Below are 87562 nucleotides of genomic sequence, written 5' to 3'. Positions count from 1 at the left end.
ATGCAAGGCGCGGCAAGGCCTCAAGCGGAGGCGTACTCATAGTACGTCGAGCATTGAGGCCGCAGCCGCAACGCAGCAGATGGACTTTTTCAACGGCCTCCTAGCCTGTAATTCAAGATTAAACTTAACGCCCCACGGAATCAACAGTAATTTTAACCCGCCGCCGGAACTTCCCCGGTTTGCGGCGGAATTGACCGGCGGGCGACAACCCTTTGAAATTCTATCAGAAAAAACAATCTTTTGGGCATACTAAAGATGCCTTACAGGACAACTATACGGAAGGGCATGCAAATGACAAGGGAAGAAAGACTGGCTTTAATCCGCCAACTTGAAGAAGTTCGCGGCAGCACGGTAATATGCTATATTACCGGGGACCGGGAAAATGTCAACACCCGCATCGCCCCGGATGTCATACCGGTTTTGTACAAACATCTCGAACAGGCGGAAAACAGGGATAAGATTGAACTTTTTCTATATACCAGGGGCGGCGACGTGCTTACCCCCTGGCGCATGGTTCACCTGGTGCGGGAATACACCGAGCATTTCAACGTACTGGTTCCCTACCGGGCCACCAGCGCGGGAACGTTGATTTGCCTGGGAGCCAACGAAATTGTAATGACCAAAATGGGGGAACTGGGACCAATCGACCCCAGCGTGGTGAACGCCTTCAACCCCCAGGACCCGGTTAATCCGGCGGCCAGGGTGCCGGTCAACGTGGAGGACGTCTACTCTTACCTGGCCCTGGCCAAGGAAAAGGGGGGCTTAAGCAGCGATACCGCCCTGGCCCAGGCCTTTACCCTGCTGGCGGAACACATACACCCCCTGGCGCTGGGGAACGTTCACCGCAACTACCTTCTGATACGCTCCCTGGCTTACAAAATGTTACGCCTGAGGTGCAATTTCTGCGAACCGGATAAACTGAAGAATATTGTGAACAACCTCACTGAAAAACTGTACGCCCATAATCATATGATATCCCGCCGGGAGGCCGTGGAAGAAATTGGACTTCACGTAACAGTCCCCCCCTGGACGGAAGAAAAAATGATGTGGGAGTTATACCGTGGCTATGCCGGTAGTTTAAAATTGGAAGAACCCTTTAACCCGGCTGAAATGCTGCAGGGTGAGCGAACCGAATTTGAAGTGGCCGGAGGAATGGTGGAATCCGCCCGCGGCCTTGACGCATTTACCTACAAGGGTGTTGTGGAACGGGTGGACTATGCCGACCAGGACAGTATTAATGTCAACATATTGAAGCAGGGCTGGATAACAATTATATAGCATTTAAAAGACCGGCGGCATTGAGAAGCGGGAACGAAAGGAATTTGCCGGAGCAAATTCCCGCAATAGTCCCGTCTCAGACATACACCTCTCACCCGGCAAAGGAGGTTTTTTATCATTAACAGGGAAACGGAAATTAGCGGCAACAGGCCCAGGAGCAATGAGTTTGTTTTTATTAACAACAAAACCAGACCCAAATATATATTGCTTACCGGCGGCTCCGGGCTGCCTTCGGCGGAATTCAAATACCCCCTGCAAACCGATCGGCGGGAAGCCGGGGTTGTGGTCAACAATGTCAATGATTTTTTATAAACAAAAAATATTTTGGTTCGCGTCAATCCGTGATATTCTTGGAGGAATTTGCTTTTTCAGTGGAGTATTACTAATTGTAATATTGTTTTTCACCAAATTCTGATATGATTTCACATTAGAAAGGATAGCCATGTCTGAGGCATCGCTTGCTAAATACAAATCCAGGGTTCTGGTGGTGGACGACTCAAAATATATGCGTTTAAAGCTGCGCCAATTCCTCGAACAGGAAGGGCTTACTGTTGTTGAGGCGGAGGATGGCAATCAGGCCATCACCCAGTTTCAAATCCATAATCCCGACCTGGTGCTGATGGACTGCGTAATGCCGGTAACCGACGGCTTTACCGCCTGCTCAAGCCTGCAGCAGTTGCCTGGCGGCAGCAATACCCCTGTAATCATGATAACCAGCCTCGACGACGACAACGCCGTGGAACTGGCCTTTGCCTCGGGAGCTACCGATTATATTACCAAACCCATCAACTGGGCCGTTCTCCGCCAGAGGGTATTGAGGCTAACCCGGGCACGTCAGACCGAAGTCTCGCTAAATCAAAGTGAAGCCTTCGCCCAATCTATAATATATAACGCCCTGGACGGCATAATCACCATTGACGACCGGGGTATAATCAAATCATTCAATCCCGCCGCCCAGACTATTTTCGGCTACACCGCCAGGGAGGCCGTGGGACGCAATATTGATTTATTAATGCCGGGCTTCTACAGCCGCCATGACGAATATTTCAGTCAATCAGCCGGTGAGCAGGAAACGGCCGCAGACAGCAGAAGCCGGGAAATCACCGGCATAAGCCAAAATGGCTGCGCCGTGAACCTGGAACTTACCATCAGCAGGTTTTCAGTGCACAGGCAATATTTTTTTATTGTAATACTGAGGGATATCACCGGCCGTAAAATGGTTGAGGAGGAACTGAAGGAAAGCAGGGAACGTTACCGCACCCTCACTGAAAACACCTATGATTTAATCAGCGAGTTGAGTACCGAAGGACATTACCTGTACCTCACACCCAATTTTTATGACGTTCTGGGCTATGACACCGGCGAACTTTTGGGCAGGGAATTCATTGAGTACATCCACCAGGAGGATCGCCCCGCCGTTGTTACCGGATTAAGCAGGGCCGTTGAACAAACCGTCTCGGAGCAGATAATTTTCAGGTTTCTTCACAAAAACGGGGAAATGCGCTGGTTCGAGAGCACCTGTAAAACCTACCGGACCAAAACAGGTGAAATCCGCAAGGTTTTGGTTTCCCGGGACATCACCGAGCGGCATCGCTATGAAGAAACAATCCGGCACCAGGCCTTTCATGACGCTTTAACCGGCCTGCCCAACCGCCTGCTTTTGAAGGACCGGCTGAAACTGGCCATGGCCCATGCCAAACGCAACAATATGATGCTGGCCATTCTTATGCTGGACCTGGACAGGTTTAAATTGATTAACGATACCCTGGGACATGCCCAGGGGGACCTTTTGCTTCAGAACATGGCCAGGCGGCTGACCTACTCCCTGCGCGAAGACGACACCGTTGCCCGCCTGGGAGGCGACGAGTTTGTAATTATTCTGCCTGAAATAGTAAAAATAGAGGACGCTGCCAAACTGGCCCAGAAAATATTGGAATTGGTGCGAAAGCCTGTCAGGGTGGATACCCACGAGCTGTACGTAACCACCAGCATTGGCATGGTGCTTTTTCCCAACGACGGCAGGGATGTTGATACCCTGTTGAAAAATGCGGATACAGCCATGTACAGGGCCAAGGAGCAGGGCCGGAACAGCTACCAGCTCTACACCCCGGTTATGAACGACAGGGCCTTCGAGCGGCTGTCCATGGAAAACAGCCTGCGCCGGGCGCTGGAAAGAAACGAATTTGAATTATACTACCAGCCGAAGGTAAATATAAAAAGCCAAAAAATTGTGGGCATGGAGGCCCTGGTCCGCTGGCGGCACCCGGAAAAAGGTCTGATCCTTCCCGGAGATTTTATCCCCGTGGCGGAGGATACCGGGTTGATAGTGCCCATGGGGGAATGGGTTTTAAAAACCGCCTGCGCCCAAAACAAGGCCTGGCAGAATGCCGGTTTCCCTCCCATGAGAGTGGCTGTTAACCTTTCCGCCCGCCAGTTTCAACTGCAAAATCTGCAGGAAATGGTTGCCGGGGTTCTGGGGGAAACAGGGCTGGACCCTTGTTGGCTGGAATTGGAGATAACCGAAACCATAGCCATGCAAAATGCTGAATTCACAGTAAAGACCCTTAAAGAATTAAAGGAAATGGGTATCCAGCTCTCCATAGACGATTTCGGAACCGGATATTCATCCTTGAGTTACCTGAAGCGTTTCCCCATCAACAAACTTAAAATAGACAAATCCTTTGTCCGGGAAATAAATACCGACCATGACAATGCCGCCATTGCCTCGGCGGTAATCGTTCTGGGCCAGAGCCTGAAGCTGGGAGTAATCGCGGAAGGAGTGGAAACCGAGGAACAGTTGGAATTCCTTAAGGAACACCAGTGCGATGAAATTCAGGGGTATCTTTTCGGCCGGCCGGTTCCGGCAATGGAATTTGAAGCCATGATTTTGCAAAATATTATTAATTAATCGGTAACCACCCGCACCACCATTCTGGTGCCCTCCAGCTTGACTATCCGCACCCTGGAGCCTGGCGGGATGTATTCACCACTGGTAACCGCATCCAGACGCATTCCGTTTATTTCAATGGCACCCGCCGGCCTTAAGGGGGTCAGCGCAGTTCCCACCATACCCGGGGATATGTCAGGCTCGGAAACCGGAGCCACGTAGCCGGAAGCGCTGTTCTGTTTGTCCTGTAAGGTAATGCGCTGCCACAGTTTCAGCTTTGAAAAGAGTTTTATTCCCAGCCCGAAGAGAACCACAGTGGCAACCAGGGCAACCCCCAGGGCAGCCGTGGCCTGGGTGAAGTCCACGGACAGGAGCAGCACTCCCCAGCCTATCAGTATAATTCCCGCCACACCGGCAACCCCGAAACCCGGAATGACGAAAATCTCCAGCACAAGGGCTATAATACCCGTTATAAAAGCCAGCACGGACAGCCATGTCAACAATTCCTGAGTCATTTCAACACCTCCTCATTTAATATCTTACATTTTTCACGAAGAAATGCCCTTAATTTAAATGCCCGGACGTTTCCGCCGGGCATCATTGGTCTGTCATTATATAAGCCGGCCGTTAGCGGCCTGCTTCGTTCAGCAACCGTATTAATGGAATTTGCGCTTTCTGGCTGCCTCGGATTTCTTTTTGCGCTTTACGCTGGGTTTTTCATAGTGTTCATGTTTCCTGGCCTCCGCCAGCACGCCTGCCTTCTGACAGGTGCGTTTGAAGCGTCGGAGGGCGCTGTCCAGTGTCTCGTTTTTACCGACACGTACCTCTGCCATGCCTTTTCCCTCCCTCCGCCAGGCCGTAAAACCTGGTAAACCATATGAGTAATGCACCACCCTGAAAATTAACAATACCATGTTATTATACTAGAAGATTTAAATAGCGTCAACGGGGAGGTCGCTTTAAAGCTCCCGCCCGCCTCCACCTATCCTGGGGGCCAATGCAACGGTCTACCGGCCATTAGATGATAGTGAATATGGAAAACCAGCTGTCCGGCGTCCTGATTACAGTTGCTGATTAACCTGAAACCCTTCTGAAGGCCTAGTTTTTTCCCCACCTCGGCGGCAGCCATCTGTATATCACCCAATAGCTTTATATCTTCCTCCTCCATGTCAAAAAAGGTTGGTATATGCTTTTTGGGGATAAGCAAGAGGTGCACAGGAGCTGCCGGGTGGATATCTTTGAAGACCAGCACGGTCTCATTTTCATAAACCACTTCGGCCGGAATTTCTTTATTTACTATTTTACAAAAAATACAGTCCTGCAAAGTAACACCTCCCCCCGGTAATGTTTTAAGCAATAAAATGAAAGCATCTCGGCCGGAGTGTTCCCCGTCTTCATTTTATTCAACATTAACCGTTTAACTCCTTCAATTGTATTAAATAAATGGTATTAAATTCGTTCCAACCAGATTTGTTCCGGATAATTCCTCAATATTCACTTTTATTATTTCTCCTCTTATATTATTATTGCCCGGGAAAACAACTTTAAGGTAATTATCTGTAAATCCCTGGTATAGACCTCTCTCCGGGTCATAATACTCCTCGGCCAGTACCTCCTGAACCGTGTTGACAAACCCCCGGGCATAATCAGCGGCCATTTCCTCCCCCAGCTTAATCAGAGACCTGCTGCGGCGCTCCTTATCCCCGGGCTTGACCTGACCGGGAAAATCCGCGGCGGGTGTGCCCCGCCGGGGAGAGTATTTAAAAACATGCATTCCCGCAAAGCCCAGTTCCCTTATAAAATTATAGCTATTGTTGAACTGCTCCCCGGTTTCCCCGGGAAAACCCGCTATAACGTCCGTGGTAATGGCCACCCCGGGAACGGCTTTCCTTATTCTCTCCACCAGGTTTCGAAAATCTTCAGCAGAATAATGGCGGCGCATATTTTTCAGCACGGCATCGTCACCGCTCTGCAGCGGTATATGTATATGCCTGCACAGAGGAGGCCCGGAAGCAAAGACCTCTATCAGATCTTCGGTAAAATCCATGGGCTCCACCGAGCTAAGCCGTATCCTGGCCAATCCGGGAACAGACGCCAGCCGGCGCAGCAACCCGGACAGACTGACATCACCTTGCAAATCCTGCCCGTACGCTCCGGTGTGTATGCCGGTGAGCACCACTTCCTTGAAGCCTCCGGCCGCCAACCGCTCAGCCTCTTGCAGCACATTTTCCGGCCTGCGGCTTTTCAGAGCTCCCCTGGCATAGGGAATTATGCAGTAGGCGCAGAAATTATTGCAGCCCTCCTGTATTTTTAAAAATGCCCTTACCCTGCCCGTATAAGCCACGGCGGGCATTTCCTCAAATTTTTCAACTTTAAATATATCCTTGACCCGGCTGACCCTGTTCCCCTTTACAGCACCCTCCACCAGCTCCACAATCCTGCTTTTATCGGCGGTGCCCAGCACAAGATCAACCCCGGGTATTTCCAGCACTTCCCCCGGTGAAGTCTGGGCATAACAGCCGGTTACAACCACCAGCCCGCCGGGGTTGGCCCTGACTGCCCGGCGGATGAGCTGCCGGGATTTCCTGTCACCCAGGTGGGTAACGGTACAGGTATTTATTATGTATACATCCGCCGGACCTTCAAAATCAACCACCTGAAAACCGGCGGATTTAAACATTTCCGCCATGGCTGTAGATTCGTATTGATTAACCTTGCAGCCCAGGGTGGTTATGGCCACCTTTTTTTCCGGCACTAAAAAATCCTCCAATCCAACTTCAGGTGCCTGGCCCTTAACTTATTAACTTATTTAGTGTCATGGGGCCTGGCCCTTAACTTATTAACTTAAAGGGGTTGAGATTCGGTCGCCGGGTGAAGAAATATCCTCGATTTGGTAATCAATGGTATTTATTACAGAACTAGGTTTTACCAATTCATACTGGTCTGATACCAACGCCTCACGACTTACGACCAACGGCTAATTAGCCCAGGTCTCCCCACTGGTACATTATTACAGCCAGGCAAGCCGGCCCCGCTGTTTCCGTCCTTAGAATCCGCGGGCCCAGGGATACGGTAAGCGCTCCCCTGCCAACCGCCAGATCTACCTCCCCTGGGTCAAAACCGCCTTCCGGACCTATTAATATAAAAACATCCCGTTTATCATCCCCGCTTAGCACTTCCCTCAGATGACGGCTGTTTTCAGCCTCCCAGGGCATTAACAGCAGCGCTTCTCCGGGAACTGCCTGCAAAGCCGCAGCAAAATCAACCGGAACGCCCACCACCGGAATATCGGGGCGGCGGCATTGTTTCGCCGCCTCCAGGGCAACCCGCCGCCATCTTTCCAGCCTTGCTTCAACCTTGCCCTGGTCCAGTTGCACCACCGACCGCCGGCAGCCAACGGGAATTATCCCGGACACCCCAAGTTCCGTGGCCTTTTGTATGATTACTTCCATTTTTTCGCCCTTTGCCAGTCCCTGGAGAATTGTAACCCTGACCGGCGGCAGACCGGAGGGTGCATAGGTTTCTAACCTGGAACAGGTTACCGCGTCCTTTGCCACTCCCTCAATCCGGGCTCTGGCAGCCCCGCCCCGGCCGTCCAGTATTTCGATTACATCGCCCTCTCCCAGCCGCAGCACACGGGATATGTGCTTTACATCAGGGCCGGTTATTAATATCTTATCTTTCTCCAATACCCGGGGTGATACAAAAAAACTGTGCATTTTTGGCACCTTTTCTTTATGAAATTACATTTTTCTTGCGGTCAGGGCGGTCCAGTCCCCCTCCCGGCGCCTGTCCAGAACGGCAAAACCCAGGGCGGCCAGGGCGGACTGAACCTCTTTCTCCCGGCCCAGATAAATTCCCGATGATATAAATATACCGCCGGGCTTCAGAAGAGACACGGCAGCCGGGGCAAGTTCCATGATAACGTCCGCCACAATATTGGCAATGATAATGTCCGCCGGCTCCTTCACGGAGTCCAGCAAATTGCCCTGCACAACTTTAACCACCCGATCCACACCGTTTAGTTCAATATTTTCCCGGGCAACTTTAACCGCAACACCGTCGGTGTCAACCGCAAGAACCCTGGCGGCTCCCAGCTTGGCCGCGGCCACGGCCAGGATACCGGACCCGGTGCCCACGTCGTATACCATTTCCCCGCCCCTGACTAATTCCTCCAGCAGCAACAGGCACAGCACCGTGGAGGGGTGTGTCCCGCAGCCGAAGGCCATGCCCGGGTCCATTTCCAGAAGCAGCTTTCCCGGGGCCGCCGTAAACTCCTCCCAGGAAGGCTTAATAACAAACCTCTGGCCCACCTCGGTGGTGTGGTAATATTTTTTCCACTGGTTGGCCCAGTCAGTCTCCTGCACTTCCCTGGTGGTAATTTCGGGAGGCCGTTTTAAATTTAAACCGGCCAGGGCATTGCGAAGCTTTTCTATTTTTTCGCCCACCTCCGCCTGAAGGGGAAAATAGCCCTTAACCGACGGAAACCCGGGAAGCAACTCCCCGGGTTCAACGGCAACCTCCTCGGGACCTTTTTCCAGAGCCAGATTATAAAGTACGGCGGGGTCCTCTATGACAACCCCGCCTGTTCCCAATTCGTTCAGTATTTCCGCCACAGTCTCCACCCCCTCCGGGGTGGTGCTGACGGCAATTTCAAGCCATTTCAACGTATAACTACCTCCAGGACACGCTATCCCATGAAAGCATCCTTAACCTTGTCAAAAAAGCCCTTTTCCACTTCCGAGGGCATTTCCCCGCAAGAGCGGGCGAATTCCCTCAGGGCTTCCTTCTGCTTGTCGGTGAGTTTGCTGGGTGTGACAACTTTTACCCTTACATGCTGATCGCCTCGGCCATAGCCGTGAACATCGGGTATGCCCTTTCCCCGCAGGCGGAAAACCGTGCCGTGCTGGGTGCCTTCGGGAATTTTAATCTTGGCTGCTCCATCCAGGGTCGGCACCTCTATTTCATCACCCAGGGCGGCCTGGGAAAAGGACAGGGGAACTTCACAGATCACGTCGTTGCCTTCCCTAAAGAATATTTTGTGCGGCTTGACGTAAATATAGACGTAAAGATCGCCCCTGGGGCCTCCCCTTAAGCCCGACTCACCCTCACCGGTCACCCGCAATCTGGTGCCGCTATCCACCCCGGCGGGTATTTTTACATGAATGTTGCGGCTGCGCCTTACCTGACCCGCTCCATGGCAGGTGGCGCAGGGCTTTTCTATTATTTTGCCGGCGCCGCGGCAGCGGTCGCAGGTTTTATTCTGTATGATACGGCCGAAGGGCGTACTTTGGGCAAACTGTAGCTGCCCCGTTCCGTTGCAGGCGGTACAGCTCTTGGCGCTGGTGCCGGGGGCCGCCCCGGTGCCTCCGCAGGTGCCGCACTCCTCACTTCTGGGTACTTTGATATCCTTTTCCACCCCGAAGGCGGACTCTTTAAAGGATATCTCCACATCAACCCGCAGGTCGGCGCCCTTTTCAGGACCCCGGCGCTGACGGCCGCCCCCGCCAAAAAACATGTCGAAAATATCGCCAAAACCGCCAAAGTCGGCATTAAATCCCCCAAAGCCGCCAAAACCCTGGCCGTTGGCGCCGGCATGACCGAAGCGGTTGTAATTTTCCCTCTTTTCAGGATCGCTTAACACCTCGTAGGCTTCCGCCACTTCTTTAAAATGCTCTTCGGCGTTGCTATCCCCGGGATTGGCATCGGGATGGTACTGGCGCGCCAGTTTACGATACGCCTTTTTTATTTCGTCGGCCGAAGCCTCCCTGGAAACCCCCAAAACCTCATAGTAGTCGCGCTTGGACACGCTCAAGGCACCACCTTTATATAAATTGGGGATATTCCTTCGCCTTAATGGCTTGGATGAAGGATTCCCGGCACCCCGAAAAGGTGTGTCAATATCCCCTAACCTTTTACATCACGTGGAGGGTCGTTAGGTACGACCCTCCGTATATCAGAATACCACAATCAATTGGCGCAGTAAATGCCCATAAGCGGGGTCAGGCTTGCGTTATTGCATTATTGCATATTATGCATTTCCCAAAAACACAATAATGCAATAACGCAAGCCTGACCCCCTCAGTTTATTTTACTTCAAAATCTGCGTCAACCACATTGTCCTTGTCTTTCTGTCCGCCCGGGTCTCCCGCTCCGCACCCGCCGGCGCCGCAACCGGGGCCCTGGTCCTGCTGGCCCTGCTGGTACATGGCCGCGCTCATTTCGTACAGCGGCTTGGAGAGGTTTTCCACCTTCTGTTTTATTACCTCGGTATCGTTGCCTTTTAAAGCCTCTTTAAGCTCTTCCACTGCCTTGTTGACATTGTCCGCCTGGGCCTTGTCGGCTTTATCCCCCAGGTCTTTAATGGTTTTTTCAGCCTGATAAATCAAACTGTCGGCCTGGTTGCGCAACTCCACTTCCTCTTTGCGCTTACGGTCCGCCTCGGAGTTGGCCTCGGCGTCCTTGACCATCCTTTCAATTTCTTGATCGTTCAGGCCCGTGCCGCCGGTGATGGTTATCTTCTGCTCATTACCGGTGCCCAAATCCTTGGCGGATACATTCGCTATGCCGTTGACGTCGATATCGAATTTAACCTCGATCTGGGGCACCCCCCTGGGGGCCGGCGGTATGCCCGACAGGTGAAACCTGCCCAGGGTCTTATTGTCCCCGGCCATTTGACGCTCACCCTGCAGCACATGAATTTCCACGCTGGTCTGCCCGTCGGCGGCGGTGGAGAATATCTGGCTCTTGGAGGTTGGGATGGTGGTGTTGCGCTCAATGAGCCTGGTGGCCACTCCGCCCAGGGTCTCAATCCCCAGGGAAAGAGGAGTAACGTCCAGCAGCAGTACGTCCTTTACTTCCCCTGCCAGCACCCCGGCCTGTATGGCGGCTCCCAGGGCCACGCACTCATCCGGATTGATCCCTTTGTGGGGCTCCTTGTTCAGGTACTTCCTGATGGCTTCCTGCACCGCGGGAATCCTGGTGGAGCCTCCCACCATCAATACCTTGTGAATGTCCTTTGGTTCCAGCCCGGAATCGGCCATGGCCTGACGGGTGGGTCCCATGGTTTTTTCCACCAGGTCGGCGGTAAGTTCGTCAAACTTTGCCCTGCTTAAGTTTAGGTCCAGGTGTTTGGGACCCGATGCGTCCGCGGTAACAAAGGGAAGATTTATATTGGTGGTGGCAACGCCGCTTAACTCGATTTTGGCCTTTTCCGCCGCCTCTTTCAGGCGCTGCATGGCCATGCGGTCATTGCTCAGGTCAATACCCGCGTCCTTTTTAAACTCCGCCACCATCCATTCTATGACGCGCTGGTCGAAGTCGTCACCACCCAGCCGGTTGTTTCCGCTGGTGGCCTTGACCTCGAATACCCCTTCACCCAGTTCCAGTATTGAAACGTCGAAGGTGCCGCCACCCAGGTCAAATACCAGTATGGTCTGGTCCACCTCCTTATCCAGCCCGTAGGCCAGGGCGGCAGCGGTTGGCTCGTTGATAATCCTCAAAACTTCCAGCCCGGCTATTTTGCCCGCGTCCTTGGTGGCCTGACGCTGGGCGTCGGTAAAATAGGCCGGAACAGTGATCACAGCCTGGGTTACATTCCCGCCGATATATGCCTCGGCATCGGCCTTGAGTTTTTGCAGTATCATGGCGGAAATTTCCTGGGGAGTGTATTCCTTGCCGTCGATATTTACCTTGTAGGACGAGCCCATGTGCCTTTTGATGGAGCTTATGGTCCGGTCGGGGTTGCTGACGGCCTGCCTTTTGGCCACCTGGCCCACCAGCCGCTCCCCGGTTTTGGAAAAGCCGACCACCGAAGGAGTGGTCCTGCCTCCCTCGGCGTTGGGAATGACCACCGCCTCGCCGCCTTCCATAACCGCCACGCAGGAATTCGTGGTGCCCAGGTCTATACCAATAACCTTACTCATTTCACTATACCCCCTAAATTATTCCATCTTTAAATATATTAACCCAATTCAAACTTTTGCCACCTTGACCATGGCCGGACGGATCACCTTGCCTTTCAGGCAATAACCGCACCTGAATTCCTGGGTAACGGTATTGTCCGGGTTCTCACCGGCAGGTTCCTGCATTACCGCCTCATGCCTGGCGGGATCGAACTGCTCGCCCCGGGCCGCAATTCTCTCCAGACCTTCCTTCCGCAGCACATCCTCAATCTGCCTGTAAATCATCTCCACACCCTCCACAACCTTGCGGGGGTCATCGTCCTTAACCTCCAGTGCCCTCTGAAAATTGTCCAGAACAGGCAAAAGCGCCACTATCAACTGCTCGGACGCGTATTTGTAGAAGTCTTCCTTTTCCTTTTGGGTCCTGCGCCGGAAATTTTCAAAATCGGCCTGGAGCCTTACCAGGCGGTCGTAATATTCCTCCGCCCTGGCCTTTTCCTTTTCTGCAAGCTCCCTCGGGCTCTCTTCCCCCGGCATTTCTTCAGGCCCGGAGGCCGTATGCTCTCCCGGGCCGGCACAGGTGTTTTCCCCGTCATTTGCCAAAACTTCGCTTTCCGCCTGTTCAGCCACGCTCTCATCCGCTTCCGGCTTATTATGGTTTACCTGGAATTTCTCATCAACAGCCATGAAATAATCACCCCTTATGGTTAAAAGGTTGCCCCGGAGGGCGCTCCTAGAGCCTTCGCCCGGCTATAACTCTTTTAGGTTTTCTTTTTTCTCCTCGCGCTTTTTTATTATGGTGTCAATTCTCAAAATGGCCTCGGCTATTTCACCCGCGGCCTTTAAGGCATGGGTTTTTACCAGGGTGGGATCAACCACTCCCAGTTCATACATATCACAAACCTCTCCGGTGTCGCAGTCCACGGCCAGGGAAGGCTTGCCTTCCTCCACCTGGGCGGCCAGCACGTCACCCAACTTTTCCAGGGGATTGAAGCCGGCGTTGGCCACTATCTGGGCCATCGGCCTTTTAAGTGCCTCAATAACACAGTCCACGCCGTAGGCGGCCATTCCCTTCATGCCCGCCCTTATTCTCTCAACATCCCGGACCGCGGCCAGTTCCACGGCTCCCCCGCCGGGAACCACACCGCCCTTGACGGCTGCCTGAACCGCCGAGGCGGCATCCCTGGCTATACGCTCGCGCTCGCCCACCACCTCCGCGGTGGCGGCCCCCACCAGCACGGTGGCCATTGGCTTGCCGGTTCCTCCCAGCACCCAGACCTGTTCAAGTTTCTCGTCGTTATACGCCCTGGCTGCTTTACCCAGACATTGCCTCAGCGACCCGGCATCCTTCTTCAGTCCCGTGCGCTTAATCATCCTGGCCCCGGTATGCTCGGCAGCCTTGCGCAGTTCCCTGGAGGCCACCCTCTGAACCACCACTATTCCGGCGTCGGTAAGCATTTCCTCCGCGGTGTCGTCGACCCCCCTGTCAGCCAGCACCAATCCCACGCCCAGATCGATGATTTTCTGAATTCCTTCTTTATGCCCGGCCTGCAGTTCCAGATACCTGGCAAAGCCCGCTTCCGTAGCCAGGGCCTCCTCTTCAATTTCCTCCGGCTCAAGGGCGTCATCTATTATCAATACCGCCGGCTGCTCAAGTTCTCCGGGCATATGGCGGTTCATTTTCTCCTTATTAATTATTACCCCCATGAAAACCTGGTTATCCGCGCCCTCCTCGGCAGTCACCGTATCCGACAGCTTAAAGGTGCGGTCGTTGAGCTTTTCCCCGCCTATAAGGGCTGCCGCCCGCACCACCAGGTCCGCAATATCCTCGTGCTCCCGTCCGGCCACCAGGGCCACCTTTCTTAAGAGCTGGTCGTCCATACCCGCCACCGGCCTGGAATGCTCCTCAACAGCCTGCAGGCCCCTTTTGATCCCCGCCCTTAAACCCTCGATAACCCGGGCCACCGGGACCCCCCGGGCCACCTGGTCCACACCTGTGCCCACCAGCGCCCCGGCCATCACCGTGGCCGTGGTGGTACCGTCACCAATTTCCTCCTGCTGGGCCTTGGCTATATTTATCAACATCCTGGCGGCGGGATGATTTGCCTCCATCATGGTCAAAATGGTAACTCCGTCATTGGTGATTACCACTTCCCCGAACTGGTCCACCAGCATGGTATCCAGCCCTTTGGGGCCAAGGGTGCCCTCCACCGCGGAGGATATGGCCCTGATGGCGTTGGCGTTGGTCACCAGCGCAGCCATTCTCTCATCGACTTCGGCTCCGGTACTTGCCTGTTGTTTTAAGCTCAACGGATGGTATCCCCCTTAAAATTACTTCCAATGTTACTTCCAGCCCCGGGAAAGCTTTTCCAGCGCTTCGTTGAGATTTCTGGTCATGCACTCCACAACGCTTACCACCCGGGCGTAGTCCATTCTGGTGGGGCCTAAAACGCCTATGCTTCCCAGGGGTATGCCGTTAAAATTATAGCTGGCGGTAACAATACTGCACTCCTTCATTTCATCCCTTTTTATCTCATCGCCGATAAGTACGGTCACTCCTTCGGGCTCGGTATTCCTTTCCAGCAGGCTGCAGAGCAAATCCTCCTGCTCCAGCAGGCTTAACAGGGTTTTTACCTTATCCACGTTGTTAAACTCAGGCTGGTTGAGTATATTGAATACTCCTCCCAGATATATCTTTTCCTCCCCCTCCAGGGTGAGGCTGTCGTTTATCAGGAACATTGCCAGATCCAGTATGTTTCTATGTTTGGACAGTTCAAAATATATCTCCTTGATCAGGGTTAGCTTGATGGTGTCCATGTTTTGCCCCTGAAGCTTGGCGTTAAAAACCTGGGAAATGGTATCCAGGTCCGTCTGGGTTATACCCTCGGCAACTTCAATGATCCGGTGGTGCACAGCCCCGGTGTTCATTACCACCACCACCATGGCCCTGCCGGGATTCATAAGTATCATCTGCACATGTTTAAGTGAACCCGCTATGGGCTTCGGGGTGACCACCACGGCGGCATAGCTGGTTATCTGGGATAAAAGGCCTCCGGTAAGATGGATCACATGGCCCACATCCCTGACCTTTTCCTTATAGCCCTGGCTGATCAATTCCTCTTCCTGCCTGGAAAGATCATGCTTCTTCATTAAAAAGTCCACATAATAACGGTACCCTTTATGAGAGGGTACCCTTCCGGCGGATGTGTGAGGCTGTTCGATGAAACCCATTTCCTCCAAATCAGCCATTTCGTTACGAATAGTGGCAGGGCTCACCCCAAGCGTATATTTACGGGCTATGGTCCTGGAACCCACCGGCTCCGCGGTGGCAATAAAGTCTGTTATCAGTGCCAATAAAACCTGTTGTTTGCGGGCATCCATTTTCATATAAGGACTCACCCCTTTGTTAGCACTCTATGCCGTCGAGTGCCAACCCTCTACGTTAAAAAATATCACCGGCAGTAATATTTGTCAAGATGTGAAGGAAGATCGGACAACAGGCCTGCCGGTCCTTAAAAAACATATATAAAAAGCATTTCCTTATTCTGTTCCTTTTAAAAGCGGAAATATTGTTGTCCCGGCTTTGGAGAGGATTATTTTTCATCACTGGAGGTATATAATGGCAGTTTATCCCCGGTGGACAGCCGGGCCGACAATCCCCTGTAAAATGTATACAGGATATGGGACACAATAGCCTTATTTTTGTTGCTGAACGGGGATATATAAAAGCCGGTGGATTGTTTATTGCATACAGGTGCCAGGCTCTCAGCCTACCCCCATTATTGTTCATTATGCCGGAAATTAATATATAACTGTGTTCTCTCTTATTAAAATATATATAAAAACACCCAGGGAGGGATTGGCGTGGGCGACAAATGCAATAAGTGCGGGAAGCACATCAGCGGTCAGGATGCCGCGGGCACGGTGGAAGACGGTATTAAGCTGTGTTTGAAGTGCTTGCTGGACTATTTCAAAGTCAGGGCAGTATCCTAACTATTGCAAGACAGAACCTTTTCCGGCAGGAAGCCGCCCCCGGAGTATTGAGCGTTGCACGTGGCAGCCGTCCGGTTGGGCGGCTTAACCCTTTACTCGTTAAACAAATTCGGAAAAAACCCTGTTTCCCAGTTCCATACCCCTTTCAGTCAGCCGCAAAAAGCCCCCGGCGTATTCCAAAAGCCCGTCCCTTACCAGCCCCCGGATCCGCCCACCGTAAACATCCTCTATTTTTTTGCCGAAACGCTGTGAAAAACCCTTCAGGTCCAGCCCTTCAATCAGCCTCAGCCCCAGAAAGACTGTTTCGGACATTTCCGTCTCCGGGGAAACTGTTTGCGCGTCGATAAAAGCCGGTCTCCCGGCGGCGATAGCGGAATTGTATTCCTCCAAGGCTGAGGGGTTGGCATATCTGGCCCCCCTGAAATAGGAGTGCGCGGCCGGTCCCAGGCCCAGATAGGGTTGATTCCTCCAGTAGATTTGGTTATGCAGGCACTCCCTGCCGGGCAGGGCGAAATTGGATATTTCGTAGTGGCGGTAACCTTTATCCTTTAATACTTTAATGGTATCTGAAAACATCCCGGCCTCCACGTCCTCATCGCAGGGATTTAATTCACCAGCGGCTATCCGCCCTGCTATGGGGGTGCCCTGTTCAATCTGCAAACTATAAGCGGAAATATGCCTGAGCCCCAAACAGGACACTGTTTCCAGGCACTCCCTCCACTCCCCGGCGGTTTGCCCCGGCAATCCGTAAATCAAATCCACGCCTATATTTTCAAAACCGGCCTCACCCGCTGCAGTGACCGCCTCCACGGCCTCCCGGAAATTATGCACCCTGCCCAGGTTTCTCAAGTGTTTGTCGCTGCATGACTGCACCCCGATACTTATCCGGTTGACCCCCAGGCGGCGCAGGGTCCTTAATTTTTCCAAACCGACGGTGCCGGGATTGGCCTCCACGGTTATTTCCCCGCAGGCGGACAGGTCAAAATGCAGCGCTATAGTCTCAATTATATTTGCAAGTCCGGCGGTTTCAAGACAAGTTGGCGTTCCGCCTCCTATATATAAGGTAGCAACCTGTTTTTCCTCTCCGGACAGAGTATCGGAATAGAGGGAGATTTCCCCGGCCAGGGAAGAAAGGTACTGATTTATTCCATCCCTGTGAGCTGTAAAAGAGACAAAATCGCAGTAATCGCACTTTTTCAGGCAAAACGGGACATGCACATACAAACCCACCGGCATGTTTTCACCTCCTATAAAAAAAGGAGCCTTTTTTAGTCAGGCTGCCTTAATGCGCAATTAAATCAATTATTAATAGTTTTTAACCCTAACACAATTGGTTATGAAAATTAAACATGCACGCCGGGCCTGAAAGGACGGTCTAAGGTTTCCTGCCAGCAAGTTCCGTAATAAGCTTCTGCTCCAGGGCGGGATCCTTAAGCCACTCCTTGACCGCTTTCCAAACCTCGGGGCAATGCCCTTCCTTAACCCCCACTATTTCCCTGATTGAAAGATCCACCGACTTCCGGATTTTTTTGTCTTTCAGCTCAATCCCGGCCCGGTCCAGTACAGGGCCGAGATGACGCAGGTAACAGCTCATGGAAATACCCCTATCCCTTATTTAATGTTAAATATCCGGGTGGAATGACCCAAGCTCCCTATTTATTGTCGTCGATGCTAAGTACCGCCATGAAGGCCTCCTGGGGAATTTCCACGCTGCCAACCTGTTTCATGCGCTTTTTCCCCTCTTTTTGCTTTTCTAAAAGCTTGCGCTTCCTGGTGATATCACCGCCGTAACATTTGGCCAGAACATCCTTGCGCCGGGCTTTGATGGTTTCCCGGGAAATAATTTTGTTGCCGATGGCTGCCTGAACCGGCACATCGAACAGCTGGCGGGGTATCAGGCTTCTCAGTTTCTCCACCAGCTGGCGGCCCCGGTAATAGGCTTTCTCCTGGTGAACTATGCAGGTCAGCGCGTCCAGGGGATCACCGTTAATCATAATGTCAAGCTTCACCAGCTTGCTCTCCCGGTAGCCTATCAGCTCATAGTCCAGGGAGGCGTACCCCTTGGTGCGCGACTTTAGCTGGTCGAAAAAGTCGAATATAATTTCACTTAAGGGGAGATCATAGGTCAGCATAACCCTGTTTTCCCCCATGTACTCCATATTTTTAAATATTCCCCGGCGCTCCTGGGAAAGGTCCATAACAGTCCCCACGTAATCCTTCGGCACCATAATGGTGGCTTTGACAAAGGGCTCCTCCATAATTTCTATTTTACCCTGGGGAGGCATTTTGGTGGGGTTGTCAATCTCCAGGGTTTCCCTGGCGGTGGTGGTTATACGGTACACCACGCTGGGAGCGGTGGTAATAAGATCCAGCCTGTACTCCCTTTCCAGCCTTTCCTGGATAATCTCCATGTGCAGCAGCCCCAGGAAGCCGCAGCGAAATCCGAACCCCAGGGCCTCGGAGGTTTCCGGCTCGAACACCAGGGAGGCGTCGTTAAGCTTCAGTTTTTCCAGGGCATCCCTTAAATCATCATACTGAACGTTGTCTATGGGATAAAGGCCGCAGTAAACCATCGGGGTCACCTTGCGGTAGCCCGGCAGGGGCCGGGGGGCGGGATTGTCGGCGTCAGTTACGGTGTCACCCACCCGGCAGTCCTTCACATTTTTAATACTGGCCGCCAGGAAGCCCACCTCGCCGACCTTCAGGCCTTCCACCGTGGCCATGGAGGGACGGAAAACCCCCACCTCGTTCAGTTCAAATTCCCTCTCCGTGGCCATCATCCTTATGCGGGTGCCTTTTTCCAGGCTGCCGTGAATTACCCGCACATAAGCTATGACCCCCTTGTAGGAGTCGTAATGGGAATCAAATATAAGGGCCTGCAGGGGGGCCTCCCGGTCCCCGGAAGGGGGTGGAATTTTTTTGACTATCTCCTCCAGCACCTCTTCAACCCCGGTGCCCATTTTGGCTGAAACCAGCACGGCTTCGGAGGCGTCAAGCCCGATAACATCCTCTATTTCCTTTTTGACCCTCTCGGGTTCCGCACTGGGGAGATCTATCTTGTTTATCACCGGGATTATTTCCAGATTGTTCTCAATGGCCATATAAACATTGGCCAGGGTTTGGGCCTCTATACCCTGAGCCGCATCCACCACCAGCAGGGCCCCCTCGCAGGCAGCCAGGCTGCGGGAAACCTCGTAGGTGAAATCCACGTGCCCCGGGGTGTCAATAAGGTTCAACTGGTATTCCTTGCCGTCCCTGGCCCTGTAATTCAATCTCACGGCCTGCATTTTTATGGTAATGCCCCGTTCCCGCTCCAGGTCCATTTTGTCAAGCACCTGGTCGGTCATTTCCCGCTGGCTTAAAGCGCCGGTGTATTCCAGTATTCTGTCCGCCAGGGTGGACTTGCCGTGGTCTATGTGGGCGATTATGCAAAAGTTGCGTATATGCTCCTGCCTGTTAACCAAAACAGCCTCCAGCCTCCTAAATAAGCCGTTTTTCACTAACGAGATATTATAACATTAATTGATTTCTATTATCAACAGCTTGAATCAGGGGGCAAAAAAATTAATCCTGCTTTAACAGGATTGGCACGCTTTATCCCTAAATCAACTGCCGTCAAATATAATTTTCCGGCGGCAATACTCCTCCGCCGTGCGCCAAAGCCTGTCTCCTTTCGCCCTGAGGTCCTCCGACAGGGAACTCAATTTCTTTATACCCTCCTCCATATACCGGAGGCATTCCTTGCTTCCCGGCACCGGCAGGGTTAAACGAACCGGCCTTCCCAGCAGCACAACGTCCAATTCCCCCGCTCCCACGGACCGGACAGAACACAATTTGTACGGGTTTTCAGGCGCCACCGCGTTGTTCACGCCGTCCAGGGACACCTGCACCCCAAAAAGCACAAAGCCCAGAAAAAAGCCCAGAATAACCGGAAAGCTCAATTTAGTAGCGGACAAATTCATTTACCTCCGTAACTATTACCAATATTATCCCCGGAAGCTAATTTTATACCTTTTTAACACTCTGCATTTGTTATCCCCTGTTGACGCACGGCGGAATTAAGCAAAAAAACCTTATTGACATTAAATGGCACAAATTTTAGAATAAAAATAATAAGTAATATAAGATTTATAAGCGAGGTAAGATTATGAACTTTACTGTTGTTGTATCATCCAGGGGACAGGTGGTAATACCGGTTAACGCCAGAAAAAAATTAAATATTAAAGAGGGAGATATTCTTCTAGGCAATATAGAAGAAGACGGAAAGCTGGTTTTTAAAACAGGTAAAAGAGACAGAGTTAAGAAAGGAATTGTAGATCAATCGGCAGGTATACTATCCGATTTAGACATTGATGGAATGAACTACGTTGAGAGTTTGCGCAAGGATTCCGGCAGGAGGTTGGATAACCTTGAAGGTCGTGATTGATACCAACATTATTATTGACCACCTTCGGAACGCGCCACAGGCAACAAAACAACTAAAGGAAATTGAAAACGGTAATTTTGACGGACTTATTTCAACAATAACCGTCATGGAACTTTTTGCGGCGCCAAGACTAAACCAGAAAAGAATTGCCACCATAAAAAGTCTTCTTGAAATTTTCGAACATATCCCCGTGGACGGGCGGATAGCCGCCGCATCCGGAAAATTACTGTCCACATACCGTGCATCTCACGGGCTTGATCCCATGGACGCAATAATCGCGTCCACTGCCATACTGAATGAAGCGGTTTTATTTACTCTGAACACCCGGCATTTCAGGTTTATTGAAGGTCTGGTATCAATAAACCCCTACAAGGCCGATGATTAATCGGGCTCATATTCCGCCTCCGGTTCCTGGCCGGCGGAATTTTTTTGCGCATCCGGCGCTATTTCCTTTGATTTTTCAGCCAGCAGCCCGGCCAGCAGGCGAATGCTGTTAACGGCTTCCCCGGTGGAGTTGCTGGTGCTGCCCACCTCCAGCAGCACCGCCCGGGGGTGCAGGAACTGGTTGTAACGCCCCTCCTTAACCCTTACGCCGCAGCAAAGCCCCGGATATTTTTTATCCATCATCCCCGCCAGTTCCATGGCAAAATTATAGTTCTGTTTCCAGGTGGGAAAAGGCGCCCTTGCCCCGGAGCCCACCACCAGCATAATGATCCCGCAATCCTGCCCGTTTATTTTTACCAGGCTGTTCTGGCGGCTTTTTCCGGCGTCCCGGTGTATATCCAGCAGTATTTGTATACCGGGATTTTCGGCCAGCAGGGTACGGGCGTCCTTTTCCGATTCCGCGTAGGCGGCATTGTAGTTGACGTCATTAACCGTGGTGGAATGCGCCACCTTTATGCCATATTTTTCCTCAAGCTCCTTTTTCAAGGCCTCACCCACGTCAACGACCCCGCCCCTGCCGGTTACCCTGTCGGTGCCGTCGGTGAGGTTGTAGGTTTCACCGGTATGGGTATGGTAAATCCCGATTAACGCCTGGTCGGACAACGGCGGCCGGGAAGACGAATCCTCCTTTATTTCCGGCGGCGGTTCAACCTTCACCGCGGGAATCTCCGGATTATAGTCCTCTAACATTGCTATTTCCCGCTGCACAAGTTCCAGGGGGGAGCCTGCCTTTACCCTGAAAGGGGCCAGCAAGGCTGAAAGGATGGAGCCCGGCGTGACCAGTTCCGGTATGTCCTCCGTGCTGCCGGACCAGGCCAGGGACGGAATGGCAGCCCTCAAAAGCCCCCGGGGGTCCCTCTCGCTGCAGCGGAAAGCCAGGTCGGCCCCGGTTTCTGTCACTATCCCCACAAAATCGCAGAAGCCCTGGCGAACAGGCTGGAAGGACAGAACCAGCAGGAGGGCAAAAAAAATCAATCCGCAGACAAGCCAGTTATACATACGGCGCAGAACATAGCGGTTCCGGTACATGTAATAGCGAAGCCGGTACAACAAAATGCCCCCCTTCCTGTTTTTCCCTTAATTCTATGCCCTGGACAACATATTTATGAAATCAAAGAAGGGCTGCCTCAGGGCTGAAAATATTTTGACAGCTAAAGAAGCCTGTGATAATATCCAGACATACCGGTCGAACCAGTCAACCAACCAACCAATATACCTACAGGGAGATTAAATAGATGTTTGAAACAGTTAAAAAGAAAAACCTTTATGAGGAAATAGCCGGCCAGGTAATGAAAAAAATCAGCCAGGGACAATTTTGCCCCGGACAGCAGCTGCCCGGCGAACGGGAACTGGCAATTCAGCTTGGCGTGAACCGGGGCTCCCTGAGAGAGGCGTTAAGGGTGCTGGAGTTTATGCGGGTGGTGGAAAAGAGGGCCGGTGAGGGGGTATTTGTCCGGGACCCCGCCAGGGATTCCAGCCTGGAGGCGGTGGTATTCCGTTTTCTGGCCGAGGACGGACTGGATCGGGATTCATTGCAGGGTGCCTGCGAGGCTGTTGTAATAACAGAGTCAAACCTGGCTAAACTGGCCGCCCGCAGGGCTGTCCCGGGTGAACTGGAAAAGCTGAAACAACTGATGGCCAAAATGGAGAGCCGGCTGGACGATGCGGTGGGATTTACGGATGTGGACCAGGAGTTTCACCTGCTGGTGGGGCAAATGGGTAAAAGCCCCGTTCTCTTTTCCGTGGTCTCCACCATGTGGATAATAATGAAAAAATATGCCGGGGCGCTGCACATTTATCCCGAGCGAAGGCAAAAGTGCGCCGCCGGTCACCGCAGCATAGCCGCGGCCATAATGGCGGGGGACGGGGAAACCGCCTGCAGGGAAATGGAGAGACATCTGAAAGGAGGTTTCAGCATTCTGCCCGGCGGCAGCCCTGGCCAGAATTCAACAGTCACCCGCGGTTAATACAACTGATAATAGGACTATTCATTTTGTATTCCAAGTTTTCTAAAATTTTTGAAAATAAAATATTTTCATGGTGAGGAGGTTCTTTTTATGGCAAGTTCAATAGCCCCGGAAAAAAAGCTGCCCTGGCTTGACCATTATGACCCGGGGGTTCCGCCCACCCTTGAATACCCGGATGCCACGGTATGCGAGCTTTTTCAAAACACGGTCAAAAACAATGGGGAAGGAGTTGCCCTGGTCTTTTTCGGAAAAAAAACAACCTATGGGCAACTGGCCCGCCACACGGAAAACGTGGCTACCGCTTTAATAAAAAGCGGGATAAAACCCGGCCACAGGGTTGCACTGATCCTGCCCAACTGTCCGCAGTACGTAATCAGCTATTATGCCGTCCTCCGGGCCGGAGCCACCGTGGTTCCGGTAAACCCGCTGAGCACCGAATCCGAGCTTTTGCATATAGTCAGGGATGGCAACGTCAAGGCCGCCATATGCCTGGACCTGCTGGCCGGACGGGTGGAATCCGTCCGGGACAGGTGCCGGGAAGCGGGTGAAAATAATTTGCTGGAAAACACCTACTATACTTCTATCGGGGATTTTCTCCCCTTTCCTTTGAATATGCTATACCCCCTGCGCCGGAAGATCGACCCGGAAGCCAGGAAACGCCTGGCCGGAACCAAAAAATTAGCGGCTCTGCTGAACACACCCGGGGAGCCCCTGCCGGTTCCCCGGGTGGATAAGGGAAAGGACCCGGCGGTGCTGATATATACCGGTGGGACCACGGGAAAGCCCAAAGGCGTGATGCTGACCCACCGGGCGCTGGTGGCCAACGCCCTCCAGTGCGGAAAATGGGTCGGGGTTTCCCCTGAAGACCGGCTGCTTACCGTTCTGCCCATATTTCACGGCTTCGGTATGAGTGTATGCATGAATGCCTCGGTAATCGCCGGGGCCGCCAGCATACTGGTGCCCCGTTTCGACCCGGAGGAAATATTGAAAAACATTCACAGGCACCGGCCCACCATATTTGCCGGCGTTCCCACCATGTACATAGCCATGATCAACCACCCCCGCCTTAAAAACTACAACCTGTCATCCCTCCGGGGCTGTTTTGTGGGGGCGGCCCCGCTGGCGCCGGAGATAAAACAGCATTTTGAAAAGCTGACCGGCAGCAAACTGATGGAGGGTTACGGACTCACCGAAGCCGTGACCGCCATATGCTGCAACCCCTACAAAGGTATAAATAAAACCGGCAGTATCGGCATTCCCTTCCCGGACACCGTGATACGCATCAGGGACCTGGAAACCGGAGAAAGGGACCTCCCGCCGGGAGAGGTGGGAGAACTGGCAATACAGTGCCCGGATATGATGCTGGGATATTACAACCGCCCGGAGGAAACAGCCGCCGTCATAAAAAAGGAGTGGCTTTTCACCGGGGATCTGGGTTACATGGATGAAGAAGGCTATTTTTACATAGTGGACCGCAAAAAGGATCTTATTATTACCGGCGGTTTTAACGTTTATCCCCGGGAGGTGGAGGACGTGCTTTACCAGCATCCCGGGATCAGGGAAACCAGCGTGATCGGAATCCCGGACGGCTACCGGGGAGAAATGGTAAAGGCCTTTGTAACCTTAAAGGACGGCTGCGAAGCCGGCGAGGAGGAAATTATCGCCTTCTGCAAACAGCACCTGCTGCCCTATAAGGTTCCCCGCCGGGTGGAAATCTGCGGGGAACTGCCCAAAACAGCCATAGGCAAAATACTTAAACGGGCCTTGAGGGAACAACACTCCGGCCAATCAGACTAATATGGAGGTTTTGATATGACTGACATAATCAATCCCACTGGAAATGAGCAACTGGAACTGCTGCTGGAGGAGTCCTCCTTAAGGGGCGCCAGGCGGGCGGAGCGGTATCCCGGCAAAAAGTTTTTCGGCTATTTTTGCAGTTACTGGCCGGAGGAAGCGGTGCTGGCCGCCGGACTTGAACCGCTGAGGCTGCTGCCGGGCCCCGGCAACGCCACCCCGGCCGAACTGCCCGCTTACTGCTGCTCCCTGGCCCGGGGTGTACTGTCCGCCGCCACCGGGGGATCGCTCCGGGACCTTGCGGGTGTGGGTTTTGCCCATACCTGCGATACCATGCAGTGCCTTGGGGGCATCTGGGAAGAACTACAGGGCCGGGACAAAACCGTAACCCTGGTGCCGCCTGTCATGCTGAAAGGACAGGCGGCTTTCAGCTACTATAAAAAAGAAATGACCGGCTGTTTAAACAGGCTGGGAGAAATATCGGGGAAAAGCCCCGGAGTCGACGATCTGCGCAAGGCGGTAAACCTGTGCGGACAGGCCCGCCTGCTGGCCGCGGAAGTGGACCGGCTGCGCCCCCAGCTCCCCTCGCAGTTGGTTTCGTCCATACTGAGGGCCGGGCAGATAATGCCGAAGGAAGACTATATTGAAACTTTAAAAGCGGCCCTTCCGGCTTTAAACCAAATGGCCAAAGACCCCGGGGACAGGCAGGGGCTGCTGGTCAGCGGCGCGGTGCTGGAAAACGACAGCCTTTTCCGGATGATTGAAGAACTGGGAGGGCGCGTGGTGGCGGACGACACCTGCACCGGCTACCGCCATTACGCGGGCCCCGTGGAAATGGACCCGGAAGCTCCGCTGGATACGATAGTCCGTCGCTATACGGAAATGCCCCCCTGCCCCTGCCGCCACAGGGAACTTGAGGAGCGCGCCGGTTATCTGGGCGGGCTGGCCCGGGAAAGAAAGGCCAGGGGCGCGGTGGTGGTTATCCGGAAGTATTGCGACCCCCACGCCTGGGACGCGGTACCCCTTGCAGCCGGCCTTTCCTCCCTGGGTATCCGGACACTGGTGCTGGAACTGGAGGGAGCGGACGCCGGGGGACCGGAGAGGACCAGACTGCAGGCCTTTATTGAAAGCCTGGGCTAACCCCGGCAATAAAAAATATATGTTATTTTTAACAGCCAGCATATTTACAAGGAGGATTAATCAATGTCCCAAAAGCGTAGTTACCGTCCGCTGGACAGCACCAGGGATTTGAAGAGAACCATCACCAGGTATTATACCCTCACCCGTTTTCACCGCTATTGGGGCAGGCCGCTGGGACGGCCCCTGGCCTGGGTCACCAGCGGCGCGCCGGTGGAATTGCTGAGAGCCTTTAAAATTCACCCGGTATACCCGGAACAGTACGGAGCCATCTGCAGCACCGGCAAGGTCACGGCTGAACTCTGCCAGGCAGCCGAGGCTTTGGGGTATTCCCAGGATCTATGCACCTACGCCACCTCCAGCATAGGCTCGCTGACCAGAACGGATATCGCCCCCATGAAGGGCCTGCCCAGGCCGGATTTACTGGTGGCCTGCAACAACATTTGCGGCACGGTTCTAAAGTGGTACGAGGCCCTGGCCCGCCACTTCCGGGTGCCCCTACTGGTGCTGGACACTCCCTACCTGCCGGGAGAAATTACGCCTCAGGCCAGGGAATACGTGGTGGAACAGTTTAAGGACATGACCTCGTCCCTGGAGAAGATTACCGGCCGCCGCTTTAATGAAGGGGAACTGCGGCGGGTTATGGGCTTAAGCGACGAGGTTACCACCCTGTGGAGGGAAATAAGGGAATATTGCAGGGCCAAGCCCTCACCCCTAAACGGTACCGACCTGTTTATACATATGGCCCCCATAGTGGTTTTAAGGGGCACTCAACAGGGGGTTGACTACTACCGCAAACTGAAGCGGGAAGTGGGCCAAAGGGTCCGGGAGGGCAAGGCCGCCCTGGAAAATGAAAAGATACGGCTGGTATGGGACAATATAGCGATCTGGCCAAAGCTTTTCGGCTTTTTTAAAATGTTTACGGAACGGGGAGCCTGTTTTGTCACCGATACTTATACCGGGGGCTGGGCCATGGAGATCAGGGACGGGGACCCCCTGGAAAGTCTGGCCGCGACCTACACGGAGGTGTTTTTAAACCGCTCCCCGGATTTCCGGGCCCGCCAGCTGATACAGTTCATCAGGGACTACAGCGCGGACGGCTTCGTAATGCACTCCAACCGCTCCTGCAAACCATACTCCCTGGTGCAGGAGGTCATCAGGAGAAAGGTTATGCGGGAAACCGGAGTGCCCGGCCTGGTGGTGGAGGCGGATATGGCGGACCCCCGGGCCTATGCCGAGGAGCCCATCCGCAACAGGGTCCAGGCCTATCTTGAAGCCCTGGGGGCATAAGGAGGGATATACGTGGGAAAATATTTCCTGGGTGTTGATATCGGCTCACTCACCACCAAGGTGGTGCTGTTAAATGAGGCGGGGGAAATCGCGGCCAGGGCCACCGGCCGCTCCGGCTACGGCGGCAGGGATGTGGCCCGCCGGCTAACCGCCGGGTTACTGGATGAAAAGGGGCTGGCCGGGTCCGACGTGGCAGTCACCGTGGCCACCGGTTACGGCAGGATTACCTATCCCGCGGACAGGGAAATGTCCGAAATCACCTGCCAGGCCCGGGGCATCGCCCACCTTTTTCCCGGAGCCAGAACGGTCATCGACATCGGGGGACAGGACAGCAAAGTGATAAGGCTTTTACCCGGCGGCAAGGTGGCTGATTTCGCCATGAACGACAAATGCGCAGCGGGCACCGGGCGCTTCCTGGAAGTGATGGCCGGGGCGCTGGAGGTGCCCCTGGAGGAAATAGGAGACCTTTCCCTGCAGGCCGGAAATCAGTGTGATATCTCCTCATTCTGCACGGTATTTGCGGAATCGGAGGTTATTTCCCACGTCTCGGCGGGGGCGCCCAAGGCGGACATTCTGGCCGGGGTGTGCAATTCCGTGGCGGCCCGGGTGGCCTCCATGTCGTCCCGCACCGGGCTGGAGCCGGAAATAGTATTCACCGGGGGAGTGGCCCGCAACAGCGGAGTTGCCGCGTCCCTGGCAAAGCAACTGGGCTGCGGTTTAAAAATACCCGAAGATCCGGTAATCACCGCCGCCCTGGGAGCCGCCCTGTTCGCCCGGGGCCTGGCATAAAAGTGAGCCCCGGGTCTGGAAGGGATTATTCCCCTTCCGAAAATTCGTTGGGGACATTCCCCCGGCCCTGAAGCCGCGCTCCAAAGTGAGGTGTGTCCCCTGACCTTGTAATTTCGAGCTTTACAACCTGTAGGACCCCAACCTTCAAGGACGGGGTCCTACAGGCTGTTGGCGAGATAATGCGCGAAAATTTTGTTTCTTTGGCATAGCCCCGGAGGAGTATTCCGGTGACCGGTCGGACTTGGAGGAAAGAACCATTCCAGAGTCCAGGTATGCTGTATTCGTGTACCCGGATTTTATGGGCATAGTATTTACCACGGTATTCAAGGATTTGGACAAATGTCTCAGGTTATCCGGACTTAAATTCAACCAGGACGCCGGTATCAGATTTTTTGAGTTATTTGATGAGGATTATATGCAGACCGGGAAATTTTATTTACATGTTCCCGTGCTTTGAATTCATTATGGTAAAAAACCTCAAGATTTTTCCTCCAGTCTGGGTTATCTTTTAGCTAAAACCTGAAGAGGAGGATTTTTAATGACGGAAGACCAGGTGTTTGCCATCCGCCCCGGTCAAAAGGAGGTTGGCCAATGCTCTATTTCATAATGCAGATAATGCCCTATATTGCCTTGACGGTGTTTACCCTGGGTATGCTGTACCGGCTGGGCCGCTGGGCCGGAGCCCGTATAGTCCACAATATTACACTGTCGCCGTTTCCCGGGACGAAAACACAGGCCGCCGCTGTTATCGGCAGCGAAGTTATTTTCTTCAGGAGCCTGTTCAAATCGGACTTCGCCCTGTGGTTAGGCGCCTGGGCCATGCCGAACGCTGGATTATCAACAGACCTTATACCGAACCGGCGTCGGGACTTCCCAATATCGACATTCCGGCTGCCAGGGCCGCCGGGTTAGGACTGCCTTCCGGTGGAAGTGAACAGGGTGCCTGAATATAATGGCAGCCGGGCCGGAGAGTGCAGATACCTGATGCCCCTGTAATCACCGCCGCCCCGGAAACCGCGCGGTAAACCAGAGGGCAATTATGGGTGTGTTCCTTAACCATGATGGGAAATCAATAAATATGCTTATTTTGCCGGCGACTCTTTAACGGGCTGCCATTTCAAATTACCGTAAATTTGACTAAACAGTAACCTTAACAACAAGACTTAACCCCGGCAAAAAAGCGCCGGGGTTTATTGTAAATACAATTATTTTTTAACAATGCAGGAATTATCAGCTTTGTTTTGGTAATTAATAGGTATTCTATGAGGTTGTGGAAAAAAGTTAATCCCTGCCTTGTTACCTGGCGAGGGAGTTCATGAATTATATTGAAATAGTCAATGAAACCATCCAATATATCGAGTCCAATTTACACCGGAAGCTGTCCCTGGAGGAACTGGCGTCCCGGCATTATATTTCTCCCACGCACTTCTATCGCATTTTCCGGGCTGTGACCAATAAGACCCTGAAATCATACATTCTGGAGCGAAAGCTTTCCGAAGCAGCCATCGCTTTGAAAAAAGCGGACCGCAATGTGTTGGAAATTGCCCTCCAATATGGTTTTAACTCCCATGAACAGTTCACCCGGGACTTTTTAAAAATGTTTCAGGTTACCCCAAGCCGGTACAAAAAAGAGAATATTCCCGTTTCCTTGATAAAAAGGCTGTACATCATTGAACGGGACTTCAGAAATAAAAACAATGCTATTATTGTGGACCACTACTGCCGGAAAATCAAACAAATAAAACTTTTGGGAAAGGAACTCCTTATTCACCATCCACTGAACCCGGAGGAAATGGAAGAACTGACCGGCAGGGTCTTCGATCTTACGGAGGAGTACATTTACCAGGGCGCCTCCAGGCGATTGTTCAGTATTACCCGCAGTGACGAAAGCAATCCGTCACGCAAATTCAGTTTTTTCGGTATTGCCGCGGAGGAACATTTTGGAGACCGGTCCGGGTTTGTGGAGAGGAGTATTCCCGAATCCAAGTACGCCATATTCAGGTACCCGGGATTCATGGGCTTAATATTTGGCACGGTTTTTAAAGATCTGGATAAATGTCTCAGTGTGTCCGGGCTTAAATTAAACAATAATACCGGTATTGAATACTTTGAATTATTTACCGAGGAATACAAGCAGACCAGAAAATTTTATTTATATGTGCCTGTGCTTTGATTTTATTATGGTAAAAAACCTCAAGATTTTCCTCTCACCCCGGGTTATTTTTAGATAAAACCCGAGGGGGGATTAATGTATGCCTGAATATAAAGGCATGGTGCAGCCTGTCCGGGCTTCCGGCGCCGAGATGAGGAAAATTCACATTGAGCCTGTGCCCGACGGGCAGAAGTGCGAAAAGGCCATCCAGTACCTGGACGAAATGCGCAAAAAGTTTCGTTCATTTGTAATGGCCATGGAATCATGCGTGAAGTGCGGCGCCTGCGCGGAAAACTGCCATACCTACCTGGGTACGGAAGATCCAAGGAATATCCCCACCAACAGGGCGGAATTAATCCGCAAAATTTACAGGCGGTATTTCACCCCGGAGGGAAAATGGTTCGGCAAGCTGGTGGGAGCTGAGGATATCAGCCTGGATGTGCTTGAAGAATGGTATTCCTACTTCTACCAGTGCAGCGAGTGCCGCAGGTGCGCCCGTTCCTGTCCCCTGGGCATCGACACCTGCGAGGTTACCTTTGTGGGACGCCAGATTCTGCACTGGCTGGGCATTACCCCGAGGCTGCACGCCAATACGGGGGCCGCCATGTTAAACGTGGGAAACCACATGAATACCCCCAAACCCGGCCTTATCGACACCCTGGAATTCCTTTCAGAAGATATAATGGACGAATTCGGAGTTGAGGCCAAATTTCCGGTGGATAAGCCGGATTCCGATATTCTCTACATTCCTTCCTCGGCGGACTTCTATTCAAATCCGTACACCCTGATGGGCGCGGCAATGTTCTTCACCTATATCGGGGCTAACTGGACTATTCCCAGCGCGGTGACTGAAGCCGGGAACTTCGGGTTCCTGTTTGACCAGAGGCATACCCAGCGTCATAACGTCATGCGGCTTCTGGACGCGGCCCAGCAACTGGGTGTCAAAAAGATTGTCTGGGGTGAATGCGGACACGGCTGGCGGGCGGCAAAAATGTACATTCCCACCATGGCCGACCGCCCCATGGTGTGGCCAATAACACATATACACGATGAAGTTGCTTATTACATTAAAACCAACCAGCTGAAGCTGGACCCCGCCAGGAACAGCAAGCCGGTCACCCTGCACGACCCCTGCAATTACGCCCGGGCCTGCGACCTGCAAGAAAACCTGCGCACGGTGATGCAGGCCAGTGTGGCGGATTTCAGGGAAATGACCCCTAACCGGGACTGGACTTTTTGCTGCGGCGGAGGTTCAGGCATACTGTTCGACGACCCTGAAATGTACCGGCGCCGCATCCGGCTTTCCGCCAAGAAGGCTGAACTGGTTAGAGCGACCGGCGTGGGCGCCGGCGGGGACGGCATATTGTGCGCTCCCTGCTCCATTTGTAAGGCTCAGCTCAATCCCATGGTGGAAGAGCACGAGCTGGGTGTGGAAGTAAAAGGTTTAATCGATCTGCTGGGTAAAGCCCTGGTTTGGAAATAGGCAATAACAAATAAAAAGGTTCTTGACTTGCCGGCCGGTATTTTCCCGGCAAGTCAAGAACTATTCCCATCTGCTGGAATCTATCCAAGCCACTTTTAAACAGGAGAATCATTCAGCCAGCCTCTTAAATGCATTAAAATTCTTTTCCAATATTTCACCAGCAATTTTGTCGAGCATTTGTTCTTCTGTCTTTTGGCTCTCATAATCTTCAAAATCGATAATAATATATCGAGGTTTATTATTTTTCATTACGATAACTTTTTTCTTTTCATCAACGAGGCGCGCAACCTTAGAAAAATTTTGATTAGCCTCTGAGATACTTACGATGCAATCAGTGCTAACATTCATAAAAATCACCTTCCTGATTTAATCCTTACATATATGTAAAAGCCGCCCTTTTTCACCGGGCGGCTTTAAAGATTATTTTACAGTTCAAATTCAGCGACGATAAAGGTATGGTCGGAAGGCTTGTCTTTTAATCTGGGCTCTTTGTCTATCCACGCCCGGACTGATTTTTCGGCCAGGGGAGGTGTGGCCCAGATATGGTCCACCCTCCAGCCCAGGTTTCTGTTAACCCCGTCCTTAACCCGGTAGTCCCAGAAGGTAAAATTACCTCCCTCCTTCTGGTGCCTGCGGAATACGTCCTCAAATCCCCACTCCTTGACATACTGCAGGGCTTTATGCTCCTCCGGGTGATAGCCCACGTGCCCGTACAGTCTTTTGGGGTTGTGCACGTCCATGGGCTCCGGGGCCACATTGAAATCGCCTGTCCATATAAGATAGTCGGATTGTTTGTGGCGCTGCTGAAAGTAATCCTTAAGCCCGCGTATCCAGTTCAATTTGTAAGTAAACTTGTCACTGTCCGGGGACTGTCCCTGGGGTATGTAGGTATTTACCACCCTCACTCCCAGGATGGTGGCGGCTATCAGCCGGGCCTCCCCGGGCTCCGCCGCCTCCACGCCGTCCTTGCCGACATCCTGCATGGGATGCCTGCTTATAATGGCCACCCCGTTGTAAGATTTCCTCCCGTTGAAAACCGCCTGGTAACCCACCCCGTTAATGGGTTCCAGGGGAAAATCCCTGTCCTCCACCTTGGTTTCCTGCAAACAAAGCACATCCGGCCGTTCCTGCTCAAGCCAGGGCAGTATTATTCCCAGCCTGCTTCTGATGGAGTTGGTATTAAAGCTTGCCACCTTGAACATTTCTTTACCTCTCAAAATTATTTTTATGGTAAAACCTCAATAACCACGGATTGGTAAAATTATTGTCCGTTTTTCACAAAGATAGTTTCTACAAAGGTAATTAATTATCCTGGCCGGACGAACAAAATCATACCCCGGAAATCACCTTAAGGTCAAAACTGCCATATGATGGTTAAAAAGCGCAAGGTGATAAAAAATGAAGGTATTCTTGTCGGCCCTGAAAAAGCACCGGTTCCAGCTACTGGACCTTCCGGGGGTAATATCGGTTGGTGTGGGGTTTAAGCACACCAACCGGTTCAACACCGGCAGGATGTCCCTGGTGGTGGGGGTGGAAAAAAAAGTTCCCCGGGTCATGCTCGCCAGGAGCCAGGCTATACCGGGGTTTTTGGACAGCCTCCCCACCGACGTGGTGGAGATCGGCAGGGTAGTTTTCCAGGGGTTCTCGATTCCTGGTATAAACAGCCCCCCCTCCGGCGGAAATAACGCCGAGCTTCGCAAATCAAAGCTCCGCCCGGCACCTCCGGGGGTAAGCATAGGCCATTATAAAACCTCCGCGGGGACCCTGGGCGCGGTGGTCAGGGGGCGCTTTCCAGGCGGCGTGGCCATATTGAGCAACAACCACATTCTGGCCAACGGAACCGACGGCCGGGACGGCCTGGCCTCCGTGGGAGATCCGATACTGCAGCCCGGACCCTACGACGGAGGCACGGACAGGGATATAATCGCCCGGCTGGCGTCCTATAGCCCGTATAAGTGGATCAGCACCCAGGAATACAAACAAGGGAAAAAACCCGAGCCCAATTTGATGGACGCCGCGCTGGCCATACCCATGGAGCCCGGCCTGGTGGACGGCAAAATTATGGGACTTGGCCCTGTAAACGGAACCACGGAGCCTTTCCCCGGCATGCCGGTTTTTAAAAGCGGCAGGTCCACCGGCATAACCTCCTCCCAGATAACCGCGATCCACAATACCCTGCACATTGAGGATGACAAGAGATCCTACCTTTTTGAGGACCAGATCGCCACCGGCTCAATGAGCGACAACGGGGACAGCGGATCGCTGATACTGGCTGCGGACGGCAGGGCAGTGGGCCTTCTTTTTGCCGGCTCCGACAGGATAACCTACGCCAGTCCAATCAGCAGGGTACTTGGCGCATTCAACGCAAAGCTGTAGAATAAAACAGGATACCCGGTATAATCCGGGTATCCTGAAAAATTTTTTCAAAATAATTTGGCCTGTCAATAAAGCGCCGGCTTAAGGCGGCATGTGATAATGATAGGGATTTGACAATTTTGCGAAATGATGTTACTTTATTATATAATTATTAGAAAGAGGTGTATTAATGTCGGTCGTCCGATAAGGTAATTATTTGTATCACAGAGGCAGGATTTTGACCTGCTTATTTTGTGTGCCCAAATGCCTTACGGAATGACGGAGAAGTGTTTGTTTAACACCTTCTTTTGTTTGTTTTGCAGCGCAGTGGGTAACTGCGCTTTTTTTATTGTCGCAAGGCTATTTGGTACGCATATACTTTGCGAAAGGATTTGAAACCATTGAATATCAATTTGAAAAACTACGGACTAAACGAACGCTTTGAACAGGAGGCAACCTTATATAATGGCCTGTTTATCGCCAGAGTTACCGAGCAACACCGCGACCTATATAAAGTAGTTAGTGAATACGGAGAAATAGATGCAAGTGTTTCGGGTAAATTTGCCTACCACGCAAACGACCAAACCAACTTCCCCGCCGTTGGGGATTGGGTGATGATTGACCGATTGGACGGAAGCACCGGCAATGCAATCATTCATCATATCCTGCGCCGCAAAAGCGTTTTAGCGCGGCAATCTGCCGGTACGGAAAATGCTGGACAGGTGATTGCGGCCAATATTGACACTATCTTCATTTGTATGTCGCTCAATGCGGATTTTAATATCCGGCGAATTGAACGATATTTAACAATCGCATGGGATAGTATGGCGACCCCGGTTATCGTTCTGACAAAATCCGATTTGTGTATTGATTTACCGCAGAAGCTTAACGATATTGCTTCGGTGAGCATGGGAGCGGAGGTCATTACCTGTTCTTCTGAAAACGGGAATGGATTTGACGGGATTAACGCTTATATCGGGCAAGGAAAGACGATTGCGTTTGTCGGTTCATCAGGAGTTGGCAAGTCCACACTTATTAACCGCCTTATGGGGCAGGATCTGCTTGCAACGAGAGCGATACGGGAAGATGATGCCAAGGGCAGACATACCACAACCCACCGCCAACTATTGCTATTGCCAAATGGCGGCATTGTCATAGATACGCCCGGTATGCGGGAGTTGCAGATTTATACGGGCAACCTGTCAAAAACCTTTGAAGATATTGAAGAAATTGCCGCCCGGTGCAAATTTGGCGACTGTTCTCACGGAGCAGAGCCGGGCTGCGCCATTAGAGAAGCAATCGAAAATGGAACACTGTCCGAAAAACGCTTTGAGAGCTATCAAAAATTGCAACGGGAAGTATCATACGCCGGATTAAATGCCCGCCAGCTTGAAAACGAGAAACTCAATAGAATGTTTGGCGGCAAGGGTGAAATGAAACAATTAAAGAAGCATATTAAAGACAAGAACAATAGATAAATACGAAAGGAGCGTTGTCTTATCCCTAAAGGTGCATTGGAGTCGGTATTGTGCGTAGCAAGGGCTATCGCATAATTCAAATATGAGGATAGTCCTTGCGTAATCCTATTTTTTGATTATTATAGGAGGCGCACAATGGGCTATAAAAATGCAATCTGTGTATTGCCAGACGATTTGATTATGGCAATACAACAACATATTGACGGCGAATATCTTTATATTCCTCGTAAAGAAGAAAACAAAAAAGGCTGGGGCGAATTAAGTAATAGTAGACAATTGCTTGACGAACGTAATGCAACCATTTTTACGGAATACCAACGTGGTACACCTGTCCCGCAACTGGCAAATAAGTTCTATTTGTCGCCCAAGACTGTATATAAGATATTATCCGAAATGAAGAAATGATAAATATACCTTAAAGGCGGCATGGCAGATTTGTCATGTCGCCTTTTTGCTTCTGTATCGTTCAGTAGGGAGCTTTTATAAAAGGAACGGGGTATAATTTAACTATGCAAAAGCAATAAAGCAAATAAAAGATAAGATAAGGAGCAATTACAATGGAGTATCCAATAAGCCAAAAGTACAATACCCCCGAATTACTGGCTACGGCCATGGGGCCTAACCCATTCAAATTGCAGGAAGAAATGCTGCTAAATCATAAAATCCCTGCCGGAAGTATCGTCTGCGACCTCGGAAGTGGGCAAGGGCATACAAGTGTTATGCTCGTAAAAGATTATGGCTTCAAGGTTTACGCCGCCGATTTGTGGAGTGAGCCGCAGGAAAACCGTAGTTTTTTTTATAAAATGGGATTAACACCTGAACAGATTACACCCGTTAAGGCTGACGCCACCGCCTTGCCCTTTGAAAAAGAATTTTTCGATGCGGTGGTCAGCACAGATTCCTATAACTTTTGGGGACGTGACCCAAAATACTTGGACGAAAAACTACTGCCCTTTGTCAAACACGGTGGATATATTTACTGCTGCGTACCCGGCCTGAAAAAAGATTGCCATGATAACCTGCCGAAAGAATTGCTTCTTTCGTGGACACCGGAGCAGCTTGCCTATCTGCGTGATATTGCTTATTGGACGGAAATAGTGAATAGCAGCCATGATGCAGAGGTAATTTCCATATACGAGATGGAAAGCAACGAGAACGTTTGGGTGGATTGGCTGAACCAAGAAGAAAATGAGATTGCGGTTCATTGCCGCAAAACAATGGACGCAGGCGGCGGGAAATATCTGAATTTTATTGCTTTCGTGCTACGGAAAAAATAATAGCGCCGGACGCTACCGCCTATGCAAAAGAGAGATAAAGCAGTGCAAAGAACCCTAAAAATAGCTTCCACCCCAAAATGCCGCCAGACAACGGAAATAAAAAAAACCGTTGTCATGGTGGCTGAATAGTTGTGCAAAAAAACAATTATAAAATAGACGGCGGTTTTGAAAGCAAAAATCAAAACCGCCGTGTTTCTTAAAAAGGGAGCTTCGGAAAAACAAGCGCAGACCGACCAAAACAGGCAGAACGAGCATGTTCTCGGGTCTGCTCCACTGCGCAGACTGCGGGGCAAAGCTTTACTACTGCACCGCCAAAGGCTTCGAGGAACGGCAGAACCATTTTGTCTGCTCCAACTACAAAAGCAACACAGGAACCTGCTCCGTCCACTTCATTCGAGAAGTTGTGCTGTATGCTTTGATGCTGGAGCATGTGCGGGGCGTCATCCGGTATGTGCGGCAGTTCGAAAAGGTCTTCGTCCGACAGGTGAGTCTGAAGTCCGCGGAGGAACGGAAGGCCGAGGATACAGGACAATTCCTTGCGACGGTCAGGAAATACACGGACATACAGGAGCTTATGCCGACGATTCTCAACGAGTTTATCTCGAAGATTATCATCCACGCGCCCGACAAGAGCAGCGGGAAGCGGAAGCAAAAGGTGGAAATCGTCTACAACGGCGTGGGCATCCTGAACATCCCCGAACTAACCGATGAAATGTTACGCAGAAACAGAGAAACGGCGTAGCCTTCCGGCCACACCGTTCCCTGTTAACAATACTTCCTTATTGACGCCCGCCGTAAGGCGTCAGACTTTATTTAAATATGCAATCCCTGTTGCAGGGATCCAGCCGCATACATACCCATCTGTTTTTCAGTACAGGTTCCTCAGCCGGAGGGTCCTTTGCCGGCCTGGCGCCCGGCCACGGAAACGGGCCGTAACCGCACCTGGGACAGTGCAGGGAATCTGCCGCCCCATATTCCCAGGGCCACGGGCCGAATACCGGCCTGGCCGGAGGCCGTTTATAACCGGGGCCAAAAGGAGCTTTTCCCTTATCCGGTCCCTGGACCCGGCCACCAGGGGATCCAAATCCGTATCCCATGAACAATCACTCCAATCCCATTTTTTTAAAATAGCGGTTCATTTACCTTAATATATTGGTTATAACACCAAACTGTGACAAAAAAAGGTATACGGCCCGCCTTCCCAGCCATGAAAGCCGAAATTGGCAAAGCCGTGCCGCCATATAACGCCGGGTAAGTTAAAATTAGCTATTCTCTAAAACCACTGTTCAATAATCCACCGGGTCCTCCGTCCCCTGACAGTTTGGACATATATATGAGGCCGTGCCGCCGGTTTTTATCTTCTCAACGGTTGCGCCGCATTCAGGGCATGGCTGCCCTTCCCTGTAGCCCACAAGGAAATCCTTGAATCCGCCCGGCCGGTCGTAAAGATCTTTTTCATAGGCCAGCCCTCCCAGTTTGACCGCCTCCCCCAGGGTTTCCATAATGCTGCTGTAAAGTAAAGATTTATCTTCATCCGTAAGAGTCTGCAACTTCCTGCCGGGATGCATCCTGGCCCTGAACAGTATGTCCTGAACATACACGTTTCCTATACCCGCGATATAGCCCTGGTTTAGCAGGAAGTTTTTTACAGAGCCCTTCCTGCCTTTAAGCAGGCCCAGGAAATGTTCCAAGCTGAAACCGGCTTCCCTTATAGGTGTAAGGCCAAGCTTCGCGGTCATCTTATGGCTTCCTAAATCCTTTTCGCTCACGGCATGCGCATATCCAAACCACCAGAATCCGACGGTTAGAATCCGCCCGTCATGAAAGTCAATCCTCAACTGATATTTGTCCGGCAGAGCCTGTCCATTTTCATGCAGTATTACGTTTCCTCCCATACCCAGGCTTAAAAAAAGCCGGTAATCAGGTTCAAGCTTTATGACTATCCACTTTCCCCTGGACGTGGCATTTTCGATACGTTTGTTGGACAGTATTTTAATGAAACTTTCAGCGGGCATGTTAAGGCACTTTTCCTGCAGCACCTGGACGCCTTTAATTGTTTTACCCGCAAGCTCGTTGTTCATTTGCTCGGATAGACGGTATATCTCCGGTAACTCAGGCATCCCGCAACCCTCCCCGTTAAATTACATTTATATATTACCAGCAAAGTTAAGGATTTAAGGGTATGTTAGTCACTTTTATTGCCGCAACAGCCTGTTCCAATCTCTCCAGCGCTGCTCGCAGCACAATACGGGGGCAGGCCAGGTTAAACCTCTGAAACCCCTCGCCACCGGGTCCGAAGGCGTAACCGTCGTCCAATGCCAAACGGGCCTTGCAGCGGATAAAATTCTGCAGTTCCAGGGCATTCATGTCCAGTTTTCGCATATCTACCCATACCAGATAAGTCCCTTCCGGCTTAATCACTTTAAGACCGGAAATATTGCTTTCTATATAACCGGTAAAAAATTTTATATTATCCTTTAAGTATACCAGCAACTGCCGAAGGTATTCGTCACCGTGGCGAAAGGCGGCTTCAAGGGCGGCAAAGCCAAATAAATTGCCGCTGTTATGGCCGGCCCTGGATTTTATAAATTCACCGCGCCAATAATCATTGGGGATAACGGCAAAAGAAGTGGCCAGGCCGGCCAGATTAAATGTTTTACTGGCGGACAAAAAGGTGATGGTCTGCTGTTCAAGCTCCGGGGATATCGTCGCGGTAACCGTATGCTGAACATCGCCAACCAGCAGTTCACTGTGAATTTCATCAGATATGAGCATACAGTTGTTTTTGAGGCAAATTTCTCCCAAAGCGGCCAACTCTTCCTTCGACCATACTCTGCCCACAGGATTATGCGGACTGCATAAAATAAGCATCTTAATCCGGGGGACCCGTGCCGGAAAGGTAGTGACAGTTTTAAAAAGCTCTTCCAGGTTATCCAGGTCCATGGCATATCGCTGGCCGTCAAAGGCCAAAGGGTTGTATAAAATCTGGCAGCCATTGTCTTTAACTGCATTAAAAAACGGATAATATACCGGCGGCTGTACCACCACCTCGTCTCCGGGATTGGTAAAAGCCCCGACTGCCGAGTATAACCCGTTAACCACCCCGGCCGTAAATACGATCCACTCCTTTTTTATTTTCCAGCCGTAAACTCTGTCCAGCCTTTCAACTATCACATCGTATAATGACTCCGGAGGAAAAGAGTATCCGTAAACAGGGTATTCAGCCCGCTCTTTAACAGCTTTAACCACCAATTCCGGGCAGGGAAAATCCATATCCGCCACCCACATATTAATTAAATCATCACTACCGAATAACTTATTACTCTTGTCCCATTTCATGCTATTGGTATTCTTTCTGTCAGTTACTGCATCAAAGTTGTATAACACTTTCAACAACCAGCATCCTTTCGACAATAAAATATTGAACTCTATTTATAATTCAATATTATAACGCGCGTCCCGGGAGCGGGCAAGAATCCCCACTTTCCCCACCGGCCGTGAAAAAAAGCGGCCGGTTCCAGGAGGTCGGGCGGCTGGCCGGCACCGGATTTAGCCTGCCCGGTCCGCCCAACCGGGAAATGGAGAGCCTTTCCATGTAGAGCTTGCTTTATTTCATCTGACGCCCTGTGATCCCGGTAATGTTTTAATTTGTTTAAAACAAAAAACCAGGAAAACGCCCTTGCTTCTGCAGTGCGGCACCTTCATGGTTTGCTTATCTCAAAAAATAAACTCACAAAAGCCCTCCGTTTTTCGGAGAGTATGAGCCTTCATGGTTATTAGTTTAACTATTTACCTGATCAGGTTCCCGGTAACTATTCAGGAACAGGCAAAAAGAAGCCGGCAGCAAGCGGTGAAAAATGGGAACAAAGATATATGTTCCTTGGCGACTTTAGTTCAACTGGTCCTTCAGCTTCTTAATGTCTTCGGCATGCAGGCCGGTTATTTCAATAATTACATCTTCCGCCAACCCTTTCTTCAAGGCGGCCCGGGCGGTTTCCAGCGCTTTTTTGGTTTCGCCTTCTTTGATACCTTCTCTTATGCCTTCAGCACGGCCTTTCTCATGCCAACTGGTGGTTATCTGCATAATTTGGTCAACCTCCTTGCGATCCAGTTTTCCCAGTTCTAGATTATATTGTTCTTCTTCCTCATGGTTTAATTTCAGGTAGGTCTCGAAAAAGCCCGCCAGCAATTCCATCCGGGCCGGGTCCAGCTGCATCCGGATCAGCATGCGCATGAATTCCAGCTTTACTTTTATTCTTTCTTCCGGCTCATAGCCCATTTTGCTTAACAGGGCGGCGGCCACCGGGCTGTCGCTGCGGATATATTCCCGCCAGTGCAGTTTCTTTAGTTCCAGTTTGTAAAACCGGAAATTCAAAACTGCCAGAAAGGGGAACCCCAGCCCGAAACTGTCCGGCTCATCCCGTACCCGGTCATAGCTGAATACCGCCACGGGCAGTATCCGGCGCCGGTATTTTTCATACAGCCGGCTGAAGTAGATAAACATCCGCTGGTTGAATTTCTTCTGCTCGTATGCCTGGGGCTCAACATGGACCAGGATCAGGCCGGACTCATTTTTTAGACGGGTCTCCGCCAATATGTCCACTGCGCGTTTTTCCCCGGCTGTTATGTCGGTGAATATCTCCTGCTGGAGAAATTTGATTTGCTTCAGGTCAATGGATTGGGCGGCTTCCGGAAAGAATAGTACCATGAATTCGGCAAAAAATGTCTCCAGCAGTTCTTTAAACAGGCGGTCATGGTCGATCCTGTCGTTTTCCATGTCGGAAGTACTCCTAAGCTAATTCCTATTTTTTAGTATATAACCGGTGGGAGATGATTACAATATCCGGGATACAAAGAAGCTGAAAAAGCCGCTTTATTTCAAAGCCGGGCGGCAAGAGGCTCTGGTTTACCGAGCCGGTATTTACCGACAGGTATAATGAATACCGGGAGATGCCTGGGGGCAAAAAAATCTTGCTACGGCGGTGCCGCCGACAAGATAAAAATTTTCCAAGCCCTGCATATGCGTCAGGCGTTCCAGGACTTGTTTATTGTTTTAAACCCTAAGCAGTTTTGCTTTTTCCCCAAACAAAGACAGCATTCGTGATATATCTCCAGTTAAATAAACCTGTCAAGCAATATGTCCTCAACATTTCTTCTTCCATCAATTACTGCAAGCACCCATACTTTATTTTCCTCAGTCTTGTAAATAATTCGCCAAGGTGGGCTGATTAATTCCCCGTAGATTAAAATACTGTAATATCTTAATTCCGGAACAATTCTTCCCCGTAGGAACATTTGACTTAAGTGTTCAGCTTTTTGTTTAATGCCAGGATAAACTTTCCCGGCTTGAATTTCACTATCAGCGGCAATGTATTCAATTATTTTTTTAAAATCTTGCTGGGCAGTTTGTGTCCAGAATACCTGATATGTCCTTTTATTCATGGCCTTGTATTGTTATAGTCACGATCCATAGCCGAAAAAAAATCTTCCTGTGATAAGACTTTTCCATTGACTATATCCTGTTCTCCTTGGGCCAGTAGTTTTAATAAACCGAGAGCCTTCTTCATTTTTTCATAGGATTCAGTATCCAGCAAGACCGCCTTGGCCTCTCCGTTTTGTGTAACATAGACAGGTCTGTGGCTCTCGTTCACTTGCGCCAGAATCTCAGCCGCATGGGCTTTAATATAAGAAACAGGCCTAATATCTTCTTTAATATTCATTGCGTTACCACCCCCCGGTACAAATATGGTACTAAATTAAGACCAACCTGCCAATGTAATGCCTTCAGTAAAAGAGGCTTTACATTAAATTCTTTCATGTTGATTGCCATATTTTAAACCCTGTCCCGGCTGGACAGGGTTCTGCCTTCTAACTCACATGCCGGCAGATCGGTACGATGTGAATCGCTCCCGCACTGTTCACGATTTCCACGTCCATTCTGTATACCTCCCGCAGCATAGCCCTGGTCAATACTTCGGACGGAGTGCCGCTTCCGTAAACCCGCCCGCCATCAAGCACGATAATCTTTTCCGCAAACCGGGCGGCCAGTTCCAGCTGATGAAGCGTTATGAGGGTAGTCAGGCCTTCTGTGACCGTAAGCTTTTTTATCAGCTCCATGATCTGGAATTGATAGTTAAGGTCGAGATTGCTGGTGGGTTCATCCATAACCAAAACTTGCGGGTTCCGGATCAAAGCCTGGGCGATAAAAACAAGCTGACGCTGCCCCCCTGACAATTCACCGATATAACGGAAGGCGAAAGACTCGATTCCCAGCCTGTGCAATACGGCATCCACCGCCTGGATGTCTTCGTCGCTGATCCTTTGGCTTAACCGTTCGATGCGGCCAAGCAAAACAATCTCAAATACGGTAAGCAGCGCATGGGAGACCGTGTCCTGGGAAAGGTAACTGACCTGGCTTGACAGTTCGCTTGGGCGGTACTCCCTTAAGGGCTTGCCGCAAATCTTTATCGTGCCGTCTCCCTCTAACAGCCCGCAAACATTTTTTAACAAAGTGGATTTTCCTATCCCGTTTGCGCCGATTATGGCTGTTATCTCCCCCGGTTTTGCCTCAAAGCTTATGTCATTCAATACCATTTGCTCTTTATATCCAAAAGAAAGACCAATGATGTCGATCATTACAGCCACCCTCTTTTGCCCCTGAGTATCAGGGAAAAATAAAACGGTACGCCGATGAGGGCGGTGACTATGCCAATGGGCAGTATCGCCCCGGGTGAAACGACCTTGCTCCCTATGGATGCAAATGAAAGCAGCGCGGCGCCGAAGACTGCCGAAAGAGGCACAAAGAAACGCTGATCCTCACCCACCAGCATCCGTGCCACATGGGGTCCCACAAGGCCGATAAACCCGATGATCCCCACAAACGCCACCGCCGCGCTGGTAAGGATCGACACCAGGATGAACATTTTGACCCGGAGCCGCTCCACATTAATTCCCAGCCCCCGGGCTTTTTCATCCCCCAGCTTTAATGCCGTCAGCCTCCATGAATCCGCCATAATGGCGGGAATCACAACTAAAAGAACGATGTAGATCAGCGTGACCGTGAACCAGTTCGACTTTGTAAGGCTGCCAAAAAGCCAGAATACGATATTCTGCAGCACCTCCGGAGTGGAGATATATTGAAGCAGGGACTGCAAAGCCTGAAACAGGAAGGACAGTCCTATGCCGCTCAGCACCATGGTTGCCGGAGACAGGCCTTTCAGCTTTCCAAGCAGATAGATCACGAAGCTCGTCAGCATGGCAAATAAAAAAGCACAAGTCGGTACCAGATATGGTCCGAAAGCTGTGGTCACCATGCTGCCAAAGACGATGGCAAGCGCCGCCCCGAAGCCCGCCCCGGCTGAAATGCCCAGGGTATAGGGGCTGGCCAGGGGATTGTCCAGGATTGTCTGCATCACTGCGCCGGCAATCCCCAACGCGGCTCCGACTCCCAGCGCCATGAGGGTGGCGGGGAACCGGAAGGTCCACACGATCACCCTGACTGCGGTTTCAACCTCCTCAGGCTTGAACAGCGCCGTAAAAGTTTCCTGAATCGTAAGCCAGCTGGGCCCGATGAGGATATCCGCAATCAGGCCCACAGAACAGATCAGCAGGCCGACAGTAAGCTTTGTCAGGCGTTTTCGGGAGCGCTCCTGATAATCTTTTGCCAGTGTGTTTGTTTTAATCATTTCCATCCTACTGAAGCTGTGTCATCCACACCCCGTAAAGGTCATAGGGCAGGAAGCGGTGGTAATATTCCTCAAGCATCGCCATCGGGTCCAGGTCTTCAAAAAGATCGGGGTGCAGGGTTTTTGCAAGAAAAGCCACCGCCGCCACATCATATAGCTCTCTGCCCAAACCGTGATGAATGGCGAATACCTTTTTGTTTTTCACCGCGTCGAGCTCAGACCAGCCGGGCCTGTCGGTGAACGCTTTTAACAGTTTTTGTGTTTCTTCCGGTTTTGAAAGATATCCCATGCGCAGGGAAGTCGGTTCATTTGGCCAGTAGGAACCCGTTAAGATAATATAATCAGGGTTTTGGGAGATAAGAAATTCAGCTTCAATGGGGCCCGCGTTTTCCACAACGCCGTCGCCGATATTCGCCCCCAGAGCCTTGTTAACCATTCCGCCCCACATGTAATTATTGGCGTAGGTATTGCCGTAGTTTGCCTGATTCATTCCCGTCTCCATGTAAACCGAGGGTCTGTCCCCGTCCGTAAGTTTTGCCAAACGGCCGGTGAGCATTGTTATATTATCCACGTAATAACTGAGGACTTCCTCCGCCCGTTCCTCTTTGCCGAATAATTTGCCCAGGAGGCGCGTGGTTTTCGAATGGTTTTCAATTGTCTCAGCGTGATAGTCGATATATACCAGGGGGATCCCCGCCTCCTCCAGGGCGGCTTCGAGAACTTTTTCAGCCTGTTGCTTCACGCCCAGCGTCAGGATGACAACGTCCGGTTTCAGCGAGATGAGCCTTTCCATATTAAAGTCCTCATACTCGACACTGCCGATTACGGGTATGTCGGCAAGCTCCGGGATGACGGAACTGTAATGTTTAAACATGTCAAACCGGTATTTCTGGAGACCGCCGTCCCATGCGGCGATGTACTTATAAACGTCTTTGCCCAGCAGGGCGGACATCGTCATAAACGCCCCGCCGGAACCGGTCCAGTTGATCGCGGCTTTTTCAACGGGCACCGCCAACTCAACCTGACGTCCCGCCAGGTCCGTGATGGTAACGGTTTCTTTTTCCCGGCCGGCGGGCGGCGCGGAAGCTGTTTTCCCGGATTCAGGCCGTGAGCAGCCCGAAAGTAATATTGTACAGGCCATCACTGCGGCCAGAAGGAACGCTGTCAGTTTTCTTTTCATTTTCATTTCTCCATAAAATTAAAATAACATTGAGTTTTTATTTTTCTCCGCAAACCCGGTACATCGGATTCGTGCGGTAGAGCAGCAGGCGCTTCACATCGTGAACCCGGTCCGCGACATATTCGCTGCTAACGTTTTTATAACCCAGCTTCTCAAGGGTTTTGACGTCCCATTCCGGCCGGGGTTCGTTGTACAGAGGCATATCGACCTTCCAGCCCCGGGCTTTGTCAAACTCTTCATCCTTAAAGGACATGGGCGGGTTGCCGTACAACTCCAGGTATTTAGCGCGGTTTTCCTTTTCGATGGCCTTTACTTTTGGAGTGCGGCGCCTTTCGGACATATCTCCGTCAAAGATCAGGACCCTTCCCCCCGGCTTTAGTATCCTGAGCCAGTCCCGGTATGCGTCCTCCGGACGTACCAGCGTCCATACCACATTGCGGCTTATGACCATATCGAAGCTGTTGTCCTCAAACTCCGTTTGCTGGCTGTCCATAACTTGGAACTTGGCCGTAACGCCGAATTCCGCAACGTTTTCCCGGGCGCACTGGAGCATATCCGGAGACGCGTCGATTCCGGTGAGGTCATGCCCGGCCTTTGCAAGGATCATTGCGAAAAAGCCCGGCCCGGTGCCGACATCCAGTATCTTCAGCCTCCCTTCCCGCGGGGCCATCTCCAGGATCCCGGAGACCCACCGGCTTTCCGCGCCGTCATCCAGCTCCGCCTGTACGATCCCGCTGTAGCCTCGCGCGGATATCCGCCAGCCTTCTTTTACCCGATCGTTTAATTCCATAAAACACCTCCATAAAAAATTTTAAGCAGATCCAAACCGGTTTATCAGGTTTGGATAAAACTATTATTAAATAAATGATTAACCCAGGTGAATGATCCTTGAACAGCCCGTCAGGGTGGAGGAGCGGTGCGAAACGATGAAAAGAGTCTTATCTCCGTATTCGTCCTCCAGGGTCTTCAGCATCTCTTTTTCGTTGAGCACATCAAGATTGCTTGTGGGCTCGTCCATTATCAATATATCCGGATCCCGCAGCATGGCCCGGGCGATGCCGATGCGCTGCCGCTCGCCGCCGGAAAGCCTGCCGCCCATTTCCCCCATTTGGGTAGCATAACCGTCCGGCAAAGTCATGATAAAGTCATGGATTTGCGCCCGTTTTGCCGAGGCCATTACTTCTTGAAGGGTCGCTCCTTCTTTCCCCACGGCAATATTGGCGGCAACCGTGTCGTTAAAAATGAAGGTTTCCTGTTCCAGCATGGATATGCGCTCCCTGAGACAGGCCAGGGATATTTCCTTTAGCGGGATGCCGTTGATGCGGATCTCGCCTGAGGTCGGCTCCCAAAACCGGAGCAGCAGGCGTATGACGGTCGACTTGCCGATGCCGCTTTCCCCGGATATCCCCAGTTTCTCGCCGGCGCTCAGCGTCAGGTTGAATCCATCCAAAACCTTGCCCCGTTCCGTACTGTACCGGAATGTTACGTTATCAAATTCGACACGCTCTATTTTGTGGAACATCACCGGATTTTCCGCCTCGACCACCTCCGGCTGCATGTCCTCCAATACAAAAAGGCGCTCCGCCGCGGCATAGGCTTCCAATAAAGAGGATATTACCGTGGTAAGAGACTGGGTGGATGAAAAGGATGCGGAAACCACAAAGGAAAGCGCGATCACACCCACAGGGTCATGGTCTCCGGTAGCGGCAAGATAGGCGGCGACTGAAATGACAAGGATACGCGCCAGGTATACGAAGAAAGTCGGCGCCGAGGTCACGATCTGCCGGTGCATGGTAAGCAGGCGGCTAACCTTGTTGATCTCCGCCGTCTTATCCTGTACCATATCGATGCGCCTTTGACCGAATCCGAAGATCTGGATATCCTTTAATCCCATTACGCTTTCAATGGTAAGAGACTTGAGCTCTCCCACCCGCTGCCGGTATGCCATCCCGGCGTTTCTTCCCAGCCTGACGGCAGCGATGGGGAAAAGGACACAGATAATTATGTAAATTGGCAGAAGGGCCGGAACAAACAGGGGAGCAATGGCGGCGGCAACGCAGAGCGTTACCGCCGGCAGGAGTATGACTGTGAACAGGGGGCCGATGGTGTGGGCGAAAAACACCTCAATAATCTCTATATCCGAGATGGCCACCGAGAGAATGTCGCCCTTGTGCCTGTCCACGAGGCAGGCCGGCGCAAGTTTGCTCAGGGTTTTGAACATATCCACCCGCATATAAGACAGAAGCTTGTAGGCGGCCGCATGGGAGACATAACCTTCAATATACCTGCAGGCAAAAATCAGTACGGAACAGAAAAGTGTCAGCGCCCCCCATAAAACCAATGAACCGGACCCGGTAAATCCGGCGCCCCGCATGATCATCATTGAGCCAAACCCCAAAAGCCCGATATGCCCCAGGTTTCCGAGAATGCTGGCAAGGGTTGAAACGGTAAGCAATCCCTTGACAGGGGCCGCCATGGCCAAAAGCCTGCCCGTGGTCTGCATTAAACCGTATTTTCTCTTTTTCATACCGCCACCTCGCCGTTGACGCCACGGGCCTCTAAAACCGCCTGCTCGGATACCAGATTTGTATAAATTCCGTTTTGCTCCATGAGCTTTTCGTGGGAGCCGCGCTCCGCGACTTTCCCGCCGGAAAGGACATAGATCCTGTCCGCCCGGCGTATTGTGGAAAGCCTGTGGGATATTACAACCAGCGTCCGCATCCTGGAAAGCTCCCCGATGCACGCCCATATTTCTCGTTCGCTCTCAAAATCAACGCTCGAGGTCGCCTCATCAAAAATGATATATTGGGCATTGCCGAGAAGGACACGGGCTATTCCTATTTTTTGCCGCTGTCCGCCGGAAAGCTTTGCTCCCGCATCGCCCACGTCGGTTTTCAGCCCGTCGGGCAGGCCTGTCACCCAGTCCTTAAGACGCGCCAACTCCAGAGCTTTGTGCATTTCCTCAATGGTTGCGTCAGGCTTGGCAACCAGCAGGTTGTCTTCGATGGTACCTGAAAAAATACTGACAAACTGGGGCACCATGATAATCTTCTTACGCAGCTCACCGGGCTCATAACAGGCATAGTCGGTCCCCTCGAAGCGGATCTCTCCGGACTGCGGATCGAAAAACCGCATTAAAATCCCCGACACGGTGGTTTTTCCGCTTCCTGATTGGCCAACCAGGGCAGTGGTCTTACCGCGTTCAATGTCGATGGAAACGTTGTTTAAAACACCGTCCCGGTCTTCATAGGAGTATTCCACGTTCTCAAGGCGTATTCCGACAAATCCGTCGGATTCTTCCTTCTGTACAAAGGGTTTGGAAGGCCTGCCCGTATCAATGTCAAATATCCGGGAAAGGTTCTGTGACGCCGCGACGCCGGCCAGTGCCTGGTGCGAGGAATGCATCAGGATACGTATCGAGCCGAAAAAGCCGTAGCCCAGCATCAGTGTCAAAAGGGCGGAAGCCAGGGATATTTCCCCTTTTGAAAGCTGCGCCGTGACCATCAATACGGTGATAAACACCGAAGAGTAAATAACCAGATCGGAAAAGAGAAACGCCTTGAAGTTCAGCCTCATAATGCCCATAATTTTCCGGCAGAAGTCGCCGGTTTTTGTCTCCAGGATCCCGGCCCGCTCCCTGTCCCTCCCGAACAGCATGATCGTCGTCAGCCCGTAAAGGCTCTCAAGATAATATCCGGTCAAATTGAGGAAACTCACCCAGTAGCTGTCCTTTAGCTTTCGCACCACGGAGCGGAAAAAGTTGTTGGCCGGCAGAAGTATCAAAGACACAATCAGCAGAAAAAGGGCGGCGGTAAATGAGGCCTCCTTCAGCTTCCAGAATAGATAGAAGGGCGAAATGGCACAGTAGATCAACCCCGGCAAATATTTGCTGTAATAGATCTGCATGGCTTCAATGCCGTCAACAGCCGCAGCCACGGCGTGGGTCGTGCCCATTTTTTCAATGTTACCGACGTCCAGGAGAAGTATTTTTGAAAAAATCCGCTCCCGCAATACAATGCGCGACTTTGCGGTACATCTGTATTCGACGTCGCCGATCAGGACTTCGCTGATGAGTATGATCACCGCTGAAACAAAGGCGGTACGCACCGATTCCCGGAAATCAACGGAGCCGGGATCGAAAAGCCCTCCTAGAAATCCGGATATGCTCTGGGCGAACATGGCGATACCCGCAAGGGTCAGCAGCTTCAGCAGGGCGATCAGCGCGATATAGCCCCGGAAGCCTTTGGACATTTTAAGTAAAGTCTTGTTGATTAAAAGCATTCGAAATAAGTTCTCCTCTTAGAAAGCAAAAAAGAAAAAGCATACGATAACGTATGCCTTCGTAGCATGTAAAGTCGTTTCCCCGACAAATCCGTTGAAACCGGCGTACCGGAAAAAGAATCCTTTCCCGGCGAATATCTCCAACCTTCGTGGTTTTATGATATATTGCCGTCTTTTGTTTCAGTAAAAGGATTATAGCATAAGCCCTGCTTTTCTTTCAACCGCTTTTTCAGACAACTTTATCGGCACAAAAGCCCTGTACGCTTTTATATGCGCATTTCCATCTCATTCAAGCCAAAGGTATAAAAATTGACACCGGGTGGAGATGATGCTATAGTTATGGTGAAGTATGTCCATAAGAAATGGGTATTGCGGATACGAAGTCTGCATGAACCTTATACCTCGCCGGTAAAAAAATAAAATAATTATTAATATTTAATATTTATAATTTTGTCATGAAGGCTAAAATGCAGTTGCTGTCGCAGCTGCGTCTTAGCCTTTTTGCATTCCCCACAAGGAAGACATGCGCATGAATCTATCAGGCATTTTAAAAGAATGGAAAAGCTGTTCACGGCAGGCGTGAACCCGCCGGGATCTGTGGAAACCGGCGGAATAAACGAAAAAAACTGGGGAAAGGAGTCATTGGAAAAACAATGAAAATTTCAATCCTGTATTTCAGTCAGACGGGCAATACGCGGAAAATGGCGGAGGTGGTTAAATCAGGCCTGGAAACAGTGCCTGGTGTGGAAGTGGGGATATTTTCCCTGGACGCTGTTGACGATGAATTCCTGAACGAAAGCAAGGCCGTAGTTTTCGGCACCCCGACCTATTTTGCCAATACTTGCTGGCAGTTAAAAAAATGGTTTGATCAATCCCATGAGTATAACCTGGGAGGCAAGCTGGGAGCGGTTTTTGCCACGGCCAACGGTTTGCAGGGAGGCGCCCACACAGCCCTTTCCACCGTTATCGACCATCTTGTCACCAAAGGAATGCTGGTCTATTCCAGCGGCACCGGCTGCGGGCGCCCGTACATTCATTTGGGGGCTGTGGCGATACAGGGACATTATGAACAGGGTGAAAGCCTGTGTTATATTTTTGGGCAGCGCATAGCCCAAAAAGCAGTTGAATTATTTGGCGCATAACAATAAATAAATTTACCACAAGGACGGTAAAAATCATTGGACAGCTGCTTAAAAAGCGAGCCCGGCACAAGTGCAAAACCGTTAATGGAAATACTGCATGATTGTGCGGACGGTTATAAAAAGTTTACCGCTCTTAAAGCCGCCCTGGAGATGCGTGTTTTTGAACAGCTAACCGTCCCCAGGACCCCGGAGGAACTGGCGGAAACACTGGGCACAGACCCCGGATTGACCGAAAACCTGTGCCGGATTCTGGTATCGCTGGGCTTAATCGTCAGGGAGAAGGGCTGTTATAAAAACTCGGACCTCAGCAGCACTTATTTAACAGCCGGCTCTCCCCTGCACCAGCGCGAAGTCATATTAAACCTGGCCAACGGTTTAAAACTGTGGGAACAGTTACCCGGCATACTCCAAAGCGGACCCATTGTCGCCAGTGAAGAACAGTATTTCGCCAACAACTTGATTCATTCACTGGCCCGGGAAGCGCTGTGCGGAGAACTGCAAAGGACGGTCGGCCTGGTAACCCGGTGCGTGGAGTTTGAAAAAGCAAGAAAGCTGCTTGATCTGGGCGGAGGGCACGGATTGTACGCCATCGCCTTCGCCGCGGCCAACCCCAATATCCGGGCCTATGTTTATGACTTCCCGGACGTTGCCCAAGATACCCGCCAATACATCAAAGAATTCCGGGCTAACCGGGTGGAAGTGCTCCAGGGCAATTTTTTCCAAGATGACCTGGCTGAAGGCTATGACGTGGTGTTCTTTGCCTCCAATCCCGGGGGCAAGAACAGACACCTGGTGCCGAAGATATATTCTTGCATGAATGAAGGCGGTCTTTTCATAAACAAACACTGCTTCTACAGCCCGGAGGAATATTCAAAAAGCGCGCTGCTGGACATGGAATGGAGCCTGACCGGGTTTGCCGGCGCGGCCAAAGAGAACCGCGTGTACTCCTTTGCCGGAGACTTGTTTTTTGAAGACTACCTGGCGTTATTGCAGGAGTATTTCAACATTATAGAAATCCACCAGGCTCCGGATTTTGCCGGTTACCCATTGTCGAAAATCGGCGATACCCTGGACTCAAAGATTATTATCGGCACCAAAAAAACGGGAGCTGAGTAAACTGGATTTTTCCATCCTGCAATATGAATTCATGCAAAACGCCATTCTGGCCGGCTGTCTTGGCGGCGCGGCCTGTTCTCTCATCGGTGTGCTGGTGGTAACCATGAATCTCTCCTTCATCGGAGTGGCCATTGCCCACGCGGCTTTTGCCGGCGCCCTGCTGGGAACTCTGCTGGGCTTCAGCCCTGAAGCGGGAGCTTTCCTCTTCAGCCTGGCGGCGGTGGCCGTTATCGGCCCCCTGGCCGACCGGGGAGAGTTAAATACCGATACTCCCATAGGCATCGTATTCTCTCTGACCATGGGACTGGCTTTCCTGTTCATGGGCGTTATCCCGGGTCCCAAAACAGAGGCCCTGGAACTGTTATGGGGCAGCATACTTACAGTTACCCGGGCTGATTTGTACCTGCTGTTCATTGTGGCTTTCATTATTGTGCTGCTCATAATATTGTTTTTCAAAGAAATCCAGGCGGTTATTTTTCACCGGGAACTGGCGCTGGCCATAGGGCTGCCGGCCAACCTGATCTTTTACGCCCTGCTTATTTTAACCGGTTCGGCCATTACGGTCTCCCTAGGCAGCATCGGCGGCCTGCTGGTGTTCAACCTGATTCTCAACCCCGCCGCGGCGGCCTACCAGTTAACGTACAGCTTGCGCAAAATGTTCATTCTGGCGGCGGTATTTGGTGTTATTTCAACCTGGCTGGGCCTCATGTCCTCCTACCTGTTTCATTTCCCCAGCGGCGCCGCCATTGTCCTGGTCTCCACGCTGATATTCGTCGCCGCCACCGTTTTTTCACCCAAGCGCAAGGTAAAAAAGTGGTCCGTTAATAATAGTCTCTGAAGAAAATTGGAGGTGCTACTGATGAGAAAAAGAAATTTAATATTGTTTTCCTTGCTGGTTGTCGTCATTGCCTCCCTGTTATCGGCCGGCTGCGGCAGCAACAGCGGCGCCGGCCACCAGCAGGACGCCCAACAGGCCGAACCGCTGCGGGTGGTGACCACCACCTCTTTATTGGCTGAAATTGTAAACTCCGTGGCCGGAGACCAGGCGGAAGTAATCAACATAATCCCCCCCGCCATGTGCCCGGGACACTTTGACGTAAAACCGGAGGATATGAAGGTACTGGCCGACGCCGACCTTTTCATGCTGCACAACTATCAGGGCGAAAAATTCAGCGACGGCATGATCCAATCAGCCGGCAACGCCAATTTAAACAAATTGGTTTACGATATTGAAGGGAACTGGATGGCGCCGCCGGTACGCATGGAAGCCATCGACAAAATCACCGCGGATTTGGTGGCGGCCAGGCCGGAAAGCAAAGCGGCGTTTACGGAAGCCGCCGGCAAACTGAAAGAAGAAACGCAGCGAGTGGGAGACCAGCAGAAAAAACGTCTTGACGACGCCGGTGTAAGCCGGGTTAACGTGCTGGTAAACGATATGCAGGCGGGGTTTATCAAATGGGCCGGGTTTAATGTGGCCGGGATCTTCGGCCGGGCCGAAGATATGTCCCCGAAGGACATAGAGGATTTAATCAAACTGGGACAGTCTAATAATGTAACTCTGGTCCTCGACAACCTGCAAAGCGGCAAGGAAGCGGGCATCGGCATCGCCAGGGAAATCGGCGCCGCCCAGCTTACCCTGAACAACTTCCCGGGCGGGATTCCGGATACCGCCACCTGGGCCCAAGCCATTGCCAAAAACGTGGATATGCTCCTGGAAACGCTGCCTTAGGAGCGCCGATGTCTGAGACAATTATCTCCCTGCAAAACGCGGTGGTGTCTTACCGGGAGGACGTGGCCCTGCAGGGAGTCACCCTGGAGATCAAAAGGGGCGAGCTGGTGGGCATCATGGGGCCCAACGGCGCCGGCAAAACAACTATTCTCACCCTGGTAAACGGACTGGGCAAGCTGCTGCAGGGCAATGTACGGGTTTTGAATTATGACACGGGCGGCGGCTTCCCGGCCGCGCTGCGCAAAAGAATCGGCTATGTGCCCCAGGTGCACAACATCGACCCCAGGATGCCGGTTAACGTTAAAGAAGTGGTCATGATGGGACGCTACGGCCAGTTGGGCATGCTGCGCCGCCCCGGCGACCCGGACCGGCGGTTAGTGGAAAAAATGTTGCGGCTGGTGGGGATGACTCATCTGGCCGAACGTCCCATCGGGCACCTTTCGGGGGGCGAACAGCAGCGGGTGGCCATCGCCCGGGCACTGGCCCAGGAACCGGAAATCCTGCTGCTGGACGAACCTACCACCGGGCTGGACCGCCGGGCCAGAACGGAGATTATGCACATGGTGCATGAAATACACCGGGACCGCGGGCTAACCACATTAATGGTCACCCACGAGCACAAAACCGCCGCCGCCTTGTGCAACAGGGTCGTTTTAATGAAGGAAGGACGGGTCTGGACGCACGGCAAACCACGTGAAGTATTGCGGGAAACAGTTCTGAACGGCCTGTATGATTTGTAATTAGAGGGAGTGAAATTTATGCTGCTAAAGGACTTTTTCGATGACATGGCAGACCGGTGGGACTCCATCATGGGACCGGAGGTGGCCGCCAAGCTGCGGGCAATTCTTAAAGATTGCGGCATTCCAAAGGGCGCCGCGGTGCTGGACGTGGCCTGCGGCACGGGCATTTTAACCCCCATTCTGCTGGAATTGGTCGGGCAGGAGGGCTCGGTAACCGGGGTGGACTTTGCTCCCCAAATGATTGAAAAAGCCAGGAGCAAGGACTTCGGCGCCAACGCGCGTTTCCTGGTGGCCGACGTCATGACGCTGGATAACGAAAACAACAGTTATGACTACGTCGTTTGCAACGGGGCTCTGCCTCACTTTCCCGACCAGAAGGGCGCCATGCGGGTAATGCACCGGGTGCTTAAAAGCGGAGGCCGGCTGTTAATCTGCCACGCCAGCAGCCGGGAGGAAATAAACGCCACCCACCGCAACCTCGGTCCGCCGGTTGACGGCGACTTATTGCCCACAGCCGCTGAACTCAAATACATGCTGGAGGATACCGGTTTTATTGACATCACTTTCGAAGACAAACCGGACCGGTTCGTTTTTCTGGCCCTGAGGCCCCGGTAAAAACCAATACGGTCAGCCCCCCCGATTTGAATCAACCTATCTTAACCACGGCGCCGGCGAGAGTAACTAAAAAAAAGAGGCCCTTATTCCCCATTACAGGGGAATAAGGGCCTCCGTAGCCTTGTTAATGACATTGTTTGGTCTCTTGCTCTTATCATCCGGCCAGCTTATCGATTATCCCGCCCACATCTTCGCGCAACACATTGATATCCACCGGGTTCCCCGTGAGGTTGGCCTGATTGACGTCCGCGGAGTAATTTAAAGCGGCGCCGATTTCAATCCCCCGCCCGGTCAGTTCCTGACGCAAAACAGGTCCCGTATTTTCATCCAATTTATTAATCACCACAATAAATTTTTTATTTGCTTCTCCGGCCAATTCCCTGGCCTTTTCAGTTAATAAAACCGATTCATAAGAAGGGTCCGCCACCATCAGCACGATATCCGCACCTTCCAAAATACCGCGCCCGAAGTGCTCCACGCCCGCCTCGGTATCAACTATGGCCCATTCGTTTTCACTTACTTGCAGTTCATTTAATAACGACCTCGTTATTGAACCCATGGGACAAGCGCAGCCCTCCATGCTGTGTTCTATTTTACCGATGCGCAAAACACCCACCGGCCCATGCCAGCTAACGCATTCGGCCGGTAGATTTTCCAAAGTTAAATTATCTCTAAAAAAGCTTAATTTTTCTTTTTTTTCCTGCTGCATTGAAGCCAGAAGTTTATCCCGCACCGCTGATTTCCCGCCCAGGAAGCCCATTAAAGTCATCGCCGGCGGTTCCTGGCCAAGCATCCTTCCCAAACCAAGATTGGACTCGTCGGTATCAATGACTAAAACCTTCCCCCGTTCTTCCAACGCCTTCGCCAAAAGAGCCGCCATTGTGCTTTTGCCGCTGCCTCCCCGGCCACTCACTATTATTTTCGGCATTTAAAATCCCCCTTCGCCTTTTATTTTGCTCCATCTCACCCGATAGTGCGCCCCTTTTAGGCAATTTCGTCCACCCGCCACAGCATCATGCCGTGGCATATTTTTTGTTCCTGCCTGAAGATACCGTTTTCCGCCCGCTCTTTTACATAATCCTCAATCACCTGCCTTACCTCCGGGGTGACGTCCAGATAACTCCAAAAAAACTGGGACAGGTTTTCCACCGCTTTTTCCACCGTATGTTCTTCCACCCGCCGGATATGCACAAAGCTCATTTTAGGCCGGTAGCCGGAAGCGTACAACAACCCGAAGGGATAAAGGATATCCCCCGCGGGGCAGCCGATATCCTCGTTAAAAAACCGCTGCCAGAGATCCCGGTGGGCCTGCTCCCAGCGCGGGCCGGAATGCCCGCTGTAATAACAGTATTTCCGGGACACGTCCAGCATTTTTTGCAGTGTTTCCGGGTCACTTACTCCGGGGGTCATGGAAGCGAACACCAGGTCAAATCCGCCCTTCAGCCAATCCTCTTCCAGCGCCACTTCCTGCCAGAGACGATTAATTATACTGACATTATTTAACTTTTCAGCCTCAATCCTTTTTTCCATCACCCGCACCATTTCCACGGCCGGCTCCAGGGCGGTCACCTCCGCGCCCGCAAGCGCCATGGGAACGGCGAAATTACCCGGCCCGGCGCCTATATCCAGCACCTTCACCCCGGGAGCCAGTACATTCTCCTGACGCAGCAGTTCGTGAACAGCTTTACTCCGCCGCTCGCCCCCAGGGCCCCGGGTGCGCTGGGCATACCCGGCTGCCTGGCGATTCCAGCTTTCCACTTGTTCCCGCTCATTCCTGTGGCGGCGCCTGGCAGTGGGTGAGTTTTCTCTGGCGTCCAGCCATAGACGCACCCAAAATTCACGATCACCGGTAGCACAAGATTGCATATAAATATCCTCCTCTTTTGGTATATTTCAATGAACAGAAAAGCGCCTTCCACCCAGTCGCGGGTCGGCTATTCTTTCCAGCTCGCGGCTCATAAAAGCCAACGCCGTTACCATCATGGTCAGAGCCAGCCACGGATACAGCAGCCACCACTTCCAAAAATCCGTAAAATATATCCCTTTGAAACTGGTGGCGTGGTGTATAATCAATCCCCAGCTTTTGGAGGTGGGATCCCCAAGCCCCAAAAAGGAAAGCCCGGCTTCGGATACAATGGCCCTACCGGTAAGCCTGATCATATTCACCGCCACCAGCGGAAAAACCTCGGGCAGAAAATGCTTCCACATCAGGTACCAGGCGCCGGCGCCATATGTTTCCGCCGATTTGATATAGCTTTGCTCCTTCAGGGCCAACACCTGGGAGCGGGTGATTCTGGCCGGAAAGACCCAGGAAAACAAAGCCAGCACCACTATGATATTGAGCAGGCTGGGTCCCAGGAAGGCCGCCAGAACAATCAACAGCGGAAAATCCGGCAAAACAATCATAATATCAATTAGCCGCATTATAAACTTATCGGGCCACCCGCCCAGATACCCCGCAATAATACCAACCAGGCCCCCACCCAGGGCCGCCAGAAAGGCGGTGCCCAAACCCACCAGCAGGCTGACTCTGGCCCCGTAACATATCTGGGCCCAAAGATCAACGCCCAGCTCGTCGGTGCCCAGAAGATGCTTCCCCCCGGGCGGCTGGAGAGGGGCCCCAGTAGAAGTGTTGTGGGGGTGAATGGAAAGGCCGGGGGCAAATACAGCTAAAAGCAGAATCGCCAGAATAACAGCGGCACTCAGTTTACCGGACCAGGAAAAATCATGGAACCATTTAATCATTTTAACAGGCTGTGCAGGTATATTCTTCAATTTAACCTCCACGTGTTCCACCGTAGTCGCCAATCCGCGGGTCGAGTATTCGGTAAGCCAAATCGGCAAAGAAATTAGCCAGCAGAACAAATATTGTTACCACCAGGAAAATTCCTTGCACCACCGGGTAATCGTGAACCCGGACCGCTTCCCTCATCAAATAGCCCAGCCCGGGGTAAGCAAAAACGTTTTCCACCAGTATGGCGCCTCCCACAAGGGAGCCAAGACTCAAAAAGACGCGGGTGGTTATGGGAAGCAGGGCATTGCGCAGCGCATGACGGAATATAACTCTCCCGGGGGTAAGTCCCTTGGCCCAGGCGGTACGCAGGTAATCCTTTTCCAGCACGGTGGTCATGCTGTTTCTGGAAAGTAAATACATACCGCCCAGCCGGGCGACAGTTAAAGCCATTACGGGCAAACAGGCATGATGCAGAATATCCAGCAGCTTTTCCCAGCGGTTTCCGTAATCGGCAAAATGCGTTAAAGCCCCCGACAGGGGAAACAGCCCCAACCCCGCGGCAAATACAAACAGCAGCACCAGCCCCAGGAGAAAGGCCGGTATCTCCGATAACAGGATCAGGCTGAAAAACAATACTTTATCCGGCCACCGCTCCCGGTACCAGGCGGATAAGCTACCCAGAATCACGCCGATGCAAGTGCTGAGCACCAGCGCCGCCATGACCATTAAAATGGTCCATGGCAGCCGGCGCAGTATAATCACGCTTACCGGTTCCCTGTAATAAACGCTGTAGCCCAGGTCTCCCCGACACAGTTCGCCCAAATAGGTAAAATATTGCACACCGGCAGGTTTGTCCAGGCCGTAGTGGTGAAGGTAGAACTCCCTTTGCTCTTCATTGAGGACTATCTCCTCCTGTTCCGGACTGTCCGAGGAAAGCACCAGAAAAGGGTCGCCGGGCATCATCCTGGGCAGAAAAAAATTCAGGGTAATCACAATTAAAATGGTGAACCCGTATTCCGCCAGCCTGAAACCGTTTTTTTTCAGCCGCCCCACGCCCCCGCCACCTCTCAAATCTCTAATCCTTTACAAAATTTATTCGCTGGTCGTGGTGATAAGTTTCCTCGCTCCAGCCGTCATACACCGCCGGCCGGTGCACCGCCAGCGTGTTTCTGTAGTAAAGGGTTATTTTGGGCACTTCTTCGGCTACAATCCGCTGCAATTCCGCCATCAATTCCTTGCGCCTGGCAGGGTCGGTTTCCTTCTCCTGGCGGCTGTATAGACTGTCAAGCCCGGGATTTTTGTAACCCATTGTCTCCCCGGTGGCGGAAGTCGCCCTGGCCCGGGCCAGATTGGTCAGTTCTTCCAGGCTTTCACCGCCGCCGCTGCCGTTGATGCAAAGCTCGTAATCCCCGTTTTTAAAACGGTCATCCCGGGTCTTTTGATCCACAACCTGAACCCTAACCTCCACACCCACCAGGGCAAGCTGCTGTTTGATCAGTTCCCCCAGACGACTGCTTCCCTCGTCGGCCAGCAGTAAAAAGCTCAGTTTTTCTCCCTTGCTGTTTTGCCGCACCCCGCCATCGGCTTTTTCTTGATAGCCCAGCCCCTCCAAAAGCTCTTCTGCCTTTTGCCGGTCATAGGGATACTGGGGAACATCGGGATTGTACAATTCATTGCCGGGATGCAGCACTCCCGGGTTTCCCGGCACCGCGGCGCCGCGCTCCACCTTTTCCACCAGATCCCGGCGGTCGACGGCATATACCAGGGCCCGGCGCAAATCTTTCGACAACAGCTCCGGTCGGTTTTTCATATTAAAATAAAGCCGGTAGGCCCAGGTGGTTTCATACTGCATAACCCGGTACTCCGGATTGCTTTCAAACCGGGACAGAACATCCGGGGTAATATTGATCCGGTCAATTTCTCCCTGTTCAAAGGCCAGTATATCCTCGCTGGCCGGAATGAACGCAAGCACTTTAACCCGCGGCTGCTCGCCCCAAAATTTGTCGCTGGCCTCAAAACGGTAAGTGCCGTGCTCCTTGCTGTAATCAACCAGCCTGTAAGGGCCTGTTCCCACGGCGGCTCCGGGAGCAACAAAATTAAGGGGGTCGGTGACATTCTCCCAAATATGCCTGGGGATGATTTTTAAACCTGCCAGGCCCGCCAAAAAGTTGGGGTCCGACTGAATAAGTTCAACCAGGATAGTCAGGTCATCCACAGCCGACATTTTTTTGACGCCGGTCAAATCGACAGCCGATACCGGAGGATAGCTTTTTGCGTATTCATAGCTGAAAATCACGTCATCTGCGGTAAACGGCTTGCCGTCATGCCACTCTGCTCCGGGCCGGAGCTTAAAGGTGTAAGCCAAGCCATCCTTGTTCGACTGCCACTCGGCAGCCAGTGCGGGTTGAATATTCCCGCCGGTGTCACTGGTCACCAGGCTGTCAAAAACCAGGCTCATTTTTCTGGAGCCCGGCCCCCTGGGATAATAAGTATACGGATTGGGATACCCCCAATCTCCTCCCGCCAGATTGATTTGATCGGCCTGCTGCCGGCCGGTCTGCTCCGAAGCGGGTTCTTTTGTATCATCGGACTGTTCCCCGCCGCAACCCGTCAACAGTAGTCCAAGCAAACAAATTAATAATAAAATTGCTAAGGCCGGCAATTTTTTCTTTAACATTTTTGCAATCCCTCCCGTCTAAAAATACCCGGTCATTGCGAGCATTCATAAAGGCGCCTGTAAAGCTCACTTTGACCGTATACCTGTTCGTGCTTCCCCGAGGCTGCAACAACACCTCCCTTCAATATAACAATCTGATCGGCCAGCTCCGCCAGGGCATATCTGTGGGTGATGATGATCCCGGTGCGGCCCTGGAGCAATCGGGCCAGCGCCTGTTTGACAACGGCCTCCGTAAGGCTGTCCAGGTTGGAAGTAGCTTCGTCGAGCGCCAGAATAAGCGGATTGGCCAGCAGCGCCCGCACCAGGGCGACGGCCTGGCCCTGACCTCCGGAAAGGCATTCGCCCCGCCGCCCCACTGGGTTTGAAAACCCTCCGGTTAAACCCAGTCTCGCAAAGCCTCTCTCATCAGCTGCTTGGTATAGGCATGCCTGGGGTTCTCAAATATCTCGAAAGACAGACCTCTTTCCACTATTTCGCCGTTATACATAACATAGACCTTATCGGCGATTTTCCTGGCCAGGTGCAAATCATGGGTTATATACAGCATGGCAAAACCGTGCCGGTTTTGCAGGCCTTTGAGTTCCCTAAGCAGGTTGGCCTGGGTGGAAGGATCCAGCATGGAAGTAACCTCGTCGGCAATCAATAATTTCGGTTTGGTGACCAGAGCTCTGGCGATGGCCAGCCGCTGCCGCTGTCCGCCGCTTAAACCGTGGCAATGCCGGTTCAAAAAACCGGGCTCCACAGGCAGCCGGACCAGTTGTAAAGCCTTCCGCACCTCTTCTTCCCGTTCTTTTTTCCCGCCCCACTTGATGATATCCAGGGGTTCTTTAACCGCCTCCATCACTGTCATGCGATAACTGGTGGCGGAAAAGGGGTCCTGGAAGATAATCTGCATCCCGCCGATCATTTTGGTGACCTGACGGCCGTGAACCATCTCATTCCGATAAGATACCCGGCCCGCGTCGGAGGATATTACCCCGGCCAGTATATGCGCCAGGGTGGATTTGCCGGAGCCCGATTCCCCCACCAGGGCTATCACTTCACCGCTTTTAATTTCCAGGTTCACATTTTGTACCGCTTTAATCTCCAGGTCTTTCAGGCGATAGGTTTTGTGGATCCCTTCCGCCCTGAGAAAATTTTCAATACCCCCCTTATGACAGGCCACCATGCGCTCAATGGCCACGTATTTAAGGGCGGGCTTTGCCCGGCCGCAGTTCTCTTCCCCCTGGCAGCAGCGGGGGTAAAAAGCGCAGCCCGCGGTGGAGGCGCCTGATAATAGTTCACCTTCAAGACCCCACAGGTCTTTATATTTGAAAAGGTTGGGCGATGAGTTCAGCAGTCCCCGGGTGTAACAGTGCAGCGGGTTTTTCAGCACTTCCGAAGTCATGCCCGCTTCCACCATCCGGCCGCAATACATGGTCATAACCCTGGCGGTAAGTTTTTTAATTACGCCCAGGTCATGGGATATCACCACCATGGTGTAGCCAAGGTTTTTTTGCAGCTTCTGCAGTAATTGCAGAATTTCATTTTTGCTTAACGGATCCAGGGCTGTGGTGGGCTCGTCGATCAGCAGCACTTTGGGGTCGCAGGATAAAGCCATGGCCAATAATACACGCTGCCGCATCCCCCCGGATAGCTGGTGCGGGTAACTATGCCGCCGGCGCGGATCCAGGCCCACCATTTCCATGAGTTTGATCACCTGTTGATCAATCTCCGGCGGGGAAAGTTGGGTATGGGTTTTTATGGGCTCACCTATTTGCTCTTTTATGCTGAGCACCGGATTAAGCACTTCCAAGGAGTTCTGAAAAACGATGGCTATTTCTTTCCACCGGTATTTTTTCAGTTCTTTTTCCGGCAGGCCGTTTAACTTCCGGCCTTGATAAAGAATATCCCCCTCAACGCCGCCATGCTTAATCAGTCCCATGATCCCCAGGACCAAGGAGCTTTTTCCGCAGCCGGACTCACCGATAATGCCCAGGCTCTCCCCCTTTTTCAACTGCAGGGAAACGCCGTCCACGGCTTCAACCGGCGGTACGCCATGATACCTGACGGTTAATTGATTGATTTCCAAAAGATAATTACTCTCAGCGGCCAAAGCAATCAATACCCCTTTAAAGACATTTTTTACACAAAAAAACCACGAAGACTCATTCCCCGCCTGTTAGTGCGGGAAAAAGCCTTCGTGGCTCTGCTGTTATCCGTATTAAACCGCCTGAAACTACTTTTCGACTTACTATACCATAAATATGGGCATACTTCAATAATTTACTATTACATACCTTCCGCTCACTGCCCCGGCCTTATACTTGTATAAGCTCCTTTGATAATGAAAAATTCTACCGGCCGGGCCTGAAGCGTTTGATCCGCAGGGCGTTGGACACCACCGACACGGAACTGAATGCCATGGCGGTGCCGGCCACCACGGGATTTAAAAATCCCAGGGCGGCAATGGGGATGCCGATGACGTTATAAATAAAGGCCCAGAACAGGTTCTGCCGGATGTTCCGGATGGTGGCCCGGCTGAGGGCGATACTGTCCACCACGCTGCGCAGGTCGCCCCGGACCAAAACGATATCGGCGGCCTCAACGGCAACGTCTGTTCCGCTGCCGATGGCAAACCCCACATCGGCCTCGGCCAGGGCCGGGGCGTCGTTGATGCCGTCGCCCACCATGCCCACCACTTTTCCCCCGGCCCGCAGTTCAGCCACTTTTCTGGCCTTGTCTTCCGGAAGCACCTGGGCCAGCACGTGCTCTTCATCAATCCCCGCCGCCCGGGCGATGGCCCTGGCGGTCAGCTGGTTGTCGCCGGTGAGCATCCATACCTCAAGGCCCATTTTGCGCATCAAATCCACCGCCTCCACGGAGGTGTCCTTGATGCTGTCGGCTACGGCCAAAATGGCGGCCGGTAAACCGTCCAGGGCCATGAGCATGACTGTCTTGCCCTCGCTCTCCAGCCTTTCAATACCGGTTTCAAAAACTCCTGGCAGCTCAATGCCTCTTTCCCGCATCAGCCGGCGGGTACCCAAAAGGATCCGCGTCCCGTCCACTACGGCCTCGACTCCCCTGCCCGGGATCGCGGTAAAGGAAGTAGCCGCCCCGGCATTCTGCGGTACGGTTTCCGCTTTTTTAACCACCGCCTGGGCTACGGGGTGCTCGGAACCCCTCTCCGCCGCCCCGGCCAGCTGCAGCAGGTAGTCATCCCGGCCGGCCATATCCGGGGCCGGGATCAAGTCGGTGAGGACCGGTTCTCCGTGGGTGATGGTGCCTGTTTTATCCAGCACCACGGTATTGACCCGGTGAGCCCGCTCCAGGTGTTCCCCGCCTTTGATCAGGATGCCGTATTCCGCTCCTTTGCCCGTTCCCACCATAATGGAAGTGGGCGTGGCCAGGCCAAGGGCGCAGGGACAGGCGATCACCAGGACGGCGGTGAAGTTTAAAATCGCCCTGGTCATGTTGCCGGGGTCGCCGAAGAAATACCAGCCCAGCAAGGTAAGCACGGCAATACCGATCACCGCGGGCACAAAGTAACCGGAAATCACGTCCGCCAGCCGCTGAATGGGCGCCTTGGAACCCTGGGCCTCCTCCACAAACCGGATAATTTGCGCCAGGGCCGTGTCCCGGCCCACCCGCAGGGCCTCAAAGCGGAAGGTGCCCAGCTTGTTTAAAGTAGCGCCGGTCACGGGGTCGCCTTCCTTTTTATCCACCGGCAGGCTTTCCCCGGTGAGCATTGATTCATCCACCGCGGAACGCCCTTCCCGGATCACCCCGTCCACCGGTATCTTTTCACCGGGCCGGACCACCACCAGATCGCCCACCAGCACCTCTGCCACCGGAACATCGACCTCGCTGCCGTCCCGGAGCACCCGGGCGGTTTTAGCCTGCAGGCCGGCCAGCTTTTTCAGCGCCTCGGAGGTTTTGCCCTTGGCCCTGGCCTCCAGCATCTTGCCCAGCAGAATCAGGGTAAGAAGCACTGCGCTGCTCTCGAAATAAACGTGGTGCAGTCCCAGCCCGGGGCCCCAGAAGGTCACCACCGTGCTGTAAATGTACGCGGTGCTGGTCCCCATGGCCACCAGCACCGACATGTTGGCGCTCCGGTTCTTTAAGGCTATAAAGGCGTCGCGGTAAAAGTGGTAACCGGCCACCAACTGCACCGGGGTGGCAAAGAAAAACTGGAACAGGGCGTTGTGCAGCACATGGGGAAAAAACCGCTCAAAGGGAGCGAACATCCCCAGCATACCGACAAACAGCGGGAACGAGAAAAGCGCCGCGAAAACAAATAAAAAAAGCTGCCTTTTGAATTCCCTTTCCCGCTGGTCATTTTCACGGCCGGTATGCTGATCATCAATAATGCGGGCTTCATAACCCAGTTTCGTAACGGCGTCAACCAGGACAGCGGGGCTGGCCTGGCCGGGATAGTAGGTCACGGCGGCTTTTTCGGTGGCCAGGTTGACAGCGGCGTCCGCCACGCCGGGCAGCGTCTTCAACCCTTTTTCAACCCTGGCGGCGCAGGCCGCGCAGCTCATTCCGCCGATGGCCAGGTCCAGCTTTTCCTGCGGGACATCGAAACCGAATTGCCTTACTTTTTCCACCATTTGTTCCGGTTTTACCAGTGCGGGGTCATAGTCCACAGTGGCCTTTTCAGTGGCCAGATTAACCCTGGCGGCGCTCACCCCCGGCATTCCGGACAGTCCTCTTTCCAGTCTGGCGGAGCACGCCGCGCAGCTCATCCCTGTAACTGTGAATCCAATCCTGGACAGCTCCAGCTCCTTTTGCGCTTCAGTCATGCGATGCCATACCTCTTTCCAAAAATCAACTCTTTACTTCGTACCCGGCCTTGGTCACCGCCTCAACCAGTTGCTCCCGGGAGGCGCTGCCCTTCACCGTCAATTCCTTTTGCTCCAGGTTCACCAGGGCTTCCTCCACTCCAGCCACTTCCCGGGCAGCTTTTTCCACCGCCATTTTGCAGTGATTGCAGCTCATGCCTTCCACCTTTAACACTGTTTTACTCATCGTTATAACCTCCCTTAACTTTTATTGATCAGCCTGGCAACGGTTTTTGTCAATTCGGCAACCACTTCTTCGTCGCCGGCTATCAGCTGGTCCTTGATACAGGTCCTGATATGCTTTTCCAGCAGCAGCTTGGCCACTCCGCTCAGGGCGGACTGGGCCGAAGCAATTTGATTCAACACATCGTCACAGTATACTCCCTCTTCAATCATCCTTTTTATGCCGCGCACCTGTCCTTCAATGCGGTTAAGGCGATTTGACAAATCCTGCGTCATTTTTTCGTCACGCCAGTGTCGTTGTTTGTTTCCGGCGGTTTGACAACCCGGGCATTGTTTTGCTTTTTGTTCTTCCAGTTTATTTTTCACCTCCTGGAATTAATAGTATACCCCCCTACCCTATATGTCAATAATTTAATTATCCTGCCGGCGGGCCCAGGAGATTTAACCGGCTCGGTCCCCCCGGCGAATCCTCTCAGCCGGGCCGAGTTCAACACCACCAGTACGGACCCGACATTGTGGGCGAAGGCTCCCGTTACCGGATTTAACAGCCCCGCTCCCGACGCCGCCAGGGCCAGCAAGTTAAACACAACGGCAAAACCGATGTTAAAATTGATGGTTTTAAGGGTTGTCCGGCCCAGTTGCATCAGGTACGGCAGTTTGGCCAGGTTATCCTCCAGCAGGGCGATGTCCGCCGCTTCCATGGCCACATCCGTTCCCATGGCGCCCATGGCAATGCCGATATCCGCAGCGGCCAGCGCCGGGGCGTCGTTGATCCCGTCACCGACCATGGCCACTTTATGGCCGGATCTTTGCAATTCCTGAATATGATTAAGCTTCTGCCCGGGCAAAAACCCGGCCCAAAACTCCCGGATTCCGCTTGCCCCGGCAACATGGGCCGCCACCCCGTATTCGTCGCCGGTGAGCATCTGGATGCGCTTCAAACCGGCCCCGGGCAGGGACTTTACTAAACCTTCCGCACCGGCCCGGATATTATCCTTAATATATATTGCCCCGATTATTATATCGTTTTCCTTAACCAGCAGAGTTTTAACGCCCGGTTCAGATTGCGCGCCGCCCATTGTCCCATGCCCGGACGCTTCGGCGCCCACAAATATGTTCTTCCCCTCAACCGCCGCCTCCACACCCAGGCCGGGAATATTTTTAAAAGCCGCCGGTTCGGCAATTACCAACTCCCTTTGCTCCGCGGCCTTCAGAACAGCCCGGGCCAAGGGGTGTTCTGAATATTTTTCCGCCGCCGCCGCCAGGGCCAGGACATGTTCCTCCGGGACCCCGTTCAAGGGGGTAATCCCGGCAACCACGGGATTGCCGGTGGTCAGAGTGCCGGTTTTGTCAAAAACAATGGTGTCAATCCGGGCCACCTCTTCCAGTAAAGCGCCGCCTTTAATCAATATGCCGTTTTTGGAGGCGTTCCCCAGGGCCGCCACAATGGCGGTGGGGGCTGAAATAATAAAGGCGCAGGGGCAGCCTACAATCAACACCGTGATCGCCCGGTGCAAATCTCCGGTCATTAAATACACCCCGATACCAATGGCGATAATAAAGGGGGTGAAATACCCGGCATAACGATCCGTCACCCTTAATATGGGAGCCTTTTGGCTTTCCGCGTCCCGGACCAACTGAATCAGTTTCCCCAGAGTGGTATCCTCGCCCACCTTTCGGGCTTCCACCACGATCATCCCGGAATAGCTGACGGACCCGGCGTATACCGTGTCTCCCACCGTTTTATCCACGGGCAGGGACTCTCCGGTAAGGGAAGACTGGTTCAGGGAAGCGCTGCCCCGAACAACCTCACCGTCCACCGGCACTTTCTCCCCCGGGCGTATAACTGCCTGGTCACCCAACCGGATCTCCCGTACCGGAACGGAAATCTCGACCCCGTCCCGGAGCACCGCGGCTTCCCCCGGACTGAGCCGGATCAGGGCGTCAATGGCGGAACGGGCTTTTTGCGCCGTATACTGTTCCAGCAATGAGCCCAAAACCATGATCAGCGCCACCACCGCCGCAGGCAAGTATTCGCCAATCAACACCGAGGCCACCATGGCCAGACTCACCAGTTCGTCGACGTTAAGCTCCCTGTTCAGCAATCCTTTGCCCGCGCCGAGGATAATCGGCCCCCCCAGCACCACCAGGGCCAGTAACGCCGATATATCCGCCGGGACAGGGTATTCGTTCTTCCCCAATCCGTAACTGCTCAAAATAAGCAAACTGCCGGTCAAAACCAGATAAAACTCTTTCATCTGCAATAATTCCCGGTACTTGCCGAGATTTGTATATCTGCCGATCATACCGCCGTCTCCTCTCGTCAACTTATAAATTAAAAAGTCTCGGCATTAATTTTTTTAAGCGCGTTAAGCAGCTGTTCTATTTCGGTATCGGAAAGGACGGAAAGCATTTGTTCGGTTAACTGCAAATGGTATTGGTGATGTTCCTCAAAGGCTTTCATACCCTTTTCCGTCAGCACAATCAGGTTGACCCGCCTGTCTTCACTGCTTGATTCCCGCCTGGCATAGTCCTTTTTCTCCAGCCTGTCCACCGTTACCGTGGTGGTTCCGGTGGTTACGCCCAACTTTTGCGCCAGGCTCTTCATATTCATTTTTCCGTGCTGGCCCAGCACCTCAATGGCGTGGGCCTCGGAAACCTTCAAGTCGCTGCTGCGGATTACCGAGCTTTCCCAGGAGGAAAAGCCATTAAAAAAAAGCAGCAGTTCATTGGTCATTTCGGCCAGGTACTTCATAAGCACACTCCTTTGAATTTCATATTGTTAGGTTTTTAAATTATTTGATTTTCAATTGAAATAGTAACACAGATAAATTAGTTTGACAATCAAATCTTTTTTGAAAATAAAAAAACGCGCCCCCGCAGCCGCCCTGAGTGTTTTCTATGCTTTCCGGATTCCCGGACCCCAAGACAAAACAAAAAGCAAGTGGATTAATTCTCACCTGCCAAATGGGTTTTTATTCAGTTTGCTATGTATGTCCAATATATTGCCATCAGGAATCTATGCTTTTTATGGCCTCGGCCATATTGGTAATACCGGAGGAGGTCAGAATTTTAATGGGCTTGCCGTGCTTTCTGCAAATTTTCTTGGCGCTGGCGCAGGCATTGTGACTGTTACAGTCCACCGGGCAAAAAACCATGTCGCATTTTATTATTTTTCTTTCCAGAAGCTTATCGCCTCTTCTCATATAGCCATCCAGGTATTCGCACTCATAGCCGCAGCTTTCAACCAAATTCACATACAGTTGTTTAAATTTGGTTATGCCGCCTATAATTAATATTCTTTTTACACAATGCTTGCATTTGCAACACTTATTACAGCAATTCGCCGGTTGTTCCATGTTTTTTGAATTAAGCGGACGGTATATTGAATTTTTTTCATTCAGTTTATCAAAGGCAATGTTTGTCCAACCCTTTTGGCCCATTAAAATCCTCTCCTGTGAATGAGATGAGGCCATCCTGCCGGGGCCTTACCCGGCCATACCCCGCAACCTCTTCAGATTTATTAATAATTGCTGCATGGAATCCGATTGCTCCTTTAAAACATCTGTGGTGCTGCCGCTGATATGGGATATTTTACCCACCACCTGGTTTATCTCCTGGGCAACTGCCTGAACCCCTCCCATTCCCAGGTCAAGGGCCTCGGCGCCGGCATAGGCCTTTTCCACCGCAGCCACACTGTCCACCATATGCTCCATAATGGCGCGGCAAAAATCGTTCACCTGGGTAATTAAATCAATTCCGGTTTGAACCCCCCTGGCCCCCTGGGACATGCTCTGCATCACCATAGAAGCGCTGTTTGTCACCTGTTTCAGGGTTACGGACACGTCGTCAACCATTTTTTTGCTTTTTACAGCCAGTTTATTGACTTCCTGGGCCACCACCGCAAATCCCAGCCCGGCCTCTCCGGCCCTGGCCGCCTCGATGGATGCGTTAAGGGCCAGTAATTTAGTCTGATCCGCAATGGCTTTAATGGCTTCCAGCATTTCCCCAAAGGTTTTAACGTCGTCATACAGGCGGGAATATATTTTCAGTGACTCCAAAACCTGCTGTTGAATGGTTTCCATCTCCGTGTTGGCAGAATCCAGCCGGACAACACCTTCCCCGGCATACTCCCTGGCCTTTTTTAACGATTCCCCCGTGTTCTCCATCTGCTTCATGACATCGGAAACATGATTACCCAAATCGTCCACCATACCCTGGGTGCACATGGCCGTTTCGGCGGCTTCAGATACCATGTCGTTAATTTCCTGCCTGGAGGCAAGCAAACCTGTGTTTAAATCAGCCACCCTTTGAGCCATTACATCCACTTCCTCAACCTCTCTAAAAAGTGACGGCCCGGGCAAAGCCGCTTTACCGGCTTTTTTTCCCTTATGGGGCGCGTCTTTAAAAAGCATCTCAAGAAAAGCCAATTTACTTACACTCCTTAATATGACCCGCTAAATAATAATGATATTCATTCTCGTTAAGTCCGCAAAATTAAACATTATATGTTTATTCCGGCTAATCCGGGTATAGCCTTCTGCCGCTTCAGCACGGGATAAGGCACGGCCTGCATTGGGTCCGGGGCGGCACTGGAAGCGAACAGCGGCGGGTTTTGCCTGACCATGCCGACAAATGCCCTCACCATATGGGCGTCGAATTGCTCCCCGGCATGTTCCTGCAATTCCAGGAGCGCCTGTTCCATGGTCATTCCTTTCCGGTAAGAGCGATCCGAGGTCATGGCATCCCAGGCGTCGGCAATGGATACTATGCGGGCCTCAAAGGGGATGTCCTCGCCCCTTAGCCCGCCGGGGTAGCCCTTACCGTCAATTCTTTCATGATGACGGTGCACAATAGCCCGTATGCTTTGCAAAAAATCCACCGGCTGCAAAATTCCAATCCCTATGACCGGGTGCTCTTTAATTCTTTCAAATTCCTCATTTTCCAGCCTGCCCTTTTTATTTAAAATGCTTTCGGGAATACCTATTTTACCTATGTCATGCAATAAGGCGCCGTATTCAATGGTCTGTATTTCCCGGGGGCTTAACCTCAGCCCCTGGGACAGAATCACCGCCACCCGGGCCACGTTTTTGGAGTGGTTGCGGGTGTAGCGATCTTTGGCGTCAATGGCGGAAACCAGCGCGGCGATGGTTTCCAAATATACTTCCTTCTTACCGTTTTCTATTTTTAACAAAGTATTGTGAAGCACCAGGGCAGCCTGTCCGGCAAATACGGAAATAGTGGCCACATCCTGGGGTGAATAATCCCCCAGGTGGTCCTCTCTCCCGGAATGACGGTGCATTAACACAAGTATCCCGACGGTCTCCCTCCCCACAATCATGGGTACGGATATAAAGGACAGTAAATCGGGGTCGGCGCTGAGCATTTCATTAAAGCCCTCCGAATTACTTGCAAGACAAATAACTTCCCTGGCGGCCTCCGGCTTGCGGATAAAATTAGCCTTGTCCAGTATTTTTTGAAACCGCTCCTCGGTCAGTTCCCCCCGCAGCAGCATGATTTGGGTCTCATTGGAATAACGGCCGGCCAGCAATACCCCCCCCACTTCACTGTGGGTTATCTTTATGGCCAAATCCAAAATGGCTGCCAGGGTGCTGTCCATGTCCGTGCTTTTAATTAAAGTAAGTAAAACCTCGTTAATAAATTGTACTTCCTTTAACATTTTCTTTAATTCAACTTTGCTTAAACCAAGGGTGGTTTGAGCGTTGGCTGATGAAAGAATTTCTTCCGGCACGGACATTATTTTGCACCTCTTTTATTTCGTATTGCATCCGGCCTGTACAAAGGCCATGGTCAATAAGCATCATTATTGAGATTTAGCTTATCACGGTTTTTCGGTGTTTTCCGGAGTTTGCTTCAGATCCCCGCAATGTTGGCATTCACTGCCGCCATTACCGCCGCAGCCGCTGCCGCTGCCGCAACCGCAGGAGCAGCTTTCCGAACCGCAACAGGTGCCGTTTTTGAGGTTGGCTGCTTCCCGGCGAAAGCCCCGTATGGTTAAATAACCTATCCCTCCCGCCAGGAGCAGGGTGGAAAACAATCCTGTCATGCTATCCATCATAACACCTCCAACCCATAATTTTTATAATTAACCGCCCAGGCCCAGCAACAAACCAACCCGGTAAATCAGAAGAGAAACTATCCAGGCCACCAGGAAGGTGTAACCGGCCGCAAACAAAGCCCATTTCCAGGAGTTAAGTTCCTTTTTAATTGTCCCCAGGGCAGCCATGCACGGGGTGTAGAGCAGGGTAAACACCATGAAAGCATAGGCGGAAAGCCCGGTAAATGTGGCGCCGATAGATCCCTGCAGCTGTGTGGCCGCCTGTGCGGCGTCCTCCGCCAGCTCGCTGATGCCGTAAATTACACCCAGGGTGGCAACCACTGCTTCCTTGGCCAATATTCCGGTCAGCACCGCAACCCCCGACTGCCATGTGCCAAAACCATGCAGGGTGAAGAGGGGGGCGATAACGCCTCCGATGGTAGCCAGCAAACTGTCCGCAATATCCACCGGGCCTGAGAAATTGTAACTGGAAAGGAACCAGATCAGCACCGACATGCTGAAAATAATGGTACCGGCTTTAACCAGGAAACCTTTGCCCTTCTCCCAGGTCTGCAGCAAAACGGTTTTCAAGGTGGGAATACGGTAAGGGGGCAATTCCATCAGGAAGGGCTCCGCATCCCCCTTGAAGTAAGTTGACTTAAATATAAGTCCCATTATGATGGCTATTATAATTCCAAGGATATAAAGGGAAAGAACCACGGCACTCTCCCTGCCGGGGAAAAATAATGCGGCAAACAGCGCATATACCGGAAGCCTGGCGCCACAAGACATAAAAGGCGCTATTAACACGGCTATCCTGCGGTCTCTTTCAGTATCCAGGGCCCTGGCCCCCATGATGGCCGGCACGCTGCAGCCAAAACCTATCAGCATGGGCAGAAAAGCCTTGCCGGACAGTCCGATTCTCCGCATGGCCCGGTCCATAATAAACGCCACCCTGGCCATGTAGCCTGTTCCATCAAGAAAACTGATCAATAAAAAGAGGGTGAAAATTAAAGGAACAAAGACCAGCACGCCGCCTACTCCTCCGATGATGCCGTCCACCACCAGGGATTGCAGCCACCCGGCGGTTCCCAGGGACTCCATGCCGCCGCTAACCCAGTCAGTCAGGGTGCCGCCGATGAAGCCATCCAGGATGTCTGAAAGGGGCTGGCCGACCCAGGCGAAAGTGGCCTGAAACATCACATACATGATGGAGAGAAAAATAGGTATTCCCAATACCCGGTTGGTCAGCAAATTATCCAGCTTATCGCTCCACGACTCTTTGGCCTCATTGATAACCAGGGATTTTTCCAATACCTTGTTGATAAACTCGTAGCGGGCCTCAATTACTTTTTCATCAGCTATTTCACTGTTATTTTCCGATTTTTTTATGTTCTCAATGGCTTTCAGGTGTTCCGCCAGCAGTTTGCTGTCCGCCGCCCCGGCCAGCCGGGTCAGGGAGGGGTCCAGGGAATCAACCAGTTGATTCAACCCGTTTTTACTTGTTGCCACCGAAGAAATTACTTTAACACCCAGGTTTTTGCCAAGGGCCTCCAGATTAATGTTATACCCCTTTTCACCGGCTTCATCCATCATATTAAGGTTGACCACGGTGGGTATGCCCATTTCCAACAACTGAACGGTAAGGTAAAGATTGCGCTCGATGTTGGAGGCGTCCACCACATTGACCACCATATCGGGCTTTTCTTCCAGCAGAAAGTCTTTGACAATTTTTTCTTCCAGCGAGTAAGCGCTGAGGCTATACGTGCCGGGCAAATCTATAATGTTTATTTGCTTGTTGCCCTTGGTCATTTGACCCATTTTTTTATCAACGGTAACTCCCGGCCAGTTGCCTATATGCTGCCTGGCCCCGGTCAGGAAATTAAATATGGTTGACTTACCGGTATTTGGATTACCCGCCAAAGCTACGGTTAACGCCGACATATCGCTGATCCCTCCTTATACTAAGCTTACGATGATCTGTTCCGCTTCAGCCTTGCGAAAAGACAGGTTGTACGACCTTACCAGCACCTCTATGGGGTCGCCCAGGGGAGCCACTTTAATTACTTTGAGCCTGGTCCCCTTCATAATTCCCATAGCCATAAAACGTCCCCTTGCCTGCCCCGTTACCTTGACACTGTCCACGAGTACCGTCTGGCCTGGTTTTGCGTCTTTTAGAGTAATCATTTCCTACCCCCTCTCAATAATTATTTCACCATGATATGCCGGGCCATTTCCTGTCCCAGCATGATCTTCCCACCACGAATGGCTACAACAAGGGGGCCTTTATTACAGCAGCGGCAAACTTCCACGGGAGTACCCGGAATAAATCCCATCTCTTCCAGGTGATGTTTACACTGGGAACAGCTTTCGATATTCTGGATGTAAACAACGCTGCCTTTTTTAATGCTGCTCAAGGGCCTGTTCATAATATCCTCCTTTCAAATCAGAAAACATTTTGCTGTTTTTTACAGTGCTTTCAAGGATAAAGATTATCATTATCACTATGGCCGGAAAATTTTTTGTTCTTTTGAACATAAACAAAACAATCATATTCAGATAGTGGGCAATGCCCAAAACACAATAATGAAAATCATTATCAAATTCATTTTATTTTTTATTAGTCATTTAGTCAAGAAATTTTTTGTGTCCGCCCGGGCATTTTCAGCCGGAACAGCGCCGGCCGCCCGCCCCTTCAGGATACCAAACCTGTCGGACCGCTCCTGCTTTTAGCCGGCCCGGCCTGAAGAACACTGGATTTTTTATGGTGCTTCACCGGTATGGCCGGACCTGCTGAAAAAAATAAAAGAGCCGTTAACCGGCTCTTAAAAAATGAAAGGTCCGGCGGCTCCTGGTACGGCCGCCGGGGAATCGCCCATATTTATGGAGCCCGGGCGGCGGTCACGGGACCGGCGCGGTGGGCGGGGTGTTTAATTATCCAGCAGGGAATTGGCGAGGGAAACCACTTCTTTCTCCCGCACAGCCAGTTTTTCCGTATTTTCAATCATGTTATCTGTTTCATTGTTCACAAGTTTCAACTTCGCGCCAAGCTCGTCCGCCATGCCTATTATTTTCTCTATATGCGTTATTGCCTCTTTTTCATTAACCCGGGCGGAATCCACGGTATTCTTGGTATTGTCCGACAGTTTGCGGACTTCTTCAGCCACCACGGCAAAACCCCGGCCATGCTCGCCGGCCCTGGCGGCTTCTATGGAAGCGTTAAGGGCAAGCAGATTGGTCTGCTCGGCTATACCCACAATATCCTTTGACACATTGGAAATACCCAGTAATTTGTCCTTCACGTCGTGTATTGTCTCTCTTAAAACAGCGGCCATTTGCAAAACCGAATCGGTTTCTCTTCCCACATTGTTAACGCCCCGGACATTATCTTCATTGGCAGCGGCCAACTGGCTCATGGAATTGATTATTTCAGCCACTTTATTTTTTAGATTTTCCCTGAGGGACTTCTCTTTGGCCATCATTTCCAGTCCCTTGCGATTATAATAAATACAATTCTGATAATGGTTCACGTTATTATATATTGACCTGGCAAATTTTTGACAACTTCCATACCCGCAGGAAAAGCAGTTGATATCCCTGGATTGCTCTGTCTGTTTATATAATTTATTAAATATATCATTGATTTCACTTATGCCGGGTTCTCTCGTGTGGATGCCGGCGGAAAAGTCTTGATATTCCCGGAAAAAATCTTTTAATGCCAGTTCTTTGTCAAATTTATGAAACAAAGTGTACACCCTCTGGCCAAAGATTTTTTTATTTGATTTTTGAAGGAGCTTGTCCTGTTTTAGCTGATTGGTCATATAATCTATATCATCAATTGATACGTCTTTATTGGTTCCCGTACCAAGGTTACATCCGTTGATGCAATTTAAAACATCCACAATTAGCGGTATACGGCTGTCACTAAAAACTCTTTTGGAATATTCAGATAAATAAGCGTATGCGTGATTTACTCCTTCAATCTGTTTAACCCAGGCATTATTAATATGATGCTGCACATTTTCTCTCAAACCCCCGGGCCTGCTGAAGGCTAAACCTATTCCACACCCTATATCGTCAAAATCCTTTTGGTTATAGGAGTTCAGGTTAATCTTATTTTTATCCAGATAATCCTTTAACTTACTGTATGTGACATTGTATTGGATCATCCCGCCGGTATTACTGTCGTTTATTTCGTTGATCTTGGCAATGCAGGGAGAGAGAAAGGCCAGTCTGTCCTTAACATTAATATATTTATTTAAATAGATGGCGGTGCACATCATCGGGCTGTGAACAGGCGCCAGGTTTTTAATTAAAGAGGGTTTATATTTTTGGGCATAATTAACTATGGGCGGGCAGGGCTGGGCCACAACAGAATTCAGATTCATTTCCTTTATTGCCTTAATGTATGCCCAGGTTGTTATATCCGCTCCCAGGGATACGTCATAGACAAGGTTTACCCCCAAGGATTTAAGGAATCCGAACAGCTTTTTATAATCGGGAAAATTGTGTCTGACCGCCGGCGCCGCCAGCACCGATATTTTTACCCCTTTTTGCAAATCGGTGAAGAAATCCTCGGTATCATCATAATATACCCTTGCCCCATGGTCGCAGATTTCAATACAGTGACCGCAGTTGATGCATCTGTCCTGATCAACTTTGATCTTATTTTCCCCATCTTTTAAATATGCCACATTGGCGTGCTCCACAGGGCACTCCAGAATACACTTGTTGCATCCGGCGCACTTTTCTTCATCTGTTGTTATCACTCCCTTTGTCTTATCCATACAACTTGCCGCCTCCTAAAGTTTGTGATACATCAATTCTCAGAAATGCTTCCACCACATCACTGTCCCATTGGCTGCCGGAGCACCTTTTCAGTTCCTCAACAGCAGCCTCATGACACAGTCCCTTTCTGTAGGGCCGATCCGTGGTCATGGCGTCATAGCTGTCCGCCACCGCAATTATCCTGGCAATGATGTCTATCTCTTCGCCCCGCAGGCCTTCGGGATAACCCTTACCGTCAAAGCGCTCGTGGTGATACATCACACCTGGTATAATATCTTTAAAATATTTAATATGCTTAAGTACCTGCTGCCCGTAGATAGTGTGCATTTTAATCAGGCTGAACTCTTCCAGGGTTAATTTGCTGCTTTTTAGCAGAATATTATCCCTTATCCCGATCTTGCCCACATCGTGAAGTATGGCCGCCAGCCTGAGCCTCTCCATATCGCCGTCCGCAAGACCCAGTTCCTTTCCGATGGCCAGGCTGTATTGCATAACTCTTTTGGTATGCCCCCCGGTATAGGGGTCCCTCTTTTCTATGGTTTCGGCAAGGGTGTATACCGCGGTGAGAAATGTATCCTTCAATCTGTCGTAAAGTCTGGCGTTTTCTATGGCGGCGGCGGACTGCAGGGCCAGGGCGGACAGAATTTTCAGGTCTTCGGCGGTATAATTCAGGGGCTGGGCGCTGCTGACATTAATTGCCCCAATCACCCTGTCCTTTATTTTTAGGGGGGCGCACATCATGGAGCTTATTTTTATAGTACCTCTTATGTATCTTGGGTCGGAAATAACGTCGTTTACTATTTCACCTTTCCCCGAGGCAATTATGCTGCCCGCGATACCCTTACCCGGCTGAAAGCCAATCTTTGGATGGTACTCTGTTCCCGAAGCGGCCAGTATTGAGTACAAGCCCGTATCCTCATCAATTACCATGACGGAAATATTATCCGCCTGAATAAGCCTCTTCGCTTCTCCAACAATCAACTGGGATACCTGTTTCGGATCCAGGCTGGCAGCCAGTTTTTCCGTAATATCATAAATAACCGAAATTTCCTTGTACTTTTCCAGGGTCTCCCGGGCCAGGGACCTTTTCTCCAACTCCTGAACCGCCAGGTAGGAGAGAAGTTTAGCCAGGGTCTCCGCCTTTTCCCCTCCCATAACCCAGCCGATTACTTCCTCCCCCAGCTTAACCGGGCAGCCGGGCAAAGGTTTGCCTGAATTATTATTGCCGATAAGCGCCTTTCCGCCGGGATCGGTTATGACAAGCTCATCAACCGGAGCTATATCTCCCAGTATTGACGCTACCTCTTGCCTTTTAATTATGTTTTTCAGGGTTACTTTCCGTATTTTAATGCCCCCTTTACTGAAAACCGCCGCCCGGGAGCAAACCAAGCATTGTGCTAGCCATCGCACTGGTTTTCAATAATTTTTCCCGTGAACAAAAACAGAACATTCTCCAGGCCCTTTTCAAGACGCAGGGTCTTCACCACCTCGTGCCGTTCCGACAAAAGTGTGTTGAGGATAATCATATCGGGTTTTTCCTCCACCGCCTTGCTTATGCATTCCTCAGTGTCACTGGCCTTGACAACCGTGTAACCCCTTGCCTGCAACACATCAACCAGGGTTTTTAAAGTGGATTTATCCTCGTCAACCACAAGCACCTTCTTCTTTGACACGCCCTGAGATAAAAGCAACCCTATCTCTTTAAGCAGCTCCTCGGTGTTCAGCGGCTTTGTAAAATACCTGTCGACGCCGATGCTGTAACCCCTTTCCCTGTTTTCGATAATGGAAACTATCACAATTGGTATATTCATGGTTACAGGGTCGTTTTTAAGCACCGCCGCCACATCAAACCCGCTCATCCTCGGCATCATAACATCCAGCAGGATCAGGTCGGGAATGTCCTTTTTAATCAAATTGATGGCCTCCACACCATCCGCGGCCTCAATTACGGAGTAGCCCGCCACTTCCAGTTCCTGTCTTAAAAGATTTCTGATATTGTTGTCATCGTCCACCACCAGTATGGTTTTCCGTCCCTCAGTCCGCTCCTCCACCGCGGCAGCCACCTGTTTTTTCATTTGTTTGACCAGGCTGTCCACGTTTATTTTTTCAATTATATTTTTTTCACCGGATTGCAGGGGAATTGCGAATGAAAAGGTGCTCCCCTTCCCGGGCTCGCTTTCCACCCAGATCCTGCCGCCATGCTGCTCGACAATTTGTTTGCAAATAGGCAATCCAAGCCCGGTTCCCTTGGGTTTGTCGGTAAGGGTGTCCCCCACCTGCTTAAATTTCTCAAATACCTTTTCCAGGTCATCCCCGGCTATCCCGATACCCGTGTCTATAATGCCCACCACCACTTCACCGTCAACCCTTTTGGCCCTGCAGGTGACCGTACCACTGTCGGTGAATTTGACCGCATTGGAAATAAGGTTTATCACCGTTTGGATTAACCTGTCCCCGTCCCCCAGTATTTGCGGCAATCCCTCTTCCACATCCTTTATAAGTTCAAGCCCCTTTTGTTCAAAAAGAGACGTGGTCGCGGAAGTGGCCCTGTCAATAACCTCCTCCAGAAAAAGAGGCTCCATTTTCCATTCAATTTTACCGGCCTCCATTTTGGAGAGGTCCAGAACATCATTGATTAAGGTGGTTAGCCTCTGGCTTTCCGAAATAATAATATCAACATTGTCGTTTATCTGCCTGACGGCCCTGTTAACTTTTTTGTCGTCGGTTTTTATCTCCGGAAAAACCACTTCCTCCAGCCTTTTCTTTATAATCTTGGAAAAGCCCAGTACGGAGGTAAGCGGTGTCCGGAGTTCATGGGACACCGTGGACAGAAAATCCGATTTCATTTGATCCAGTTCCTGGAGTCTTTTGTTTTCTTCCAGGGAGGTTTTGGCTTCAAATTTTATGTGGACAATGCAGCCCCCCAGTTCGTTCTCCCCGTTGAATACAGCCACGGCCCGCTCCCTGCAGGTTTCATAGCCGCAGGCGCCGCAATTGAGCTCATCCTTTTCCGAATACTTGCCGTCATATTCAAGTATGAATTTAAGTTCTTTTTCAGTGGGCTCCTTTTTATGGTAATGGACATTATTCCATGTTCTGGTAAATTTATTATCTTTAATCAATTGCTCCACTATTTCCAGCCATTTTTCAAACTCCGGAGCCTGGGCCGTATTTTTCACCAACACGGAGTACCCCTTGTACTCCCTTACCAGATCGCCCTGCACAGCCTTTTTAAATCTCTTCCGGGTATATTCCGAAATAATGCGCCTGTTCTCCCAGAAATCACTGCGGACTCCCAGAGCCTTACCTAGAATACAGCCTTCACAATACAAAATATCCACCAGTAAAGGGTACCCGGTTAAAGTGCCGTCTTTATTTATTTTGCGGGCCATGCCTTTTAAAAAGTTTATGCTGCGGTCTTCACCCTCCACAAGCAGATAGTTATTGCCGATAAGATCAAACCCCGCTCCCGCGCCGTACTGTTCCATGGTTTTGGTAAGACCGCCGGAGATGGGAAACCCCGCTCCGTAAAAAGGCTGTACGCCGTCAAATTCGGATTCTTCCAGGTTCGCCGGAATGATTCCCCGGCTGTCAATAAGCTCTATCAATTCTTCAAAGGTCATTTTTTCAGCATAGAGACCCAATTCTTCATCCAGCAATTCAGATTTTTTGGCCATGCACGGGCTGGCCCCCACTATGGCTGTTTCCTCACCGTTCCAGTGCCTGACAATAACGGCCTGGGCCGCCATGGGGCTTAAAATTGGCGCGAAATTATCCAGCAGCTCCGGTGTGTGCTTTTCAACATAGTTCATAAGTGACGGGCACGGGCTGGTGATCACATTGGTTTTCTCCCTGCCCCTCTTATTGATCTGGTCATTTATATAATCTATGTACACCTTTGTAACGACATCCGCTCCAAAACTCGATTCATATACCAGTTTAAAACCCAGTTCTCTTAATGCTGTGCAAAACTGTTCGGGGGTGCAATTATATTTTTTTACAGCCACAATTACATAAGAGGGCGCCAATATCAGGGCCGCTTTTTTGTTTTCAAGTATTTGTTCAACCTTCTCAATACTGTTTCTATATTTTTTTGCGCCCTTGCTGCAAACAGTAATACAAGCGCCGCAATTCAAACAGCTTTCTTTGATTATCTCGGATTTGCCGTCCTTAATCATGATTGACTTTGTCCTGCATACCCTCAGACAGGCCGAACAGGCCTCACATTTTTCCTTATCCGTGTATACAATTCCATTTAACATAACCCTCTATTTTCTCCCCCCATAACAATCCGGACCCAAAATGTCCCGGCAGTTAAATTGCCGGAAAATATTTAAAGCCCCAAAATTTCTTTGGCCTTTTCGATTATTTCATCGGGATTAAAGGGCTTGGTCATATAAATATCGGCCCCCGCCTCGCCGCCCTTTTGCTTGTCGTATTCCTGTCCCTTGGCAGTGAGCATTATAATAAAAATATCACTGATGCCCGGTTCTTTCTTTACGGTTCCGCAAACTTCAAAACCGTTCATTTTAGGCATCATGACATCCAGGAAAACCAGTTCCGGCTTTTCATTTCTGATAATATCCAGGGCGGCTTCCCCATTATCAGCCTTGAGCAATTCCACTCCCTCATCCTCAAGTTCTTCGAGGGTTTGCTCCAGGAGAATTCTTATATGAGGTTCATCATCAACAATTAATATTTTTGACATTTCACAGCCTCCCCGTTATCATAAGAATGTTCCCTTCATTATAAGACCGACATAAAAAGTCATAAATAGTCTAAAATTATCAAAAATCGACTAAATCTGAATAATTATTATATACTTATTGCACTGCCTTGAAATCACCCGAAGTACTGGAAAAGTACTGATTAGGGCAAAAATGGGTGATGGCAAACTTCACCGCCTGCCGGAAACTTATATGGAGCGGGGCCGCATGGCGTGAAAATAATAATTTAAAACCTCGCAAGTTATGGTACCAGCTGAGGAAACTTAACTCCCCGGATAAGTCCTCCGCCGTGACACCGTCACAAAATACCAAGTTCCCGCCCCCGCTCCACCGCCTGGATGCGGTTCCTGACCCCCAGCTTGGCATAAATGTTGGAGGTATGATTTTTAACGGTACTCAGCCCCAGGGAAAGTTCTCCCGCTATTTCCGCATTGCTCAGTTCCATGGCTATCAGCCCCAGCACCTGAATTTCCCTCCTGGTTAGCTGTTCCCGCAGCACTACCGTGATATCGGAGGGCGAAGCCCCCCATGCCGGCTGCCCCCGGCTTGCGGCATCTTTTTTAACAAGATTGAGCAGGGTACTTACATACCGGGAGGATACTCCGCCCTTACCGTCCGAATTCTTGCGACGCCGGAGGGTGAATTGTCTGAGTAAAGCCGCCAGGGGCCTTCCCTCGTCCACAAATCTACGCAAATAACCGTTTTCCTCGCCCAGGGCCAGGGATTTTTGCAGCGCCTCCATGGCCTTGCCCGTTTCTCCCCTGGCCTGCCGGACCATGGCCAGCAGGTTCAACAATTCAATTTTACTGGGCAGCCGGTTCTCGGATTCGGCAAAGGCCATCCAGGCGGTCAGCAGCAGCAGGGCGTCGTCCCATTTCTGCCGGGCAATTAAAATCCTGGCCAGGGTGATATGGCCGTATTCGCCCACAACGCTCAGGCGGTCATATATACTCAGCCGGCTGTTTCTCAGCCATTGCTCCGCCGCTTCAATATCCCCCTGTTCAAGCTGCAGCCGGGCTTTTACAGCGGCTAATACAGGCAGCCACTGGGGCTGGTTGAAGGGCCGGATATTGTCTTCCCCGTCCGCAATCACCTGGATTGCCTCTTCCAGCCTGCCCCGGACGCTATGTATCCTGGCCATTATACATATGCCGGGAACCAGGGCGCCGGGATTTTTTGACCGTTCCGCTTCACTCATCCCAATGATCAGGCACTTTAAGGCCCTGTCCAGATCATTTCGCTCGTAATGGAACTCGGCCTCCGCCACCGGATAGTAGCCGTTGTACGCATACGGCGCAGCGAATTGTCTTATTTTCTGGTCGAGTTTATTTTTTACGGCTTCGGCCCTCAACTTTAAATAGCCGTAACATCCGAACAGCCCTCCCAAAAGGCTGGGCTCCAGGTTATTAAAAACCACATTTTTTAAAAAGTAGCTGGTGCCTCCGGTATAACGGTGGGCATCCATCACCAGCCGCATTATTTCCTCAAGCTCCCTGCGCCGGGTGGCCAGATAGGCCTTGACTATAGCAATCTCTCCCGTCATCTGATTCCGCCAGTTCCGGTCCCTTTGCTTCCCGCTTTCTTTCCGGAAGCCCTCCTCCGCCCTTCGAAGCCACCTTTCAACCACCTCCGGCTGTTCGGTAAGAATCCCGGTCCAGGCATAGGCCAGACAAAGTATGATACTCCCGCTTACCAGAGCCTCGGGCAAGGCCCTTAACCATTCCTGCAGGGTTATGGTGGCCCTGCCGGTCAATATTTCAGACGCGTGCCTCTCGATAAGCAGGGCGGCCCGGCTGAAATCCTTTCCACGCATGCAGTGATTGACGGCTTCAGGTATGAAACCGTTATTTTCATACCATTCAGTGGCCTTCTGATGCAGGCCGGCCAGCCGGGACGGCCTTCTTTCCTGCAGCAGGCCGTAAAGATACTCGGCAAAGAGATGGTGATAGCGGTACCAACACCCGTCTTCATCCAGGGAAAAAACAAAGCTATTGGTTCTCACCAGCATTTCCAGCAATTCCGCGCTGCCGGACCGGCCGGTGACCGCATCGCACAGCGGACCGGTAAGGCGTTCCAGTATGGACGTCTCAAGAAAGAATTCCTTGTGGGCCTGTGTCCATTTATCAAATACTTCGTCGGTCAGGTAGGCTGCGATATAGCGGTTTTTTCCGCTAAACCCCTCTATCGCCCCTGTAATATCGACGTTTCCCAGGATGGACCAGACCGCCGACTGCAGACCGGCCGCCCAGCCCTCGGTACAGGCTTCCAGTTTCCTTAACTGGTCCCCGGTTAAATGGATATCCTTCTTCCGGTAAAACAACGCCACCTCATCCGGGTTAAACCGCAGGTCGGCGGCATCCAGCACTTTTAAATGTCCCCGGACCCTGAGCCGGGGCAGGGAAAGGGGAGGCTCCACACGGCTGATGAGAACAATGTGCGTATGCTCGGGCATGTATTCTATCAGAAAGGAAAGGCTTTCATGCACCAGGGCTTCCTGTATTAGCTGGTAGTCGTCCAGTACCAGTATGAGGTCCCGGGGAAGTGAGGTAAGGTCATCAATTAATATGGAGATGAAGGTCTCCGGCGGAAAAGAGCCGGCATAAGGCAGAAAAGGAGTCAGTCTATGGCTAATCCCGGGCAGCGCCGCCTCCAGGGCGGCGGTAAAGTAACTGTAAAACCGAACCGGATCGTTGTCGCTGGAATCCAGGGAAACCCAGCCGGCGGAACAGCCTTTTTGCCGGAGCCACTCCGCCACGGCGGTGGTCTTTCCGAACCCCGCCGGGGCTGCCACAAGGGTAAGCCTTCTCCCGAGACCATCGTCCAGCGCGTGGTCCAGGCGCTGGCGGGAAATAATACCCGGTCCGGATACAGGGACATTCAGCTTTGTTTTTATTAATATTTCATTCATCTTATTCCCCCGGTATGGCAACCCGGATGCCAGGGTTAACTAAATAACTCCTGTTCTACCGTTTTTGAGCATATTAAATATAAATTAATTTTATCAAAAATTCTGTATAAAAATATAAAAATTTTATCAAATTTAGGCGGATCCGGCATTATTAAAACAGATACTATAAATAAAACAGGGGCCGGCAAGCCCCCAGACCCGCAGCCCCTAAAGGTAATGTTGATTTACAAAGCATGCTTTTTACACCGCTCCGATATTTCATCTCCTCTTTAAAATATTGCTTTCTCCGGAACCGCTTTCTATGACCGGAGCAGTGGAAGGCTGCCGGTAAGTTACGTTAAACTGTCTTCTTCAATTCTTCCCCCGGAGCCGTCCTGTTGGCCGCCGTTGCCACATATTGCTCCAGCCTGTGTAGAAAGCCGTGTTTCCACCCGGTATTGTGAATTTTCATCAGTGCCAGGGCCTGGATAAACTTTTTCATATCAGCGTTGCCGGCTCTCTCCCCCAGCCCCCCCACGGTGGTATCGACGTATTTAATCCCGGCCTTCACGGCCGCAATGGAATTGGCCACTGCCATGCCGAAGTCATTATGGCCGTGAAACTCAATCTCCATTATTTTTTTCTCCCCCAAAGCGCTCAATCTTTCATAGACGGCCAGGGGGTAAAGCACCCCAACCGTGTCCGCATATCTAAGGCGGCGGGCTCCCTCCTCCCGGGCGGCCCGGGCAAATTCCTCAAGAAACAGGGGATCGGCCCTGGACGCGTCCTCCGCCCCCACCGAAATATTGCAGCCGCAATCCCTGGCAAACCTTACGGCCTCCCGGGTGCGGTCAAGCACCCACTGCCTGGTCTTTTGCAGTTTGTACCTAATTTGAATGCCGGAAACCGGGGCGGAGATGTGCACGTCTTTGACCCCGCACTCCAGGGATGCCCTGATGTCGGCGGGAACCATTCTATTCCAGGTTGTTATCCTTGCCCTTAAACCCAGACCGGCAATGGCTGATATGGCGGACTGCTCAGTTTCCCCCATGGCGGGAGTACCCGCCTCTATTATATCCACCCCGCACAAATCCAGAAGACGGGCGATGGTTATTTTTTCTCTTAAATTAAATACCACACCCGGAGCCTGCTCTCCGTCCCTCAGGGTGGTGTCCACCAGAAATAAATCACTCATGGCATATCTCCCTGCTGTAACTCCATTAAATATACGGGCAATGCCGGGCGGCGACGGAAAAATCAACTTAAACTTTATGCTGAATGCACGGGTCTTTAAAAAAACAGGTTGGCAAAATGAACGGAATGATATTTGGCGGGTATCACGCGAAACCGGCAGGGCGGAGGAATTTCATATTAATAGTCCTGGTTGAAGTCTATGCACAATATATATTTGTTGTTATTCACATCAATGAAGAATGACGAGACGGTGATGCACAAATTACCGGAGGCCAGGGATATGTAGGGCTCTGTGGTATACTTGCCGTACCCCAAATTTATAAACAGGTAATAATAATCTTTAAGCGAGTGTTCCGCACCCTTTTTGGCCGGACTGAAAATCAACTTTTTGTTTCTGGGAAGATGGGAGCTGTTGCAGAAAGTATCGGTGATTTGAATCCCGGACGTATCCAAAATATATATACATTCAAGAAAAGGATACCTGTTTACTATCCTTTCCAGCTCGAAATCAAAATTAATTACCGCGGTTTGTGACAGATCACTGATAATCATATCAATAATCCTCACATAATCGTCCCGCTTCTGCCTTTCGTGTTTAATCCTCTGGGACAGATGGCTTTTGTATTTAACCGCCAGGTACTCCATTTTACTGTCATAGCGGTTTACGGAAACCCCGGATATGTCCCCGGGTCTGGCGATGTAATAACCCTGAAGCATATCCGCTCCCAGTTCAAGAGCGCATATAGCCTCGGGCTCGTTTTCCACTCCCTCCGCCACCACCAGGGCTCCAATTTTCCTGGAGAGATTGACCAGTGATTTAAAGGTTTCCTGTTTATAATATTTTTTATCCATATCCCGGATCAAAAGCCTGTCAATTTTCATGATATCCGGGCGCACCAAAGGTATTCTGTCCAGATTGGAATGCCCCGCCCCCACATCGTCCAGGGCGATTAAAAAGCCGTAATCCTTGTGCCTGATGATAAATTCTTTTAAAGCGGGAACATCGTTGACCTTGGACTCGACTATTTCTATCACCACATTGCCGGGATTAATGCCCAGGTCAGTCACAATTTGCATTATTTTGCCTGAACCCACCACACCCATATCTAATATTGATGTGTCAAAATTCAGAAAGAGTAGAATTTCGCTGTTGATATCATATATTTTTTTATAACTCTCCAGGGCCTTTTTTCTGCACAACCTGTCCAGTTCAATTATCAAACCGGCTTCCCTGGCTGCGCTAAAAATGATATCAGGTGGAATAATAGCCCCGTTATCCGGGGCAATACCCCTGCATAACGCCTCAAGGCCGATCACGGATTTTTTCTTAACCGATATCAGCGGCTGGAAATGTATTTTAATACTCTCATTTTCAATAATCTGGCCAATGCCAATATTTTCACGTAACAATTCCATGCGGGCACCTGCAACTAATAATTACGTCACTAATAAAGCATAAAAAAACAATTCAACCGGCTATTTACAACAATGCTTCCATATAAACGGATTCAGCGCTATAATAAAAAACCCTTTCCATATTGTAGCACATAGTTAAATATTATAAAATGTATATAATTGACGGCCGGGCCAGCCGGGCGCCGGGGGCATCCGAATGATACCCCTTCGGCCGGCCCGGCCAAAACAATTTCAATTACAATTTTGACAGCACTTTTTGCTTATGGTTATCCTTATATCTCCGGCACCGGTCTTCTCAGTCCCGGCGTCCAGGCTGTTGATGGTCAGCTCGGCCTCCAGCCAGGGAGGAATATGGGAACATAGTATTTCCAGAGAATAGAACCTGCCTTTGCGCAGAAAGGGCAGCAAAGCCTGCTTGGAAGTAACGCCGGTGCCGCCTTCCTGAATTTCCTTCAGGGAAATCCGGTAACAGCCGGGGGCATATTCCACAGGGGCGGTTTGCACCTTTATTTCCCCCTTAACCGCCTTCTCTCCTTCCGCCTCCTCTTCCCTTTCCAGCACGTAATCCAGCATCTCCAACGCTTTACCTTCATACTCCCAGATGCTGAAATGCGACTTCTCCAGTTCAAAATAGGGTATGCCAACTATGGTGGAGCCCACTATGGTTTTACAGTCTTGCAGAAAAAACAGAATTTCTCCCATTTTCCGGCGCAGTTCCTTCATTTCCAGGGTATTCTCCAGGGAAAATTCCTTCTCCCTGAGGGTGCTCCATTTCCCCATCTTCTTTCTAAAAACAATCAGTTTTCCCGGCTCGTTCAGGGAAGCCGCGTACCCGTTTTTATCAACGAAAACCGCAATATCCTTAGGCATTATCAAAACTCCTCCCTGCGGGCAACCGGTGGCTGGCTATAATTCCAGGCGTTTGACCGGACT

At 51.4% G+C, this 87562-nt stretch carries 83 protein-coding genes (1 of these 83 running past the window's edge); 26 read left to right on the top strand and 57 right to left on the bottom strand.

The features are described from left to right. The 3 genes from DCCM_RS18965 to DCCM_RS06355 all read left to right on the top strand — a co-directional run. Positions 1 to 253 (top strand): hypothetical protein (locus tag DCCM_RS18965; RefSeq protein ID WP_207655549.1); only part of this gene is annotated, 253 nt, incomplete at its 5' end. Between the two features lie 38 nt (positions 254 to 291). Next, positions 292 to 1278, top strand: coding sequence for an SDH family Clp fold serine proteinase (locus DCCM_RS06360; RefSeq protein ID WP_104371596.1), 987 nt, complete (start codon positions 292 to 294; stop codon positions 1276 to 1278). 442 nt (positions 1279 to 1720) lie between these two features. After that, positions 1721 to 4186 carry a two-component system response regulator gene (locus DCCM_RS06355; protein ID WP_104371595.1) on the top strand — a complete coding sequence of 822 codons (2466 nt, stop codon included), beginning with the start codon at positions 1721 to 1723 and terminating at the stop codon, positions 4184 to 4186. Here the strand turns inward: DCCM_RS06355 and DCCM_RS06350 are convergent. The 11 genes from DCCM_RS06350 to hrcA all read right to left on the bottom strand — a co-directional run bounded on the left by DCCM_RS06350 (position 4183) and on the right by hrcA (position 15456). Then, complete coding sequence (locus DCCM_RS06350) at positions 4183 to 4680, bottom strand: NfeD family protein (RefSeq protein ID WP_104371594.1); 498 nt, start codon at positions 4678 to 4680, stop codon at positions 4183 to 4185. The two genes, DCCM_RS06355 and DCCM_RS06350, sit on opposite strands and share 4 nt — an antisense overlap. A 141-nt stretch (positions 4681 to 4821) precedes the next feature. Further along, complete coding sequence (gene rpsU / locus DCCM_RS06345) at positions 4822 to 4998, bottom strand: 30S ribosomal protein S21 (RefSeq protein WP_034121206.1); 177 nt, start codon at positions 4996 to 4998, stop codon at positions 4822 to 4824. Positions 4999 to 5147: 149 nt separating this feature from the next. Beyond that, positions 5148 to 5489, bottom strand: a complete 342-nt coding sequence (locus DCCM_RS06340; RefSeq protein ID WP_104371593.1) for a histidine triad nucleotide-binding protein — start codon at positions 5487 to 5489, stop codon at positions 5148 to 5150. Positions 5490 to 5600: 111 nt separating this feature from the next. Then, the gene (gene mtaB / locus DCCM_RS06335; RefSeq protein ID WP_104371592.1) at positions 5601 to 6920 is read right to left on the bottom strand and encodes a tRNA (N(6)-L-threonylcarbamoyladenosine(37)-C(2))-methylthiotransferase MtaB; all 1320 of its coding nucleotides are present in this window, start codon (positions 6918 to 6920) and stop codon (positions 5601 to 5603) included. A gap of 226 nt (positions 6921 to 7146) precedes the next feature. After that, positions 7147 to 7884: a 16S rRNA (uracil(1498)-N(3))-methyltransferase gene (locus DCCM_RS06330; RefSeq protein WP_104371591.1), complete on the bottom strand. Its 738-nt coding sequence runs from the start codon at positions 7882 to 7884 to the stop codon at positions 7147 to 7149. Positions 7885 to 7908: 24 nt separating this feature from the next. Next, complete coding sequence (gene prmA / locus DCCM_RS06325) at positions 7909 to 8832, bottom strand: 50S ribosomal protein L11 methyltransferase (RefSeq protein WP_104371590.1); 924 nt, start codon at positions 8830 to 8832, stop codon at positions 7909 to 7911. Positions 8833 to 8855: 23 nt separating this feature from the next. After that, a complete protein-coding gene (dnaJ, locus tag DCCM_RS06320; RefSeq protein WP_104371589.1) occupies positions 8856 to 9974 on the bottom strand; it encodes a molecular chaperone DnaJ in 1119 nt (372 codons plus the stop codon). A gap of 277 nt (positions 9975 to 10251) precedes the next feature. Then, complete coding sequence (gene dnaK / locus DCCM_RS06315) at positions 10252 to 12090, bottom strand: molecular chaperone DnaK (protein WP_104371588.1); 1839 nt, start codon at positions 12088 to 12090, stop codon at positions 10252 to 10254. A gap of 48 nt (positions 12091 to 12138) precedes the next feature. Further along, positions 12139 to 12756 (bottom strand): nucleotide exchange factor GrpE, encoded by a 618-nt coding sequence (grpE, locus tag DCCM_RS06310; protein ID WP_104371587.1) that lies wholly within the window; start codon positions 12754 to 12756, stop codon positions 12139 to 12141. A 63-nt stretch (positions 12757 to 12819) separates the two neighbouring features. Continuing rightward, positions 12820 to 14379, bottom strand: a complete 1560-nt coding sequence (locus DCCM_RS06305; protein WP_104371586.1) for a TCP-1/cpn60 chaperonin family protein — start codon at positions 14377 to 14379, stop codon at positions 12820 to 12822. Between the two features lie 33 nt (positions 14380 to 14412). Then, on the bottom strand, positions 14413 to 15456 hold the full coding sequence (gene hrcA, locus DCCM_RS06300; RefSeq protein ID WP_104371585.1) for a heat-inducible transcriptional repressor HrcA: 1044 nt from the start codon (positions 15454 to 15456) through the stop codon (positions 14413 to 14415). A gap of 477 nt (positions 15457 to 15933) precedes the next feature. Between hrcA and DCCM_RS19420 the strand changes: the two genes are divergently transcribed. Further along, positions 15934 to 16062 (top strand): hypothetical protein, encoded by a 129-nt coding sequence (locus DCCM_RS19420; RefSeq protein ID WP_269433734.1) that lies wholly within the window; start codon positions 15934 to 15936, stop codon positions 16060 to 16062. Between the two features lie 99 nt (positions 16063 to 16161). Here DCCM_RS19420 and hemW read toward each other — a convergent pair whose 3' ends face one another. The 4 genes from hemW to DCCM_RS06280 all read right to left on the bottom strand — a co-directional run bounded on the left by hemW (position 16162) and on the right by DCCM_RS06280 (position 20018). After that, complete coding sequence (hemW, locus tag DCCM_RS06295) at positions 16162 to 17298, bottom strand: radical SAM family heme chaperone HemW (RefSeq protein WP_104371584.1); 1137 nt, start codon at positions 17296 to 17298, stop codon at positions 16162 to 16164. A 139-nt stretch (positions 17299 to 17437) separates the two neighbouring features. Then, a complete protein-coding gene (locus tag DCCM_RS06290; protein ID WP_104371583.1) occupies positions 17438 to 17656 on the bottom strand; it encodes a hypothetical protein in 219 nt (72 codons plus the stop codon). 58 nt (positions 17657 to 17714) lie between these two features. Next, positions 17715 to 19526 (bottom strand): translation elongation factor 4, encoded by a 1812-nt coding sequence (lepA, locus tag DCCM_RS06285; RefSeq protein WP_104371582.1) that lies wholly within the window; start codon positions 19524 to 19526, stop codon positions 17715 to 17717. Between the two features lie 141 nt (positions 19527 to 19667). Then, complete coding sequence (locus DCCM_RS06280; RefSeq protein ID WP_104371581.1) at positions 19668 to 20018, bottom strand: hypothetical protein; 351 nt, start codon at positions 20016 to 20018, stop codon at positions 19668 to 19670. 191 nt (positions 20019 to 20209) lie between these two features. Here DCCM_RS06280 and DCCM_RS06275 point away from each other — a divergent pair, with 191 nt between their 5' ends. After that, entirely contained in the window at positions 20210 to 20488 is a 279-nt protein-coding gene (locus tag DCCM_RS06275) for an AbrB/MazE/SpoVT family DNA-binding domain-containing protein (protein ID WP_104371580.1), read from the top strand. After that, positions 20481 to 20873: a type II toxin-antitoxin system VapC family toxin gene (locus DCCM_RS06270; RefSeq protein WP_231702679.1), complete on the top strand. Its 393-nt coding sequence runs from the start codon at positions 20481 to 20483 to the stop codon at positions 20871 to 20873. The genes DCCM_RS06275 and DCCM_RS06270 overlap by 8 nt, the downstream gene beginning before the upstream one ends. On the opposite strand, the gene spoIIP is transcribed toward DCCM_RS06270, so the two are convergent. Next, positions 20870 to 21982, bottom strand: a complete 1113-nt coding sequence (gene spoIIP, locus DCCM_RS06265; protein WP_104371578.1) for a stage II sporulation protein P — start codon at positions 21980 to 21982, stop codon at positions 20870 to 20872. The two genes, DCCM_RS06270 and spoIIP, sit on opposite strands and share 4 nt — an antisense overlap. Positions 21983 to 22167: 185 nt before the next feature. On the opposite strand from spoIIP, the gene DCCM_RS06260 reads away from it, so the two are divergent. From DCCM_RS06260 to DCCM_RS06220, 9 genes are all read left to right on the top strand, one after another. Further along, entirely contained in the window at positions 22168 to 22899 is a 732-nt protein-coding gene (locus DCCM_RS06260; protein ID WP_104371577.1) for a FadR/GntR family transcriptional regulator, read from the top strand. Positions 22900 to 22989: 90 nt separating this feature from the next. Continuing rightward, positions 22990 to 24696, top strand: coding sequence for a long-chain-fatty-acid--CoA ligase (locus DCCM_RS06255; protein WP_104371576.1), 1707 nt, complete (start codon positions 22990 to 22992; stop codon positions 24694 to 24696). Between the two features lie 15 nt (positions 24697 to 24711). After that, the gene (locus tag DCCM_RS06250) at positions 24712 to 25833 is read left to right on the top strand and encodes a 2-hydroxyacyl-CoA dehydratase subunit D (RefSeq protein WP_104371575.1); all 1122 of its coding nucleotides are present in this window, start codon (positions 24712 to 24714) and stop codon (positions 25831 to 25833) included. Between the two features lie 63 nt (positions 25834 to 25896). Beyond that, complete coding sequence (locus tag DCCM_RS06245) at positions 25897 to 27120, top strand: 2-hydroxyacyl-CoA dehydratase subunit D (protein WP_104371574.1); 1224 nt, start codon at positions 25897 to 25899, stop codon at positions 27118 to 27120. A 12-nt stretch (positions 27121 to 27132) separates the two neighbouring features. Further along, positions 27133 to 27909 (top strand): acyl-CoA dehydratase activase, encoded by a 777-nt coding sequence (locus DCCM_RS06240; protein ID WP_104371573.1) that lies wholly within the window; start codon positions 27133 to 27135, stop codon positions 27907 to 27909. 241 nt (positions 27910 to 28150) lie between these two features. Further along, complete coding sequence (locus DCCM_RS06235) at positions 28151 to 28366, top strand: hypothetical protein (RefSeq protein WP_104371572.1); 216 nt, start codon at positions 28151 to 28153, stop codon at positions 28364 to 28366. A 134-nt stretch (positions 28367 to 28500) separates the two neighbouring features. Then, complete coding sequence (locus DCCM_RS06230) at positions 28501 to 28821, top strand: hypothetical protein (RefSeq protein ID WP_104371571.1); 321 nt, start codon at positions 28501 to 28503, stop codon at positions 28819 to 28821. Positions 28822 to 29224: 403 nt separating this feature from the next. Next, positions 29225 to 30082, top strand: coding sequence for a helix-turn-helix domain-containing protein (locus DCCM_RS06225; RefSeq protein ID WP_104371570.1), 858 nt, complete (start codon positions 29225 to 29227; stop codon positions 30080 to 30082). A 79-nt stretch (positions 30083 to 30161) separates the two neighbouring features. Next, entirely contained in the window at positions 30162 to 31544 is a 1383-nt protein-coding gene (locus DCCM_RS06220; RefSeq protein WP_104371569.1) for a (Fe-S)-binding protein, read from the top strand. A gap of 108 nt (positions 31545 to 31652) precedes the next feature. On the opposite strand, the gene DCCM_RS06215 is transcribed toward DCCM_RS06220, so the two are convergent. After that, a complete protein-coding gene (locus DCCM_RS06215) occupies positions 31653 to 31892 on the bottom strand; it encodes a type II toxin-antitoxin system Phd/YefM family antitoxin (protein WP_104371568.1) in 240 nt (79 codons plus the stop codon). Between the two features lie 77 nt (positions 31893 to 31969). After that, on the bottom strand, positions 31970 to 32746 hold the full coding sequence (gene xth / locus DCCM_RS06210) for an exodeoxyribonuclease III (RefSeq protein ID WP_104371567.1): 777 nt from the start codon (positions 32744 to 32746) through the stop codon (positions 31970 to 31972). A gap of 196 nt (positions 32747 to 32942) precedes the next feature. Between xth and DCCM_RS06205 the strand changes: the two genes are divergently transcribed. The 5 genes from DCCM_RS06205 (at position 32943) to DCCM_RS06185 (ending at position 37396) form a co-directional block, all read left to right on the top strand. Further along, complete coding sequence (locus DCCM_RS06205; protein ID WP_104371566.1) at positions 32943 to 33920, top strand: chymotrypsin family serine protease; 978 nt, start codon at positions 32943 to 32945, stop codon at positions 33918 to 33920. A 380-nt stretch (positions 33921 to 34300) separates the two neighbouring features. After that, positions 34301 to 35377, top strand: a complete 1077-nt coding sequence (gene rsgA / locus DCCM_RS06200; RefSeq protein WP_104371565.1) for a ribosome small subunit-dependent GTPase A — start codon at positions 34301 to 34303, stop codon at positions 35375 to 35377. Between the two features lie 135 nt (positions 35378 to 35512). Next, positions 35513 to 35782: a CD3324 family protein gene (locus tag DCCM_RS06195; protein ID WP_092472687.1), complete on the top strand. Its 270-nt coding sequence runs from the start codon at positions 35513 to 35515 to the stop codon at positions 35780 to 35782. A 152-nt stretch (positions 35783 to 35934) separates the two neighbouring features. Continuing rightward, complete coding sequence (locus DCCM_RS06190; protein ID WP_104371564.1) at positions 35935 to 36654, top strand: SAM-dependent methyltransferase; 720 nt, start codon at positions 35935 to 35937, stop codon at positions 36652 to 36654. Positions 36655 to 36907: 253 nt separating this feature from the next. Next, entirely contained in the window at positions 36908 to 37396 is a 489-nt protein-coding gene (locus DCCM_RS06185; protein ID WP_104371563.1) for a DUF4368 domain-containing protein, read from the top strand. Positions 37397 to 37940: 544 nt separating this feature from the next. Here the strand turns inward: DCCM_RS06185 and DCCM_RS06175 are convergent. The 11 genes from DCCM_RS06175 to DCCM_RS06125 form a co-directional block, all read right to left on the bottom strand. After that, entirely contained in the window at positions 37941 to 38774 is an 834-nt protein-coding gene (locus DCCM_RS06175; RefSeq protein ID WP_104371561.1) for an Fpg/Nei family DNA glycosylase, read from the bottom strand. A 46-nt stretch (positions 38775 to 38820) separates the two neighbouring features. Beyond that, positions 38821 to 40041 (bottom strand): MalY/PatB family protein, encoded by a 1221-nt coding sequence (locus DCCM_RS06170; protein WP_104371607.1) that lies wholly within the window; start codon positions 40039 to 40041, stop codon positions 38821 to 38823. A 502-nt stretch (positions 40042 to 40543) separates the two neighbouring features. Then, on the bottom strand, positions 40544 to 41431 hold the full coding sequence (locus tag DCCM_RS06165) for an Rpn/YhgA-type helix-turn-helix domain-containing protein (protein WP_104371560.1): 888 nt from the start codon (positions 41429 to 41431) through the stop codon (positions 40544 to 40546). Between the two features lie 338 nt (positions 41432 to 41769). After that, a complete protein-coding gene (locus tag DCCM_RS06160) occupies positions 41770 to 42096 on the bottom strand; it encodes a type II toxin-antitoxin system RelE/ParE family toxin (RefSeq protein ID WP_104371559.1) in 327 nt (108 codons plus the stop codon). Next, positions 42093 to 42374, bottom strand: coding sequence for a type II toxin-antitoxin system Phd/YefM family antitoxin (locus tag DCCM_RS06155; RefSeq protein WP_104371558.1), 282 nt, complete (start codon positions 42372 to 42374; stop codon positions 42093 to 42095). The genes DCCM_RS06160 and DCCM_RS06155 overlap by 4 nt, the downstream gene beginning before the upstream one ends. Before the next feature lie 148 nt (positions 42375 to 42522). Next, complete coding sequence (locus tag DCCM_RS06150; protein WP_104371557.1) at positions 42523 to 43290, bottom strand: ABC transporter ATP-binding protein; 768 nt, start codon at positions 43288 to 43290, stop codon at positions 42523 to 42525. Next, entirely contained in the window at positions 43290 to 44339 is a 1050-nt protein-coding gene (locus DCCM_RS06145) for a FecCD family ABC transporter permease (RefSeq protein ID WP_104371606.1), read from the bottom strand. Before DCCM_RS06145 ends, DCCM_RS06150 begins: the two co-directional genes overlap by 1 nt. Before the next feature lie 7 nt (positions 44340 to 44346). Then, entirely contained in the window at positions 44347 to 45519 is a 1173-nt protein-coding gene (locus tag DCCM_RS06140) for an ABC transporter substrate-binding protein (RefSeq protein ID WP_165792030.1), read from the bottom strand. 37 nt (positions 45520 to 45556) lie between these two features. Continuing rightward, positions 45557 to 46309, bottom strand: coding sequence for a class I SAM-dependent methyltransferase (locus DCCM_RS06135; protein WP_104371555.1), 753 nt, complete (start codon positions 46307 to 46309; stop codon positions 45557 to 45559). Between the two features lie 78 nt (positions 46310 to 46387). Next, positions 46388 to 48046 (bottom strand): ABC transporter ATP-binding protein, encoded by a 1659-nt coding sequence (locus DCCM_RS06130; protein WP_104371554.1) that lies wholly within the window; start codon positions 48044 to 48046, stop codon positions 46388 to 46390. After that, complete coding sequence (locus DCCM_RS06125) at positions 48043 to 49800, bottom strand: ABC transporter ATP-binding protein/permease (protein WP_104371553.1); 1758 nt, start codon at positions 49798 to 49800, stop codon at positions 48043 to 48045. The genes DCCM_RS06130 and DCCM_RS06125 overlap by 4 nt, the downstream gene beginning before the upstream one ends. 653 nt (positions 49801 to 50453) lie before the next feature. Here DCCM_RS06125 and DCCM_RS06120 point away from each other — a divergent pair. From DCCM_RS06120 to DCCM_RS06095, 6 genes are read left to right on the top strand one after another with little or no spacing between them, the layout of a single operon-like run. Then, the gene (locus DCCM_RS06120; RefSeq protein WP_104371552.1) at positions 50454 to 50942 is read left to right on the top strand and encodes a flavodoxin family protein; all 489 of its coding nucleotides are present in this window, start codon (positions 50454 to 50456) and stop codon (positions 50940 to 50942) included. 36 nt (positions 50943 to 50978) lie between these two features. Continuing rightward, positions 50979 to 52058, top strand: a complete 1080-nt coding sequence (locus DCCM_RS06115) for a methyltransferase family protein (protein WP_231702676.1) — start codon at positions 50979 to 50981, stop codon at positions 52056 to 52058. A gap of 31 nt (positions 52059 to 52089) precedes the next feature. Continuing rightward, complete coding sequence (locus DCCM_RS06110; RefSeq protein ID WP_104371551.1) at positions 52090 to 52896, top strand: metal ABC transporter permease; 807 nt, start codon at positions 52090 to 52092, stop codon at positions 52894 to 52896. A gap of 21 nt (positions 52897 to 52917) precedes the next feature. Then, positions 52918 to 53787 (top strand): metal ABC transporter substrate-binding protein, encoded by an 870-nt coding sequence (locus DCCM_RS06105; RefSeq protein ID WP_104371550.1) that lies wholly within the window; start codon positions 52918 to 52920, stop codon positions 53785 to 53787. Between the two features lie 8 nt (positions 53788 to 53795). Further along, positions 53796 to 54527, top strand: coding sequence for a metal ABC transporter ATP-binding protein (locus tag DCCM_RS06100; protein WP_104371549.1), 732 nt, complete (start codon positions 53796 to 53798; stop codon positions 54525 to 54527). Between the two features lie 18 nt (positions 54528 to 54545). Beyond that, the gene (locus DCCM_RS06095; protein ID WP_104371548.1) at positions 54546 to 55142 is read left to right on the top strand and encodes a class I SAM-dependent methyltransferase; all 597 of its coding nucleotides are present in this window, start codon (positions 54546 to 54548) and stop codon (positions 55140 to 55142) included. Positions 55143 to 55296: 154 nt separating this feature from the next. Here DCCM_RS06095 and DCCM_RS06090 read toward each other — a convergent pair whose 3' ends face one another. The 28 genes from DCCM_RS06090 to DCCM_RS05950 all read right to left on the bottom strand — a co-directional run. Then, positions 55297 to 56070, bottom strand: coding sequence for an ATP-binding protein (locus DCCM_RS06090; protein ID WP_104371547.1), 774 nt, complete (start codon positions 56068 to 56070; stop codon positions 55297 to 55299). A 56-nt stretch (positions 56071 to 56126) separates the two neighbouring features. Next, positions 56127 to 57008, bottom strand: coding sequence for a class I SAM-dependent methyltransferase (locus tag DCCM_RS06085; RefSeq protein ID WP_104371546.1), 882 nt, complete (start codon positions 57006 to 57008; stop codon positions 56127 to 56129). Between the two features lie 27 nt (positions 57009 to 57035). Further along, complete coding sequence (locus DCCM_RS06080; protein ID WP_104371604.1) at positions 57036 to 57887, bottom strand: ABC transporter permease; 852 nt, start codon at positions 57885 to 57887, stop codon at positions 57036 to 57038. Between the two features lie 31 nt (positions 57888 to 57918). Beyond that, the gene (locus tag DCCM_RS06075; RefSeq protein ID WP_373855400.1) at positions 57919 to 58929 is read right to left on the bottom strand and encodes an ABC transporter permease; all 1011 of its coding nucleotides are present in this window, start codon (positions 58927 to 58929) and stop codon (positions 57919 to 57921) included. Between the two features lie 22 nt (positions 58930 to 58951). Continuing rightward, positions 58952 to 60553, bottom strand: coding sequence for an ABC transporter substrate-binding protein (locus tag DCCM_RS06070; RefSeq protein ID WP_104371545.1), 1602 nt, complete (start codon positions 60551 to 60553; stop codon positions 58952 to 58954). Positions 60554 to 60585: 32 nt separating this feature from the next. After that, positions 60586 to 60909, bottom strand: a complete 324-nt coding sequence (locus DCCM_RS06065; RefSeq protein WP_165792029.1) for an ATP-binding cassette domain-containing protein — start codon at positions 60907 to 60909, stop codon at positions 60586 to 60588. Positions 60910 to 60929: 20 nt separating this feature from the next. Beyond that, positions 60930 to 62648, bottom strand: coding sequence for an ABC transporter ATP-binding protein (locus DCCM_RS06060; RefSeq protein WP_104371543.1), 1719 nt, complete (start codon positions 62646 to 62648; stop codon positions 60930 to 60932). A gap of 241 nt (positions 62649 to 62889) precedes the next feature. Beyond that, on the bottom strand, positions 62890 to 65337 hold the full coding sequence (locus tag DCCM_RS06055) for a heavy metal translocating P-type ATPase (RefSeq protein WP_104371542.1): 2448 nt from the start codon (positions 65335 to 65337) through the stop codon (positions 62890 to 62892). 25 nt (positions 65338 to 65362) lie between these two features. Continuing rightward, positions 65363 to 65563, bottom strand: a complete 201-nt coding sequence (locus DCCM_RS06050) for a CopZ family metallochaperone (protein WP_104371541.1) — start codon at positions 65561 to 65563, stop codon at positions 65363 to 65365. A gap of 14 nt (positions 65564 to 65577) precedes the next feature. Further along, positions 65578 to 65835: a metal-sensitive transcriptional regulator gene (locus DCCM_RS06045; RefSeq protein ID WP_104371602.1), complete on the bottom strand. Its 258-nt coding sequence runs from the start codon at positions 65833 to 65835 to the stop codon at positions 65578 to 65580. Between the two features lie 86 nt (positions 65836 to 65921). Next, positions 65922 to 67865 (bottom strand): heavy metal translocating P-type ATPase, encoded by a 1944-nt coding sequence (locus tag DCCM_RS06040; protein WP_104371540.1) that lies wholly within the window; start codon positions 67863 to 67865, stop codon positions 65922 to 65924. A gap of 29 nt (positions 67866 to 67894) precedes the next feature. Continuing rightward, the gene (locus DCCM_RS06035) at positions 67895 to 68314 is read right to left on the bottom strand and encodes a MarR family winged helix-turn-helix transcriptional regulator (RefSeq protein WP_104371539.1); all 420 of its coding nucleotides are present in this window, start codon (positions 68312 to 68314) and stop codon (positions 67895 to 67897) included. A 256-nt stretch (positions 68315 to 68570) separates the two neighbouring features. Next, positions 68571 to 69002: a DUF2325 domain-containing protein gene (locus DCCM_RS06030; protein WP_104371538.1), complete on the bottom strand. Its 432-nt coding sequence runs from the start codon at positions 69000 to 69002 to the stop codon at positions 68571 to 68573. Between the two features lie 45 nt (positions 69003 to 69047). Continuing rightward, complete coding sequence (locus DCCM_RS06025) at positions 69048 to 69989, bottom strand: methyl-accepting chemotaxis protein (RefSeq protein WP_231702675.1); 942 nt, start codon at positions 69987 to 69989, stop codon at positions 69048 to 69050. Between the two features lie 74 nt (positions 69990 to 70063). Beyond that, entirely contained in the window at positions 70064 to 71317 is a 1254-nt protein-coding gene (locus DCCM_RS06020) for an HD-GYP domain-containing protein (RefSeq protein ID WP_104371537.1), read from the bottom strand. 84 nt (positions 71318 to 71401) lie between these two features. Continuing rightward, the gene (locus tag DCCM_RS06015; protein WP_128739104.1) at positions 71402 to 71638 is read right to left on the bottom strand and encodes a hypothetical protein; all 237 of its coding nucleotides are present in this window, start codon (positions 71636 to 71638) and stop codon (positions 71402 to 71404) included. 27 nt (positions 71639 to 71665) lie between these two features. Then, positions 71666 to 73561 carry a ferrous iron transport protein B gene (gene feoB / locus DCCM_RS06010; RefSeq protein ID WP_104371535.1) on the bottom strand — a complete coding sequence of 632 codons (1896 nt, stop codon included), beginning with the start codon at positions 73559 to 73561 and terminating at the stop codon, positions 71666 to 71668. Between the two features lie 15 nt (positions 73562 to 73576). Then, positions 73577 to 73804: a FeoA family protein gene (locus DCCM_RS06005; protein WP_104371534.1), complete on the bottom strand. Its 228-nt coding sequence runs from the start codon at positions 73802 to 73804 to the stop codon at positions 73577 to 73579. A 20-nt stretch (positions 73805 to 73824) separates the two neighbouring features. Beyond that, complete coding sequence (locus tag DCCM_RS06000; protein WP_104371533.1) at positions 73825 to 74046, bottom strand: FeoA family protein; 222 nt, start codon at positions 74044 to 74046, stop codon at positions 73825 to 73827. Between the two features lie 501 nt (positions 74047 to 74547). Further along, positions 74548 to 76404: a [Fe-Fe] hydrogenase large subunit C-terminal domain-containing protein gene (locus tag DCCM_RS19415; RefSeq protein WP_104371532.1), complete on the bottom strand. Its 1857-nt coding sequence runs from the start codon at positions 76402 to 76404 to the stop codon at positions 74548 to 74550. Further along, positions 76397 to 77794 carry an HD domain-containing phosphohydrolase gene (locus tag DCCM_RS05990; RefSeq protein ID WP_104371531.1) on the bottom strand — a complete coding sequence of 466 codons (1398 nt, stop codon included), beginning with the start codon at positions 77792 to 77794 and terminating at the stop codon, positions 76397 to 76399. The genes DCCM_RS19415 and DCCM_RS05990 overlap by 8 nt, the downstream gene beginning before the upstream one ends. A gap of 8 nt (positions 77795 to 77802) precedes the next feature. Next, positions 77803 to 80667, bottom strand: a complete 2865-nt coding sequence (locus DCCM_RS05985) for a [Fe-Fe] hydrogenase large subunit C-terminal domain-containing protein (RefSeq protein ID WP_104371530.1) — start codon at positions 80665 to 80667, stop codon at positions 77803 to 77805. A gap of 71 nt (positions 80668 to 80738) precedes the next feature. Then, positions 80739 to 81113, bottom strand: a complete 375-nt coding sequence (locus tag DCCM_RS05980; protein ID WP_104371529.1) for a response regulator transcription factor — start codon at positions 81111 to 81113, stop codon at positions 80739 to 80741. A 317-nt stretch (positions 81114 to 81430) separates the two neighbouring features. Continuing rightward, positions 81431 to 84040 carry a winged helix-turn-helix domain-containing protein gene (locus DCCM_RS19155; protein ID WP_104371527.1) on the bottom strand — a complete coding sequence of 870 codons (2610 nt, stop codon included), beginning with the start codon at positions 84038 to 84040 and terminating at the stop codon, positions 81431 to 81433. 337 nt (positions 84041 to 84377) lie between these two features. Then, the gene (locus DCCM_RS05965) at positions 84378 to 85214 is read right to left on the bottom strand and encodes a hydroxymethylglutaryl-CoA lyase-like TIM-barrel protein (RefSeq protein WP_104371526.1); all 837 of its coding nucleotides are present in this window, start codon (positions 85212 to 85214) and stop codon (positions 84378 to 84380) included. A 176-nt stretch (positions 85215 to 85390) separates the two neighbouring features. Beyond that, positions 85391 to 86629: an EAL domain-containing protein gene (locus DCCM_RS05960; RefSeq protein WP_104371525.1), complete on the bottom strand. Its 1239-nt coding sequence runs from the start codon at positions 86627 to 86629 to the stop codon at positions 85391 to 85393. 231 nt (positions 86630 to 86860) lie between these two features. Then, the gene (locus DCCM_RS05955) at positions 86861 to 87499 is read right to left on the bottom strand and encodes a Fe-only nitrogenase accessory AnfO family protein (RefSeq protein WP_104371524.1); all 639 of its coding nucleotides are present in this window, start codon (positions 87497 to 87499) and stop codon (positions 86861 to 86863) included. Positions 87500 to 87535: 36 nt separating this feature from the next. After that, positions 87536 to 87562 carry the final stretch of a 2Fe-2S ferredoxin gene (locus DCCM_RS05950; RefSeq protein ID WP_104371523.1) on the bottom strand. 282 nt of this gene lie beyond the right edge of the window, so the window shows 27 of its 309 coding nt (coding positions 283–309); its start codon lies off the right edge, out of view; its stop codon occupies positions 87536 to 87538.

Origin of the sequence: Desulfocucumis palustris, assembly GCF_002933875.1 — a bacterium.
Taxonomy (GTDB): domain Bacteria; phylum Bacillota; class Desulfotomaculia; order Desulfotomaculales; family Desulfocucumaceae; genus Desulfocucumis; species Desulfocucumis palustris.
Note: the sequence above shows the minus strand (reverse complement) of the source record. Positions and strands in the feature narration are given on the sequence as shown.

What these genes read in the sequence shown, in the direction of transcription:
- DCCM_RS06360 (WP_104371596.1), top strand. Translation starts at nt 292, where the DNA reads ATGACAAGGGAAGAAAGACTGGCTTTAATCCGCCAACTTGAAGAAGTT.
- DCCM_RS06355 (WP_104371595.1), top strand. Translation starts at nt 1,721, where the DNA reads ATGTCTGAGGCATCGCTTGCTAAATACAAATCCAGGGTTCTGGTGGTG.
- DCCM_RS06350 (WP_104371594.1), bottom strand. Translation starts at nt 4,680, where the DNA reads ATGACTCAGGAATTGTTGACATGGCTGTCCGTGCTGGCTTTTATAACG.
- rpsU (WP_034121206.1), bottom strand. Translation starts at nt 4,998, where the DNA reads ATGGCAGAGGTACGTGTCGGTAAAAACGAGACACTGGACAGCGCCCTC.
- DCCM_RS06330 (WP_104371591.1), bottom strand. Translation starts at nt 7,884, where the DNA reads ATGCACAGTTTTTTTGTATCACCCCGGGTATTGGAGAAAGATAAGATA.
- dnaK (WP_104371588.1), bottom strand. Translation starts at nt 12,090, where the DNA reads ATGAGTAAGGTTATTGGTATAGACCTGGGCACCACGAATTCCTGCGTG.
- grpE (WP_104371587.1), bottom strand. Translation starts at nt 12,756, where the DNA reads ATGGCTGTTGATGAGAAATTCCAGGTAAACCATAATAAGCCGGAAGCG.
- hrcA (WP_104371585.1), bottom strand. Translation starts at nt 15,456, where the DNA reads ATGAAAATGGATGCCCGCAAACAACAGGTTTTATTGGCACTGATAACA.
- hemW (WP_104371584.1), bottom strand. Translation starts at nt 17,298, where the DNA reads ATGCCGGTGGGTTTGTATGTGCATGTCCCGTTTTGCCTGAAAAAGTGC.
- DCCM_RS06290 (WP_104371583.1), bottom strand. Translation starts at nt 17,656, where the DNA reads ATGAGCTGTTACCTGCGTCATCTCGGCCCTGTACTGGACCGGGCCGGG.
- DCCM_RS06275 (WP_104371580.1), top strand. Translation starts at nt 20,210, where the DNA reads ATGAACTTTACTGTTGTTGTATCATCCAGGGGACAGGTGGTAATACCG.
- DCCM_RS06260 (WP_104371577.1), top strand. Translation starts at nt 22,168, where the DNA reads ATGTTTGAAACAGTTAAAAAGAAAAACCTTTATGAGGAAATAGCCGGC.
- DCCM_RS06255 (WP_104371576.1), top strand. Translation starts at nt 22,990, where the DNA reads ATGGCAAGTTCAATAGCCCCGGAAAAAAAGCTGCCCTGGCTTGACCAT.
- DCCM_RS06250 (WP_104371575.1), top strand. Translation starts at nt 24,712, where the DNA reads ATGACTGACATAATCAATCCCACTGGAAATGAGCAACTGGAACTGCTG.
- DCCM_RS06245 (WP_104371574.1), top strand. Translation starts at nt 25,897, where the DNA reads ATGTCCCAAAAGCGTAGTTACCGTCCGCTGGACAGCACCAGGGATTTG.
- DCCM_RS06230 (WP_104371571.1), top strand. Translation starts at nt 28,501, where the DNA reads ATGCTCTATTTCATAATGCAGATAATGCCCTATATTGCCTTGACGGTG.
- DCCM_RS06225 (WP_104371570.1), top strand. Translation starts at nt 29,225, where the DNA reads ATGAATTATATTGAAATAGTCAATGAAACCATCCAATATATCGAGTCC.
- DCCM_RS06220 (WP_104371569.1), top strand. Translation starts at nt 30,162, where the DNA reads ATGCCTGAATATAAAGGCATGGTGCAGCCTGTCCGGGCTTCCGGCGCC.
- DCCM_RS06215 (WP_104371568.1), bottom strand. Translation starts at nt 31,892, where the DNA reads ATGAATGTTAGCACTGATTGCATCGTAAGTATCTCAGAGGCTAATCAA.
- xth (WP_104371567.1), bottom strand. Translation starts at nt 32,746, where the DNA reads ATGTTCAAGGTGGCAAGCTTTAATACCAACTCCATCAGAAGCAGGCTG.
- DCCM_RS06205 (WP_104371566.1), top strand. Translation starts at nt 32,943, where the DNA reads ATGAAGGTATTCTTGTCGGCCCTGAAAAAGCACCGGTTCCAGCTACTG.
- DCCM_RS06195 (WP_092472687.1), top strand. Translation starts at nt 35,513, where the DNA reads ATGGGCTATAAAAATGCAATCTGTGTATTGCCAGACGATTTGATTATG.
- DCCM_RS06190 (WP_104371564.1), top strand. Translation starts at nt 35,935, where the DNA reads ATGGAGTATCCAATAAGCCAAAAGTACAATACCCCCGAATTACTGGCT.
- DCCM_RS06185 (WP_104371563.1), top strand. Translation starts at nt 36,908, where the DNA reads ATGTTCTCGGGTCTGCTCCACTGCGCAGACTGCGGGGCAAAGCTTTAC.
- DCCM_RS06175 (WP_104371561.1), bottom strand. Translation starts at nt 38,774, where the DNA reads ATGCCTGAGTTACCGGAGATATACCGTCTATCCGAGCAAATGAACAAC.
- DCCM_RS06165 (WP_104371560.1), bottom strand. Translation starts at nt 41,431, where the DNA reads ATGGAAAACGACAGGATCGACCATGACCGCCTGTTTAAAGAACTGCTG.
- DCCM_RS06160 (WP_104371559.1), bottom strand. Translation starts at nt 42,096, where the DNA reads ATGAATAAAAGGACATATCAGGTATTCTGGACACAAACTGCCCAGCAA.
- DCCM_RS06155 (WP_104371558.1), bottom strand. Translation starts at nt 42,374, where the DNA reads ATGAATATTAAAGAAGATATTAGGCCTGTTTCTTATATTAAAGCCCAT.
- DCCM_RS06150 (WP_104371557.1), bottom strand. Translation starts at nt 43,290, where the DNA reads ATGATCGACATCATTGGTCTTTCTTTTGGATATAAAGAGCAAATGGTA.
- DCCM_RS06145 (WP_104371606.1), bottom strand. Translation starts at nt 44,339, where the DNA reads ATGATTAAAACAAACACACTGGCAAAAGATTATCAGGAGCGCTCCCGA.
- DCCM_RS06140 (WP_165792030.1), bottom strand. Translation starts at nt 45,519, where the DNA reads ATGAAAAGAAAACTGACAGCGTTCCTTCTGGCCGCAGTGATGGCCTGT.
- DCCM_RS06135 (WP_104371555.1), bottom strand. Translation starts at nt 46,309, where the DNA reads ATGGAATTAAACGATCGGGTAAAAGAAGGCTGGCGGATATCCGCGCGA.
- DCCM_RS06130 (WP_104371554.1), bottom strand. Translation starts at nt 48,046, where the DNA reads ATGAAAAAGAGAAAATACGGTTTAATGCAGACCACGGGCAGGCTTTTG.
- DCCM_RS06125 (WP_104371553.1), bottom strand. Translation starts at nt 49,800, where the DNA reads ATGCTTTTAATCAACAAGACTTTACTTAAAATGTCCAAAGGCTTCCGG.
- DCCM_RS06120 (WP_104371552.1), top strand. Translation starts at nt 50,454, where the DNA reads ATGAAAATTTCAATCCTGTATTTCAGTCAGACGGGCAATACGCGGAAA.
- DCCM_RS06110 (WP_104371551.1), top strand. Translation starts at nt 52,090, where the DNA reads ATGCAAAACGCCATTCTGGCCGGCTGTCTTGGCGGCGCGGCCTGTTCT.
- DCCM_RS06105 (WP_104371550.1), top strand. Translation starts at nt 52,918, where the DNA reads ATGAGAAAAAGAAATTTAATATTGTTTTCCTTGCTGGTTGTCGTCATT.
- DCCM_RS06100 (WP_104371549.1), top strand. Translation starts at nt 53,796, where the DNA reads ATGTCTGAGACAATTATCTCCCTGCAAAACGCGGTGGTGTCTTACCGG.
- DCCM_RS06095 (WP_104371548.1), top strand. Translation starts at nt 54,546, where the DNA reads ATGCTGCTAAAGGACTTTTTCGATGACATGGCAGACCGGTGGGACTCC.
- DCCM_RS06090 (WP_104371547.1), bottom strand. Translation starts at nt 56,070, where the DNA reads ATGCCGAAAATAATAGTGAGTGGCCGGGGAGGCAGCGGCAAAAGCACA.
- DCCM_RS06085 (WP_104371546.1), bottom strand. Translation starts at nt 57,008, where the DNA reads ATGCAATCTTGTGCTACCGGTGATCGTGAATTTTGGGTGCGTCTATGG.
- DCCM_RS06080 (WP_104371604.1), bottom strand. Translation starts at nt 57,887, where the DNA reads ATGATTAAATGGTTCCATGATTTTTCCTGGTCCGGTAAACTGAGTGCC.
- DCCM_RS06070 (WP_104371545.1), bottom strand. Translation starts at nt 60,553, where the DNA reads ATGTTAAAGAAAAAATTGCCGGCCTTAGCAATTTTATTATTAATTTGT.
- DCCM_RS06055 (WP_104371542.1), bottom strand. Translation starts at nt 65,337, where the DNA reads ATGACTGAAGCGCAAAAGGAGCTGGAGCTGTCCAGGATTGGATTCACA.
- DCCM_RS06050 (WP_104371541.1), bottom strand. Translation starts at nt 65,563, where the DNA reads ATGAGTAAAACAGTGTTAAAGGTGGAAGGCATGAGCTGCAATCACTGC.
- DCCM_RS06045 (WP_104371602.1), bottom strand. Translation starts at nt 65,835, where the DNA reads ATGACGCAGGATTTGTCAAATCGCCTTAACCGCATTGAAGGACAGGTG.
- DCCM_RS06040 (WP_104371540.1), bottom strand. Translation starts at nt 67,865, where the DNA reads ATGATCGGCAGATATACAAATCTCGGCAAGTACCGGGAATTATTGCAG.
- DCCM_RS06035 (WP_104371539.1), bottom strand. Translation starts at nt 68,314, where the DNA reads ATGAAGTACCTGGCCGAAATGACCAATGAACTGCTGCTTTTTTTTAAT.
- DCCM_RS06030 (WP_104371538.1), bottom strand. Translation starts at nt 69,002, where the DNA reads ATGGGCCAAAAGGGTTGGACAAACATTGCCTTTGATAAACTGAATGAA.
- DCCM_RS06020 (WP_104371537.1), bottom strand. Translation starts at nt 71,317, where the DNA reads ATGTCCGTGCCGGAAGAAATTCTTTCATCAGCCAACGCTCAAACCACC.
- DCCM_RS06015 (WP_128739104.1), bottom strand. Translation starts at nt 71,638, where the DNA reads ATGATGGATAGCATGACAGGATTGTTTTCCACCCTGCTCCTGGCGGGA.
- feoB (WP_104371535.1), bottom strand. Translation starts at nt 73,561, where the DNA reads ATGTCGGCGTTAACCGTAGCTTTGGCGGGTAATCCAAATACCGGTAAG.
- DCCM_RS06005 (WP_104371534.1), bottom strand. Translation starts at nt 73,804, where the DNA reads ATGATTACTCTAAAAGACGCAAAACCAGGCCAGACGGTACTCGTGGAC.
- DCCM_RS06000 (WP_104371533.1), bottom strand. Translation starts at nt 74,046, where the DNA reads ATGAACAGGCCCTTGAGCAGCATTAAAAAAGGCAGCGTTGTTTACATC.
- DCCM_RS19415 (WP_104371532.1), bottom strand. Translation starts at nt 76,404, where the DNA reads ATGGATAAGACAAAGGGAGTGATAACAACAGATGAAGAAAAGTGCGCC.
- DCCM_RS05985 (WP_104371530.1), bottom strand. Translation starts at nt 80,667, where the DNA reads ATGTTAAATGGAATTGTATACACGGATAAGGAAAAATGTGAGGCCTGT.
- DCCM_RS05980 (WP_104371529.1), bottom strand. Translation starts at nt 81,113, where the DNA reads ATGTCAAAAATATTAATTGTTGATGATGAACCTCATATAAGAATTCTC.
- DCCM_RS19155 (WP_104371527.1), bottom strand. Translation starts at nt 84,040, where the DNA reads ATGAATGAAATATTAATAAAAACAAAGCTGAATGTCCCTGTATCCGGA.
- DCCM_RS05965 (WP_104371526.1), bottom strand. Translation starts at nt 85,214, where the DNA reads ATGAGTGATTTATTTCTGGTGGACACCACCCTGAGGGACGGAGAGCAG.
- DCCM_RS05960 (WP_104371525.1), bottom strand. Translation starts at nt 86,629, where the DNA reads ATGGAATTGTTACGTGAAAATATTGGCATTGGCCAGATTATTGAAAAT.
- DCCM_RS05955 (WP_104371524.1), bottom strand. Translation starts at nt 87,499, where the DNA reads ATGCCTAAGGATATTGCGGTTTTCGTTGATAAAAACGGGTACGCGGCT.